We start from the raw sequence: 97,874 nt of genomic DNA on the forward strand, positions 1-97,874 counted from the left end.
AAAAATATACATTTGCAGTACACGCTACAAACGGCCAGACTGACGAGTGGATACTGTTCGACCGCGAGCAAGACCCGTACCAACTAAACAATATTGCATCCGATCAGCCGGAATTGATTAAACAGTTTGCCAGCCAGTTAAAAGACTGGTTGAAAAAGACAAACGATCCTTTTATAAACTGTCTGTAAATAATATACACATGAATACACGTTTTTATCTGGTAATCTTATTGATAGCAAGTTTTCTCCCGGCAATGGGACAACAAACGGAGATACCTCGCCCGGCACCTCACCAGTTGAAGTGGCACGAATCGGAAATGGGTGTCGTCTTCCATTATGACCTCCATGTCTTCGACGGCATTAAATACGGTCAAGGTAACAACCGCGTCCAGCCGATAGAGGATTATAATATCTTCAATCCGACTCAACTGAATACCGATCAATGGGTACAGGCTGCCAAAGCGGCGGGAGCCAAGTTCGCCGTACTGACGGCAACGCATGAGACAGGTTTCGCCATTTACCAGAGCGATGTCAATCCGTATTGTCTGAAAGCGTTGAAATGGCGCGACGGCAAAGGGGATATCATCCGCGACTTCGTCAATTCATGTAGAAAATACGATATAATGCCCGGCATCTATGTCGGCATCCGATGGAATTCACTTTTTGGCGTTCATAATTTCAAGGTACAGGGGGAAGGAGAGTTTGCCGCCAACCGTCAACAATGGTATAAACATTTCTGCGAGCGCATGGTGGAAGAACTGTGCAGCCGCTACGGTGATTTGTTTATGATCTGGTTTGACGGTGGCGCAGACGATCCGAAAGGCGACGGGCCGGATGTATTGCCCATCGTCACCAAGTACCAGCCTGAATGCCTTTTCTATCATAATGTAGACCGGGCGGACTTCCGTTGGGGCGGTTCCGAGTCGGGTACGGTCGGTTATCCCTGCTGGTCCTCTTTCCCCTACCCTTACTCACACAGTAACAACACGGAAGGAAGCCGCAACCACAACGATCTATTGAAACATGGTGACCAGGACGGTGCATACTGGGTTCCGGCTATGGCAGACACCCCGCTGCGTGGCATGAACGGGCGGCATGAATGGTTCTGGGAGCCGGACGACGAGAATACCGTCTATCCGGTAGACAGCCTGATGAACATGTATTACAAGTCGGTCGGAAGGAATGCCACATTGATCGTCGGCTTGACTCCCGATACGACCGGACTGATCCCTGCCGGCGATGTGCAACGGTTGAAAGAATGGGGCGACGAGATCAACCGCCGTTTCTCCTCTCCTATAACCTCTGCATCGGGACAAAAGAAAAGCCTGACACTGAAACTGGGCAAACCGCAGGTTGTCAACCATTGCATCATCCAGGAGAATATCGCTAATGGCGAACGTATCCGCCGGTATAAAGTAGAAGCCAAAGTAAACGGTAAATGGCAAACCGTCTGCGAGGGCGAGTCGGTCGGACATAAACGTATCGAGCAATTCCCGGCAGTCGAAGCATCAGCTCTACGCCTGACGGTCTCTCAATCGGTGGCACAACCGGATATACGCAACTTCAGTGTCTATAACGTTAAATAGAAATCTATGAAAAACAACAAAGCATATCTACTTTCCATATTACTTGGAAGTGCAATCATCAGTACCAGTATGAAAGGACAAACTTCTTTTACTTACGAAAAAGGAAAGATGTTCAACGATATAACTGCCGTACAGATGGATAAAGCAGTAAATATAGAAGAACTGCAATCCCCCGTATTCTACGAAAAGAACATACCGGCAAAACAACAAACCATTGCCTACCGAGTAACGATCCCGGCATATAAACAAGGTATCTTCTTCAGCCGTGACTCCCGTCCGGGCGATTATCAATGGCCAAATAACACCAACCGGTTGTTACCGTGGGTGTTCAACCGATTGGAAGACCTGACAAAAGATGATTATCCTGGTATTCCTTCCAACGGGGCACCTTCCGTATCAGGCGATGCATTACTACTGAAATTATCCGACGGACAATTCCTGCATGCCAAAGCGGTAGCCGCCGAAAACAGTATCAGCTGGTTTCAGGTAAATAAAGACGGTTCACTCACCGTCTATCTTTCTACTTTGGGAACAGACTGTCTACCATCAAAAGCACCTGTTTTACTGGTCGAAAAAGGTCCGACGACTTATGAAGCCATCCGGAAAGCTTACGCCGCATTAATAGATAATAAAAAGGTATCTGCACTCCGGAAAAGAACAGACAAAGACTATTTCGAGGCCTTTAAATATCTGGGATGGTGCTCATGGGAACACTACCATTATGATATAGACGAAACCAAAATGCTGAATGACCTCGATGGCATCGAAGCGTCCGGTCTTCCCATCCGTTACGTATTGATAGATGACGGTCATTTGGCTAATAAAGATCGTCAACTTACCAGTTTTATTCCGGATAAGGAGAGATTTCCTAACGGATGGAAGAATATCATGGCACGGAAAAAAGACAACAAGGTCAAATGGATAGGACTATGGTATAATTTCTGCGGTTATTGGTTAGGCATATCTCCGGAAAATAACTTTTCGGAAAAGGTAAAACAATCACTCTATCTTTACAACGGCAGTATGCTTCCGGGGACAAGTAAAAAGAATATAGATACATTCTACCAATATTATGTCGGAACATTGAAAGACTATGGCTTCGACTTCCTTAAAATAGATAACCAGTCGTTCCTGTTGCCCCTTTACATGGGAAATACGGAAGTTATACGACAGGCCAAAGCATGTAACCTGGCATTGGAAGAGCAAACGCACAATCAACAAGTCGGCCTGATGAACTGTATGGCACAGAATATCCTGAACATCGACCATACATTATATAGTAGTGTAACCCGTGTCAGCATCGATTACAAGAAATATGACGAGAACATGGCGAAATCGCATCTGTTCCAGTCTTATACCAATACGTTATTGCAAGGGCAGACCGTATGGCCCGACCATGATATGTTCCATTCCTGCGATACCATCTGCGGAAGTCTGATGGCCCGGTCGAAAGCCCTGTCCGGCGGTCCGGTTTATCTGTCGGACTCTCCCGCTGATTTTATCAAAGAAAACATATTGCCACTAATCGATGAGGAAGGAAAGCTTTTCCGTCCCGAGGCTCCTGCCATACCGACACCCGAATCGGTTATCACGAACCCGCTGCAGGACGGCAAAGCTTACCGGGTATTTGCCCCTACCGGTGATGAAGCCGTATCGCTGATATGCTATAACCTGAACACCTCTCCCCGGTATCATAACGTGCAAGCGATGATCAGTAAAGCCGATTATCTGCTACGTGAGACGATGACGGAGAAAGCAAGCCCCAATGATCAACAGATCATCCTTTATGACTGGGCTAAACAGGCTGCCACCGAACTGACTACGGATAAACAAATCACATTGGAAGGTTTCACCGACCAACTGTACCATCTCTGCCCTGTTGCCAACGGTTGGGCGGTCATCGGTGTACAGGAAAAATTCCTTTCGCCGTCGACAGTCCGCATCCTTACCCGTAATGACAAACAACTCACGCTGGATGTCCTCTGTCCGGGTATCGTCAAAGTATGGGTAGAATCAGGAAATAAACAGGAACTGCGGAGCATCCCGGTATCTGCTCCGGGAAAAATAACAATCGATAAATAACATTCAAAAGATACGAATATGAACAAGAGACTATTCTTTTCCCTGGCTGCAATTCCCTTACTGGGAACAACAGGACAAGCCGAAGCGGCAAAACCGCAGGACCGGCCGAATATTATTCTCTTTTTAGTAGATGATATGGGCTGGCAGGATACTTCCCTCCCCTTCTGGAAGGAAAAGACACATTACAACGAAATATATGAAACGCCCAATATGGAACGTCTCGCCCGCCAGGGAATGATGTTCACCCAGGCGTATGCTTCCAGTATCAGTTCGCCGAGCCGTTGCAGCCTCTACACCGGTATGAATGCCGGCCGTCACCGGGTAACGAACTGGACCTATCCGAAGAATGCCTCCACCGACCGTAAAAGCGATGTACTGGAATTACCGGACTGGAATGTGAACGGTATCTGCGAAGTTCCCGGCATCGAACATACCTACCAGGTCACTTCTATGGCCCAAATACTGAAAGATAACGGTTATCATACTATCCACTGCGGGAAGGCACATTGGGGAGCTCTCGATACACCGGGAGAGAACCCGTATCATTTTGGCTTTGAAGTGAATATTGCAGGACATGCCGGTGGCGGACTGGCAAGCTATCTGGGAGAAGCCAATTTCGGTAACCGGACAGACGGCAAACCGAGTCCCTGGTTCGCTGTTCCCGGACTGGATGAGTATTGGGGAAAAGATATCTTCATCACGGAAGCCTTAACCCAGAAAGCCATGAAAGCATTGGATAAGGCACAACAATACGACCAGCCGTTCTTCCTGTATATGTCACATTACGCCATCCACGTCCCGATCGACAAGGACATGCGTTTCTACCAGAAGTATGTTGATAAAGGGCTAGGAGAGAAAGAGGCTGCTTATGCCGCCCTGATCGAAGGAATGGATAAGAGCCTGGGAGATATCATGGATTACCTGGAGAAGAATAACCTGGCAGATAATACCATCATCCTTTTCATGTCGGATAACGGCGGACTTGCTGCCGAACCGGAATGGCGTGACGGTGTCCCCCATACCCAGAACTCTCCGCTGAACAGCGGTAAAGGTTCTGCCTATGAAGGCGGTGTCCGCGAACCGATGATCGTCAGCTGGCCGGGAAAAGTACAGCCGCAAACCAAGACTGACAAATATCTCATCATCGAAGACTTCTTCCCTACCATCCTTGAAATGGCAGGCATAAAGAAATACAAAACGATCCAGCCTGTCGACGGTGTCAGCTTCATGCCGTTACTGACCAACACCGGCGATCCTTCGAAAGGCCGCAGCCTCTACTGGAACTTCCCGAACCTTTGGGGAAACACCGGTCCGGGTATCGGAGCGACCTGCACGATCCGCCAAGGGGACTGGAAACTGATCTATTATTATGAGACCGGAAAGAAAGAATTGTTCAACATCCCCGACGATATAGGAGAAAAGAACGACCTGTCCGCCACTCATCCCAAACTGGTAAAGAAGCTATCCAAAGACCTGGGCAAGCAATTACGTAAAATGGATGCCCAACGTCCTTCATTCAAAGCAACAGGTAAACCCTGCCCCTGGCCGGACGAGATATAAATAATAAAGTTTAAGCCATGAAAAGACGTACCTTTTTAGCATCAATAGGTTTTGGCTGTGCCGTCCCTTCTTCCTTTCTGAATGCAGAGGTTTTGAATAATGCTATTTCCAACAGGGATCTGCATTATATCGATCCTCGTCTCGAAAAGATTTATGAAAAAGAGTTCGGAGGAAAAACGGTACTGGAAAAGAACTGCCTGACCGATCGTAATATTCTATTGATTACGAGTGATCAGCATCACTATATGTGTATGGGATATAATAACCCTCAGATAAAGACACCCAATCTGGACAGGTTAGCTAAAATGGGTATCATCTTCGACAGGGCTTATTGTAACAACCCGACCAGTACACCGACCCGTGCCAGTATTATTACAGGTAAATATGCCAGTCAGCACGGTGCCTGGTCACTGGGAACCAAGCTTCCTGAAAATGAGCTTACCGTCGGCGATTGTTTCCAAAAGGCCGGATACCGTACAGCCCTGATCGGCAAAGCCCATTTCCAACCGTTGAAAGGAAGTGAAGAATATCCTTCCTGCGAAGCATACCCAATATTACAGGAATTTGACTTCTGGCGTAAGTTCAACGGTCCTTTCTATGGATTCGAGCACGTAGAACTTACCCGTAATCATACCGACGAACCGCATGTAGGACAACATTACGGTATCTGGCTGGAAGACAACGGCTGTACGAACTGGCGTGACTGGTTCCGTAAACCGACAGGGATCAGCGACCCTCAATACCATGTCTGGAACATTCCCGAAAAGTACCATTACGATACCTGGATCGCAGAACGTACCAATAAGATGCTGGAAGGGTATAAAGAAAAAAATGCAAAGTTCTTCCTCTGGGCGAGCTTCTTCGACCCACATCCCAGCTATCTGGTACCTGAGCCATGGGCTTCCATGTACAAACCGGAAGATATGGATGTGCCAGAATTTACACCCGGAGAATTCGATGATAAACCGGTTCATTTTAAATTGACGCAAACACGCAATCCTGATTTCTCTTATCTGAAAGAAGAGGGCGAAGACAGACCGTCATGGGTTCACGGAGCTCATTCGCAGCTCTCTACAAAAGAGTCGAGAGCCCGGAATATGGCCACTTATTATGGTATGATCTCCATGATGGACCATTACATAGGCAAGATACTGGATAAACTGGATGAATTGGATTTGACAAAGAATACAGTTATCGTTTTCACCTCCGACCATGGTCATTTCTACGGTCAGCACGGACTGATAGCGAAAGCGATCCATCATTATGAAGACCTGCTCCGTGTCCCCTGTATCGTAGCCGTCCCGGGAGGGGAAAAGGCAGGCGGGCGTTCATCGGCGATGTTATCGACAGTCGATCTGGCACAGACATTCCTAAGTCTCGCGGGTATCACTCAACCGCTAACGATGACAGGTATAGATCAGAGTGAAGTATGGTGCGGTAAAAAAGAAAAGGCCAGGACACACGTTCTTGTTGAAAACCATTTCCAACCGACCAAATTTTATGCTAAAAGCTATATAGATGAGCAATATAAGCTCACAATTTATATGAATCAAACGTATGGCGAGTTGTTCGATCTGATTAACGACCCTAAAGAGTTGAAAAACCTGTGGGATGTCCCGGAAGCAAAAGAACTGAAATCAAATCTGTTATTAAAAATGCTCCATGCCGAACTGGAAAAGGAGCCTTTGTTCATGCCTCGTATCGCTCCGGCATAATGCTTGCTGCCGCAAGCTCTACACAAAGTTTTTAGAAAAGTATCTGTCATCTGTCATTTGCTGATGTAACACGTAGTCATTCAGTGGATAAGGGCATGGCAGATACTTTTTTTATTTGCAATGGAGTTTGTCATCTGTCATCAGTGCTGCTAAAAGACTATCTGTTAAAAGTCTGACAACTACGTGTTAAGTCCTGATAAACTAAGAGTTAAGTCTTTATTTATTAAAACCAGCCTGTACAGGGTAGCCGAATAGGGTGTACAGGCTGCCCGCGCAGGGTGTACAGGATAATTTGCCAGGGTGTACAGGGTAGTAACAAAATGTAAGGACTTAACACATAATATCTCCTTTCTTAACAGGTAGTATCTCCCTTATTAACGATTAAAAGGAGCAGGAAGGGCTTAGAAAAAGGCGAACAAGCAGTCAGTATTAAATCTCCAGCAGGAAAACGTTGGTTAGATAAATACAGTGAATAAACAGTTAGGTACAGGTCGCATGAATACTACTGCAATCTGTGCCTATTTCTTTATATAAACTTTTCCCTCTTCTGCAAATTCAGTAGCCCTATCATCATCCAGACGATCCCTCCTATCAAAAGGAAAATACGATTCTTTACAATAAGTCCTTCCCAAATCACCGGCAGGAAGTTTTCCGGGACTTTGAATGGGTTCAATAGGATATTCCAAAAGGAGCGTTCTATTATATCCATTTCACTGGTTATCAACAGAAGGATTGCCAGGATTATCGTGAGCACCGCCGTCCCATTACCACTACGGGTAATGGTAGATAGCATAAAGGCCAGATTTCCGAAAAAGACTAATGGGAACATTAACTGAATGGACATTTCAAACGGGTTGACCGGATAAAGCAATAATGTCGCCACATAGGAAAAAGCGACAAGGATAAAGAATATAGCCACATAGATCATCAGTAGACGTACTCCCCAAACCTTGTACTTATAATCAGGGATACCGAACAATATCTCCAATATACGGTTGTCCTCATCGTTTTGGATACCGAAAACGGCCGGATAGAAAACAAGTAACACACAGGGGAACATCAACAGATTATAAATAAGGCCCTCGTTGATCTCCGCCCGATTCCAGGCAGACTGGAACATGAAGTAAGCAAAAAAGACAAAGGCTGCCAACAAGAACCAGATGAACTTCCCTGCAAAAATGATCTTCAGGTTGTATTTAACTACTTTAGGTAGCAGTTGTATGAGTTGTTTCGTTGTCATATATTTATATTTACACACCCCCTACCCCCTCTCGAGAGGGGAAAGGTTACTAATTGTTCATATTCTTTAATAGACAGAGATAAGCATCTTCCAGGTTTGGCTCCACCTGTACGGCACCTTCATAAGGCGATACGGTGGAGAGATAGCGTACCTGGATCGTATCACCATCCTGGATATGATGTATCACCATTGTCTTATCCAGTACTTTCTCGAATTCATCACGCCCGATATGGAACTGCCATACCTTACCGGCAGCCATATCCACCATATTTATCGGGTCACCGAAATACTTCAGATCACCCTTATTGATCACCACCACCTGGCTGCAGGAACTGGATATATCTTCAATGATATGGGTGGAGAAGATAACGATACGGTCGCGGCTCAGTTCGACCAGCAGATTACGGAAACGGATACGTTCGCGCGGATCGAGCCCGGCCGTAGGTTCGTCTACCACAAGGATACGCGGCAAATGAAGCAGGATAAGGGCAATACCGATACGCTGTTTCATACCACCCGAGAAAGATCCGATCTTGTCGTCCTTCCGTTCATACATATGGACAGCTTTCAAGACGTATTCCAGGCGTTCATTCTTCACCTTGGTATCTGTAATACCTTTTAAGATTGCCTGATAATCGAGAAATTCCCAGGAAGACATATTCTCGTAGGTACCGAACTCTTGTGGAAGGAATCCGATAAGGCTTTGCAATTCCTCGCGGTAGATACGGGTATCCAGGCCATTGATCCAGATACTTCCGTAGCTCTGCTCCAGAATACCACAGATCACACGCATCAAGGTGGATTTACCAGCCCCGTTGGGCCCCAGCAAACCGAACATTCCTGTACGGATCTCGAAAGAGACTCCACGCAAAGCCTTGAACGGCTTCCGCTGTTTCCCGATCAGCGGGATACTTTTCACCATGCGGAACCACGAACGGCGCAGGCCGGCCAGACGTCCTTTGATACGCTCTATATTGACCTCTTTCTCATACAGATATTGGGAAGAGATATAAACAGCTATACAGAACGCCCATAAGAACCCGACTACTCCCACCAGGTTGGGGTTATCCATCTTCCGGAATAAAACGAACAGGATTACCGGAGGGATACTCCAAAAGATGATACGGTTTATATACTTCACAGCTTTACTCTCCGCAAAACGGAAGTAGAGATATTCCCGGACTTTCCGCCACAGGTAAAGGATCGTTGCATAAATGGCAAACGACAACAGGAATATCCAAAGCTTGTTGCTGATAAAGAACCAAGTGAAATAGAGACCGAAAAGCAACATGCCGAACTGCCAGATCACATTCACAAAATCCTTCAGGGAATGGTATTCATTACTCAATCCCAAATGCCTACGGATATGCAGACCGCTATTCCACTGGCGACTGATACGCCCCGGCCAATCGTATATCTTCACCAGATTACGAACAGAGATATGTATCTCCTCCCCGGGATCGATCACTTTCGAGCGGGCCCGCCGTAAACTGGCCTGTGCAAAATAAGTCACTCCGGGAATGCCGAAAACAAGGATTACCAGATAAATAGCCTGCCACAACATGCCATCGGCATACAGCCAGATACAGGCTAGTCCCAGAAGAAACAATACAAAATGGAGTATCCATATCTTAGGGGATAAACTACGATACCATTGCAACGTATTCTCCAACCCCATACAAACGGTCGGAATCAGGATCAATGTAAGTAAGGCAGAGAAAGCCAAACCTCCTATCACCGTAATGGCAAACGGCGCACCGATCGCTCCGGCATATTCCGAATCACCCATCGCCAGCGGGAACATGGCAACGATCGTAGTGATCGAAGTAATCAGGATCGGGCGGATACGTGACAGACCGGCTGTCATCAAAGCCCGGTTCCGGCGATACCCTTGCTTGCGGAGGATATTGGAGTAGTCGATCAGGATAATACCGTTGTTTACCACGACTCCCAGCAAGATCAGGAATCCAGTCAGGGTATTGGCATTCAATAGGCTGTTATTTGTCAATAATAAGGCCAATAAGGAACCGATAGCTGCCAGCGGAATAGAGAAGAGCAGGACAAAAGGTGTCACCAACGATTCGAACACAGAGGCCAGGATCATAAAGATCAATACAAAGGCTGCCAGGATAAGGAACTTAAAATCAGCAAACTCATCTTCTTCATGAAAGACCTCTACGGCTACTCCGGCAGGAAGGTTATAACCTGCCACCAACCGGTCGATATCCGAGCGATAACCTTCCAGCAAGTCTTTGGACGACTCCACATCTTTAGAGAAGTTATAGAACACCTCGATCTGCTTATCCTGGTTGACACGCATAATACGTGATCGTCCCCGCCCATAATTGATAGAAGCCAGATCCTGGAGGTTATGTAGGCCACCGGCGGCATTTTCTATCTGCACGACACGCAGGTCGTCGACTGTCTTTTCTTTCTTTTTTGATTCCTCACCATCCGTTTCCTCTTCGGGGAGATCGTTGCGAATGATAATATCATACGTATCTTCCCCGATCTTGAATGAGGAGCCGGAAGAAAACTCTGAATTGAGTGCCGTGAGTCCGGCGGAGATATTGGCACGGGATATATCATACGAGGTCAACAAGATAGGATCGAAATCGAGTCGTATCTCCGGCTGACGGCGGTTGTAGGAAACATTGGAATTGCGGATAAACTCCTGTTCATCGAGATAATAACGGAAGTCTTCAGCTACCAGTTGCATAACGTCGAAGTCGGAACCTTTTATCACAATGCGTTCACGGTTGTCGCCGATACCCAACAGGCGCATAAAGCTACCCAGGCCACTCATTGCGGAGCTACCGCCTCCTCCACCACCGCCCATCGCTTCGCCCACGGATATTTCGGCACCTTGTATATTGGCCAGTTTCGATTGCACATCGGCTTTGATATCGGCTATCTGACGTTTTCCGATCTTCTTATAATCCTCTTTCAATACCAAAGTAAGGACGGCGTCCGTTTCACGGATACGGCAGATCAGGTCTTGTTTCTCCGGGAAGTCTGCCAGCCGTTCTTCCATTACCTTTACCACCTTGTCGGTGTTGTCGAGCGTGCTACCCGTTTGCATGGTAGCATAGATGTTGAAACGGTCGGAATCGACATCTTTCATCTGCTGGACATTCAGAGTAATGGAGAGGATGAGGGTGACGAACAAAAGGATGATCGCCCCGAATATCACCACACCGGGGTTACGCATGCAGGTTTTCAGGAAGACCAGGTAGATCTGGACGGGACGTTGTACGATCGATACTTTCTCGTAGAATACACTTTGTCCGTTTTTCTTCCGCAGCAAGGTGTAAGTCGCCATCGGGATAAACAATAGGGCAACGAACAGCGAGATAGTAAGCGTGGAGATGATCGAAACACCGATATGATGTCCGATCAACTTGATCATAAAGCTATCGGAAAAGACAAAGGGCAGAAAGACTGTTACCGTCGTCAGCGTTGCCGCCACAATAGAGCGCCAAACTTCCCGCGTCCCCTGCGTTACGGAACGTTCGGGCGTGACACCGATTGCGGAGAGTCGGTAGATGTTCTCGAGCACCACCACGCTGTTATCGAGCAGCATTCCGATGGCCAACGCCATACCGACCAATGTCAGGCTGTTTATCGTTATCCCGAAAGCATAGAAGAAGTTGAATGCCGTATAGACGGAGATCGGGATCGAAAGGGCGATAAAAAACACCAGCCGCAGGTTCTTCAGGAAAAGCCAGAGGATCAATACGGCCAATAGGCCTCCTACGAGCGCCAGGTTGATAATTTGGTTGATATTATTCTCCATCGTCTCGGCCGTATTCTCCTGTACCACCACTTCCACGTCGAGATATTCCAACTTCCGGTTCAGTTTCTCGATGGCTTCGGTAGCCCGGCGCGACAGGTCGATCAGGTTGGCCTGCGAGTCGTTCATCAGGGCAACCGAGACAGCATCTTTCCCATTCACACGGCTGAAAGAGGTTTCTTCTTTCAGGTCGAAGAAAACGGTTCCGACATCTTTCAACAGGACGGGGCCGGGAGCCACAACAATATTCTCGAGATCACCCACCTGGGTATAAAGCGAATTGACATGGATAAAATACTTGCTGTCGGGCTCATCGACAAACCCTACGAAAGCCTTATCCTGCGTATTCTGTGTCAATAACGAGCTGATTTTCGAAGGAGTAAGATCGAGCGCTTTACATGCCTCCGGGTTGAGGCGTATCTCGATGGCTTTCTCTCTCCCACCGTAGATATTGACGGAGGCAACCCCGTCGATATTCTCCAGGTCGGAGCGGATCTCCTTATCCACGATATTACGTACACGGTCGATACCACCCGAGCCGCGCACCTGGAGCACCATAAAGTTATTGGCCATCTGCGAAACATCCACCTTCTGCAATTGCACCGTGAAGCCCTCGGGGAAGGTGGCCGCCACCTCATTGATCTTCTCCTGCAGGCGCAGGGAGGTGATCTTGAAGTTGACCGTGTTCTTAAAGTCCACCTGTATGCTGGACTGCCGGCTGTCGATATTCGATTGTATCTTATCCACCCCGCCGATCGAACTGATGGCGCCTTCCAACGGGATAATCACCTCCGATTCCACATACGAAGGATCCATATCCTGGCCGGAAGAGACCTGGACAAAAAGCATCGGCAATTCGGCATTAGGCAATAACTCCACCGGAAGCTGTCGGTACGACACATAACCCAATAGAGTCAGTGCTATAAACAGCATCGAGATCGTTATTCTTCTATGTAGTAAAAAATTCATGCTTCTCTCATTTTTTCGATGTCCGGAGACTTTCAGAAGGTTCTGAAATCCTCTTTTCTTCGTTTTTATATTTTCAGACAGTTCTGATTTTGTTTTTTCATCGAAAAAGTCTTTTCAGAACCTTCTGATTTTGTTTTTTCACCGGAAAAATCTTTTCAGAGCCTTCTGATCCTGTTTTTTCATTCATTTGGAGTTTTCAGAAGGTTCTGACCTCTTTTCATCTTCTCCAAAATATAATAAACGCACGGAATGACCATCAAACTCATCAAAGTGGACGTCAGCAACCCTCCGATCACGGCAATGGCCATCGGTGAACGTAGCGAAGCACCTTCCCCGAAGCTGAACGTCATCGGGAGCAGCGCCAGGATAGTTGTCAACGTCGTCATGATGATCGGGCGGATACGTTGCTGCCCGGCCTGTACGATAGCATCGGTCAGCGGGGCACCGTCGGCTTTCAACTGATTGATACGGTCTACCAGAATGATCGAATTGTTTACAGCGATACCCACCAGCATCACGATACCGATCACACCCATCATATTAATGGTTGTTCCGGTGATGAAGAAAAGCAGGATGGCTCCTACCACTGCCAACGGAATGGTCAACAGGATCGTGAAGGGATGCAACAACGATTCGAACTGGGAAGCCAACACCATATAAACCAGAATAACGGACAAGGCAAGGGCAAACAACAGGCTGTTCATCGATTCCTGCCGTTTTTCCTCCTCTCCCGTCACGGTGATGGAATAATTGGCAGGAAGTTCAATGCTTTTTACCGTCTGGCGGATGTCTTCCGCTACTTTGTCCAGCGATTTACCGGCATCCATGTTCGCCATCACCCGGCTGATGCGGTTCTGGTTACGGCGGTATATTTCTTTCGGGGCCTGCGACTCGTCGAAGGTAGCGATCTCCCGCAGGCGGAATTCCTGTTCCCCGTTCTTTATCACCAGGTCGCCCAACGCACCGAGAGGAATATCGGGCGTCTTAATGACGATATCACGCATCTCGCCACGGTATTCCATCTTCCCCGCATCCTTACCGCCCAGCTGTTGCTTGAGTTGTTCGATAACGGTCTGTACACTCAGGTTGTTAATACCCGCCATCGTACGGTTAATGGAAATAGTTATTTCCGGGGCACCGTCTTCGATGGAAGAAACGATATTGTATAATCCGCTTACGCCCTGCATACGGGCCTTTACCTCTTCGGTAATATCGGCTATTTCATCCAGTTCCTCTCCTTTTACTTCTACTACGATAGGAGCGCCTTCGCTACCCAATAGGGAGCTCAGGGAGTTTTCTTCCTGCTTGATAGTCAGTTCAAGGCCATCGGGATTTTCTGCCGTACGGACGAACTGTTCGATAACGGCTTCTGGTGATACATTGCATTCCGGTGAAAGAATAACCTTCATCATAGCCGTATTCTCCCCTTCGAAGATAGCGTTCTCGGAACCACTGCCTTCGCCTATATGGCTGTAGACCGTCAATAATGAATCACCCGAGATAGTATAAAGCATCTCCTCCAGGTTTCCTACAGCCGACGATGTCCGTTCCAGACGGGTTCCTTCCGGCATCTTCACCACAACGGTAAACGCTTTACTTTCCATACGCGGCATAAACTCTGTCCCGATAAACGGGATCAGAAGAACCGTCACCACCATTAACAAAACAGCTGTGGAAATAACGATCCAGCGATGACCGATCAAACTACGTAACAGACGGCTGTATCCCGCCATCTGAAGCCCCGTCCCTCCCAACGTCTCCTTAGCGTCCGATGGTATCTCTTTCCCCTCTCGAGAGGGGGCAGGGGGTGTGTTACGTTTGCGATTCATCAACCGGTCATACAACATCGGTATCACCAATATCGCCACGAACAAAGAAGATACCAACGAGAACGTCACCGTCCAGGCCTGATCCTTAAACAACTCGCCCGAAGCCCCGTGCAGATAAACGATCGGGAGAAAAACCACCACCGTAGTCAACGTGGAAGCAATCACCGCTCCCGCCACCTCCGACGTCCCTTTGATAGCAGCTTCGCGTACAGACAAGCCTTTCTCCTGGTTCCGGAAGATACTTTCGATCACTACAATCGCATTATCCACCAGCATTCCCGCTCCAAGCGCCAGTCCCCCCAACGTCATTATATTTAGTGTAAGTCCATTAAAGAACATCAGATTGAATGTCGCCACAATCGAAATAGGAATAGCCATACTGACAATCAATGTCGTCCCGAAACGACGCAAGAAGACGAACAGGATAACCACCGCCAGAATGATCCCCAATACGGCACTGTCCTTTACTTCACCTATCGCGTTCTTGATAAACGTCCCCTGATTACTTATCACCTTAAAATGATAACCGGGCAATGCCTGCTCGATAACGGCCAACTGGCGGGCGACACCGTCCACCACCTTCACCGTATTATAACGCATCTCTTTATAAACAGACAAGCCGATACTCCGTTCCCCGTTGATACGGACAATATTATCCGGACGGGCATTTTCAAACTTCACTGTAGCCACTTCACGGAGGAAAAGAGGGGCTTTATCCCCTGTCGTTTCCGCAGAAGCCGTAGAAGACGTGTTTGCATTCGTCCCCGCTTCCTGCTTATTGATCGGTTTATAACTGACAATCAGGTTTTCAAAATCTTCCTCCGAAGCGAACAGGCTCGAACTCTTTACCAGATACTGCAAACCCAATTCACTGACACGTCCTCCGGATATACTTTGGTTATTCGCTTCGATACGGGAAGCAATATCTTCTATCTTCAATCCGAAAGCATCCAGTTTATAGGGATCGGTCTGGATGGTCAATGTACTTTCCTCCTGCCCCGACAGGGTTACTTCGGCCACACCTTCCAGCCGGATCAGCTCGTTGCGGATATAGCTTTCGGCCACCTTCCTGAGTTCCGCCATATCCGTAATATTCTGATGCGACATACCGATCAGGATGACAGGCGACTGGTTGGGATCATGCTGTGTGATCTTCAATTCGGTGATATCCTTATTCTGCGAAAACGGGTTCATGGCTTTCTGCAGGTCGAGGAAAGCCTCATCCATATCTTTCGTCCAGGTATATTCTACCGTGATACGGGCCGAACCGGCCTTCACCACCGACGAGACCTGTGTAACGTCACTTTGGCGGATCGCCATCGACTCCATATTCTTTACAAACTGTTTCTCGATCTCTTCCGGTGGGCGTTCGCCTGCCTTCAGTTCGATAAACAGCCGGGGGTTATTCAGGTCGGGTAGCAAGTCGACACTCAGCTGATCGTACGAAATCTTTCCCAATAACAGGATAGCCAGTACAACCATACAGATAGTAACCGGATTACTTACCGCAAATTTGACGATATTCTTCATAATATAATGTATCGGTCACTATTTTTGTACTTTCACTTTGCTATTCTCCTTCAGCGTCTCGAAGCCTTTGACAACGAGGTTATCATTCTCCCGAAGCCCTTCCAGAACTTCGATATTGTTTTCATCTTCCAACCCTGTACGGATATTCCGCAGAATAGCCGTATTCTTATCCACAATAAATACATATTTGCGGCGACGGTTGGACTGTACCACATCTTTCGGAATGATAATAGCACTGTCGGCACGATCTACCACGATATCTGCCTTGACAAACATTCCGGGACGCAGTTTCAAATCGTTATTCTGGATCAGTACCTTACCTTTAAAAGTACGTGTCTCTGTACTGATAGCCGGAGACAGTTCACTGATCACCGCTTTCAGCGTATCTTCCGGCAATGTGTAATGAGTGATATATACCGGCTGATCCGCCTTCACATAGCTGATAGCACTTTCCGGCAGGTTGACGTCCATATACATCCGGGCATAGTCCATTATTCCGACCATCGGCTTGCCCTGTTCCACCCGCACATCCGCCGTATAATGAGGAAGGTTGACGATCACACCGTCGAAAGGAGCCTTTACGTTCATCTTTTCCAGATTGAGTTTTGCATTCTCCAGATCGTAACGGGCATTCGTCACCTTTACTTCGGTGTTACGCATTTCGCTGAGTGTTACTCCGCCTTTTTCATACAGTGCTTTTTGTTTGTTTTGTTCCTGCTCGGCTATTTCCAGACTAAGTTCTTTGGCATCGATGGCAATGCCGTTCTCATATTCTTTATCCTCCAGGCGGATAATCAGCTGCCCTTTGGAAACAAGATCGCCCAGTTTGAAAAGCTTACCTGTCTTCGGGTTGGTCTGAAGTTTGTAAAGACCGCTCATTTCAGAGTTGAGGTCTACGCCATAGGTTGGTTGTGCCGTGCCGGTCGTATTGATCAGCTTGCTGATAGAGCCTTTTTTCAGTTCTGTTACAGAAACCGGTGTGGCAATATCACTGGGAGCATTCTGCGGCTGATTGTTACAACCGGTAGTTATTACAGCTACAAATAAAAGAGTAGCAAGGGTATGACTATATTGTTTCATGACTGATTATTTTTCTGATATTAGGTCTTTCATAGGAACGATAGGCGTATTCTGCTCGAAGTCGTACAACGAGAGTATCTTAAGATTCAACAACTCAATCTTGTAGTTGATAAGGGCTTGTGTATAAGAGATCTTCTTATTAGAGAGCTGTGTCTGGAACTGGCTCATTTCCATACCAGTCAGATCCCCTTCCCGGTAGCGGGTCAGGTTCAGATCATAAGTCAGCTGGGCATTCGTTACGTTTTGTTCGGCAATCTTTATCTGTGTACGCAGGTTCTCCAAACTACGCCATACCTGACGGATATTCAATTCGATGTCTACCTTGTCTTCATGAAAATCGAGTTCATTGATCTTCTGTGCTACTTTCTGTGCACGAACGCGGGCTTTCTTTTCTCCCCAGTCGAAGATGGGAACAGAGAAGCTGATCGCAACACGTGGGTTCTGTGTCGGATTATCATAGATATTCTTCAGGTTACGGTTATCACCGATCAGACCGAAAGAAACGGCAATATCACCTTTGAACTCGTTCAGCGCCTTCGTTTTAATCATTTCAAACCCCAGTTCATCACTCTCTATCTCACGCTGGCGAAGTTCCAGGCGCGATTCCAGCCCGTGTGAAATAGCTTGTTGCAGATTTACATCGATCGGTTTGATGTCTATTTCGGCAAATACCATCAGGTCTTCATTCAGGTTCATACCCAGGGTTTGCTTCAATTTATCTTTTGCGTTTTCAAGCGACACCTGTTGTTCCTCCACCGAAGAACGGGCTGTAGCCAGGTTGAGTTCCGCTTGAAAGAGTTCGTCCTTTGCCGCCAGGTCGGCTTCCACTTTATTTCGGATGATGTCATAACTTTGCTGGGCATTCACCAGTTCCTCACGGGTGATGGCTAACTGACTTTGTGCCATGTAAACATTATAAAACTGGTTCGTTATATCCTTCTCGGTATTCAAGCGTTGCAAGGCATAACTGATATTGGCATTCTCATAGTCGTATTCGATCTGCTTCAACTCCATCTTCCGTTTGTTATAAGTGAAGATGGGTTGGGAAAGTTGCAGGTACAGGTTATTGTTAAATGCCTTATTGCTGTTCTTCGATCCCTCCACATCCGAGTTATTATCCTGCCAGCCAAACGTATTTATCAAAGAGATTTCACCATCTGTCCACAAAATAGGCTGGTCTACCCGGAATGTACCGCTCGAACTGAATGTCTCGTTGGTGTACCACTGCGACAGACGGTTATCGAACCGGCGATTTTTGTTGTAATCCACCGGATTCAGGTTCAGTGAGAACTTCGATTTAAGGGAAGCCCGCTGTGCTACCAATGTTTCCTGATACCGTTCCAGATTCATGTGCGAACGACGCAGAGTCGGACTATTCTCTTCCGCTATATCCAACGCTTTCTCTATGGTCAGAGACAGTTGCCCGCGAGCTGCCAACGGCACTCCCAACAGGACTACAATAGCCAGGATCATCTTTTTCATCAATAGTAACTCTCTTTGCATATTAAGATTATATTAATTATTATCGTTTGACCAGTTTAACGGCATCCGCCGCTACACTTTTTAGTTTACACTCGTTTGTCAGGGTGATATAAGCCGTATCGGCCGTGAAATAATAAACACCCAGCTGCTCCCAGCCTTCATTGGATCTCCTCAGATTGATATAGGCATCTTCCGGTTCCTCTCCCTGTCTTACCTTGAAATGATATTCACCTTCTACCCGGTCATTATATCGCAATTCATTGCTTTTGCTCACATAATAATAGAGATCATATTGTCCTTCAGCAGGTATAGGGACTTTCCAGGTAGCTGTCTGACTTCCATTACCGCTTTTTATCACATAAGCAGAGCGGATGTATTTACCGTAATAGTTGTTATTGGTTGTAGCCGTCCATTGCAACGGCGGACGCCAGTCGGAAACACCGGAATATTTAAAGGAGGTATCTTCCACTTTATCCAACCATTTAGGAAGTAATCCCACTACATCCGGTTCAGATAGGACGAATAGAGAATCATCCTCGTTATCGACAATGATTTCATCTGTATTTTCACGTGAAGAACCGGAAATGATAAAATCACCTTCGATATCCACATCGCGTCTTCTTTCTTCTTTTATATTTCCTATCTGCTGACTGATCACACTCGGCAAGTTCCCGGAGATCATAGTGTTGACCGTTACATACCGCGGAGCATTCTCCCATACGGATACCAGCAATTTCGTCTGATGCGGTTCCAATACGATTTTACGGTTAGCACGCGGATCCGGATTCTGACCGCCTCGTTGTACCCCCTGTATTTCCAGATGTACGATACCTTCATAATCCGAATTATTACTTATCTGTACTTTCAACACAAAATTCTCCTCCCCTCTATTTACTACTTTAGTTACCTCAAACCGTTCAGCACTATAATAAGGAAGAGGCGTAGGACGTTCCCACTCGGAAAATCCTGAGCGAATATCTGCATGGCTCACCTGCCCCAGCGTATCCAATAAGTTTTCGAACTGGATATTCCGGAAAGTATTCCGTTCCAGTAATGTATAAAGAGAATCCCTAAAAGCATCCACCCCGATATTGATTTCGGGCACGGCAAACAATCGGTATGTCTTCAGACCAATGATATTATTCAATAGGTCACGATATTCCACATCCGTAAGAAGTTCTTTAAAAGTCTGTTTCTCCATCAGCAGGCTTGCCTTCTCATTATTACTGATGCCATTGATATCGCGTTCCCAACCCGAGTTATCCGACTTCTTTTGCAAGTACAGTTCAATAGCCGTATTCGCTATCGGCCATTCAGGAGAAAATATATTATACCGGAAATTATATAACTGTGGAAACAGGAAATAGGGGTTTGCTTGTGACGAGATATTATAATTTCCACGACCACTGGATGAGAAGTTATAATTCCCTTCCATCCGGGTAAATATCCAAAGAAAATTATTCAATGCCCGTATCTTTGCTTCTTCTTCGGTAATTTCACGACCTCCCCTTTTTGACCATTTAAGCTGGTTCCTCCAGGCCCTATCGACATCCAACTGCCCGAATACACAACCTTTTTCCGGAAAAAGAACCATTTCCGGCTGTACAGCCTCCTGGGCCTGCGACCAAGCACGGGGATAGGTAGAAAACTGCACGGGAACCTCTACAACAGAAAAACGTTTGAACGGATAAGAGAGTTTGTAAGTACGCTCCAGATTCTCCCTGATATTATGAATAAAAGAAGGGATCGTATCGCGAATCGAATCAAAAGTAGCCGTATAATAATCATTCCCTTCAATATGCCAGATACTATATAAGGTACTGTCAGACTCCAGGGTTTGTTGTTTATATTTACCGATAATCAACGAAACCGTCTGTGCCGGATATTCCGCGGCAAAAGAATAGTTACCGTCTTCCGCTTTCACACTTTCTCCCTGCGATAAAGGAACCAAGCCGGGAAGCGGTTTTATCTGCAATCCGAACTTACTGAAATAAGTCTGTTGCCAATCAGAACTAAGATCACTGTAAGCCGTACCGGGACGAGGATACCAATATGTTTCGGGAGTAAACAATACATAATCCGGTGTCTGGAACACATACTGTTTATCTATATTGAACAGGAAATTCTTATATTCCTGTTGTAATACCTCGGCCGGAATATCCAGATAGCAAAACCGGCTGTTTATTCTTCCACCATATTTTACAGAGAAAGTAACCGTATCGGAAGGAACGATCTTTTCTCCGAAATCGACTAACAGGATCTGGTTATCCCGCTCAAAATCCAGTTTCTTTCCTTCCCGTGTTATTTCCTGCACTTGCAAACCCGGATTCAGACAAAAAGTAAAGACAGAAGCAGGTTCCAATACCGTTCCTTTCATCGTCACTTCCGAAAAGAATGTTTCGGGTAGTTGCTCAAATGAAATATCATACCGGTCTATAATCATTTTAGGGGTATGCACATATTTATTATTGATAGCGGTATACAATGCACGCATATCGCTCTCCACCAATATGGAATGTACATGTTTATAGCCGGCAGCTCCACTGATCGACAGCATACAAAAAGAAAGAAACAACCACGGATAATTGCTGCGTGAAGAATTAGGCAGACGTCTGAACAAAAAGATTGTAAAGAAGATAAAGGCCAGGCCGGCAAAAAAATAGATCGCCCGATGGTTCAATACTGTCTCCCAATTGGTGAAACCGACGATCGTCGATTTTACTAACGGCAGGCTGTAAGCCATATAATCGAATAAGTAATAGAATTTATCACTAATATAAAAGATTGTCAGGCCGATATATCCCAACAGGATAATAAAGGTAAGTGCCTGATTCTTCAATACCAGCATCAGGAAAATGGATAGCCCTATGATAAAGACCAACGTCGGAATACTTATCAACAAGAAATAAAGAATATACGCCATCCAGTCTACCGCCATTCCTGAAGTCATAAAGTTAAACAGCAAAGCTATTCCCATGATGATCAGGTTAAGAATCAGAAAAACACGCAGGTTTCCCCATATCTTACCGATCACGTATTCGGCATTGCTTAACGGACGGACATAGAACACCTCCGAAGTATCGAGTTTCTTATCCCTCTTCAGGAATTCCGAAGAAAGAAATATACAGATCACCGCTTGGCCGGTATTTAATAAGAGCAGGTTCAGGTAAGGGAGATTGGCCGGTATTGCCTTCACCAGCCAAAAACCACCGGAGTCTTCCATGATCAGCATGGCAAAATCAAAAAATCCGAGTATCAGAATGGCCAGTATGGTAAACACTTTAAAGAACCAGCTCCGGATCAGAATTTTACTTTCGTATTTTGCTACCGATTGTATATTGTTGATAAACGACATAGAGGGTCAATTAAAAGGTTATTAATCGTTAGTCCAGAGGTTCAATTTATTCTCCATATAATACACATAAGCATGTTCCAGATTGGGAGGATACGATTCAGCTTCATATCCTATGATCTCATCAGCCACAACCTGCACTTCCCAACCGGAGCCGGAAGGAATAGTCGAAATTACGGGGTATTTCTTATCTACCTCGTGCAGTCGGTCGCTCGTTACTTTTATACGCCAGACTTTTCCTTCTGCCTGTTTCAGCATATCCTGCGGCGAACCGTAAAAAGAAACCTGTCCTTTGTTCATTAGCGCCATACAATTACAAGTACTGGATATGTCTCCCACGATATGGGTAGAAAGGATGATCGTTACGTCATTCTCACTTACTTCCGATAGCAGGTTACGGAAACGGATACGTTCCTCTGGATCGAGTCCGGTGGTCGGCTCATCCACAATGATCACTTTCGGATGATGGATCAATGCCTGGGCAATCCCCAAACGCCGCTTCATACCACCCGATAGTTTATTTGCATATCGTTCGCGTACATCGAACAAACCTACATTTTCGAGCATAGCATCTACAGCCTGCTTTCTTTGTTTACTGTTAGTCATACCCGACAGACGGGCGGCATAATCCAGAAACTCATGTGTTTTGTACTTTGCGAAGAAACGGAAGTCCTGTGGAAGATAACCTAATATGCCTCTGATCTCTTTGCGCTGCCTGAGCAGATCATAGCCACAGATATCCACTTGACCGGAAGTCGGCTCCATCAAAGCAACCAGGATACGCATCAATGTAGACTTTCCGGCACCATTCGGCCCCAACAGTCCGAACATTCCTGTCGGTATCTCCAGATTCACATCTTTCAATGCATGGTTTCCGTTCGGATATACCTTATTAAGGTTCTTTATCGATATACTCATTCAGTCCAAGGTTCACGAAAAGTTAGAATTAAGTCGTAATACGTTGGTAAAGATATATTTTATTCACATCACTACAAATAAAAAACGTTCCCAACCAAAATATATTAGTTGGGAACGTCCTAAATTAAATCCTGATAAGGAAATTTTTTAATAATTTTGCTTCATCGGCTCGAAGAATGCCTGCGGGTGTTCGCATGCCGGACACTTCATCGGAGCTTTCTTTGCTTCGATCACGAAACCACAGTTGCGACACTGCCAGAAGATAGCTTCGTCTTTTTCAAATACTTTACCTTCAGTCAGGTTTGCCAACAACTTACGATAACGTCTTTCGTGTTCAGCTTCAACCTTTGCAATCATTCTGAAAGCAACAGCGATTTGTTTGAAACCTTCTTCTTCTGCGATATCGGCAAATGCAGGATATAGTTCAGCCCACTCTTCGTTTTCGCCGGCAGCAGCTTCTGCCAGGTTTTCCATTGTTGTGCCGATTACACCGGCAGGATAAGAAGCTGTGATCTCAACCATGCCACCTTCCAGGAATTTAAAGAAACGCTTTGCATGTTCTTTTTCCTGTTCAGCTGTTTCCATGAATACACCTGCAATCTGTTCGTAGCCTTCTTTTTTAGCTACGCTTGCAAAAAATGTGTAACGACTTCTTGCCTGAGATTCTCCGGCAAATGATTTCAACAGATTCTGTTCTGTACGTGTACCTTTAATACTTTTTTCCATAATGCTAATATGTAATATAAAATGAGTTTGTCTAATCGCCCTATTCAAATAACTCTCAAAGTTATGAAATTGTTTAATAATTTAATTCATTCATTTACTTAAAATATATCTATCGGATTATAAACTATATCTATCATCCGATAGTATTTACCGATAGCTTTTAGAATAATGTAACCGATTTTGCATAAAACCCAACTCAAATTTAGCTTTTTTGAAATGTCGACATTGCAAAATACCCTATTATATACACTTTCGATAAATATTATTGTATCTTTGCATCAAAATTTAACATAGTAGGCAGAAAGATGAAAAGCAAAATTGATTTTCAGCCCAAACTTATATCGGCGCTGAAAAATTACTCCAAAGAAAAATTCATGAGCGATCTGATGGCAGGGATCATTGTGGGTATTGTTGCCCTTCCACTGGCCATTGCTTTCGGTATTGCTTCAGGGGTTAGTCCGGAAAAAGGATTGATCACAGCTATTATCGGTGGATTTATCGTATCTTTTCTGGGAGGAAGTTCCGTACAGATCGGTGGTCCAACCGGAGCTTTCATCGTTATCGTATACGGAATTATACAAAATTTCGGTATCGAAGGATTGGCTATAGCTACGGTGATTGCCGGAATTATATTGGTAATAATGGGAGCTTTAAAACTGGGGACAGTTATCAAATTTATACCTTATCCGATTGTTGTCGGCTTTACCAGCGGTATTGCGTTGACCATTTTCACAACACAGATGAAGGATCTGTTCGGGCTGACAATGGAAAAGGTTCCGGCCGATTTCATATCGAAATGGATTGCTTACTTCGAACATTTCCATACGATCAATCCCTGGTCGTTCGTGATTGGAATTATCAGCATTGTTATAATTGCCGTCTCACCCAGGTTTTCCAAGAAAATCCCGGGTTCATTGATTGCCATTATTGTGATGACAGTCATTGTCTATATCATGAGAAATCAGCTAGGTATAACAGGCATAGAAACGATCGGCGACCGTTTTACCATTAATGCTTCCCTCCCGCAACCGGAAGCCATTTCTTTCAATATGGAAACAATCAACCTATTGCTTCCCTCAGCATTTACCATTGCCATGCTGGGTGCGATAGAGTCGCTTCTTTCTGCCACAGTGGCCGATGGTGTGACCGGGGATAAACATAATTCAAATACTGAACTAATTGCACAAGGAGCTGCCAATATTATCGTTCCTATTTTCGGAGGTATCCCAGTAACCGGAGCTATCGCCCGTACAATGACCAATATCAATAACGGTGGTCGTACGCCGGTAGCCGGTATAATCCATGCTATTGTACTGTTGTTGATCTTACTGTTTCTGGGACCATTGACCAAACATATCCCAATGGCTTGCCTGGCAGGTGTATTGATTATCGTATCTTATAACATGAGCGAATGGCGCACGTTCCGTTCATTGATGAAGAACCCGAAAAGCGATGTTTCCGTACTACTGGTTACTTTTTTCCTAACCGTTATCTTCGACTTGACCATTGCCATCGAGATCGGTTTATTGATCGCCATGTTCCTGTTTATGCATCGTGTAGCAGAAACAACTCGCGTTTCAGTAACCAAAGACGAAATCAACCTGTCCGATGACGGGGAGATACGCCATGATGAAGAAGTATTGTTTTTGCCGAAGGGAGTTGAAGTTTATGAAATCGACGGTCCGTTCTTCTTCGGTATAGCGAACAAATTTGATGATGTGATGAAAATCATCGGCGATAAACCTAAAGTACGTATCATTCGTATGCGTAAAGTCCCGTTCATGGATTCGACTGGTCTGCATAACCTGGAAAGTTTGTTCCGTTTATCGAAAGCCGAAAATATACACATGATCCTTTCAGGAGTAAACGATGATGTACGTCGCGTATTGATCAAATCCGGCTTCGATCAAAAGATCGGTGCATATAATATATGTTCAAACATAAACGAGGCGGTGAAGAAGGCAGAAGAGGTTGTGGCATCAAAACCTGCTGAAGAGAAAGAATAAACACTATCTTTACCCCCCATAACATAAATCATAATACAATGGGCTATACGATTAAATCAAGAGAAGAACTTATAAATGAAATAGCAGAATCCCTGGAAGGCTATTCAGAAGGTATGAAATGGAGCATCGATCTGACCGCACAGGAGGTGGTCCCCATCTGTGACCGCAGTGTAGTAGGTGAAGATTGTATGCCTAAAGACGGACATCTGATGATGGACATTGACCAGATTTCTTCGCGGGAAAGTTTTCAGATCATGGAAGACTTCATCACAGAATGTACCAGTACCGAAGAAGCACGTTTCCTTCATTTTGCCCTGAAACAACGACATCCGTTTTCTACCTTTAAAAATGCACTCTACGAACTGAATATTGAGGGCAATTGGTTCGGATATAGTATGAAGGCACTTAAAGAAAAAGCAAGAAAATGGATGATAGATAACCACGTCGACTTCAAAGACGGAAAGATCATATATAAAAGCGACAAGGTTTATACCTACCGGAAAGAAGGCAAAGAATAAATCTTCTTAATCTTCAATCGAGGAAGACTTATGAAAACTAAACAATAAATTCAAATCGATTGCTAATAAAAAAGGCTGTGCCTGATTCCCCCATGAAAGGGATAGCACAGCCTTATTTATGCCATGACAGCTGTTTATTCGCTTATCAGAACTTTATAGCTCTGGTCATTCAAACGGACAATGTAAAGACCTTGCGGCAGTTGTATTTGGGCTTCGCTGGAAACCAGGGTTGATTTCACCAGCTGGCCTTGCATATTAAATACGTTCACCTGGGCAGTTGCTTCCGGCTGAATATACAGAATACCGTCTGCTACATATACTTTCTGAACAGAAGCGTTGATCTCTTCATTGGCTGTTTCCGTATTCTTGACAATGCCATCGATTTTAACAACCATATCAGCTGTTACCGGTTCTGTCACATAATTCATGTTGGCATCCGGTTCCAGTGTTTTATCACCAACAGTTACAACCGGTTTGGATTGATTATATTCTTCTTCCAATACCAAAGAGAAACGGAAACGTTCGCCTTCTTCAATCTGGGCAACACCTTCGCCCGGAGTGGTTGTTGCACCTGTCAAAGTAGGTAAGGTTACAGTATGCAAAAGTAAGAGAGATGGATAATCGTTTTCTCTAAATAACCAAGGTTTAGCACTTGCAGGGAATTCACCATTAATTTCGTCAAAGAACTTCTCATCCTTTATTACTTCAGCACTCTCTGCATAGAAACTATTCTCATCTTTAGAGTCTCCAAATAAGAAAGCCGTATAAGCACATTCGATAGGTTTTGTAGCATTTTCACTCTTCAGTGTAGTTACAGCACTCCAAGAGTTTGACAGCACGCTTTCATAATTCGCAACGGCTACAAGACCTGCTGTATATATAGTTGTTTTACCCCCTTCCTGCTTATTGTCTGCGATAGATGTGAAAGATTCTCCTACGCTTGCTACATGCTCAATCTGACAAGATTGAGCAAAAGCAGCCATTCCTGCTGTACGAAGTATCAATTCAGCTACATTCCCGGTAGCTTTATCCTCCATGGTACCACCGGTAAAACAATCAATAATATTTGAATTATACATCTCAGCTGCAATACCTCCGATCTGAACGAAACATTTTTCTCCGCCTTTTACTGCGACTTCATTCAGATACGTTCCATACGTGCGGCAATTCTCAACCGTACTATTAGTTAAACTAACAGCTAACCCACCAATGGCAGAACTACTTACTTCCCCTTTAGCACGCACCGTATAGGTACCTTCTGTCGTACAATTGATCATTTTTCCTTCTTCAACCTGAAAAGCTAGCCCACCTATCAGTACACTATAATCGGCACCTTCCAAATCATACTCAACTTTAGTGCCGACCATATGTATATTTTTGAGAGTTGCACCTTTGCAATATATAAAAAGAGCTCGAACTTGACTTTTAGAATCTTGTTTTTTTCCTGTCATTGTAAAGTTCTTGATCATATATCCGTCGCCATCATATGTCCCGCAAAAATAGGCTCCAGCTCCAATTACAGGCATTTTATCACCTTCTTCAAATACAATATCAGCCGTCTGCTTAAAGAATACCCCTTTCAAGTTTTCTAAAGACTCATTCTCTGCATTTGAAGTCAACTCAGCTAATTTCTGCAAATCTTCCTTTGTCGCAATCTGATATGGATCAGCTTCTGTACCCGTACCAGCGACAAACGTGGCAGCATCCGCTTTGGTTTGAATCGGTGCGACATAATCGAACGACTCGATCGGTTTATCAATCTTGATCGATGCTGATACACTCGCATCCACTTGTGCTTGCACACCACACGCAACAGCCATAAAGGCTACTGCCAAAGTAAAAATTTTCTTCATACTCATTTCAATTTAAGTTAGACTAATTATTTAAGTTAGATATATTTTCAGCGTTAACATTTTTTAGGCGCACCGTCTAACCAACGTTGGTTAGTCCGAATAAGAGCCATTGGTCAGCTTGCTTAACCAACGTTAGTTTGATGGTGTAACCAACGGCTCTCAGCTTCATTAACCAACAGTTGGTCAGAGAGGCTAACCAGGGAGGGGTTATTCGATTACCGGACGATCATCCTCATCGTCTCCACCTGGTTTTTCACCTACATACAGTAAAACAGGGAATGTATAAGTTCGCGGATCTTTGACCAGTTTATTACCTGCACCGGACTGGGTGGTAATACTTAATGTATACTCTCCGTCGGTCAATGTCGGAAGCATAACGGTCAGTTGCGAAGGATTGTTATGAATAAGCAACGGGCATTTCAGCGGATCGCCGCCGGTCGGAACCAGGAATACGCCTACATTTTCAGCATCTCCTGCTACCTTGATATTCGAGCCATTAATCACAGCAGCGCTGCCTGAAGTCAATAGTCCGTTTAATTCGCCGGTCGTAGAATCCGTAATCGAATTGATAACCGGACCGGTGATAGCCGGTCGTGTCTGTACCTGTACGTCAGACAATCTGTCACGCAGTTTTTTACTGGGGATGAAAGTGGCTGAAAGTTTATGTTTTGCGGGATCGAACGGAGCCTTTTCTCCGTCGAAAGCTCCCAGGATGTTCAACAAATACTGTCCTACGCCATCGATAACGCTTTTGTTTTCGGCGATAGCTTCTACCTTTTCCTGATCGGCCAGGTCAAGGATGTTAACGATGGTTTCCTTGCGATACTCGGTTCGTTTGGCCACGATGCGGTCAGCGATTTGTTCATTACGTAAAGTCCCTGTAATGGCGGCTTTTGCAGTGTAGTCTCCTTTTTTCTCTGTGACGGCGTTGTCGTAGAGGTCGGCGGTTAGAATGATCTTTTCAGCCATAATAATAAATGTTTATTGCCTGCGGTTAACCAGGCGTTTCCTTGTTTTGACCTTATTTGTGAAATAAGGGTAGTTCTTTGTATTGGATTTTTTGCGGCTGAGAGTAGCCTTTTCTCTTTTTGAGAAGGATAGTATGTATGTTAAAGCAAGTCAAACAGGCGGCTAATGATACACCTCCTACCCCCTCTCAAGAAGGAAAAGATTACCCTTAGTCTCTCTATGCCCATACACAACCCTAAACTCCCTAAATTTTTTGTAAAAATACAAATCGTCCCCTACCCACTTAATTATAAGCAGATAAGTTTGCTCTTGTTTAAATAAAATATATATCTTTGCCCCGTTCCCACACTAGTACAGACCCTTTTTATCATGGTCTGCATCAAATAGGGCAAACACCCTTATTTCACAAATAAGGTCTCTTACGCCCTCACCCCTACCAGGCTATCCAATCCTTTTATAATAATTTCGTTGGCAGCATTGAGCCTCGACTGGTCGAGTGCTTTCAGATAGAGGCGTGTTGTCCTTTCCGACGTATGACCGAGGGCCTGGCTGATAACAGCTATCGGAATGTCGTTACGCAATGCCTCTGTCGCCCAGGTGTGACGGAAAACATACGAAGTTAGATGGATAGGGATGACCAGACGTTGACCGATTTCTTTCAAACAACAGTTGTAATGATGAAGGGCTTTCTTATAGGCTTCATATTGTTGTTCCCCGTTACTATCTTCGGACAGAACGGGGAAGAGATAACGGCTATCGGGTTGCATGTATTTATCGAGCAGTCGTTGCATGCCGGGGGTGATGCAGACACGTACCAGGGTACCGGTCTTACAGCGGTTATAGACTAATTCACCGGCGATAATATTGTCGGCTGTCAAATGCGCCAGGTCGACAAAAGGCAATCCGCAAGCTAGAAAGGAGAAAAGGGCAAAGTCTTTTGCCTCCTCCAGCTCATGGTTATCCGACAAATCCATCTGCACAATCTCTTCGATTGTTTCCCTACGAAGGGCACGTTTGGCCGTTTCTCCTTGCCGGAGGTTGAGGTGTGCAAAAGGCGAAAGGCAGTTCGACGGTGCCAACCCTTCGCGCACAGCCCTATGAAAGATGGCACGAAAGCTACTCAGATAGCTGTTTATCGAATTTGTTTTCAGATGTCCCAATGACTGAAGCCAGTCACGGAAGCGATCGATCAAGCCGGGAGTGATATCGTCAAACGACAGGCGATCGTCACCCCAGAACTGCCGGAGCCAGTTGGAGGAAGCGCGGTAGAGGTCGGCAGTCGAAAAATGCTCCGCCTTACGTTTACGCTTCACCAAAGTGTCGGCATAAGTGAAGAAAAAGGTTGTCATACTATATATAATTTAGAAATAAACAAAACAAGCCTCCCGTCCTCTGAACGAGGAACAAAGAGGCTTGCCAATTAAAAGAATAAACTGTTCTATTCAGTAATTGTTACCCGGTCGCCATTAAAAATGGACAGACCCAGTTTATTCATTATATATTTGATCGCCAACTGAGCTTTCACAGAGTTTCCTGCGCTGTCAATTGGTGGAGCGAAAGCAGCAATACCGAACAGGCCGGGCATTACACCCATTACACCACCACCTACACCCGTTTTTGCAGGGATACCGGAGGTATATAACCAGTCACCGGTATGTTCGTAGAAACCTACGGTTGCGATCAGGGATGTGATCTTCGGTGACAATGAACTGTCGAATATTTGCTTTTTAGATACCGGGTTCAGACCGTCATTGGCAATAGTAGCTCCGCAGACAGATAATTGAGCTGCTGTGATTCCCAATGAACACTGACGGGTATAGAGGTCGAGCGACATATCCGGATCGTCGTAGATACGGTTGTAGTTCTTCAATAACCAGGCAATAGAGCGGTTGTTGAAGTTGGTGGCCGATTCCGACTTATACAGTTCGTCGATCAACTGGGGAGCGCTACCGCAAAGATCGGTAATATTAGAAACAATGGCATCCCATTTTTTAGCAGAATCACCTATCGGCTGTACCATACTACAAGCTGTGATCGCACCGGCATTGACCAGCGGAGTAGAAGGATGATCCTTCTCCAGCAAGATAGCCATGATAGAGTTGAAAGGCAGTCCGGTTGCATCGGCACCGATCATTTCAAGCAATTTCTGTGCTCCGTACTGACGCAGAGTCAACACGGCTGTGTGTACTTTCGATACGGATTCTATACCGAAGCGGTATTCGGAATCGCCTAGTTGGATGATCGTCCCGTCCATCAGACAGACACTTATACCGAACAGGTTCTTATCGATATTGGCCAGATAAGGTATGTAATCGGCATTTTTTCCGTCTGTGTTGTTCTTAAACATCTGGTAGGCTTCCTGAGCCGCTTCCTTTATTTGTGAAACGGAAATCTTTTTATCCATGCTCAAATAGTTTACTTTGTTGATTTGGGAATACCTGTGTGAGTGAATACAGAACCTTTTACTTTCTGGTTTCTGTCCTGTGCAATACGGGTTGGAGTAGGATATTCCAGTTTTTCCAGGTCGGCAATAGCATTGCTGATGTCGCCCAGTAATTGATCTGCCATATCGCGGCTGAATCCCTGACGGACAACGATACGCATAACGACCCAGTTTTCAAGGTTTTCGGGTAATGTATATGCCGGAACCATCCAACCGCTCTGTTTCAGTTTATCCTGCAAATCGTATAATGTCCATTTGGCTGATTTAGCATATTCCGGTTTCAGATACCAGATAAACAATGGGTTCACCACTTCTTTACTGTAATTCTGGAACGGAGCCATCTTGCCGATTTCAGCATGCAGGTAATCGGCTACAGCCATACTGTTCTGCTGTACTTCCTTGTAACCCTGGAATCCTAAACGGATGAACTGATAGTATTGTCCCAGGATCTGAGCTGCAGGACGAGAGAAGTTCAAACCGACCTGAGTGATGTTTGCACCTAAATAATTTACACTGAAAGACATGGAACCCGGCAGGTATTTCTTGTCTTTCCATACTACCCAGCCTAAACCCGGATATACCAATCCGAATTTATGTCCGGAAGTACTGATGGAAAGTACCCATTTCAGGCGGAAGTCCCATTTAACCTCCGGTTTCAGGAACGGCAGGATGAAACCACCGGAAGCGGCATCCACATGGATAGGAATATCGTAGCCTGTCTTTGCATTGTATGCATCGAGAGCGGTATCCAACGCTTCCACATCGTCGTTCAGACCTGTCCATGTAACACCCTGGATAGGAACGATACAGATGGTATTTTCATCACACATATTCAGGGCTTCCTGCGGGTCGAGTGTGATATGTTCCTGCGTCAACGGCACCTGACGCATTTCGATCTGCCACAACTGAGCGAACTTTTCCCATACAACCTGGAAACCGGCAGAGATGACGAAGTTAGGTTTGTCGACCGGTTTACCCTGAGCCAATCTTCTTTCACGCCAACGTAACCAGGCAGCAACACCACCCAACATACATGCTTCGGAAGAACCGATCGCCAATGCACCGGATTTCCACTGTGCCTGTTCGGGGCTGTTCCACAGGTTAGCCATGATATTGATACATTTTGCATTCATCACAGCGATACGCGGATACTCAGTTTCGTCGATATAGTTGATGTTGATTGCTTCGTTCATCAACTTCGTTGCATAATCATCCATCCAGGTGGTAACGAATGTAGCCAGGTTCAAACGGGGTTGTGTCTGGGCGAAAGTTTCGTCTTTTACCATCTGATACGCAATCTCCGGAGTGGTAGGACCATCAGGAATTACGTCTACTGGAGCGGGATGCAACATCGCATTCGAGCCAAAAATCGCAGTTTTGGCATCACCTTCTCTAAAACTTGAATCTTTCATGTCTTTTTGTTTTTAATTATTTAAGAATTGGCGCAACCGACATTCGTGCGTCGATTTGTAGTGCAAAAACAGCCTCCATCGGCAATTGTTCTTCGATTTTGGTTAATCCTGCAATATTTAATTACTTTTGGCTTGATCTCGCTACTCCGCATCCTACGTTCGCTGTCGTCTGCGAAACTCGCTTCGCTCAAACAACGCAGCCTCCGGGCGCTCACTCCGGCTGCTGCGCTTAACGCTCGCCCGCTGAGGCCTTTCCAAGGAAGCTTTGCTTCCTCTAAGGATTGCCGATACCGATAGTTTTTTTAGTAGCGGAAATAACCTTTCAAATGAACATTCAGTCATAAGATTTGTTTTCTGTCTTATAAAACAGCTATTTAAGTATGAGAATACAGACAGGACAGGGGACGATTCCCCTCATCACATTAATAGGTATATGGTCGATCTCGGCACTGAACGCGCTGCCGGGACTGGCTGTTTCTCCTATCCTGGGGAAGCTTTCGGCGATATTTCCGCATTCGACGGAACTGGATATACAGATGTTATCGTCGCTGCCTTCCCTGTTGATCATACCGTTTATTATCCTGTCCGGAAAACTGACTGAGAAGATCAATAATATCTGGTTATTACAGATCGGGTTAAGCATCTTTGCCGTAAGCGGTATCCTGTATCTGCTCTCGACCAAGATGTGGCAACTGATCGCTGTCAGCGCCTTGCTGGGAATCGGTTCAGGACTGATCGTTCCTCTTTCTACCGGACTTATTTCACGATTCTTCATCGGCACCTACCGGACAAAGCAATTCGGTCTGAGTTCGGCCATTACCAATGTGACACTGGTGCTGGCAACCATGCTGACAGGATACCTGGCGGAGATCAACTGGCATCTGCCGTTCCTGGTCTATCTCTTCCCGCTTATTTCGATCGTCTTGTCGTTCTACCTGAAAAAGAATATCAGTCCCCTACCCGCTTCCGCTACCGTTTCAATCCAAGAGAAAGGGAAAGAAAGCGACCCGGCATTCGATAAGTTCGGCATACAGGTCAGACACCTCGTACAGATCATGGGGTTTTACGGGCTGGCGACTTATCTCGTTATCATTGTCAGTTTCAACCTGCCTTTCCTGATGAAAGAATATCATTTCACCAGCGGCAATTCGGGTATCATGATCTCCCTGTTTTTCCTGGCTATCATGGCTCCGGGATTCGTACTGAACCAGATTGTAGACTTCCTGGGTAAGAAAACGAAATTCTATTGCCTGCTCTCGATCGCACTGGGGATGCTGCTGATCCTGGTTTCAAGAACGGAATGGCTGATCGGACTGGGCTGTATCTTCACCGGGCTAGCCTATGGCGTTATCCAGCCGATCGCTTACGACAAGACCACCCGCACGGCTATCCCGTCGAAAGTGACGCTGGCACTGGCTTTCGTCATGGCTATGAATTATCTGGCAATCCTGCTATGCCCGTTCATTATAAATGTATTCAAAGATATGCTCCATATAGAGACACAACAGTTTGCTTTCCTGTTCAACATGATTATTGCCCTGGCTGCTGCCGTCTGGGCTTATATCAAACAGGATTCGTTCCTGTTCAACGACAGTTTCAAAAGTAATTAAAGGTGCATATAAACGCTAAGCTTATGAAGAATAAAAAGACAGAAGCCAACCTGAGTATGATCGTATCGAAAACCTTCAGCGGTTTGAATGCGAATGCACTCCGGTATTTACTCCCTTTATGGATCGCACCGCTGACGGGTGTCATGTTCCGATGTGTTTTCGGAGCCCTTATGTTTTGGATCATCAGCCTGTTTTGGAAACAGGACAAGACAACCTTGAGGGAAAAAGTCACCCTGTTTCTTTTGGGGGCGATCGGGCTGTTCGGCTTCATGTTCTTTTATCTGATAGGTGTCAGCAAAACAACCCCGGTTTCCAGTTCGCTGTTCAGCAGCCTCCAACCGATCTGGGTATTCATCCTGTCCGTTCTCTTCCTGAAAGAACGGATCACGGCGATGAAGATCATCGGTATTGCCATCGGATTGGGGGGTGCGCTGCTCTGTATCCTGACACAAAAAAGCGATGACCTGGCATCGGATGCTTTTACCGGAAATATGCTTTGTATGCTCAGTTCAATTGCTTATGCTGCTTACCTGATCATAAGCAATGTCGTACTGGGCAGGGTCAGTTCGCTCAATATGTTGCGTTACAGTTTCCTCGGAGCCGCTTTTTCTTCACTGGTCGTCATGGCATTCACCGGCTTCGATGCACATCTTTTCAGCCATTTCGAATGGACTCCTTTCCTTGTCCTAATGTTCGTCCTCATCTTCCCCACAACGATCAGTTACCTGCTGATCCCTATCGGACTGAAATACCTGAGCACGACACTGGTCGCCCTCTACGGCTACCTGATACTGATCGTTGCCACCATCGTCTCCCTTTCCATCGGTCAGGATCGTTTCAGCTGGTACCAGATGATCGCCATTGCACTGATCTGCTCAAGTGTCTATTTTGTTGAAATAGCGGAAAGTAAAGATAAAGCCACTGCTTCAAAATAATTGGCATATTGGCACATTACCCATTGGCATATTATTTTTTTCTCTTTCTTTGTAACAACTTATCCGTTGATCCCGTCTCTCTTATGAAGCTCTTCCAAAGCGCGCAAAAGGGAGGCGGAAACAAACCGGATTAATAATCATTTAATACAACAGAAAGATGAAACGATACTTTGTTATCCTGGCACTGATTTTGATCTGCCAGGCAGGAAATAGCCAGACAATGAACGACCTGTTCAAAGAATTTTCTAAAATAGAACAGATCAACCATGTCAAGATAGGCAATATCACCATGAAGCTTGCCAGCATGTTTACAGAAACCATGGGAGTGAACGGTATAGAAGTAATTGAATTCAGCAGCTGCAAGAATGAGATAAAAGAACGCTTTACCAAAGCGATCAAGGAACTGAAAGACCCTGATTTCGAAACAATGGTCACCTCCAATGATAAAGGCAGCCGCACAAAAGTAATGGTACGCATTGAAAAAGATATGATCCGCGAACTGGTAGTTCTCACGACCGGCAACAGCAACGCGCTGATCCGCATCAAGGGTAAGATCAAACCGTCCGACATAGATAAAGTAGTGAAAGATCATGGGAATGGATGCTGAGAACTTTAAACGAAAGTTCCTCCCCTTCCACCCCAAGCTCTTCCGGATCGCATATGCCCTTGTTGAAAACAAAGCAGACGCAGAAGATATCCTCCAGGATGCTTACTTCAAACTATGGAATAAACGGGATGATCTGCCCGACATCGACAATCCTGAAGCATTCTGCGTCACGCTGGTCAAAAACCTCTGTCTCGACTTCCTCCGTTCCCCCCGTGCCAATCGCCGGGAAGAAAAGATAGAAGAAGTTTTCACGCTGGCGACCGACTCTTCTCCGGAAAAAGAGCTGGAAACGAAGGATAAGGAACGGCAAATCCGGCAACTGATCAGCCGTCTGCCCGAAAACCAGCGGCAAGTCATCCGGTTACGGGGAATAGACGATTGCTCGATGGACGAGATAGAACAGATCACCGGCCTCAATGCCGTAAACATACGCGTGTTACTCTCCCGGGCACGCAAAGTAATCCGGGAACAATTTGATAAAATATACGAATATGAACGATAAACAGATAGATGAATTAATCAATAAAGTCCTCCGGGAGGATCAGACGTTGCCGGAAGGGCTTTCCGAACGGCTGGAGCAACAGATAGACACCTGGGCTGCCGCTGAAAAGAAAGAGACGCTCCGTTCATCTTTCCGCCGCCGTTCACTCTACTGGATTAGCGGAACTGCCGCAGCAATCTTACTGCTTTGTGTCGGTATTGCCGGACTGAAAGACCTGGAGACAGGTAAACAGCAGTTGGCAGATACTTACACCAATCCGCAGGAAGCCGCCATAGCCGCTGGAAAAGCACTGGCTTTCATGTCTTCTAACCTCAACAAGGGAATCGATCAGATGAACGATGCCCAACAGGAAATAAATAATGTAAACCGTATTTTGAATAAACATTTAAATGACTGACAAGATGAAAACTAAAAATATACTACTCATCCTCTTCCTGTGCTGCACGAGCATTTGCTTTGCACAGAGCAAACTGTTCGACAAATATTCCGAAATGGACAACGTCACTTCCGTATATATTTCGAAAGCCATGTTCCAGATGATACCCGACATGAAGACAAACGGTCTCAACCTGACGAATCTAAAAGGGAAGATAGAAGGCCTGCAGATTCTTACCACCCAAAACAATAGTATAAAAGAAACTATGCGTAACGATTTCGAAAGTCTGATCGGTAAGAATCACGAAGAACTGATGAGGGTGAAGGACGGCAAGACGCGTGCCACTTTCTACGTAAAGCAGAAAGGAGACCTGATCAGCGAACTGATTATGCTCGCCGATGCCGACAATAGTTTCAATGTGATCCAGCTATTAGGTAGCTTCACCTTGCAGGACATCCAGGAGATTACAAAAGAAATGAATAAATAAAGCAGAAAGTATCCCGGTTTTCAACAATCTTTGATATCGGGAATACTGCTTTACATCCCGACAAACGAACGAATCAGAAATAGAAATAAGATCAGAAATCTATAACTTTAGGGTACAAGAGTAAAAATGAAATCATTATAAGCTATAGTAAACGCTCTAAAATGTTATATTTGCGAAACATTAGGTATTTGACCCTGATTATCTATCAAATAACAAACGAGTAGAGCAACGTATGAAAAGTGGAACAGAGAGGTTGAATGTCCTGATTATCCTGATTGCAATGTGCTTTTTATCCGACATTGCTTTTGCTGATGATGGGACATATAAAAACGTACCGGGGGATATGACAGATTCCATATCCTACTCACGTCGTTTGATCCATAGGTTAGGTGTAGACGGACGGCCTACTTATATTTTCCCAACCAACTCTTTCCTGCGAGGAGACAATATGGATATGAAACCTATCCGTAAATCCATCTCTGCCCATTTGAAATATTCCTTTCAATATTATCCGAACAGTTACACGGACCGAATTTACAGAGGCTCCTACCAAGGACTTGGACTGGCAATGTATTCATTTGATAATAAAGAAGAAATAGGAACTCCCTTTGCCCTTTACCTCTTTCAGGGTGCACGTATTGCCCAGCTCAATCCCCGCCTGTCGTTCAACTATGAATGGAACTTCGGAGCTTCTTTCGGCTGGAAGCCTTATGAAGAATATGATAATCCGTACAATAAAGTGATCGGTTCGAAAATCAACGCTTATATCAATGCTAATTTCTACCTGAACTATATTCTTTCAAAAGAACTGGATCTGACAGCCGGAGTGGATTTAACGCATTTCTCGAATGGGAATACCCGGTTTCCGAATGCGGGACTGAATACAGTCGGACTGAAAGTGGGACTGGTATATAACTTTAACAGGAACGGCGATTTATTTTCCAAACCGTTCTTCCAGCCTCCTGTACCCCGTTTCCCCCGCCATATCAGCTATGATGTCGTCCTGTTCGGTTCATGGCGCCGGAAAGGTGTTTATGTGGGAGAAGGACAGGTTGCTGCACCGGGAGCATTTGCGGTAGCAGGATTCAACATTAACCCGATGTATAACTTCGGATATAATTTCCGGGCAGGTGTATCGGTGGATGGAGTTTATGACGAGAGTGCCAATATCTATGCCGATCCCTACTCCTCTTCTTCTACCGAACAGTTTTACCGTCCGCCGCTCAGCTACCAGCTGGCACTGGGACTTTCTGCCCGTGCCGAATATGTGATGCCTTACTTTACAGTCGGAATAGGTTTGGGAGGAAATGTGATACACCGCGGAGGGGATCTGAAAGGTTTATATCAGGTTTTGGCACTTAAAATCGAAGTTACCCGCAGTTCATTTATACATATCGGATACAACCTGCAAAACTTCCATACTCCCAATTACTTAATGCTAGGTATCGGATACCGGTTCCATAACAAGTATCCGACATTCCACCGATAAAAATAATTTGTCATATCCCTGAAAGTAAATTTAAATTGCCTTTTCTCCACCGAAGGAGACAGAAACTTTTGTTTTCTCAGCATGAAACTGTCTTACTTCCCTGTTATAATCTTCCTTATCTCGCTTAGTTTGTTGAGAGCTTCTATCGGAGTAAGATTGTTGACATCGAGATTCTTGATTTCGTCGCGTACCTGGCTTAACACAGGATCATCCAGTTGGAAGAAGCTGAGTTGATAACCTTCGGCAGCAGAGGCGATTTCCCGGACGGGCTTTGCTTTAACCTTTCCCTTGCCTTTTGCTTTCTCTTTACAGTCGATACTTTCCTGTCGATTATCCGTTTCCAGTTGTTTCAATATCTCGTTGGAACGTTTCACGATACTTTTCGGCATACCCGCCATCTTCGCCACATGGATACCGAAACTATGTTCACTACCGCCAGGAACCAGTTTACGCAGGAATATCACCTTATTGGAAACCTCTTTTACCGATACATTATAATTCTTGATTCGTTTGAAAGAACGTTCCATCTCGTTCAGTTCATGATAATGGGTAGCGAAAAGTGTCTTGGCACGAGCATTCGGATGCTCATGGATATATTCGACAATCGCCCAGGCAATCGAAATACCGTCGTAGGTACTTGTTCCCCGCCCCAGTTCATCGAAAAGAACCAAACTGCGTGAAGACATATTATTCAAGATGTTCGAAGCTTCATTCATCTCCACCATAAAAGTAGATTCACCGACGGATATATTATCGGAAGCCCCGACACGGGTAAATATCTTATCCACCATACCGATACGGGCAGACTCGGCAGGAACGAAACAACCGATCTGTGCCATCAGCGTGATCAATGCCGTCTGACGCAGCAATGCTGATTTACCTGCCATATTCGGACCTGTGATAATAATGATCTGCTGCTGCTCGCTATCCAGATACACGTCGTTGGCAATATAGGCCTCACCCAACGGCAACTGCTTCTCGATTACCGGATGACGGCCCGACTTTATATCGATCACATCCGAATCATCTACATTCGGACGGATATAACGGTTAGCCTCCGCTACCTTAGCAAACGATAACAAGCAGTCCAGGCGACCGATCAGGTTAGCATCCACTTGGATAGGAGGTATAAATTCGGCAAGACAGGTTACCAGCTCGGTAAACAGGCGGCCTTCAAGGGAAAGTATCTTTTCCTCCGCTCCCAATATCTTTTCTTCGTACTCTTTCAGCTCCTCCGTAATATAACGTTCGGCATTCACCAGTGTCTGCTTACGTATCCATTCAGCCGGAACCTTGTCCTTATGTGCGTTGCGCACTTCTATATAATAACCGAACACATTATTAAAGGCAATCTTCAAGCTCGGGATCCCGGTCTTCTCACTTTCCCGTTGTTGTACCTGTATCAGGTAATCCTTACCGGAATAAGCAATAGCACGCAATTCATCCAATTCCGCATTGACTCCTTTGGCTATGACACCGCCCTTATTCAGTAAAGCGGGCGGATCGTTATTGATCTCTTTCTCGATCCGGTCGCGTATCTCCGTACAGGCATTCAGCTGTTCACCGATGCGGGAAAGGCTCGGCTCGTCACTTGCCATACAAGCCTCTTTAATAGGCTCGATCGCCCGGAGAGCGACTTTCAACTGTACCACCTCACGAGGGGAAACACGTCCCACAGCCACTTTGGAAATAATACGTTCCAGGTCACCGATCTGTTCAATCTGTTCGTCCAGTATCTCTTTTACTTCCGGATGGCGGAAGAAATAATCCACCACATTCTGGCGTTCCTGAATCGGTTTGACATCTTTCAGGGGGAACAGAACCCAGCGGCGCAACATACGCGATCCCATAGGAGAAACAGTTTTGTCGATTACGTCCAGCAAACTGGTGCCCTCATCGTTCATCGTACCGACCAGCTCCAGGCTACGTACTGTAAATTTATCGAGTCGTACATAACGGTCTTCCTCGATACGTGACAATGCCGTGATATGTGAAATATGTGTATGTTGTGTCTGATCCAAATAATACAGGATAGCACCCGAAGCAACCACTCCCAGCTTCAGATGTTCCACGCCGAAACCTTTCAGGTTCTTTGTCTCAAAATGTTTCAGCAAACGGTCGTTGGCGGCATCAGCCGAAAAAACCCAGTCTTCCATCTCGAAAGTAAAGAAACGGGGACCGAACACTTCCTCAAACTTCTTGCGGTTATTACGTTCGATAAGTACCTCTTTCGGAGAGAAATTATTGAGCAGCTTGTCGATATAGTCGATCGTTCCCTCAGCAGTCAGAAACTCACCGGTCGAAATATCCAGGAAAGCGACACCGCAAACCTCCTTCCCGAAATGAACGGCAGCGAGGAAGTTATTTTCCTTATGATTCAGAATATTGTCATTGATGGAAACTCCCGGTGTGACCAACTCCGTAACCCCACGCTTCACCAGTTTCTTGGTCATTTTCGGATCTTCCAGCTGATCACAGATGGCAACACGCTTACCGGCACGGACCAGTTTTGGCAAGTAAGTATCGAGTGCATGATGCGGAAAACCTGCCATTTCGATAAACTGTCCCGGTCCGTTGGCTTTCTTAGTCTGTACGATCCCCAGTATTTCGGCACCTACTACGGCATCTTCGCCATACATTTCGTAAAAGTCTCCTACACGGAACAGAAGAACAGCATCCGGATGTTTCGCTTTAATATCGAAATACTGCTTCATCAATGGGGTTTCAACTATTTTTGCCACGGGATATATGCTTTTGTCATTAAATTTAAACCGTACAAAGGTACAATTTTTTACGAAAGTATGAAGGTAGGAAAAATAACATAGTCCAGTAAGAACTTTGTTAATACTGGATGCAAATATAGTAAATATTACTTTCCACACCTTATATCTAAGTTTAATAATCAATGCTTCTCCTAAATACAACTGTATTTGATATTATTTATGCCAATAAAAAAATACTGATTAAGTACCAATACGGGAATTAACCGTCATGATATCATCCCCTCAAAAAAATGATTTATCCTAATTAATAAAAGCATTCGCAAAAGAGAGTAGCTATAAATCAGCATATCAGACAAAGTTCTTACTGGACTAAATTAAAATCTACTCACTATGGCCTCAAATGAACCCAAAAAGCGCAGTATTACCGGCAATCTTGTTGCTAACATGCTGACAGAGCGTGAAGACGACTTCACTTTTAATGTAACTTACGTAGCAAACCGATCGATTGAAGACCTGTGTAAAATCGCAGCAAATGGAAAAAGTAAATTCTCGGCATCCGAATTATTGAGTGCTTATACCGATTTAAAGGAGGTAGCCAAGGAAGAATTATACTCAGTTTCTACCGTAGATCGCCCAGTAATCGAATAACCTTATCATCGACGATCATCGTCGAAATACTTAAAAATTACATTAATGAACATGGAAATAAATAATTCACTACATCTATCAATTAAGAGACTGCCTATATTCGTGTTTTTCTGTCTTATTTGTGGGCTGATTCACGCAGAAAATACTCCCTGGAATGGAGGAATAACCACAACTATCATCAATGAAGGAGGAAACAATGGACAGGATGTCAATCAACCTATCCTGATTGCTACGGCTGGAGAACTGGCTTATCTGGCGCAACAAACGAATGCCGGCGGAGAGGAACTAACATTGGATAATGGGGGATCGATAAGTGGTAAAACAAACTTTAATGGAGTTTATTTCAAACTGACGGAGGATATAGATTTAGGGGAACAAGCTTGGACACCTATCGGCAAAGACAATAATAATTCTTTTCAGGGGACACTGGATGGAAATGGCAAAACAATTTGTAACCTAACCAGCATAAACGAATCTGATGATATTAATTATGCAGGTTTATTCGGATACATAAAGAACGGTTCCATACAGAATTTGCATATTGAAATCGCAGAAGCAGGGCTGCATACAACTAGTGCAATATATGTTGGAGCACTAGCTGGTTATGTTAAGGATAGCCCAATAACAAATTGCAGTATAAAAGGAGGAGATATAACAAGCGAAGTAAAATATTCTAGCCAACTAACCGTAGGTGGCTTGATCGGACAAATAATAACTAGCGATATAACTGATTGCAGTAGTTCCGTAGATGTGAAAGCTACTCTTACAGATGCATCAGGCCTTATGGCTGGAGGTATTACCGGAGCCAATATGCATACATCTTTCACAAACTGTCATTATTCGGGTTCCGTTATGGCAGTCGATGAACGAAAAGATGATACTCCTAACAGTTATGCTGGAGGAATTACCGGTGCAAGCGATTTATCATCTGTTGGCGGTGGTTATTCCCGAACCAGTACAATATCCGAATGTACCGCCGATGTAAATATCTCTGCAGGTGCTTATGCCGGAGGAATTGTAGGATATTTTTACGCAGGAACTGTAGAAAAGTGTAAAGTCGAAGGTGTTATCTCCATAAAAGAGACTAAAGGTATGGCTGGTGGCATCGTAGGTAACTATATGCATAAAGGAATAGTTGCAGATTGCTATAATTGGGCTTCTGTTGCTGCTTTAGAGGCTGCCGGAGGAATTGTAGGATATAAACTTAGCACTTCTAATTCAACCATATCGAAATGCTGGAATTCTGGTGATATCACAGCCTCCTTCGCAGGTGGTATTGCCGGAAGGACAACTTACAGTACCATTGAAGAATGCTATACTTCGGGAAATATAACAGGAAAAGGCCCGAAAGATATTTATGCCGGAGGTATTGCCGCACATGCCGCAGAAGAAACTATTAAAAACTGTTCTTCGACGGCAAATGTAGTAGCTGAAAAAGAAGATAATGCACAATCTTTTGCCGGAGGGATTGTCGGGGTGGGTCTTAAAGGTAATAGTAATGAAACATCCATCCAAAACTGTTATGCCACAGGCAAAATAAGTTCAAACTTCGCAGCCGGAGGAATCGCCGGTCTAAATCAAGGTGATAATGGAAGTATAACTCATTGCGTTGCACTAAACATAGAGGGAATAGGCGAAATTACTAAAGACAAGCTTTCCCTGAAAGCCTCTCCCGAAGTGTACTTGGGTCGCATAACAGCAGAAAAGCAAGGTACGCTCACCTCGAATTTTGCCAGTCCTCTTATCCCCGGAGATTGGACGGATGAAGCCTCCGGCAAAGACGGTGACGACCTTACTTCCACTAATTTCACACAAGGTAACGGAAACGCCTTTGACGGATGGGACGACACGGATGTCTGGTCGTTCGACCCTGACGGTATAAATCTGCCAATATTAAAAGTATTTGGTGAAAATTCTGCAGGTAAACCAGTACAACCGAACATTCCGAAGTCCGACTTCCTTACTTTTACCGTCAAGTATGACACACCACAGAACGGTACGATAACTGTATCCTCTTCTACCGAAAATTCCATACAATCCGGTGCACCTGTTGCCGGAGGAACCGAATTAATCATTTCCGCAACACCTAACGATGGGTATGAACTGACCAGTCTCAATATAAACGATAACCCTTTTAAATCCGGCGATACTTATATTGTAACTGGTGATGTTAAAATCAGTGCCTCTTTCGATGTCAAACCGACTCCACCCGATCCTGACCCTGTAATACCTGATCCAGATCCTACGCCCACGGTTTTCCATTCGGTTACACTACCACAAGTGGAAGGTGCAACAACCGATCCGATAGCCGGTATTTATGAAGTGGAGGCATGGAGTAGTTTCCGTTTCTATCTTACGCTTGATAAAGAATATGATCTGTCCGAACCTGTTGTAACCACCGATCGCGGTGAAACCATCACTCCCCGAAATAGCGACGGAGCATATATAATAAAATACATTCGCCAGCCGGTTGAAATCTATATAGATAATATCGTTAAGAACCCCGACCCGGTAGCTAATGAAATGATTAAAACCGACCAATCGAAAGTATGGACGGAGGGAGGATGTCTGCATATTATATCTGCAACCACCGGACAGCTGTATATCTATACGGTTGAGGGCAAACTGCAAAAGAAGCAACCTGTTATAACAGGCGAAACAGTAACCATCCCACTACCGGAAGGATTCTACATAATTCGTATTAATAATGAACAGTTTAAAGTAATTATTTAGTAAATAATGCTTCCTTAGTCAAAGGAACAAAAAAATAGCCAAAACCGATAGAGTTTACTAGTCAGAGGGGATACGTCAAAGTAATATTTGAAACGTGTCCCCTTCTCTATTTATTTCAGAAAAAAAATATAACTTTGCCAGCATGTCTGACAAGAAACATCTTAGATTCATGAAAAAAACTATTTTACTCGCTTCCGGCCTGATTGCGGCCATCCCTTTTGTGCATGCACAGAAAAACAAAGACAAAAAACCGAATGTTGTATTCATCCTGGCAGATGACCTGGGATACGGCGATTTGAGTTGTTACGGACAGGAAAAGTTCAGCACTCCCAACATCGACCAACTGGCACAAAACGGTATGCGTTTCACCCAGTGTTACTCAGGAACAACTGTCAGTGCCCCTTCCCGCTCCTGCCTGTTGACAGGTACGCACAGCGGACATACTCCTATCCGTGGAAACAAGGAATTAGACCCGGAAGGACAATTCCCATTGCCTGCCGATGCACGTACTATCTTCCATGTCATGCAGGATGCAGGATACAAGACTTCTGCCTTCGGTAAATGGGGATTAGGTTACATTGGCACTACCGGTGATCCTAAAAACCAGGGTTGCGAAACATTCTTCGGATATAACTGCCAGCTATTGGCTCACAGCTATTATCCTGACCATCTGTGGGATAACGACCAACGTGTCGAGCTAAAAGACAACGTCCTGGAAGTGGAATACGGAAAAGGAACCTATTCGCAAGACCTGATCCACTCCAAAGCACTCGATTACCTGGATAATCTAAAAGAAGACGAACCGTTCTTCATGTGGTATCCGACTATTTTACCGCATGCCGAACTGATCGTGCCGGAAGACAGCATCATCAAAAAGTTCCGTGGTATGTATCCGGAAAAAGCTTATAAAGGAACAGAACCGGGCAATCCGGGATTCCGTAAAGGGGGTTACTGCACACAGCTTTATCCGCATGCTACATTCGCAGCGATGATCTATCGCCTGGATGTATATGTGGGACAGATCGTACAGAAACTGAAAGACAAAGGATTATACGATAACACGATCATTATATTCGCCAGCGATAACGGCCCTCACATGGAAGGTGGCGCCGATCCTGATTTCTTCAACAGCAATGGCATCTACCGTGGTTACAAACGTGACCTGTATGAAGGTGGTATCCGTGTGCCGATGATCATCTCCTGGCCGGGACATATACAACCGGGAACAGAAACAAATTTCATGTGTTCTTTTTGGGATGTATTGCCTACTTTCGAAGAGATCATCCATCCGAAAGCAAAACAGAAAGAAATGGACGGCGTAAGCATGCTGCCGCTGTTGCAAAACCGCAAAGGACAGAAGGAACATGAATTTCTGTACTTCGAATTTCAGGAAATGAATGGCCGTCAGGCTGTACGCCAAGGTTCATGGAAACTGGTACACATGAATATCCGTGGAGATAAACCGTATTATGAACTTTATAACTTAGCAGCTGATCCTTCGGAAAAATACAACCTGTTGGATAAATATCCGGAAAAGGTGGCCGAGCTGAAAGAGATCATGGTTCGTGAACATATTGAAGATCCGAACTGGCCATTGCTGAAGAAGTAAAAAACCATTTCGTGGACTTCCACGAGATGGTCGAAGATAAATGTAAAAGCAGGCTGGATTAATTAATAAAATAATTCAGCCTGCTTTTATTTTATATATCCCTTATTTATTCTACCTTTGGAAATATTATAAACAATCTTAAACTATAAAAACATGGAAACAAACCGTAACATGAAAAAAGTAGACAACAGTATCTTTGAACAAATCAAAAGAATAGATGAAAATGGGGCTGAATACTGGTCAGCTCGAGAACTAGCCAAAGTCTTGGAATACTCCGAATACAGAAACTTCTTACCTGTGATAGAAAAAGCTAAAGAAGCTTGCATTAATAGTGGTCAAACACCGTCATATCATTTCGTGGACTTCCACGAGATGATCGAGATAGGAAAAGGAGCTTTAAGAGAATTTGAATCAATCAAACTTTCCCGTTACGCTTGCTATCTCATCGTCCAGAATGCAGATCCTAGCAAAGAAGTTGTTGCTAATGGACAGACTTATTTTGCAGTTCAGACCCGTATTGCAGAAATCAAACAGATGGACGAATATAACCGTCTGAATACTGAAGATTCAAAACGATTATTTCTTAGAGAGGAATTAAGTCGGCATAATATTCAGCTTGCTGATGCTGCTAAATGTGCCGGAGTTATTGAACCTAAAGACTATGCCATCTTCCAAAACCATGGATATATGGGGTGGTATGGTGGTATGAGTGCAAAAGATATTCATGCACATAAAGGATTAAAGAAAAGTCAGAAGATACTTGACCATATGGGTAGTACAGAATTAGCTGCAAATCTGTTCCGTGCCACGCAAACAGAAGATAAACTACGTAGAGAAAATATTAAAGGTAAGACAAAAGCCAACCAAACACACTACAATGTCGGAGCCAAAGTTCGTAAAACAATTGAAGAATTAGGTGGTACAATGCCTGAAGATCTTCCTGTTGCAGAGAGTATTAAAAAGATAGAAGCAAAAGATACGAAGAAATTGTCTTAACCTGTTAATCAACTGAAAAAGTAATGATCATCTCGTGGAAGTCCACGAGATGATTATCTTCAAATAAAACCTAATTATTTCTTTACCAGTTTATGACTACTTCGTCCTTCCACAGTCATAACTTCCAATACATAAACTCCGGCCGGATAGCTATCATAAGAAAGTGATAATTGAGTATTATTACCTGCTGATTGTTTTTTCATCAATCGTCCGTTCATATCATACAAAACCACTTCTTTAATTGCAATAGGGGCAGTTATCTGAACCGTTCCGGCTACGTCATAAGAAACGAAAACACCTGTTTCGGCTGTTATATTTTCCGTTGAGGTAGAAGGATCGGCGGCCACCACGATTTCACCGGTTGTATTATTATTGCCTCTCACCCATTTCCATTCACTCCCGTCACTACTTTTATATAACAAACGGATACGGTCACCGGGAGCGATCGTTTTAGTGATCGTACAAGGTACTTCCTGTCCTACTCCACGTTCGATCTGGATAGTAACAGGTTCTTCGCTGGAGATAAATTCTTTTGTATTCCCGTTTTTGTCTACAAGAGCGACAACCAGGTTACCTGAAAAATCACGGATACTCATGTTGCCTACATAACCATACTGAACACCGAAAAGCTGATTTTCTTCAAAATCTTCTGTGGTGGCTTCAAGGCCGGCAAAGACAGTACCCTCATTTTCCCCATAGAAGAAAGCCAATACATCCTGATAGGTAGAACCTTCCACCGGCTTTTTCATACTGATAATGGCATCCTGACCAAGCGAGAAACCACCTCCGCTATTACCACCGGTTCCCTGCACTTCAGGTTCGAGGACAGATAACAGGTAATACCCATTAGCCAGTCCGCTCCATCCCCAGTTCACATGATAATAATCGGCATCGTTGTAACCGTCGATGATAAATTGATGACCTTCTTTCTGATCATTCTCACCACCATAGACAACAGGGCGATTATCATCCAGTTCACTTTTGATAATCGCTTCCCATTCGTCTTTCTGATAATTATTGCGTTGCAGGACATGGAGAGATTTATCGTATTTCATATAATTGACAAGCCCCTGGGCTGCCGTTAATGTCAAGGCACCGCTGTTACCAGGAGCATAATTCATTTCTGAGAAAACACCGCAATCGTACATCAGGGTGGCTACGTTTTGGGCCTGCTCAGTAGTATATTGCCCTGCCGTGTAGGTAGAAGGCATGTTATCCCACTGGTATGGAGTGTCGAAAGTAGCGGAAAGAGACAGATTATAAGTCTGCGAAGTATAAGAATGACTCCCCTGCCCTACGTCCGGCCATTTATGATATTGCATGGCGATAGCCGTCGAGGTGGCAACACATCCGGTGGGTGTACGCTGGCTGTTTACCACCGGGCATAAGTTATTATAAGGTGTCATCTGATCCCAAAGGACAGTTGTTAATAACGTTCCGGTCGATTTCAACTGCATCTTACCCTGACGAACTTCGTTCCAGGCGGCTGTGACGTCCTTTGAAACCTCCGGTTTGTTTTCACGTATCCAGTTGATCTGACGCTGGTAACTTTCAAACCATCCACGCAGGTTGGACGGCATGGAGTTTTTTTCAAACAGTTGCTGCATGCCATAACCTAGAATAGGATATACAGCATCATCACCGGCTACAACGACAAAACCGTCGGCATCTTCGCGGTTAAATACGTAAAAGGTAGCATCCTGTACGGAACCGGCTGATTTGGTAGCCGCTCCGGCATCCGACCAGACCAATTTCACCTCCGATTCCGAAGCTTTTGTCTGCGGAGAATTACTTTTCAGGAAACTGAGGGCTACGCTCTTCGCCTGTTTTACATCAATAGGTGCAGCACTTATCGACATTGTTAACAAGGCGGTAAAGAAAATAAAAGTACATCTTCTCATTACTTGTCATTTTTTAGTTTAAACTTAGTTTGCGCTTATCAGAGGTTTGGTTGAAGGGTATTAATGGCGTTTTACTTAATTCCTTAATAAAGGTGTTCCTATAACAAAGAAAAGAGAAAAATAGTTTCCCTTTCCACTTTAATGAAGAAGCATTTTCTTTGATATCACAATATGTGATACCAAAAAAGCCAGGTAACCCCCGACCGAAAATAAGTTATGTGAAGTAAAACAAAATAAATTGACTAACTTTGTGGCTTTAAACTGAAAACGATATAAAACGATTAAATATTATGGAGTACAATTTCAAAGAAATTGAGAAAAAATGGCACGAATACTGGATTGCCAATGGGGTTTATAAAGTGAAGGAAAATAAAGATAAACCCAAATACTACGTGTTGGATATGTTCCCTTACCCATCAGGAGCTGGACTACATGTTGGTCATCCGCTCGGTTACATTGCTTCTGATATTTATTCCCGCTTCAAACGTCTGCAGGGTTTCAACGTTTTACACCCGATGGGATACGATGCTTACGGTCTGCCGGCAGAACAATATGCCATCCAAACCGGACAACATCCCGAAGTAACAACCAAACAAAACATCACCCGTTACCGCGAGCAGATGGACAAAATAGGTTTCAGCTATGACTGGAGCCGCGAAATCCGTACTTGTGATCCGGAATATTATCACTGGACTCAATGGGCATTCATTAAAATGTTCAACAGCTATTATTGCAATGACGCAAAGAAAGCATTACCTATCGAAAACCTGGTCAAAGCTTTCGAAACAAGTGGTACTGAAGGTCTGAATGTTGCCTGTGGTGAAGAACTACAATTTACTGCCGAAGAATGGAAAGCCAAAAGCGATAAAGAAAAACAGGCCATATTATTGAATTACCGCATTGCTTACCGCGGCGAAACAATGGTGAACTGGTGCTCTGAACTGGGTACCGTGCTGGCAAACGACGAGGTAGTGAACGGCGTTTCCGAACGTGGTGGTTTTCCGGTAGAACAAAAATTGATGCGCCAGTGGTGTTTACGTGTATCAGCCTATTCACAGCGCCTGCTGGACGGACTGGATACAATCGACTGGACAGATTCCTTGAAAGATACACAACGTAACTGGATCGGTCGTAGTGAAGGAGCCGAGATCCAGTTCAAAGTAAAAGATAGTGATATGGAATTTACCATCTTTACAACCCGTGCAGATACCATGTTCGGTGTAACTTTTATGGTATTGGCTCCTGAAAGCGAACTGGTTGCCCAGTTGACGACACCCGAACAAAAACAGGAAGTAGATGCTTATCTGGATCGTACTAAAAAACGTACGGAACGTGAACGTATTGCCGACCGTTCTGTAACCGGTGTATTCAGTGGCTCGTATGCTATCAATCCGTTTACGGGAGATGCAGTACCCGTTTGGATCAGCGACTATGTATTGGCTGGTTATGGAACAGGTGCTATCATGGCGGTTCCGGCACACGATAGCCGTGACTATGCGTTTGCCCGTCATTTCAATCTGCCTATCATTCCATTGATCGAAGGTTGTGATGTGAGTGAAGAGAGCTTCGATGCCAAAGAAGGTATTGTCTGCAATTCCCCGAGACCGGATGTAGCTCCCTATTGCGACCTGTCATTAAATGGTCTGACTGTAAAAGAAGCAATCGCCGCTACTAAAAAATATGTATCCGAACATCAACTGGGACGTGTAAAGATAAACTATCGTCTGCGCGATGCTATCTTCAGCCGCCAGCGTTATTGGGGCGAACCGTTCCCTGTATATTATGATGCTGACGGAATGCCTCAGATGCTGCCTTTCGAAGCATTGCCGTTACAGTTGCCCGAAGTGGATAAATTCCTGCCGACAGCTACAGGTGAACCTCCATTGGGACATGCAACCAAATGGGCATGGGATTCCGTAAATAAAGAAATTACAGAAACATCTAAAATAGATAACAAGACCATTTTCCCGCTGGAACTTTGTACTATGCCGGGGTTTGCCGGTTCTTCAGCTTATTATCTGCGTTACATGGATCCGCATAATGACAAAGGATTGGTGGATAAACAGGTAAACGAATACTGGCGTAATGTGGACCTGTACATCGGTGGTACCGAACATGCTACCGGTCACCTGATTTATAGCCGTTTCTGGAATAAATTCCTGTATGATATGGGAGTTATCAGCGAAGAGGAACCGTTCCAGAAACTGATCAACCAAGGTATGATCCAGGGACGTTCCAACTTTGTATATCGTATAAAGGATACCAATACATTCGTTTCACTGAACCTGAAAGATCAGTACGAAGTGACTCCTATCCATGTGGATGTAAACATCGTATACAACGATATCCTTGATGTTGAAGCTTTCAAGAACTGGCGTCCGGAATACAACAATGCGGAATTTATACTGGAAGACGGCAAATACGTCTGCGGATGGGCTGTTGAAAAGATGTCAAAATCCATGTTCAATGTTGTCAATCCGGATATGATTGTTGAAAAATATGGTGCCGATACATTGCGTCTGTATGAAATGTTCTTAGGCCCGTTGGAACAATCCAAACCCTGGGATACAAACGGTATCGACGGTGTACACCGTTTCCTGAAAAAGCTGTGGGCTCTGTTCTACGGAAACACCGACAGCCTGCAGATAACAGATGCCGAACCGACAGCCGAAGAATTGAAATCATTACATAAACTGATCAAGAAAGTAACATTCGATATCGAGCATTTCTCTTATAATACTTCTATCAGTGCTTTCATGATCTGTATTAACGAATTAAGCAGCCTGAAATGCAATAAGCGTGCTATCCTGGAGCAACTCATCATCTTACTTGCTCCGTTTGCACCTCACACAGCAGAAGAGTTATGGCATGTATGTGGTCACGACACAACTATATGCGATGCTCCATGGCCACAGCACAACGAAGAGTATCTGAAAGAAAATTCAGTTACTTACGCCATCTCATTCAACGGAAAAGCCCGCTTCAATCTGGAACTCCCGGCTGATATGCCCCGTGAAGAGGTAGAAAAGGTTGCTCTCAGCCACGAAAGTTCCGCTAAATGGATGGAAGGCAAGACTCCTAAAAAGGTGATTGTCGTTCCAGGTAAGATCGTTAATATCGTTATCTAAATGAGAACAGCTCAGTTTTATAAAGTATTTTTTTCTATACAGGATTATCTGATGATTCTATTCGGAACCATTTTATATGGTTTCGGATTCAACGCATTCATCCTGTCTAATGAAATTGTTACCGGTGGTGTCAGTGGTATCTGTGCATTGATATTCTTTGCCACCGGCGGCGCCATACCGGTATCGGTTTCATACTTTGTTATCAATGTTGTCTTACTATTAGCCGCTCTAAAGATATTAGGATTCAAATTCCTGATAAAGACAATCTTTGGAGTATTCTCGCTTTCAGCTTCCCTGTCATTTTTTGAATGGTTGCTGAAAGGAAATCCGATCTTACATGATCAGCCATTTATGGCCATTATGATTGGTGCCCTCCTCTGTGGTGCCGGATTGGGATTGGTATTTTCTGCCAACGGAAGTACCGGAGGAACGGATATTATCGGAGCTATTGTAAACAAATACAAGAACATATCCATCGGACGTGCCTTGTTGTTTTGTGATTTCTTCATTATCAGCTCTTCTTTCTTCCTATTCCATAATGTGGATAAGATCGTGTTCGGTTTTGTTGAAATGATTATTAGCAACTATGTCCTCGACATGGTGTTAAACGGTAACCGCCAATCCGTACAATTCCTCATATTCTCACAAAAATATGATGAGATAGCCGATCGGATCATCCATGATCTGGATCGTGGATGTACCATCCTTGATGGCGTAGGAGGTTATTCCAAAAAGCCGGTCAAGGTTGTCGTATTGCTGGCTAAGAAATCAGAATCCGTATCTATCTTCCGCCTGGTAAAACAAATAGACCACCAGGCATTTATTTCGCAGAGCATTGTCCGCGGAGTATATGGAGAAGGGTTTGATCAGATAAAAACCTAGCGGAATATACTTAACGAGTAATCAATATATTCAGAACCGATCCCTCCGGCATCCAGTATACTGTGATAAAGGTAATCGGTTCTGAATCGTTTTAAAGAGTTTTCTTTTGCTTTTTCATAATGATCCGGATGTTCCTTTTTATACTCCGGCGACATCCAAACCATACAAGCCGCTTGATGTGTATAAGGATTTTCTGCAGCATGTAACCAAGCGCCATCTTCTCCTAGTGCTTCCCCATGATCAGACTGATATATAAGAATGGCCTTTTTATCTTTTAAACGATCTATCAGATTAGATAAAAAATAATCTGTGTACAGAATTGTATTGTCATATGAATTTATCATTTCTTCCTGTGTACAAGAGGAGATAATTTTACTTTTTACTATCGGCTGGAAATGAGTAAACTCATCTATAAAATGCGAATTATACCACCAGTGAGAACCTATTGTATGTAATATAATCAGTTTCTTATTATTTTCCATCTGTAAAGCATTATCAAAAAGCGGTAATAAATCCCCATCCAACCATTGATCGAATACCACATAAGAAGACTTATTTATATTGACATGAATCAGTGAGTCACATTCATTCATAAAATAAACATAAGTATCAGCAGCCTCCTGATTAGCTAACCAAACCGTATAAAAATCACAGGCATTAAAAAAACTTATAAAAGACTTTTCTGAATAAGCTCTCGAATAATCAGTACTATCAGCACGAGTCAATATATGTGGAACACTCCGATTCGTATATGTCTGTTCTGCATATACAAAAGGGTAAGATATAATATCTTCTTTTGACAATAATGGAGTCGTATTTCGTTCATATCCATTCAATCCCAAATGATCAGGACGAAGCGATTCACCCAGTACAAAAACAACTGTCAAATCCTCATCACTACATTGTATCCCGCCTGTTAAGTCTGTTCTGTTCTCACTGATAATCTGTTTTTCTTCCCAATATTTCATAAAAGTATAATAAACATTGAAGGGAATACGTTCTGTTATAGGATATTTTATAGTGTTTATACGTGTTACTGTAAATAACAGTAAACCACCTATAAGAGTAGGATAAAGAGAAGGACGAACTACAACCCGTTTAATCCGGTAAACTGCAAATATTATAGATATCCCGAATGTTATAAGCACAAATACTAATAAGCCCGGTGAGTATAAATCCCCGGATGTACGCATGTCGTTCTCCAGGGCTGCATCCAATACCATAGGAGTCAAAGTTGCATTCATGGTAAAACGAAACCAGGCCAATAGCGAGCTTATCAACGTTAGTAATGGAAATGTTATAGCAAATACATATTTATTAGCAGCTAATAAAATGGTGATAAAATAAAGTACCATTGTTACTACCGACCATTGAAAAGCTATAATAAATAAGTCTTTAACCGTTCCTATAGGTATAGTAAGAAAATCAGCAGAGGTAAAACAAATACCTAAAAATAAAGTAGCAACTAAAGAAAAAATATAAAAATGAACAGGCACATTCTTCATATTGATAATGAATTGATATGTATTTTTGTGCAAAAATAGAAACAATACATTGATAAGCAGTATGAAAACATTAGTATTTGCAACTAATAACAAACATAAACTGGATGAAGTACAAAAAATAACATCCGGCCTGGTAAATATAGTAAGCCTGGAAGATATCGGTTGTCATGATGATATACCGGAAACAAGTGATACCCTGGAAGGAAATGCTCTTCAGAAAGCCCGATACATAAAAGAGCATTATGGATTCGATTGTTTTGCCGACGATACAGGCCTGGAGGTGGAAGCATTAAATAATGCACCAGGGGTTTATTCTGCACGTTATGCAGGTCCCGGACATGACTCGGAAGCAAATATGAATAAACTTTTACAGGAAATGAATAATATAAAAAACCGAAAAGCTTGTTTCCGTACAGTTATTGCTCTCTTATTAAATGGCCAGGAGTATTTATTTGAAGGAATTGTAAATGGTCAAATAACGAAAGATAAACGAGGTGCAAGTGGATTCGGATATGATCCGATCTTTGTACCGGATAATTACACACAAACTTTTGCCGAGATGGGAAATGATATTAAAAATACGATCAGCCACCGGGCTGAAGCTGTAAAGAAATTAAGTGCTTTTCTATCTACATTATCAGAATAAATTATGAGAAGAATTATATACACTTTTATATTTATATACGTTACCGCTTCTACCATCATTGCCCAAAAAAGTGTTGGAGAATGGAATACTTACCTGGCATATAATATTGCAATGAAAGTCGCAGAAGGTAATAATCATGTATTCACTGTAGCGGACGGTTCTCTATACAGTTATAGTAAAGAAGATAATAGTGTTAAGCATTATACCAAACAAACAGGGCTTAGCGACAGTGGGATAGATCATATTATCTTCAATCCTGAAGTAAATACATTATTGATTACTTACAGCAATGGAAATATAGACCTGTTGGGAGATTATGGCATTTATAATCTTTCTTATTTACTTGATAATTCGAATGTAACGAATAAAACCATTAACAGCATATACTTATATAAAGAATATGCTTATCTGGCAACAGATTTCGGGATTATTGTCCTTAATATGGATCCGAATAAGAAAGAAATCAAAGATACTTACAAATTGAACAAGAAAGTCAATTCCGTAACTATCAACGACAATTACATATATGCAGCTACTTCGAATGGCATATTGAAAGCATCGTTGGATGCTAATTTACTAGATTATAATGAATGGGACTCTTATCAGTTGGCTCCATCTGAATTCGAATTCGACCAGGACAGTATCAGTCAGATATGTTTCTTTCAGAATACCTTATGTTTTTTTGCTAATCAAAAATACAAGAAAGGTATTTATTATGAACAAGCAGATAAAACAGTCAAAAGTCTGTTGATAAATAATAGTTTGACTAATATGGTTTTTCAAAATAATAAATTGATGCCATATACCAACACTCAATTATACATCTATTCTTCATTGACGGAAAGAGACGTCATCAATGCAGGAATTGTATATGGTGTTTCATCTCTCAAAGATCCCAACACATTTTGGATAGCTTCAGGAGTCAATGGCTTAAAAGGTATTCAGAAAAAAAATAATCAATATGAAGTAGTTGTAGAAGGATTGAACGATCAAACGATATATCCTAAACGTAATTATAATTATTATATGACTACATACGAAAATCAATTATATATTGTTGGAGGAGATCGTTGGACCGATAGAAAATTTAGACAAGGAACACTAATGATATATGATAATGAAAAATGGTTCAACTTAGATGAAACTACTATCAAAATAATTATTTCTGATGAAAAAAATAAAATTGAATATCCTAGTGACTATACAGGAATAGCCATTGATCCCAAAGATCCCTCACATTATTATGTATCTTCTTACGGAGAAGGTATTATTGAATTCAAAGACAATCAATATGTTCAATTATTTAATCACAAAAATAGTACACTATCTACAATCTATCCAACTGGTGGAGACAGAGCACAACAGAGATATATACGTATTGGAAGTGTAACTTTCGATAAAAATGGCAATCTATGGGCTACTAATTGCGGAGTACAGGATGTACTCAAAGTATTAAAAGCCGATGGAACCTGGACAAGTTTCAATTTTTCTAATACAGATAATTTTACAAATGTTCCTCTGGCAGATAAAATAACAATCACTTCCGATAATCGTAAATGGATAAATGTTCCCTACGGATATAAATCTGGTATCCTTATCTTTGATGATGGCGGAACAATAGATGATACAAGCGACGACCAAGCTCGTTTTATATCAACATTCAGCGATATCAACGGTACGATTGATGCCAGCGGTTATTTCTGCATTACTGAAGATAAAAACGGACAGGTCTGGATTGGAACTAACAGAGGTCCGATTTACTGTGCCAATCCCAAAGCTAAACTGGAAGATATAAGATGTAGCCGGGTTATCCGTCCTGCAGATGAAATCAATGATGTTCCTTATAATTTTCTTGATGGAGAACAAATAAATGCTATCGCTGTAGACGGAGGAAACCGTAAATGGATAGCTACACAAAGTTCCGGTGTATTTCTGGTAAGCGAAGATGGTATGGAAACAATCGAAAATTTTACTACAACCAACTCTCCTCTCCCATCCAATCAGATAAACTCATTAGCCATTAATCAACTGACCGGAGAAGTTTTTATAGGTACTGAAAAAGGATTGGTATCTTATATGGGCGACGCAACAGAAGGAAAAGAAGATTATTCGGATGTATATGCTTATCCGAATCCTGTTCGTCCGGAACATAACGACCATGTAACAATCGTCGGATTAATGAATGATTCGAATGTAAAAATTACGGATCTGAAAGGTAATATCATTTACCAGGGAAAATCTGCCGGAGGTACCTTTACCTGGGATTGCCGGAGTAGAAAAGGTGGCCGGGTTGCAACCGGAGTTTATCTTGTATTCTCAGCAACACCCGAAGCCAAAGAAAGCGTGGTGACTAAAATTATGGTAGTGAAATAAGTATTTGATTGGTTATCTTTTTGGCACCTTTGTCATTCGGATGGATTGCATCGTAAAAATCGGATGCTTCCAACAAATCAAAACAATCGATATAAGGGATATACCCCAATTCTTTTATATAAGACTGAAGAGCTTCCTGCTTTTCAGTCTTTTTTGCTGATATAATATCAGGATTATACGGCATCAACACCAGATAATATTGAATATTCTTTGCTTTGAAAAAAGAATAAGACTCCTCTATCAATCGTTTCCATTCAGGAGTTATCCTATACGCTTCAAACTTATTTTGTTTGTTTTGTTCGTCCAGGCCACGCTGATAAACAGCTTCATTTCTGTAAGAGGCCTGAGCAGCAGGATAACGTAATTCATTGTCGATAGAACTTTCCGGTGCATCATCGTCCAATAGATTACGAAGTACGAATGAGAATCCCGAAAACAAACAATTCCTGGCTTTATAATTATAATACCAATCCGATTTACTCAATTCATCATATAAACCAGGTACTAACAATTTCGTCCGGTCATCCATCTTATAGCCATACATATGCAAAGCCACCTGATTAGGTATATCCATATCGACCGGCTTGGACAGAACATCTATATCGAGACACTGAATAACCGTTCTGACAGAAGGCGGCAATGAAGAATAATATAAAGCACTCTCACTCAGCATCTGTCCGGTCGAAGTAAAACTATATACGACAGGATGATCGCTCAACTCTTTTTCCAACATATAGCCATCTACTCCACTCATCCCCCTGCTATTACCGAAAATAACAATCTCCGGAGCCTGTTCCGGATCTTTTATTGTATTCAGTATAAGTTTGGTACGGGCATAATCATTAGGAAGCATCCTGAAGAAGTAAGGAGTTACCCCATTCAAACCAACCATCAAAACGACTATAAATAATAGAAAAAAGAATATCCTCTTTATCTGTTTCCCTGTCAGTTCCATAATTTCTTAGAATTGAAAATAAATAAAATTAGAAGAATCAGCACCGAAGAAATAAATCGAAAAGAGTATGCCGGCATAAATTGAGTACCGGACAAATGAACTTTTTATGTTCTGTATATCCAATCCGAAAGGCTTATTCCTGTTCACCCATTCCACGACTAACAGAATACCTATAAATACCAACGATAACATGGCCGTCACATTATTAGCTCCGCTAACCTTGGGAACCCTCAACAAAGAAGGTGAAAATATATCACCGATATAATTAAACGCAATAGAGAGCGTTTCTGCCCTGAACACAATCCACCCCAGGGTAACGAACCCGAAAGTGATCAACATTGAAATAACAGAAGGAAATATAGGCGAATCACCCTGTTTCTTCTTACTCAATAATAACAAAGGTACAAATAATAGTCCATGATAGATTCCCCAGGTAATGAATGTCCAGTTTGCTCCATGCCACAATCCGCTCAGGAAAAATATAACCAGAATATTACGTATATGTTTATATTGTCCTTCCCTGCTACCGCCCAAAGGAATATATACATAATCCACAAACCAGGTATTCAACGATATATGCCACCTGCGCCAGAATTCGATAATATTTCTTGAAAAATAAGGATAATGGAAGTTTTGCTTCAATGTTATACCAAATAATTTAGCTGTCCCGATGGCAATATCCGAATACCCCGAAAAATCACCATATATCTGGAAAGCAAATAAAAAAGCACCCAGAACCAATGTACTGGCAGAATAATTCGAATAATTACCGAATACATCGTTCACAACCAATGCACAGTTATCGGCAATCACCATCTTTTTAAAAAAACCCCATAAGATCTGACGCATACCATCTACGGCATAGTCATAAGTAAACTTACGCGGCTTATAAAACTGAACCAGTAAATTGGTAGCTCTTTCGATAGGCCCGGCAACCAACTGTGGAAAAAAACTGACGAAAGCAAAGAAAGCCACTATATCTTTTGTCGGTTCCAACCTTCTCCTGTACACATCTATTGTGTAACTCAAAGCCTGGAACGTATAAAAACTGATACCTACCGGAAGAATGATCTGCAAAGTCGATTTGTGTAAGGTGATTCCCAATAGGGAAAAAGCTTCCACAAAGTTATCAACAAAGAAATTAAAGTATTTGAAAAATCCAAGAATAACCAAATTCAGGAAAATATTAATCCCGGTTATCCATCTGCATTTCTTTTGTACAGATAAGGTATCTTCAGATAATGAATCGTTGCCTTCCCGTACTTTTGCAATAGCAACACCACTCAACCAGCTGCAAAAAGATGTAAAGGCAATAAGTATAAGAAAACGCCAGTCCCACCATCCATAAAACAGATAGCTTACAATGACGATAAATAAGTTTTGTAATTTTATCTTCCTGTTGAAAACAAACCAATATAGTAAGAATACTACCGGAAGATAAATCAAAAACTCTATTGAATTAAATAACATCTTGTTCTGTTCTATGAATGATGGGACAGCCTATATGTTACAAACCTAATTTTTCAGAAATCTCCAACATCTTACGAATCGGTTTAATAGCCTTCTTCTGTACTTCCTCGTCGACAAATATCTCCGGCATTTCAAATTTCAAACAGTTATACAACTTTTCCATCGTATTCAGCCGCATGAAATTACATTCGTTGCAAGCACATGTACTGTCGTTGGGAGGAGCCGGAATAAACTCTTTCTCCGGGCTCTTTTTACGCATTTCGTGAATAACGCCGCTTTCCGTCGCTACAATGAACTGTTTCTTGTCTGACTTGATAGTGTGCTTCAAAAGAGCGGCAGTCGAACCTACGAAGTCTGACACCTGTATAACGGGTTGTTTACACTCCGGGTGAGTGATCACTTCCGCATCCGGATACTGTTCCTTCAATTCCAGTATCTTTTCCAGTGAAAATTGTTCATGCACATGACAGGCACCATTCCAGAGTAACATATTACGTCCGGTAATACTATTTATGTAATTACCCAGGTTCCGGTCCGGACCGAAGATCATTTTTGTTCCTTCCGGAAAACTTTCAACGATCTGACGGGCATTGGTGGAAGTTACCACCACATCTGTTACCGCTTTTACCGCAGCTGTTGTATTGACATATGAAATAACCACATGATCCGGATGTTGTTTTACAAATTCAGCAAACTCAGGAGCCGGGCAACTATCGGCCAGTGAACAACCGGCATTCAGATCAGGAACCAATACTTTCTTGTCCGGACATAGGATCTTAGCCGTTTCACCCATAAAATGAACACCACAGAGAACAATAATATCCGCTGTTGTTTTAGCAGCCCATTGAGCCAACGCCAGACTGTCTCCCACGAAATCTGCTATATCCTGTATATCGCCGGTCTGATAATAATGCGCAAGGATAACGGCATTCTTTTCCTTACGGAGTTTATCAATGGCTTCCTTCAGATCTATGTCTTTAGGTACCGGTGCATCCATATATCCGATCGATTGATTTGTCAACATAGTTTATCTATTATATTATTCTTAATTTAATTCTAAAGATAAATAGGATGTATATAATATCCTGTTAAAATGGTTCATATTTTAATCGCCCTTTCCTCCTTATGAGGATATAAATAGTATATCAACAAAGTTATCATCTACTTTTATAGCTGATAATCTTTATTTTACTATACTTATCAACTCTATGTTGATAATGTGCAAAGGTAAAAACTTTATTTATTTCAGCCATCTAAAGCAGTGCAAAACAATCTTTAAAAGAAAGGGGAAAGAAGCTTCCCTATTTATTGGCCGTCATAATAAATCTCTTATCCGATATCTCAATCGAGAAAAGCAAGAGTTTTTTATCAGCACTTACCAACCACCTGTTCACAGGATATCCACACGAGATTCACACACATACGTTTCACCTGTCACAAGCAATGCAGCACATTGGCATATAGACAGTTGCTGTGACGGCAGACGTTTCACATTTAAAAGACAGGTCTTTTAAAATGTTAAGACAGGACTTTTGTCTTTAAAAGACGGGACATTTAAAAACAAAAGACCTGTCTTTTTCAGCCGGTGCTTACCGAACCTAAAAGCAGTGCCTGTCGGTTTACCGCCCGGTGCTTATGGAACCTTTGTAAAGACATGTCACCATAAAAGAATTATATTCAAGTAGGTGGAAGCCGTGACAGGTGAAACGTTATTGCAAAGATAATCCTTTGTAACTGTATCCTTCCGTAATCCCCTTTCTTACGTTATCCACAATTATATATTATATTAATATTAATCTTTAATTTAAAAATAAAATATGATGTATATGATATCCTGTTGAAACAGTTAATACATTTTCGTTACAATATTTGTTTGAGGAGTTATTAAAGTATATGAACCGCTTATCAAGACGATACTAACAGCATAAAATATAGCTTTACTTCTGTTTTCCTTTTGTTTATAGACTTTATTAGTTTTATGTTGATAACTGGTTGTGTGAAAAAGTTTGTTCCTGTTGATGGGTGTTGATACGTGTATAACTGCTGTTAATAGCTCGTAATAAATAATGGGTTATAAATGTTGCGTGTTTGAAATGAGGAGGAGTATAAGTAAGTATTTGAATAAAGCAAGAACTTTTTTTCATTTTGTGTTCACTACTTATCAATACCTTTTCAACGGCATATCCACATTAATTAGCTACTTTTGCAGGCAAAGAAAAGAGCTATGCGTAAACTGAAAATAACAGAAATGAACCGCCTCACCCCGGAGGCTTTTAAAGAGAGTAAGAAGATACCTTTAATTGTTGTGCTTGACCATGTTAGGAGTCTGAATAACGTCGGATCCGTTTTCCGTACGTCGGATGCTTTCAAGGTAGAGGCTATTTACTTGTGCGGTATCACGGCTTGTCCGCCTCATGCGGAGATCCATAAGACTGCTTTGGGAGCTGAAGATACGGTGGAATGGAAATATTTTGAAGATACACACGACGCTGTTGATAACCTGAAGCAACAAGGGTATACTGTTTGTGCAGTAGAACAGGCAGAAGGTAGTGTTATGCTGGATAAACTACTGTTAGACAAGGATAAAAAATATGCAGTTATCATGGGAAACGAAGTAAAAGGTGTTCAACAATCTGTTGTTGATAACTGTGATATGTGTATTGAAATACCCCAATACGGAACTAAACATTCATTAAATGTATCGGTAACGACAGGGATCGTTATCTGGGATTTCTTTAAACAGTTATCAGATTAATCCTCTTTCAACCATAATAACGACCCGTTCGGTCATGGCATCTTTTCCTTTCGGGTCGTATTCCGATTTCAGGCTGGCTCCGAACATACCGGCAAACAAATTCCAGAAGCCTGCTCTGAAACCTCCCAGGTAAGCTTTCAACAGGTTATAACTTGATTGGTTACATTCCCTGTCGATCAGTTTGATAAGTAGTTTACCTTGTGAGAATGTCAGCTTTTTAAGTTCCGGTTTATATTCTTTGAACAAATCCTTTTCCATACGTTTCAGATGTTCCTGACGAGCCTTATCATTAGGAAGTGTTTCCATATATTCATAGGTTTCGATCAGGGTTTCATATACCATTTTAGCATAAGGTAATGTGCGTTTTACGTCTCGAACCAGTTTATTATACTTTTGTTGTTCCCGGTTGTTCTTGAAACGCATCTGAGGAAAAATAAATACTTCCTGGAGATTGACAACAGCAATGGTATCCTTCCCATCCAGATAAGCTCTTTGTACTCCTTCGGGAAGTGTGTTTATTTTCAGTTTCTGTGCCTGACCGGCTGTGACACAGAGTAAAAACAAAACAACAATCTTATACCATCTTACTTTCATCATAAGCTACAAAAGTAGGTGATTTACCGATAGTCTGTACCGGTTTTACAGAATTTGACTAATTATATGGAAATGATGATTTACTTGTTAATAAGTTGCCGGATTAATAAGAATCGTTATATTTGCAGGAATTCTTATTAATAACAAAACGAATTAGCTATGGACATTGAATATTATTAGTAGCATTCTATATGTGCTTATAAATTAACAACCAAAAATATCTTATCTATGAAACTATTGATTCTATCCCTGTTATCGGGAGTTTTCCCCTGTTTATATGCTGTTAATAACTTACGTTTGCCCGATATGCGTAGCATGGGAATGGGAGAATGTGGCATTACCCAATCTTTTCTTTTTAATCCGGCACTGATCGGTCGGAAAAGTTCTAAAAGTTTAGATATCAGCTATTTTAATCGCTACGGACTAAAAGAACTGGGAGTTATTAACCTTTCATTTTCTTATCCTGTCACCTTTCTTCCAATCGGTGTTAATATCTCTTCTTTCGGTTATGATCGATACAGGGAAAGTATGTTCCGGCTTTTCCTTGGAAAGTCTTTGAATGAAAAATGGAATATCGGTATAAGTATCCAGTATTCAATAATACAGACAGAGTTGACAGAGAAACATCCACAGTACTTATCGACCGACATCGGTATTATTTATTCTCCGGTTGAAAAGCTGTTGATCGGTATGTTGATAATGGATTTACCGTCTGTCGCTATAAAAAAGGAAGATATTGATACTAACTATTTTATGAGTTATTCTATACAGATAGGTTTTCAATGGGAAGTAATTAACAGCCTGTTGATAGTAGGGAATCTGGAGACGAATAAACAGGCTACTTTAACAGGTTGTGCCGGTTTGGAATATCAATTATATAAACAGTTTTATGTACGGGCAGGAATCAAAGCAACTCCCCTCCTGCCCACTCTTGGTGTAGGATATCGCTTTTCCTGTTTCACTGTAGATGTGGCAACTGTGTATCATCCGGTGTTGGGTATTAGTACAGGGATAGGTTTGAAGTATTCTTTTTAAATTATATAACTATGAAAAAGTCGTTTATAACTCTGTTGGTATATATGTTGATAAACAGTTATAATATTAATAGTCAGAACATTTATTCTGTTGATAAGTGGATGGAATACATAGAAGAAATGGCTTCCGAAACAGATGATGATGGCCGGATTGAAAATCTTTATTCCGATCTTTCATATCTGGCTGAACATCCTTTTGAACTAAACAGTGTTACTAGGGAAGAATTAACCCGCTTGCCTTTTTTATCCGATCAGCAGATTGAACGGATTATCTCTTACCGCAAAAAATATGGTAAACTGGTTACGCTTTATGAACTGAAGAATATTGAAGAGTTGGATTTTCAGACAATATCTTTGTTACTTCCTTTTGTTTATATCGGAGAGATTTCTGTTGATAAACGTCCTTTTACTGTTAAAAACATGTTGAAGTATAGTTCTAATGAATTGCAAATCAAATATGATCAATGTTTTCAACAGAAAAAAGGATATTGTTCATATCCGGATAGTATTTTACAGCAATATCCGAACCGGAAATATCTGGGTGAACCTTTCTATCACTCCCTTCGTTATTCTTATGCATTCGATGAAAGGCTCCAGTTTGGAATTGTAGCGGAGAAAGATGCCGGTGAACCTTTTTGGAATGAATATCATAAAGGGTATGATTATTATTCGGCACATCTATTTTTGAAAGATATAAACAAATGGTTGAAAAGCTTTGCAGTCGGTGATTACAAAGTTTCTTTCGGACAAGGTTTGGTTATCAATAGTGATTTTTCTCCGGGTCGGAGTTCTATTGTGACTCAGGCGGAAAGACGTACGAATGGATTTCGCCGGCATTTTTCAACGAATGAGAATGATTACTTTCGTGGAGTAGCTTCTACCGTTTCGATTAAAGATTTGGATATCAGTTTCTTTTATTCTTTCAGAAAGCTGGATGCGGGTGTTGATAACTACGAAGTAAGTTCGTTTAAAACCGATGGTTTGCACCGGTTAGAACGTGATTGGAATAAAAAACATACTGTTCCTATGCAGACATACGGTGGGAATGTACGCTATGCAACTTCTAATCTTGCCATCGGTATAACAGCCCTCTCCTATTCTTTTGGAAAATACGATATACAACCTGATCCGAAACCTTATAACCTTTTCTATTTCCGTGGAAACAGTAATATGAACATCAGTGTGGATTATATGTTGAAAACGAATAAACTTAAATTTTATGGTGAAACAGCCTTATCTTCAAATAAAGCTGTAGCTACATTAAATGCGTTTCAACTGACACCTGTTTCTTATTTATCGTTATTGCTGCTTCATCGTTATTACGATAGGCGTTATCAGGCTTTTTTCGGAAGTGCTTTCAGTCAGAATTCTACTGTGCAGAATGAGCAAGGTGTTTATACAGGGATGCAATGGACACCGTTCGCCCATTTTAAATTATCGTTGTATGCCGACTTGTTTCGTTTCCCCTGGTTGAAATATGGAATAGATTCACCTTCTTCCGGACAGGAATATATGGCTCAGTTGGATTATAATTCAGGAAAGAATTTTAGTACCTACTTTCGTTATAAGTATAGGAAGAAAGAAAAGAACCAGACTGTAGAAAATGAATCGACACGAAGTGTACTACCTTATTCCCAACAACGTTTCCGTCTTCAATTGTTATATGGTTTACAACCTGCATGGGTGTTGAAAACATCTGCAGATGCTGTTTATTACGATGAACAACAGGGCAAACAAAGTCTTGGGTGGATGATTTCACAAAGTATAGGTTGGAAATCTTCTTCATTTCCTCTTCAGTCTGATTTTTATATTGGTTATTTTCATACGGATGATTATTATAGCCGTATCAATTCGTATGAAAAGAATATTCTTTATGCTTTCAATATGCCTTCTTTTTACGGAAAAGGAATCAGGTTATCTTTCTCTTTCCGATGGAACATACTGGATAAGCTATCTCTTTCTGCAAAGCTGGCCCATACTTATTATGCCGATCGGGATTTGATAGGTACGGATCAGGAAGAAATAGAAGGGCATAACAAAACAGATGTATATGTGCTTCTCAGGTATAAGTTTTAAATCTGTTTTTATAATTCTGTTTTTAGGATATGGTCGATGGAGTCTTTTAATATGTTGGTAAACTTTTCAGCCCCTTGCTCTGATAAATGGTCACCGTCGTTGAAATCATTATCACCGAATCTGTCGTCTTTCAGGTAATTGAGGTAGAGAACATTTTCGTGGTTGTTTACTATCTCTTTTGCTGTAGAGAACAGTAAATAGAGTTGGTCTTCATTTAAATAGTTGTAATAACTGGGATAGGTTGGTGTGGTAACTAGAATTAGTTTTATCTGCTTATTTTCACAAAACCGGATTATTTTATCCAGAAATCGAAGGTTATCAGCTAAGCCTTCCTGGTTGTTCATAGTATGTCGTTTGGCTGCTTTTATGCCGCTTATATCCAAATTGTCTTTAAAAGCTTTGTTGACTCTGAATCCCAGTGGAGAACATTGTGAGGTGTTTCCCTTTAAATATTCTTTTATTTTTTCATAAGTAATGCTGCTGGTGATTTCTACGCTGTATTTATATTTATCATATCCCATATAAATACCATAATATTTTAAACGGGACTTATCAACATATTCCATCTTGTCCTGAAGCGTACAATACGAAAAAGACAGGATTACATATTTTAATCCGGTATATAGATTATCATATTTAGTCAATATGAAATAGTCGCGTTCCAGATCCTGTGATGAGTTTGCAAAGTTAAAAGCATTAGTAAAGAAGAAAGGGTTAACTCCTGACATACAATGTGAATTACCTAATATAAGTGTATTTAAGCTGTTTGCATGTTGCAGCATCCATTCATTTTTGTATTTGTAGGTATTGGGAATTTGCCTGATGGCATATTCCAGTAGGGTGAATATTATCAGTAGAGGAATAAGGAAGACGATCAATTGTTTTATAAACTTCTTCATAACGGTTAGAATTGAAAGTAAATAAAATTAGCCGGAGTGCCTTGCAGAAGGATAATTATAAAGATCAGGATATAATAAATACTCCACCGGATCACGGGTGATTTTACATTCCTGTTTATTTGCAGACCATGATCTTTCTCCCGTTGAAACCATTCTACAATAAAAAGTAATAAACAATATATCAGAGCCTTTTTACCATATAGAAAAGATATTTCAAATAAGGAAGGCGAAAAAAGATGTGACAAATAATCGAATGCTTCGCTGATATCATTTGCTCTGAAAATGATCCATCCGATGAGAACCAATAAGAATGTACCTAGTATTTGTGCAACTTCTTTTAGAGAAGGTAAATATTTACCCTCAGCAGCAATGTTCCCGGTATATGTCCTGTTTTTATTGAGTAATAAAAGGGGAATGAAAAGTAAAGCATGATAGATTCCCCATGCAACGAATGTCCAGTTGGCTCCATGCCAAAGACCGCTGATAATGAATATAATAAAAGTATTTCGAATCGCTTTAGTCTTTTTACACCGGCTTCCTCCTAACGGAATATAGATATAATCGCGAAACCAGGTACTTAACGATATATGCCAGCGTCTCCAGAATTCAGAAATGTCTCTTGAAAAATAGGGATAGTTGAAGTTCTTCATCAAATTGATCCCGAATAACCGGGAGCAACCGATAGCAATGTCTGAATAACCGGAAAAATCCCCATATATCTGGAAAGTGAATAAAAAAGCTCCCAGTAAAAGTGTAAAACCACTCTGATATTGATAAGTGCTCCATATCTCATTAACAGCTATCGCGCAATTGTCTGCTATTATCATCTTCTTGAAAAATCCCCACAACATTTGTTGGCAGCCGTCTATTGCTTTATGATAATCGAATCTACGCCGTTTATAAAACTGAGGTAACAAGCTGGTAGCTCTTTCTATCGGACCTGCTACCAACTGTGGGAAGAAACTGACAAAAGCAAAAAATGCCACCGGATCATGGCAGGCTGATATTTTCTTTTGATATACGTCGATGCTGTAACTAAGTGCCTGTAATGTATAAAAACTTATACCGACAGGTAAAAGTATGTCTAATGTGATCCAGTCGGGTTCGAAGCCTAATGTATGTAATGCTGTTTTCAGATTGGCACTAAAGAAATTAAAATATTTAAAAGTACCCAGGATACCCAGGTTGAGTAAAATATTGATCGTATTGATCACTTTTTGTTTTTTACGGTTACCTTCAGTCCGTTCAATAAGAATTCCGCTGATAAAACAGAAAGAGCTGGTCAGTATGATAAGAAAAAGAAAACGGATATCCCACCAGCCGTAAAAAACGTAGCTGGCTATCACAACAAGAAGGTTCTGCCATTTTAAATTCTTATTTGCCGACCAATACAGTATAAATACGATTGGTAGGAAAACGATGAATTCGATAGAATTAAACAGCACAATATAATATATTGCTGCCACTGATTCCCTGAAGTGGCAATTATTATAAGAGAAAACGCAGGAATTGACCGAACCTATCGTTATTCCAATAACCTATTATCACAATTTACTGCATACAATCAGACACGCTAATATATACACGACTTGCCTATGAATAGACAAATGTGAAATAATAGCGAGTTAATTAATACTGTAAATTATGAAATATAAATTGAAAAGAATAAAGCCGGACGCTTTCTGTAATAAATATCGCTGATGTACGATTGTACTGGTCGCAAAAGTAGTGAAACATAGTTTATTGACTGTTTAATTAATAATAAATTATATTTTATTAAAGGATAAGTGATTGTCTGATTTTTATGTATTTCTTCATTGGTTATTATAAGCTCTTTTGTAGCTTTGTGTCCGTAAAACTGGTAATATTGCGATGTTCTTTGTTATATAAAGAACTTAATGGATAAATTATATAGTTATGTCAACGATTCTTTTTGATAAAATAGTGTTCGGTCCGATACACAGTCGGCGTCTGGGTGTTTCTTTGGGTATGAACCTGCTTCCTGTCGACGGTAAACTTTGTTCTTTCGATTGCATTTATTGCGAGTGTGGTTTGAATGGTGAGCGTCGTACACACACCAAACTACCGGTTCGTGAAGAAGTAAAAATCGCTCTGGAAGAAAAGTTATTGGCTATGCAAAAAGAAGGGATAGCTCCTGATGTGATCACCTTTGCAGGCAATGGTGAACCGACGATGCATCCGGAATTCGAAGGTATCATAGAAGATACGATCGCTACCCGTAACCGTTACTTTCCAAATGCCAAAATCGCTGTACTGTCAAATTCGACTATGCTTCATAAAGAAGGTGTATTCCGGGCATTGAATAAGATCGAGGATAATATACTTAAGCTCGATTCCGTACTCGATAGCCGGATACAACAGCTGAATGTTCCGAATTCCCCGGCTTTTACGTTCGAGAGATTGTTGGAGCAATTATGCCGTTTCAACGGAAACCTGATTATCCAGACCATGTTCCTGCAAGGTGAAATAGATGGTAAGTCGGTTGATAATACTACTGAAGAGGAGATAAAAGGTTGGATCGATGCATTGAAGAAAATAAAACCGAAACAAGTTATGATCTATACTATCGATCGTGAAACACCTTTGAAAGGACTTAGAAAGGTATCCAAGGAGGCTTTGGATGCAATAGCAGACCGGGTTCGGGAAGAAGGATTTGATGTAACAGTTTCCTATTGATTGTACTTACTTTTGGCTTGATCCAAAAGTAATCAAAAAATCAAGGCTGCATCTGCCTCGCTACTCCGCATCCTGCGTTCGCTGTCGCCTCCGAACTCGCTTCGCTCAAACAGCGGATGCTCCGGCCGCTCACTCCGGCTGCTGCGCTTTACGCTCGCCAGCTGAGGCCTTGAACTTTTGGTTACTTTTCTTTCAAGAGAAAAGTAATATTAATCTATTTTAATAGTGCGGATCGTTTTAACCGCCTTATCCGTAACCAGCTTAAAGAAATAAACACCCGAGGGTATATTTCCCGCATCTATCCATTCTGTCGGATTATTTATTTTCCGGATCATTTTTCCGTCGGCGGAATAAATATCTATGTATTTGATCTGCTGATAATTTATTATATGTATCCGGTCTCTGAATATGGCAGGGCTGATATTTATCTCTTCCTTAGCCGATATGCTTTCAGAACTTACTTTTACTTCTGCCACAGCCGGGGTTGCTTTACTTTCTTTTGAATCATAAAGAGCTGAAACACTGTAATTATGGATACCTGAAATCACATTTTTGTCTGTAAATTGTAATGTTGAAGCCGGAACTGTTGCCTGTTTTATCTGATTTTTATAGATGTTATATCCCGTGACAACGGGGAATGCCGTAATAGGTTGTGTTGTCGTAGACCGGAGTTCCGTTAATTTACCTTCTTCGGAAGTGATAGTTGCGGAGATGATAAAATTATTATCATTTTCTTCATTTAGTAAATATTCCCATTTGTTTCCGTCGAACGATACTAAATTACCTTTTCCATTAATAGCCGGTCCTTTATCTATAAAAGCGGGATAAGCCGATCGGTTATATTTTCTGGCATATATGGAAATGATCAGTTCCTGGCCGGCATCGATAGTATATGGTGTTTTTAACTCTACCGTATTCGATCTGTTAGCTGTCGTATTGCCTACTTCCTGTTGATATGTACGTTCTCCCTGCTTGATATAAATAGCATAGTTGACATTGTAAGCAGGGATGAATTTAACATTCGTCAGTGTCTTTTTATGCATATTTCCCAGGTCTTCAGGCTCCCAACGTTGACCGAAATAAAAAGGAGAACCTTGGTATCCGAGCTGTTTGTATGAGCTTTGTGTTCCCCACCCAATTGTTTGGCTATATATGGGAGCACTCCACTGTATAAGGACATCTTTGGAAGAAACAACCCCGGCTGTTACATCTGTCGGCGATTTGTAATTGATCAGGTTTCCTTCTTCTCCTGTTTGCGATAAACCCGGAAGCACTGTGGTGCCCGTGTTCAGGGGATCCAGCCATATATCCATCCGTCCGGTGTCAGCTTGGCTGTATTTATCCCAGTGATAAGATAATTTGCCATATAGATTATTACCGGTTGTCTGGCGACAGGTGGAATTTCCGCCGCTTAATGTTCCGACTATCTGTTTATTCTCGTTGAAAAGCGGTGAACCGGAAGAGCCGCCTTCCGTTATGGAATGTCCATTGAGGGTCTTATCGAAAATAATATTCCAGTGGGCATCAGGAGCGCCGGTAGTATTCCAGGTCATTGTTTCTACCGGGCGATTGCCAAATGTGGATATTTTCATATAATCACCTGAAGGATGATGAATGTTTACTCCTGATGAAGCAGGTAGATCACTTCGGTCCCATCCGTTGAAATAAACATTATAATCCTGAGGGATCTTCCCGTTCAGCAATAATAATAGGCCGTCGGAACCTCCATCTATCGGAATACTCACGATGCGGCTGCATCCGACCATTGTTTTATGATCGGCAACCGGTGAAGTGCTTTCACATCCAGTCTGTTCGAAATGAAAATAGAATACCCATTGGTTCAGATCCTCTGCTGAAGCTATTTGCCCGTTATCCTGATGTTCCGTACAATGGAAAGCAGATAAGATATAAGGTTTCATATCTTTAGCCGTATTATTTATCAGGGAACCGGAACAAAGATATCCTGCTTTTCCTATTTTTTCTACCATCTGGCAAACCCCGTTCTTTTCAGTTTGCCACTCCTCTCCTTCTTCACAATTTATATTAACCATACAGGAACCGGAAGTTCCCGGACCAGTATTTCGTAAACTGCCGGATACGGTTAAATGATTGTATCCATAGCCTACCTGGCTAATGGCTATTCCGGCTTTATCACCGGATGCAGCTGGTTCATATTCAAGCGTAAGATCATCACCAGCTACAAATTCTGTGGCAAATATTTTTCCTCCCGGATTGCTTTGTGATGTATAGGCTCCTAACAGATGAGTTTTATCAGCATTATAAATAAATAGTTTTCCGCCTTCCGGAATGTAGAATTCGTCGTAATATAACATTAAGGCAATTGCTCCTTTTGCTTGCAGATGGAGCTGCCATACCTTTTCCCCTCCGGGCAGTGTGATCCACTTTCCGGAATTATTGATATTCAGATCCGTATCTATTAAAGTAGAAACAGTTAAAGGTGCCCCCTGGCTCACCCGCCATTCGTCGACTGCAATCAGGTCTTCCACACTGAAATTTACAGGAATCTGAACAGCCGGCTGTTCACTTTTCAACATATTTCGATAATTGAAACTGGACGGCTTCCCTCCTTCGCTTATCTGCGATTTCATTTCACCTGCATGAAACAGGAAAAAACTGATAATACTTATATAAATGCTATGACGGAATAACTTGTTACAATTCATTATAATTTGATATAGATATGTTTCTTATATAACCAATATCCCGGAATCCAGTTCAATATGACAAAAAGAATGGCCCATACCAGCGAACCTCCGAAATTACCGAACAGAGGCACCAGTATATCGGTATAAATATAGGATGTTATTCCGCATTTATCGAATATGGTAGCCAAAATAGCGGCTTGTACATAAAGATATAACGGATTGATCCCGAACGACTCGAAGAATAGTGACCATTTCTTTTTACCGTTGATATCGATGATCCAGATCAGTAAGGCAAGGAACAATGATCCGAATCCACAGGTGGTTAGTACGAATGTGCTGCTCCATAATTTTTTATTGATCGGACAACCGTAACTTAACAAAAATCCCAGGAACAGGATGATCGCTCCGAATATAAACAGGTTCCGGATGATCTGTTCATTATTCTTTTTACTGTCCAGAATTATTTTACCGGCATAAAACCCTAACAGGACATGTCCGATGCTCCCCACACAACTTAACAGTCCTTCCGGATCGAAAGCTATACGTGTCCCGTCTGCCAGGTAATCATGGTACATATGTGTATTGCCAAACAAGAGACGGTCTACAACCGCAATAATATTGTCTTCCGATAGTGTCGTACTTCCGGTGAAAGTAAGAAGCATCCAATAAACGATCAGGATACCGGCTGCCGTTTGCCAGATGTATTTGTGATTAATGGCCAGTCCGATCAGTGAACCTGCACCATAAGCCAGTGCCAAGCGCTGCATTACTCCGAGGATACGAAGATTCTCAAAATGAGTGAATCCGTTGTAACATATATGTGAGAATAAATTCAATCCGAATCCGACCAGGAAGATCAACACAGTGCGCTTCAATATTTTCGTAACGCTTTCTTTGGATAATTTGAAATTGTATTTCCGTAATGAAAAGAACATGGAAACTCCCATGATGAACATAAAGAACGGAAATACCAGGTCGGTCGGTGTCAAGCCGTTCCATGATGCGTGGCGGAGTGGTGCATATACATAATCCCATGTTCCGGGGTTGTTTACCATGATCATTCCTGCAATAGTAATACCTCTCATTACATCCAGTGAGAGTAGCCTTCCTGATTGTGCCATAACTTAGATTTTTGGGTTGTAGATGCAAATGTAATTAAAAAACAACAGGGTTATGTTATTTGTAAAATAAAACACTAATGTTCAGTAGAATGTATCCTTTGTTTTAGTATATTTATACGGCACTTTTTAATGGCTGATAATTGTCAGCCGCTTGGCTCATATTTATCAACCATACGGTTGACAATTGTCGGCCATTCGGTTGATAAATATCAACCACTGATTTCCTCGGCATGTAATTGGATTTAGTATGTAGGGTAATTGAAATCCCTTCGGCTATATTGTAAATTTTTGTTATATATTCTTTGTCGTTCTTTTTTTATTGACTAATATTGCGATGTTATAATGTGGCATCCTATGAAAAATATATTCTACCTGTTATTTCTTTTGATTACGTTTTTTACAAGTTGTCGAAATGAATCGACTGAACGCCAATTGATAAATGACGCTGAAGCTTTGTTAGAAATAAAACCGGATAGCGCTTATCTGTTGTTGGATAGCATAACTATGGCTGATAACTTGAGTGATAAGTTATTAGCCCGCTGGTGTATGTTGTATGGAAAAGCAGCCGATAAAGTGCATGAAGACATGCCGTATGTATCTCAATTATTACGTGCACGAACCTGGTACGAAAAACATGGAACACCTTATGAACAGGCACAGATCGGTTTATTCTTAGGACGATCATACGTAGAAGATAGTGAATATATGAAAGCGATGGATGCTTATGCACAGGCGCTGGATATAGCTGAAAGGGCAAAGGAGTATAATGTGGCTGGGTATATTTGTTCTTATATGGGGGATTTATATGAATTGAAAGGATTCTTTCAGGAAACTCTTGATAAGTATAACCAATCTGCTGATTATTTTTTGAAAGCCGATAATAAGAGAAGTTATGCGTTGGCATTGAAGTTTATGGCACAAACATTGGCGTTTGAGGACTCTTGTTCATTGGCATTGGAATATTTATTGAAAGCTGATTCCATTGTTGTTTGTTTACAAGATTCGGGTGCTATTTCTGCTATTTCGAATGGACTTGGAAATATATATGGAATATTAGGTGATACGCTTAAGGCAGAAACTTATCTTTTAAAGGCGTTGGATACAGATTCTTTAGATAGTGCACCAAATTTTTTAGCATTAAGTAGCTTATATATGGATATGGGTAATCTTGATAAAGCTCGTTGGTATTTGAATAAATCAAGAACAATACCTATAATAAATCAATATACTCCAATTTCATCTTTATATCTTGAACATGAATTAGAGAAAAGATCTAATAATTCGGAACTAGCTTTATCTATTTTGGAACAGTATGTAGAAAAAGTTGATTCTATTTATAATTCAACTATTCATTTGGATATATTAGATGCAGAAAAAAGATATAACCATGTAATGTTATTAAACGAGAATAATCAATTGCGCATAACAAATTTAGTTGACATTATTATTTTGATACTGATTGTTATTATTTGTTTGATTCTATTCATAGTTTATCAGTATAGAAGTAAATTGAGGAATGATAAACTATATGAGCAGGAAATCAAATTGAAGCAGAATGATATGAAGATATATGAATTATCTTCAGAACTGAACAGAATGAAAGGTGAATTATCTTTACAAGGCTCGTTGGAACACAATGAGCAGATACTGGATAAATTGAAGAGTAATATTACGGAAATTCAAAATGAATTGATTCTCTTACGAAGAGAAAAATTACTATCGTCGCCGATTGTAAATAAAATAACGAAACTATCATTGAAAGTAATTCCAGGAAAAGGATCTCCATTGAGTGATAAAGATTGGGTTAGTTTGAAAAATGTAATAAATCAAATATATACTTCATTTAGTAATTTCATAATTAATAATGATTATGGACTGAGTCCGGCAGAATTGCAATATTGTTATTTATCTTTTTTGGAATTAGACATAAGAGCAGAATCTATATTGCTAAATATAAATCCGGAATCTGTAAGTAAACGTAGGTTCCGTGTACGCCAAAAGTTAGGAAATATAGAAAAAGAATTATCATTATATGAATATTTTGTAAATATTTGATATTTAGCAAATTAGGTTGTTGGTTGTCTATATATGTGTTTTTAAGTGTTTGATAATCAATAATAGGTAGACTATTGAAGATTGGGGGTTTTTACTGTTTTTTTAATGATTAGCACATACATTTGTTTCAAATACCTATGTAAGTATGAGAATACATATCTTCTAGTACTTGATGGTGAGAATCAACTTTGTAACTAATTATTTATTTGTTAATCATATAAAAGAGTCAGTATGAATATTAAATTCTGTATTTTGAGTATGCTCGTTTGCATGAGCGTGGTGAAGATGAGTGCCCAGGTTCGTTTAGGAGCAGAAATTGGTATGAATGTTTCTTCTTTGGCTATTATAGCTAATGGTCATAATGTGGATGTTGCGGGAGGATTATCTGCCGATTATTTGTTTAATAATGGAATCACGTTACAATCGGGTTTGTATTATTCGAGTAAGGGTGCTTCCGGGTTGTGGGATGGGTATAATTATTCCTGCGAATTGAGACAGGCCGATATTCATTTGGGCTATATTGAGATTCCTTTAATGGTCGGTTATCGTATTCCGGTAATGAGTAATGTTTATCTGGTTCCTTCTGTGGGGGCTTATTTTGCTTGTGGAGTAACCGGTTATGGTGAAATTGATATTATTGTTTCTAATGAACACGGACATGGTCGTATCTCCGACCAATGGAATAACCCATATAAAGATTTTAAAAAGGATTGGCTTGCAGATACAGAGGTAAAAGCTTTTGATCGGTTTGATTCCGGACTTCGTTTCGGATTGTCGGGAGAAATTTCCCGTTTCGTTATTTCTTTTGCGTATGATCTGGGATTGAAAAAAGTTTGGTCTGGCTTTGATACACCCAGTTATAAGACTTCAACGCATAAGATGAAAAATAGAACTGCATGCATTTCAGTTGGTTATAAGTTCAATTTATAAGAATAGATGGTGAGGCTACTGCGGTAACTTCAACCATTCGTCTATATTCCGACATCTTTGGTAACTTTTTAACATGAGGGAATCAGAACTATTTATTCCATTATCTTTGGATTATGAAAAAGTTTGTGATAGGTTTTCTTTTGTGCTTATTATCAGTAAGTTCTGTTCATTCCCAACTCGCTATCAGGCGCCGGTTGGCTGTGCCTAAAGCGCCTGATTCCCATGATCTTTCTTACTATTCAAAAAATAAAGGATTTCAGGCGGGAGCCACTGTTTTCGGTATTAATATGGGAGTGTGGATTTTTGACCGGTATATCCAGAAAGGGGATTTTGCTTATATCAATGGTCATACGATCAAAGAAAACTTTAAACATGGTTTTATCTGGGATAATGACCAGATGGGGACGAATATGTTCCTGCATCCTTATCATGGTAGTTTATATTATAATGCCGGCCGGTCGAATGGATACAATTACTGGCAGTCGGGATTATATGCTTTTGCCGGTAGTTTTATGTGGGAAATGTTTATGGAGTGTGAGTATCCGTCTACCAATGATATCATCGCAACACCGATAGGAGGTATGGCATTAGGAGAGGTCTTTTACAGGGCTTCTGACCTGATATTAGATGACCGGAAGACGGGAACGAATCGTTTTGGTCTTGAATTTGCATCCTTCCTTGTTTCACCGGTACGTGGGTTGACCCGTATAATAAACGGGGATGCCTGGCGTAAGAGAACGACTTCAGGAAAACAGTTTGGAGTACCTGAAATAAGCGTAGAGGTGTCTATGGGAATACGGGCCCTTGAACTGGAAGATGAGATATTCGATAAAGGTGTCGGATTTGCTTCGGAAATCAATATAGAATATGGTGACCGTTTCGATGCGGAAAAAAGAAAACCTTATGATTACTTCTCTGTAAAAGCAAATCTGAATATACAAGCGTCACAACCGGTATTGGGACAATTGAATATTATCGGCCGTCTGGCTGGTAAAGAATTGATAGATAATAAAAAGCATTATCTGAGCCTGGGGCTTTATCAACATTTCGATTATTATGATTCGGATACTATTTCGGATATATCGGCTAAAACGCCTTATAAATTTTGTACACCGGCATCGTTCGGTGGTGGCTTGATTTATAAAAATAAAAGGTTCAAACGATGGGATATCGATATCTATGGTCATCTGAATGCCATTCTTTTGGGAGGGGCACTCAGTGATTATTATCGGGTGGATGAACGCAATTATAATCTGGCCAGCGGATACAGTACGAAAGTAGGTTTTAATTTCATTTTCAAGAAAGATAAATTTTCAGCATCAACTACTTACGAAGTTTATCATATGTTTACCTGGAAAGGGTATCCGGAAGACATCGACTGGAATGATTTTAATTCGAAAACTCTGGATGCACAAGGCGACCGTTCGAAAGCGATATTGCATGCAATCGGTTTGCGTATGGATGTAAAACTGAAAAAGAGGTTGTATTTGACCGGTTCTTTTATGAATTATACAAGGGATACGAATTATAAACATTTTGATGATGTCTTCTCCAGTACTTTGGAAGGCAGGCTCATGCTGACATATAAATTATAAGTATTGGAACGTTATGTCTGTTTGGGAGATGAAATATCTTTATTTGTTGTTTCGGACGAAGCGGCAATCTTATCCTGGGCGACTTGTTCCTTATTATAATATTCTTCTCTTTTTTTATTGGCGTTCTGCACCAGACTGGTCACGTAGACGGTAAAGATCGGGAACATCATCATCCCCAGTGCAGCTAGCAGTACCGATAATATCCGTCCCGTAGGCGTAACGGCATAAATATTCGAACCTACCGTCGTTACATCCATGAAAGCCCACCAGAGTGCATCATCATAACCGGTTACCTGTGGATTTACCTTATGTTCGATGACAAAGAATATCAGACTGGAAAAATAAACCGTAGCCAGCAACATTGTCAGATAAGATACGAACAATCCTGAAGCCTTGTTGGAAGATAACCATCCTACCACTATTGCCAGGGCGTAACCACTACGTGCCAATGGGATAAAACGTAGGAAATAGGTGATCTCCGGTGAAAATTCAATCCCATAATAATTGATAATATTTAGATAAGGAATGGATACGATCAGGAAAATCAGGTGGGTTTGCAGATAATATAATTTACGTTTTGATAAGAAAAACTCCAAAACAAAGTCGGCAATGAAGAACATGCAGATCCAGAACTGTATCTTCAAATACGATCCCTGTGTCATGAAAGGGATATTCTTGAATGTATCGATTGAAATTACAACAATAAGGAACAGCGAAAGTAGCAAAATGATAACGTGCAATACTCCGTATATTCCTCTTTTCTCATAAATAATATCATTAAAAGCTGACTTCATTACGTTTAATCTTTAGGCGTTTAAATAGAAATATTTTAGGGTATCTAACATTGAAAACCCTGATTTTGTTTTTAACACTATTCTGTTAATTAACCTAGTTTGACACCTTGTTGACAAACTAACACAATACCGATTTGTTTTACTGTCATATTTAAAGCGAAACTAAACAATACAAAATTCACATTTAAACAGTAAAATTCATGGCAAATGTAGGAAAAGCAGTAAAACTTGGAGTTTTTACTCTTGCGATTATGAATGTTACGGCGGTAGTATCTCTCCGCGGACTACCAGCCGAGGCTGTATACGGATTAAGTTCAGCCTTTTATTATCTATTTGCGGCAATTGTCTTTTTGATCCCGACGTCGCTGGTGGCAGCTGAGTTAGCAGCCATGTTCCAGGATAAGCAGGGTGGAGTTTTCAGATGGGTAGGAGAGGCCTACGGTAAGAAATGGGGATTCCTCGCCATCTGGGTACAATGGATTGAAAGTACGATCTGGTATCCCACTGTGTTAACCTTCGGTGCAGTATCCATTGCTTTTATAGGAATGAATGATGCGCATGACATGACACTGGCTTCAAATAAAATGTACACATTAGCTGTTGTATTGATCATTTACTGGCTGGCTACCTTTATTTCATTGAAAGGGTTGAGCTGGGTAGGTAAAGTTGCTAAAGTAGGCGGTATTGTCGGTACGATCCTTCCGGCTGCTCTGTTGATCATTCTCGGAATCGTTTACCTGTCGATGGGTGGTCATTCGAATATGGACTTCCATGGTAATTTCTTCCCTGACTTTTCTAAGTTCGATAACCTGGTTCTTGCATCCAGTATCTTCCTGTTTTATGCAGGTATGGAAATGGGTGGTATCCACGTAAAAGATGTTGAAAATCCTTCTAAGAACTATCCGAAAGCTGTGTTTATCGGTGCGTTGATCACAGTTCTTATTTTCGTGTTGGGAACTTTCTCACTGGGCGTTATCATTCCTCAGAAAGATATTAACCTGACACAAAGTCTATTGGTTGGTTTTGATAACTATTTCAAATTCATCCATGCTTCCTGGTTGTCTCCTATTATTGCTATTGCCCTGGCATTCGGTGTACTGGCAGGTGTATTAACATGGGTTGCCGGTCCGTCAAAAGGTATCTTTACAGTTGGTAAGGCTGGTTATCTGCCTCCTTTCTTCCAGAAAACAAATAAGATCGGTGTTCAGAAAAATATTCTGTTGGTACAGGGATGTGCTGTTACTTTATTGAGCTTACTGTTCGTTGTAATGCCTTCAGTACAAAGTTTTTATCAGATCTTATCACAGTTAACAGTGATCCTTTATCTGGTTATGTACCTATTGATGTTCTCCGGTGCAATCGCATTACGTTACCGGATGAAAAAAGCCAATCGTCCGTTCCGTATCGGTAAACATGGTAACGGTCTGATGTGGTTTATCGGTGGCCTTGGTTTCTGTGGTTCATTACTGGCCTTTATATTAAGCTTTATTCCGCCGAGTCAGATTTCTGTCGGTAGTAATACTGTTTGGTTTGCCGTATTGATTATCGGTGCTATTGTTGTAGTGGCCGCCCCGTTTATTATCTATGCTTCCAAAAAAGCATCGTGGGTCGATCCGAATGCGCAGTTCGAACCCTTCCATTGGGAAGAAGCAAAAGTACAGGCTCCTGTTGCCGGTGTTACAACTCAGACTGCCAATACAAATAATACAACTAATACAACAACAACGACAAATACACAAGCTTAGCCAATACCTCTGTAATTTCTATTTTACATACAAAAACAAGGGACGGAATCTTTATGATTTCTGTCCCTTGTTCGTGTTTATCTGTTTTCTGTAATCTCTATCGATACGGTTCCTAAGAGTCCGGCAGTCGTTTTTCCCCGGTATTGTGTCGGAACGGAGAGATAGTAGTTGGCAGCCGTGTTATGTATCAATACTTCAATCTTATTATTACCGGCTTTAACATGATCAGTAATGTCAAATAGCCAGGGTGCAGTCAGTTTCAGGCCTGCTTTTTTGCCGTTTATCCATACTTCTGCAGTAGAAATGACTTTGCCGAGGTTCAGATGAACTCTCTGGTTATTTGCTATATCTTGCAGTTGGATATTCTTACGATACCAGGCACCTCCTGAATAGGTCGAGATTCCTTCTATCTGTGACCAGTCGCCGGCTGCAATCAAGCCTTCCCCACATATCTGTCTGATCGGACCATCAATAGCCGCTCCACCGGTATTACCCCATTCTTCTTCTATACGGATGGCTACTGTGGATACCCGTTTGTTCGGGTTAGGGATCGTGGCCTCATAGGTTATGCAACCGTCCGCGCGTTTTCCTTTAATATCCAGCAGACAGGCTTTTCCGTCTACCCATACTTCTGGTTTTCCGAAAGCGGAAAATACGAATTTCTCGAGTCCCGGAGCCGATTTGAAACGGTATTGCCCGTAGGTTGTTTCCTGTGTCTGTCTGATATCGAACGGGAGTATCGAACGATCTCCTCTGAAATTGGTAGCCAATGGTTTTTCGGCTGTTGCTTCTTTGAGTATACGCGGGGTGTCGCCTTGTTTTCGGATGACGCACCAGGTTACACCGAAAGTATCGTAATGCAGTACGATTTCGTTGAGACCTTCTTTCAATAAGATACTTCCCGATAAGTCCTCGGTCTGCTTTCCATTGATATAAACGGCTGCCGGCTTCAGTTCTCCGAGTGAGAGTTGGTAGGTTCCTGCTTCCGGAGCCAGTACATTCGAATAGAGATAATAGTTTTTATTACCGCTTGGGTCTTCTACTCGTAGTGTTTCTCTGAATTCCTGTTTGAATTCGCCTAACCTGATGAATTCATCGTGTACGGTTGCTTTCAGTCCGTGCCATCCTTGATGGCCGTAATCGTTTTCTACTCCCCAGCGCCAGGAGAATTCGTACGGCTTCCAGCGGTATTCTTTATTACTGTCTATGATACCTTCGGATTTTCCTGGGAGATTGCTGAAAATCAGTTCTTCTGTCAATTCTGGAGTGGCTTCCAGCAGCATAAAGCGGGGAGCGAATGTGAAAGTCTTGGATGTCCAGTCATCATCGTTGAAGGAAGGAGATTGCCACCCGTCTGTAGCATTGGAGCTTTGGTTGTAGCGCGCTTTGTAAATATAAGCTCCCAGTATTTCTTTGGTAGCAGGCCAGTGGAAATCACCGAATTGGTTATCCAGGCTCGGTTTGAGTTCGAATTCCCATTCACCATCTAGTACGATTGTCTCTGTTATTTTGTGTTCCACAGGGATTGAGATCGTGGCTTTCCGGGCTGGATCGAATACGAAGATATGCATATCCTGCTTATCGAGTGGCATACGGATACAGGTTCCTTCGTTGGTAACGGATGATGCGGATATTTCCCGGGAAGTTCCGGTCCATGGATCCCATAGTTCTATCCCGCCTGTTGCGCGGAAGAAGCATTCTGTATCTTTAGGTACATTATATACGGCGTAGAGATCTTTACCTGCTATTTTCCGGTGCATGATATAAGTTTCATCCTGTTTATCCTGCCCGGAAGTGATGCGGAAGTCGCGGGTAAGATGTGAGTCAAGAATATGGAGGATCTCTTTGTTGCTTGTGGCGATAAATGCGTTATTGCCGGATGTTTTGAATAGTTTGTCGAGTAATGTGTTTACACGGGTATCATTTAATCCTTTCTTCTCTGTTGCTTCGGGTAAATCGCCGAGGTTGATGACAATGCCTCCGCTTTGTTTGAATTTCAGTGCTTTTTCCAGGGAAGAGTGACGAATGGCTTTCATGGAAGGGATAATGAGTACTTTGAATTCTTCTCCTGAAATATGAAGTTTACCGTTTTTTACGGTTGCCTTATCCAACGATTGGTAATCCATGAAGTCGAAATCGATACCTTTCTTATAAAGAAAATCTCCCAGGCTGAAAGCTTTTTCCACAGCATCGTTACCGTATCCGGCTACTACCGGTTCTACGGGATAGAGAATTGCTATATCGGCCCGGTGATATCCTTGTGAGAGAACATAACTCAGACGTTCGGAACATTCGAGTAGGGGCCCCATTTGTTCCCAATAAGGCATGTGGGTATGATTACACGGAGGTGCCCATTCCCACCAGCCTCCTACCGTACTGTAAAAGAAACCATGCAGGCTGAGCAGGTTCTGACCCATGGCAAAATTAGCAAAGATCGCGTCGGTAACATGAGCTGTGTTGCTATCCCATTTACTACTGTGAAAACCTTCCAGCCATACTCTCGGACGTTCGTAAAGATGTGCGATGGAAGAGGCTACTTTATTTTTTATAATGTCTTTCGAGAAATTGGGCTGATCGCAACCCGGTGCCTGGTTCCATCGCTGGGTACGGAAGTAATCGCCGAATTCACTGACATCTCTTCCGCGTCCGCCATGGTCGCAGCCGTAAATGAGGTTACGATCTTCGTGCCATTGGTATACGGGGATGAAGAAGTTCTCTTCGCTGAGCGATACCATGACGTCATTATAATCCAGACGGATTTTAGGAGTGATTGAACCTATATGGGTGAACAGGGCGGCGAGGTAGGGGACGATATCGTATCCTTTCCGTTTCTTGAATTCATCTCTGAAGATTGAATTCCAGATGCAGCCGTGCAGGTTGAAGTTTAGCTCATCAGAAAAAAAGAAGTTGAGTCCTCCTTTGGATTGTTCCGGGAAACGGTCTTCGAACCGTTGGAAGAAATGTTTGACATAACTTTTGCCCGAAAGGGGATGCATCGGGTCGAGTGACGGTTTCTTTGCGGCACTGTATACCTGCGTTACGATCCATTTACCTTCCGGTGATTGCCATTGTATTTTGTTGTCAGTAAGGTTTTTGGTCAGGTCGATGCCGGAGTTCTCTATGATTATACTGTCTGTTCCCAACTGGTAAGCATATAAGGAAAGCAGATTTTCATGGCATGTTTTCTCATAGCTGCCTTGAATGGTATCGCTCTCGAATTTCAGTTCGGCTCCCGTCAATCCGGGGTTTTCTTTTAGGGCATCATCAACGTAAGAACCTTGTCCGACTCCCAGTGTGTAATCGCTGAGACTGACGGTCATATTTCGTTTTTTCGCTTCTCCCATGAACCAACCGAACAGATCCCACCATTCTTCAGTAAAGAGGGCCGGGCGGGAAGGGAAAGTCAAGCCATAACTGACTCCGCCTTTGTCCGAGTGGGCATAATTAACCTGTAAGCTGGTCACTTTTTTTGCAGCCATCTGATCCAGGTGGTAGGTGAGGTGTTCACGGGTTAAAGTATCGCCCATCCACCAGTAGAAAGGTACTTCACCATATCCTTTGGGAGGCGTTGCAAAACCTTTTTTTAAATCCATAGTGACGGAACGATCCGGATGTCCGGGAGGCAATTGTTTTACCTGGGAAGAAAGAAACTGGGAAAAAATACACAAGGTTAAAATAAAGAGTTTTTTCATGGTTGATTAGTTTATATCTGTAATAAAACAAAAGTAGTTACTAATCAGGATAATAATGTTTCAAATATGATATTATTATTATGTATTTTGGCTTTATGACGAGATAGTTAAACCACCTTCAAGTGTATGTTATCTTCTTGAAGGTGGCTTGGAATAGATATTATCTTACCGGGAATTCGGTAATGCGGAGTGTTGTACACCCATAAGGTATCAGTTCGATCGTTTCTTCTTCTCCGACATCGTTACCTTGTTGCGTGAAGAAAGGAACCGGCCCGGCGGAACCTCTGACGAGTGTCCAGTTGTTTACCCGTTTTGCTTTTGTTTTGATGCGTATAGGTGCATTTTCTACATTCCACGGATAAATAGGAACGGTAGACGATTTCTCTACGGTAAAAGATGTCTTGATCTGTTCAGGCGAGAAGCTACGGTGTAATAAAGCGTAGTTCCAGGGAGAATCGGAAGTTACCTCATAATACCATTTGCCGTATTCTCCGGCTTTCTCGTTTTCGAATGTTTTCTTTTCCCATTTTTCATTCATTTTCAAAGCATATACCAGCGGACCACGTTCAACTACGGCACTGTTGTCGTACCAGCGGCTTACAGCTACTTCCATCGGTAATTCGACGCTCAGTACATCGCCGTTCTTCCATTCGCGGTTCACACGTGCTACAGTTCCCGGATAGGCGTCGATAGTGACCGGTTCGCCGTTCAGTTTAACCACCGGATTCTTACACCAGGCCGGTATACGGATGTGGAAGGGGAAGAATGCCTGTTTCACCTTTTTATCGGCGAAGGAAATGTTGAAACGGATGGCCTCTTCGAAAGGATAAGCTGTTTCTTCTTTGATATTTACAGTAATGCCGTTGGCTACTTTTGCCGATACCTGTGACGGGGCATATACTAAAGCAGCAATACCGTTGTCGGCAGTAGCATACCATAAGTTCTGTACAAACTTGGGCCAGCCTTGATGAAGGTTGGAGGTACAGCAAGGATAGCCAGTCAGTTCGCCGAACAGGATGTCGGTATCTTCATGGGGAGTGGAAAATTCTCTCCAGTCGCGTGTGACGGCTACCTGGTTCGTTTGTTGGTAGTACTGGCGGCCGGAATAATCGTCGGTTACCTGTGTTGGCAGTGCGTTATAGGTTACCCGTTCCAGATAATCGGCCCATTGGATATCGCCGGTTATTTCCAGCATTTCTTCCAGCGAATACATCATTTCTACAGCCGTACATAGTTCGGAACCTGCTGTCGGTTTTCCGAAACGCAGCAATTCGTCACCACCCCATAAGCCGGTAGGCAGACCTATTGTGTTATGAATATCATGAACAGCCTTCTTTGTTGCTTGTATCTGTTTCGGATCTTTGTTTTGCTGGTAATAAACGATCGGCTCCTTGAATCCTTGTGCCAGGTTTACGCAATGCAGGCTGTGCTGGCGTGACAAATGATCCTGGTTCAGGAAGATATCCGTCCAGTTGAATGTCTGTTTATGGATAAGTTCGCCCAGATCGAGCAGGAATTTATCTCCGGTAATGTTATACAGCCAGTAGACGATCATCAGGTTATCGCCGCCACGTTGTTCACCCCAGAATGTCCATTTGCCAAGCGGGTTCTTTGGTAATTCGGCTAACTGGTATTTGAAATAATTGGTCAGGAAACCGATTACGCGGGTATCGTTGGTTGCCGTATAGTACTGCTGCATGATTTTCAGCATGACCATCTTGGGCCACCAGTCCTGGGCATTGTCACGTTGTAATCCCGGTTCGTAGCTGCGGTCGGTGTCGGGCCCGAAATAGCCGTTCGGTTTCTGAGAGGCCAGCGTCCATTCGATCCAGGGTTTTACTTTCTCTATAAGAGCCTGGTCATTCAGAATGTAAGCCAGTGGGAGCAGGCCGTCTATCCAGTACGGGCCTCGTTCCCATACATCGCCGTCTCCGCCGAGCCAGCCGTTGCGCGGTCCCATCACTTTTTCGTAGACCTCATCCAGATGTCCGGTCATTCCGTTTTTCATCCGGACGAGTTGTTCCTGCATCCAGCCTTCGGCTTTGATAGAACCTAGAGGAAGTTCTATGTATGTTTTTTGTAATAGTGGCTGGCGGTTATTCAAATAATTACCAGACACGGATTCTCCTCCGGCAGGTGCAGCCGAAGCAATCGCAAGGGTCGCAAATGATGCGAAAAAGATTTTTATTAATTTGTTCATGGTCATGTAGAATATATGAATTACTCTTTATAATCGATCCAAACTTTCATTTTTCCGGCTTCCCGGTTATCCCAGGTGTAGTAGGGGATGAAAGACAACTTTTGATTGCCGGATACGGCTTCAATCTCTTTGATGCCTCCCAGTTTACCGGGTTCGTCTTTTACTTCGAAAGAAGTACCGGCTGCCAGATTGAGATTGGCAAAGTCTTTGGAATTATCAATCTCTTCCAGGCAATAAACCAGTGGACCGCGCTGTACAGCCCGTTTGCCTACGTCTTGTTTTACACGTGGATCAGCAGAAACCATTTCGACCGGCATATCCATGTTTAGTGCGATCTGATCTCCTGATTTCCAGTCTTTGACAATAGCATATCCTTTATCTGTCGATGCATTAACGGGATTGCCATTAACAGACAATGTATATTTTTTACACCATCCCGGAATACGGATGCGTAGTTCTTTATTCAAAGGCTGTGCGGAGGTAACTGTCAGTTTAACCAGTCCGTCCCATGGATAATCTGTCTCCTGTTTCAAGGTGACTTTTTTGTTATCCACGGTAATTTGTGTCGTATTTCCCATATAAAGGTTTACCCACAAGGCTTTATCTGATGTGCCATAGATATAATTACCGATAGAGGGCAGGAAGCGTGAAATCTGGCTTGGGCAGCAGGCGCAACCGTACCATGCCTGGCGGTGGTGATCTCCTTTTGATTCCAGGGGATTGACATAGAAGAAACGGTCTCCTGCCAGGGAAACACCTGCCAGAGCTCCGTTATACATAGAGCGTTCCAGTACATCCACATATTTGGAGTCGCCGGTAAACTGGTTCATACGTTGGTTCCAGTAAACCATACCGACAGAGGCACAGGTCTCACAATAGGCATCCATATTAGGCAGGTCATAATCTTCTGTAAATCCTTCATTGTGTCTGGAAGAACCGATACCACCGGTAACATACATATTGCGCAGAACAACATCATCCCACAGACGATCCAACGCTTCCACGTAACCGGTATCTTTCTTCAGGGCAGCAACATCGGCCATACCACAATACAGATACATACAACGAACAGCGTGGCCGGAAATATCTGTCAGCTCGCGAACCGGAACGATGTCCTGGTAGTAAGCCGGATCCCACTTGCCGTCGTCTCCTTTACTTCCATGGCCGTGGCCTCTTTCTTCCAATAGCCAGTTGGCAAAGTCCAGGTATTTTTGCTCTTTGGTAGTCTGATAGAGTTTTACCAGGGCCAGTTCTATTTCTTCATGTCCCGGTACCCAATGGCGCTTATCAGGGCCGAAGAGGCTCATCATATGGTCTGCCATACGCATACTTACGTCGAGCAGTTTGCGCTTTCCGGTAGCCTGGTAATAAGCAACGGCAGCTTCCATCATATGACCCGCGCAATACATTTCGTGCTTGTCCATATTTTTCCACCGTTTGTCCAATCCGGTCAGGGTATAGAATGTATTGATATATCCGTCCGGTTGTTGTGCGGCGGCTATCTTATCGATCCATTCGTCGGCTTTCTTTTCCAGTTCGGGATTCGGATTGTTGATGAGGCTATAAGCAATACCTTCGAGTGCTTTATATACATCCGAATCATCGAAGAAAATACCGGAATGTTCACCTTCTCCTTTGGCCGCATTGACAAAGTTTTGCATGCGACCTGTCTGGTTCTCTATCTGATCTATACAAACAGGTAATGTTGCCGAGATATGTTTACTCAGGCGTGGCGACCAAAAATGGTCTTGTATATGAACGTGGGAGAAGTCTACCTGGTCGATCATTTTGAGGGGAGTGTCTGCTACCTGTTTTTGTTCGCTACATCCCCATAACGCCAAACAAGCCAGAGATAATACTAGATACTGTTTCATGGTCTTAATTTTTAATGTTATAATTCACAACTAATTCTTTTTAAAGTAGGAGAGGAGGCTACTTTCTGACCATCGATGAAGATGGATAATCCGGCTCCTTTGTTATATTTCTCTCCCGTTTTATCATAAAGAACACAGATGGTTCTTCCATGATAGGACACATTATCCAGACAAAAATAATCCCAGTGCCCTTCCGGAACTAATGGATTAATATCCAATCTATTTCCTTCCTGTGGACGGATACCTACTAATCCATTTATAATCAGATCACAAAAAGAAGAATGATTGTAATCTCTTCCGCGTTCTTCCGGTAAACGATTCCGATGCTTCAGTATAGTTCGTGATATCCAATCCCCTGTGAAAGGATTTAGATTTTCATCAATCCATGGTATCTGTGTGCCGTTATCTTTCCTCCTATACTGGCTTCGTGCGTAAATCGTGAGTAAAGTTACGTAATCACTTGAAAATATAAAGGGTTGGACCTGATTATTTAATAAATTGGATAGTCCGGTTAACGTCATAGAGGTAGAATAAGGCCAGGAAGGGCCATTCCACTGGCATTCATGGCCTTCGTAGACCACCTTGAATTCCGGATGACATTGTTCTGCGGTTGTAGGTCCGTAAGGGGCTAAGAAATAGCGTGTATCCATCAGGTATTTCCATGCTACCGCGTATTCCGGATCAGCCAGATCGAAAGCCCATGGTGTATATCCGTGAAGTTCGCGGACATTCTGTAATCGGGCATTTGTTTCCTGTGGCAATACTTTTAAAAATTCGGCATCCTGGTCCCATAGCTTTTTGAACAGGTTGTTTTTTAGTTTCTCAGCTTCTTCTTTGAGTGTTTTTGCCTGGGGATCATTTTTCCATTCGGCAATTCTGGATAAGATTGCAGCTTCCGCAGCCATATAAGAATTAATAGTTGCCCGGAACCCGTTTCCTCCTATGGATATTTCCATTCCGTCTCTGTTATCTGTCTGCCAGAACAACCCCGTTTCCGGTATAAACTTTTCCTTTTTCCATTCAATGTAATTTTCCTTTAACTCAGAATAGAGGTCTTTGAGTATTTGGTTGTCACCCGTTACCAGAGAGTATTGATATATAGCATCTGTAACAGGAAAACTGTAGGAACGGAGGGCACCGCCTCCTTTTATCCAATAATAGGCATAATCTTTCAGGAATTTATTGTTTTTCAGCCATCTGCCTTCTCTGAAATGGAACCAGGCCGGACAACATATGCCATTGTATTTTCCCGCCCAGGATACATCCGGAAGAAATTCGGTAACAATAAATCCATCCGGTGTCTTTTTCAGATGTTTTCTGAATGTCCACCAGCGAAAATAGTAGATCTCTTCTATGTTTTTATCCGGACATTCAAACAAGGGTATATTTTCGGATAAGAATTTTTTTGCCTGGTTATTGGGGATATATTGTACATATAGTTCCTCATCTTGCTGATTGAAGCGGTCTACATACGAATCTAATGTTTTATGGTCAAGTATCTGGCCTATAACCTTGAATGAAAGTCCTGAACTGCAGAAGAGCAATAAAAAAGTAATAATATACTTATTCATGAGGACAAAGATTTTTTAATCTCCCCATCCGATAAGGACGGGGAGACAAGATTAAATAATGATTTACAGCTGTTTATTTATAGCTGGGATTTTGTTCCAGATTCGGATTGGAAGTCAAAACTTTTTCCGGTATCGGGAATACAGTCCGGTAATCTCCTTGTGGCTTATGTGATAGCCAACTTTTCTTTGTGTAAACACCGAAGCGGATGGCATCTCTTCTGCGATGCATTTCCCAAGCGAATTCCCAGCCTAATTCATCGTACATTCTACCGAATGCTACAGGATCTGTATTTCCTTTGTCTGTGATCTTATAGTTTTCAACAGAACCATATTGATATGATGTGTTTTCCTGTAATTGAGCATCTGTTACCGTTGCCAGTTCGGGGTTATCTTTAAATGCCCGTTTACGGACTTCGGTTACTAAAGCACCTGCACCCGATTTTCCTGAACGTAATAAACATTCTGCTTTCATCATCAGAATTTCTGCATATCGGAACAAAGGAACGTCTGTTCCAGATGAACTTTGTGAACCTTTTGCCACTTCAAATTTGTTCATACGATAACCTTCCATTTCGCTGGTATAATTGCCGTCAGGGAGGTCTTTTGTGTAAATGATAGGTTCTCCCATCTTATCGTATGTTCCATATAATGTGCTACCGTCGGCTGCTAATTGTGCTCCCATCAGCCAGCTGTCAGCCAGACGAGTATCTTTCACATTATAAGTATCGATAAATTGAGATACTCCCATTGCGGAACCACAACCCCATGGAGTTGCTTCTGTTTCATATTTTTTCTTTAACTCTCCATGCCAGGAGAACATAAATATACTGTTTCCTCCGGCTAGATTTTCGTCAAAGGGAATGGTAAAAATGACCTCTTTGGAACTTTCTACACCTGTTGTCCGGAATGGATCTTTATAGTTATCCGACAAGGCAAATTTATTACTGTTAATGATATCGTCGCATTGTTGAATACAATCATTCCAATGTTCTTCGTTGATATAAACATTTGCATTCAGATATACATTTGCAAGTAATGCTTTTGCTGCCCATTTCGTCATACGTCCGTAATTACCTCCTCCTTGTTCTTCGCTTAACGAAGGAATTGATTCCTGCAATTCTTTTACAACAAAGTCATAGATTTCTTTACGGGTATTTTTAGCCGGTAAATCCATTGATGTCGTTGTAACCAACGGGGCTTCACCGAAGTTGTCGCAGATTTGCCAGTAGTAATATGCACGCATTGCTCTCAGTTCGGCCAGACCAGTTGTTTTTTCTGCATCTGATGGAGCGGGGAGAATGCCTGTTTCTATTTGATCAATAATTTTATTACATAACAAAGCTCCTTGGTAAAACACCGACCATATATTTTTTACATGGTCTTGCTCTGAATTCCATGTCTGATAGTGCATACGTCGGTAAACACCACCGTCATCCCAGCCTGAGGCATTAGGAGGCATTACAATGGCATCTGCAGTTACTTCCTGAGCAGAAAAGTATCCCCAATGGTCTGTAAAGCTTCGTAAATAGCTATAAACGCTGCCCACAGATGGTGAAAAATCACTGGTTGTATAATTGTATGTTTGTTCAGTTATCTTAGAATAAACTTTTTCATCCATATCATTGCTGCAGGAAATGATGGTTCCTGAGCAACACAATGCTAAAAATAATTTTATATAGCTCTTCATAATATATTACATATTAAAATTTAACAGAAACTCCTAATGTATAAGTTCTCGTAGACGGATAACGGTTCTTATTATCAACACCCGGATCCAGACCGCTGATGCTAACTTCCGGATCGATACCGGAATAACCGGTAATTGTAGCCAGGTTAGATACCGTACCATAGATTCTCAAACGTTTGATCCAGGTATTGAAGTTAAATGTATATCCTAGAGTTACATTGTCGATTTTCCAATAGCTACCGTTTTCTATATAATAGCTAACGTATTGTAATTCCTGATCGGCAGCCAGAGGTACTTTACCGTATTTTGTTTCAAAAGCGGCACTTAATACATTACCTCTTGATAACATAACCGGTGCTTCATATTGCAAACGAGGCATATTCAATATATCAAAACCAAAAGCTCCACGCATAGTAATATTAAAATCGAAGTTTTTATAACTTAAGGAGTTGTTCCAGTTCAGATAATGTTTAGGAAGACCGTTACCGATGATCTGTTTATCGGTTGGCTGCTGTTGCGAAATCGGCTTCGGATTACCGTCGGCTCCTTCTATGATCCAATGACCGTTCTCATCGATATCAACACTCTTATATCCCCAGAAATTGCCGATAGGTTGTCCTTCCTGAATACGGTGGGTTGTCGTTTGCAGAGGTTCTCCGGTAGATCCCTGATCGGAATAGCCGCTTGATATGAACTGATCATTAGAAAGTGATAACAATTCATTTTTATTGCTGGAATAGTTCATAGAGGTGGTCCATTGGAAATCTTTCGTTTGTACCGGAATAGCCGTAACTCCCACTTCTATACCTTGATTTCGCATAGAACCAGCATTTGCAACCATATTGGAGAACAAATAAGGAGGAGAAGGCACATCGTAATCCCAAAGCAAATCTTCTGTTTTACGATTGTAATAGTCGATGTTACCTGTAATACGATCATCCAGGAAACCAAAATCAAAGCCAACGTTAATCTCTTTTTTCTTTTCCCATCTTAAATCCGGATTTGCATTCGAGTCAGGTCGAATAGTTTTGATCCATTCATTATTGTAATAGACATAAGTTCCAAAATTCAGGGTGTTTAATGACATATACGGATCAGTAGGAACAGTTCCTGTAACACCGTATCCGGCGCGTAGTTTCAATATAGACAGCGCTTCCACATCATCCAGAAAACTTTCACCTTTGATATTCCATGCTGCTGAAACAGAGGGGAAGTTACCCCATTTATGATCGGCTCCGAATTTGGTTGAACCTTCATGACGTATACTTGCAGCAAACATGTATTTACCTTTATAGCTATAATTCAAACGGCCGAAATAACCGATCAGTCTACTTTCATTTGCTTCCGAGAATTCGGTTCCTCGTCCATCTTTTAAAGCTTGTCCTGCTCCCATATTATTGTAGGTATAGTCGTCAGACGGGAAGTTGAAGTTCTGCATATAGAAGTTCTGATAATTCGTTTTTTGCCAGCTATATCCTCCCAGAAGTGTAAATGAATGATCTTCAAATAATGTTTTTCTCCATTGAACGGTTAATTCGGAAAGATCCTCATTCTTACGCGTGGAACCACGTGAAGCATATCCGTTTTTACCGTCTCTCCAGGATGATTTATGCTCTTGTGATTCGTAATATCCTCTGACCTGATTGTAGGTATTGGAAGAGAACAGATATTTAATATCCAGTCCTTCGATAGGAGTATAAGTCACATTGGCGAACATACGTAAATTCGTCGCCTGGTTTTCTCCTTCTACTTCATTCAGTAATGATACTGGGTTATAATATTCATTTTTCGAACTTTCAGAATAATTTCCATCTTTATCATATACCGGCGTTGTCGGATTATAAATTAACGCATTTCTATATACTTCACTATTGTAACCGCCTCCGTCTGATCCGGAGAAATAAGTTTGTTTATAGCCACTTAAGCTGGCATTCAATTTCAATTTATTATTGAACATACGGTGTGTGATCTCGATACGCGGGTAGAACATTTCATTATTAGTTCGTTTGATTAGTCCGTTCAAACCTCTGTATTCAAAACTTGCAACATAATTGGTTGTTCGACTTCCACCACGCATGCTGATATTATAAATTTGTGTGAACGGAGTACGAGTGACTTCATCCAGCCAATCGGTAGATGAGCCGTCATCCTGACCTCCCGGCCATCCTTCCTGAACGCGTTGACGATATTCGTCTGCTTTCATAAACGGTAGGGTTTTAGTGATCTGCTGGGTAGAAACATAGGCATTGACATCTACTTCCGTAGGCATTTCCCCGTTAGCGTTTTTGGTTGTTATCAGGATAACACCGTTAGTACCACGGGTACCATAAATTGCAGCGGCAGAACCATCCTTCAATACGTCTATCTGTTCAATATCATCAGGTGAAACTGAGTTTAGATCACCAGGGATTCCGTCGATAAGAACTAGCGGACTGGTACTGGCTTTCAATGTGGTGATACCACGTAATGAGATCTGTGCGGTAGAAGTAGGGTTTGCATCCGGAGTAATAATACTCAGACCCGGAACCTGTCCTTTAATCAACTGGGCAGCATCTGTTGTTGGGGATTTAACGAAGTTTTCAGACTTGATCGTAGAAATAGAACTGGCTACTTCGCCTTTTTTCTGTGTGCCGTATCCTACAACAACTACTTCTTCGATACTTTGCGTATCTTCCAGTAATTTCACATCTGCCGTTTTATTACTATTGACAGCTAATTCTTTCGTTAAATAACCGATGTATGAAATTTGGAGGACTGCTCCATGGGGAACTTCCAATGTATATTGGCCATTGAAATCCGTTACAGTTCCGTTGGTAGTACCTTTTACGACTACATTGGCACCGATGATCGGCTCTCCGTTATTATCTGTAACCGTACCGGTTATTTTTCTGGTTTGTTGATTGATAAGAGCGGATTTGTCTGTACTGTTTGTTTTCAATAATAAGATATACTTGTTATCGAATTCGTAAGTGATATCCGTATTCTTAAAAGCATCATCCAGATAAGAGATTATTTTACCGGATTTTTTATGTACGGTAATAGCACGTTCGGTATCAACTTCCCGGTTTCTGAATACAACCAGGTAATCTGTTTGTTTTTCTATCTGATTGATAAGTTGACCGACAGATAAGACCTCGGTTTCCAATTTAATAATGGTATTTTGCGCTTCCGAATTAACTGCTACCATTTGGAAAACACAGGCGAATAGTATAAACAGTGATATTTTCATGATTCTGAAATATTCCTTAATGTGTTCGTCTTCTACAAAAAAGAGTGGTAACAAAGTTTTTATTTTCATATCTTTGCTGAATATTAGGTGAATACTAAAAATTAACTTGATAGTGTTTGCTTATTTTTTAACGGCGGATGGTTCCAGCATCTGCCGTTATTTTTTACTAGTGTGTTATCATAGGCTTTCTTATTTTGAGGTTATACATTTTATTTACTTAATGTGATAATATTATTATCTTCATCTTTTTCAATTTTGAATTTATGTATTCTTTGTATCATACGTAGAATTTCGTCAATGCCGTCACGTTGCCGGAATTTTCCGGTATATTCCCATTTGAATATGGAAGGATCTTTTATCTCTATTTTTACGTCATAATAGAGTTGTAATTTCTTTAGAATGTCGATAAGTAATTCATTTTCGAAACTATAAATACCGTCTCTCCATGAAAAATATTCATGGTGAGGGATCGCTCCAATTCTCATTGTTCCATCCTTTATTGTTACCTGTTCGTTCGGTTTTAGGATGACTCCTCTCTTGTCAGGTCTGGAAAAATAAACATGAAGTGATCCTTCTATCAAACTGGTTTGTATATCTTTTTCCCCAGGATAACTATGAACATTAAACTTTGTGCCTAAAACCTTCATTTCTATTCCTTGTGATGAAACGATAAAAGGCTTTTCCGGATTTTTGGCTACATCAAAATAAGCTTCTCCTTCGACTGATATTCGCCTTTCTTTTCCTGAAAAGACAGCCGGATAAACTAATGTTGTTTGCGAATTTAGCCATACATCTGTTCCATCTTGTAGTGTCAGTTTGACTCGCTGACCGGCCGGTACATAAAGTCTGTTGTCTGCTATTGTTGAAAATGGCTTTGTATAATAGTTTGCGGTAATCCAGTAGGTTGATACGATCAATAAAGTGATGATAGCAGCATAGCTAGTTATGCGAAGTAATACCTGTCTGAATCTTTTTGTTTTGATTTTGTTATTAAATCGAAGATAGCCTTCCTGGTTTGCTTTCTTATCATTTACCTGATCGGAGAGCGACAGCAAAGCATATGTGTTTTTACATTCGATAAATTCACTTTTCAATTTATCGTTTGCTTCGACTTGCCTTAACAGCTTTAATCTATCTGTTGTATCAAGTTCCCCCTGGAAATATTTTTTAATTTGTTCGTCCATACATCGGCTTGTTATTATATAAACACTTGTCCTGAAAAAATCCGCCAAGTGTGGAACAAAAAAATTTTTGTTTTTTTATAAATAGAGAAAAAACAGAAGGAGAGGAAGGTGTCTCTTTAGTTCTGTCCTTAGTTTTTTGTAAGCTATACCGATCTGAGTTTCAATTGTATTGATAGAAATATTAAGCTCTGTAGCGATTTGTCTCTGTTTTTTTCCCTCGATTTTACTCATAACGAATATTTCTCTGCATTTAGGAGATAAGGTATTTAATGCTCTGGTTATTATTTTTTCAATATCCTCATCGGAAAACAGGTTTTGATCAAATGCTTCCAATGAGTTCAAATTCATTCGGAGATTAATAAGATATTCCTCTTGGATGAGATTTGCTGTTTCCTGTACGATTGTTATATGTCGTAAGTGATTCAGACACTTGTTTTTAACTGTGGTAAACAAGTATGCGATCAGATTTATCTGCATGGAAAGTATTTCTCTTTTTTCCCAGAGCTCTGTGAATACGTCTTGAACAATGTTTTCCGCATCCTCTTCTCGTATAACATATTCCAAAGCAAAGTACTTCATTTTAGAGAAGTAAGAAAGATAAATATCTTCAAACTTGATATCTTCTCTTTGATCGGTTAATGTTGTTGTTTTCATGGAGTAAAACTTTGTTCTAGAAGAACTATTGTACTTATTTAATGCAAATATAATCTATTTATAATATAACTTATTAATATTGTGTATCAAATCCAATAATGAAAAATGATGTGGATAAAGTAAGCAAAGCCCATCAAAATTATCACTTCTCTGATAATTAACCGATTACGTCATAGGTGTAGATC

63 protein-coding genes (1 of these 63 running past the window's edge) are annotated in these 97,874 nt (G+C 42.0%); 30 read left to right on the forward strand and 33 right to left on the reverse strand.

What is annotated here, in order from left to right; translation table 11 throughout:
- The 5 genes from BQ7394_RS23520 to BQ7394_RS23540 form a co-directional block, all read left to right on the forward strand.
- Nucleotides 1-188, forward strand: partial view of a sulfatase family protein gene (locus tag BQ7394_RS23520; protein WP_075559616.1) — the end only. Its footprint begins 1,267 nt before the window's first position; only the last 188 of its 1,455 coding nucleotides appear in the window; its start codon lies off the left edge, out of view; it ends in the stop codon at nt 186-188.
- 65 nt (nt 189-253) lie between these two features.
- Nucleotides 254-1,585 carry an alpha-L-fucosidase gene (locus tag BQ7394_RS23525; protein WP_394333718.1) on the forward strand — a complete coding sequence of 444 codons (1,332 nt, stop codon included), beginning with the start codon at nt 254-256 and terminating at the stop codon, nt 1,583-1,585.
- A 6-nt stretch (nt 1,586-1,591) separates the two neighbouring features.
- Complete coding sequence (locus BQ7394_RS23530) at nt 1,592-3,667, forward strand: Sip1-related alpha-galactosidase (RefSeq protein WP_075559618.1); 2,076 nt, start codon at nt 1,592-1,594, stop codon at nt 3,665-3,667.
- 18 nt (nt 3,668-3,685) lie between these two features.
- The gene (locus tag BQ7394_RS23535) at nt 3,686-5,227 is read left to right on the forward strand and encodes a sulfatase (RefSeq protein WP_075559619.1); all 1,542 of its coding nucleotides are present in this window, start codon (nt 3,686-3,688) and stop codon (nt 5,225-5,227) included.
- A 17-nt stretch (nt 5,228-5,244) separates the two neighbouring features.
- Entirely contained in the window at nt 5,245-6,942 is a 1,698-nt protein-coding gene (locus tag BQ7394_RS23540; protein ID WP_082212150.1) for a sulfatase family protein, read from the forward strand.
- Nucleotides 6,943-7,468: 526 nt separating this feature from the next.
- On the opposite strand, the gene BQ7394_RS23545 is transcribed toward BQ7394_RS23540, so the two are convergent.
- The 8 genes from BQ7394_RS23545 to rbr all read right to left on the reverse strand — a co-directional run bounded on the left by BQ7394_RS23545 (nt 7,469) and on the right by rbr (nt 23,861).
- Complete coding sequence (locus BQ7394_RS23545; RefSeq protein WP_075559620.1) at nt 7,469-8,182, reverse strand: hypothetical protein; 714 nt, start codon at nt 8,180-8,182, stop codon at nt 7,469-7,471.
- Between the two features lie 49 nt (nt 8,183-8,231).
- Nucleotides 8,232-12,944: an efflux RND transporter permease subunit gene (locus BQ7394_RS23550; RefSeq protein WP_075559621.1), complete on the reverse strand. Its 4,713-nt coding sequence runs from the start codon at nt 12,942-12,944 to the stop codon at nt 8,232-8,234.
- Nucleotides 12,945-13,123: 179 nt separating this feature from the next.
- Entirely contained in the window at nt 13,124-16,303 is a 3,180-nt protein-coding gene (locus BQ7394_RS23555) for an efflux RND transporter permease subunit (RefSeq protein WP_075559622.1), read from the reverse strand.
- Nucleotides 16,304-16,321: 18 nt separating this feature from the next.
- The gene (locus BQ7394_RS23560; protein WP_075559623.1) at nt 16,322-17,383 is read right to left on the reverse strand and encodes an efflux RND transporter periplasmic adaptor subunit; all 1,062 of its coding nucleotides are present in this window, start codon (nt 17,381-17,383) and stop codon (nt 16,322-16,324) included.
- A gap of 6 nt (nt 17,384-17,389) precedes the next feature.
- The gene (locus BQ7394_RS23565) at nt 17,390-18,886 is read right to left on the reverse strand and encodes a TolC family protein (protein ID WP_075559624.1); all 1,497 of its coding nucleotides are present in this window, start codon (nt 18,884-18,886) and stop codon (nt 17,390-17,392) included.
- A 19-nt stretch (nt 18,887-18,905) separates the two neighbouring features.
- Nucleotides 18,906-22,220, reverse strand: coding sequence for a golvesin C-terminal-like domain-containing protein (locus BQ7394_RS23570; protein WP_075559625.1), 3,315 nt, complete (start codon nt 22,218-22,220; stop codon nt 18,906-18,908).
- 21 nt (nt 22,221-22,241) lie between these two features.
- Nucleotides 22,242-23,135 carry an ABC transporter ATP-binding protein gene (locus tag BQ7394_RS23575; protein ID WP_075559626.1) on the reverse strand — a complete coding sequence of 298 codons (894 nt, stop codon included), beginning with the start codon at nt 23,133-23,135 and terminating at the stop codon, nt 22,242-22,244.
- 147 nt (nt 23,136-23,282) lie between these two features.
- A complete protein-coding gene (rbr, locus tag BQ7394_RS23580; protein ID WP_075559627.1) occupies nt 23,283-23,861 on the reverse strand; it encodes a rubrerythrin in 579 nt (192 codons plus the stop codon).
- Nucleotides 23,862-24,166: 305 nt separating this feature from the next.
- On the opposite strand from rbr, the gene BQ7394_RS23585 reads away from it, so the two are divergent.
- Entirely contained in the window at nt 24,167-25,867 is a 1,701-nt protein-coding gene (locus BQ7394_RS23585) for a SulP family inorganic anion transporter (RefSeq protein WP_075559628.1), read from the forward strand.
- 38 nt (nt 25,868-25,905) lie between these two features.
- Nucleotides 25,906-26,385 carry a UPF0158 family protein gene (locus tag BQ7394_RS23590; RefSeq protein WP_075559629.1) on the forward strand — a complete coding sequence of 160 codons (480 nt, stop codon included), beginning with the start codon at nt 25,906-25,908 and terminating at the stop codon, nt 26,383-26,385.
- 134 nt (nt 26,386-26,519) lie between these two features.
- On the opposite strand, the gene BQ7394_RS23595 is transcribed toward BQ7394_RS23590, so the two are convergent.
- The 5 genes from BQ7394_RS23595 to BQ7394_RS23615 form a co-directional block, all read right to left on the reverse strand.
- A complete protein-coding gene (locus tag BQ7394_RS23595; protein ID WP_161951811.1) occupies nt 26,520-28,238 on the reverse strand; it encodes a T9SS type A sorting domain-containing protein in 1,719 nt (572 codons plus the stop codon).
- A 207-nt stretch (nt 28,239-28,445) separates the two neighbouring features.
- Nucleotides 28,446-29,207, reverse strand: a complete 762-nt coding sequence (locus BQ7394_RS23600; RefSeq protein WP_075559631.1) for a DNA-binding domain-containing protein — start codon at nt 29,205-29,207, stop codon at nt 28,446-28,448.
- Nucleotides 29,208-29,626: 419 nt separating this feature from the next.
- Nucleotides 29,627-30,556 carry a tyrosine-type recombinase/integrase gene (locus BQ7394_RS23605; RefSeq protein WP_075559632.1) on the reverse strand — a complete coding sequence of 310 codons (930 nt, stop codon included), beginning with the start codon at nt 30,554-30,556 and terminating at the stop codon, nt 29,627-29,629.
- Nucleotides 30,557-30,645: 89 nt separating this feature from the next.
- Nucleotides 30,646-31,611 (reverse strand): glutaminase A, encoded by a 966-nt coding sequence (gene glsA, locus BQ7394_RS23610; RefSeq protein ID WP_075559633.1) that lies wholly within the window; start codon nt 31,609-31,611, stop codon nt 30,646-30,648.
- A gap of 11 nt (nt 31,612-31,622) precedes the next feature.
- Entirely contained in the window at nt 31,623-33,062 is a 1,440-nt protein-coding gene (locus tag BQ7394_RS23615) for a glutamate decarboxylase (RefSeq protein ID WP_075559634.1), read from the reverse strand.
- A 380-nt stretch (nt 33,063-33,442) separates the two neighbouring features.
- Here BQ7394_RS23615 and BQ7394_RS23620 point away from each other — a divergent pair, with 380 nt between their 5' ends.
- The 7 genes from BQ7394_RS23620 to BQ7394_RS23650 all read left to right on the forward strand — a co-directional run bounded on the left by BQ7394_RS23620 (nt 33,443) and on the right by BQ7394_RS23650 (nt 39,068).
- Nucleotides 33,443-34,672, forward strand: a complete 1,230-nt coding sequence (locus BQ7394_RS23620; RefSeq protein WP_075559635.1) for an MFS transporter — start codon at nt 33,443-33,445, stop codon at nt 34,670-34,672.
- A 23-nt stretch (nt 34,673-34,695) separates the two neighbouring features.
- On the forward strand, nt 34,696-35,607 hold the full coding sequence (locus tag BQ7394_RS23625) for a DMT family transporter (protein ID WP_075559636.1): 912 nt from the start codon (nt 34,696-34,698) through the stop codon (nt 35,605-35,607).
- A gap of 157 nt (nt 35,608-35,764) precedes the next feature.
- Nucleotides 35,765-36,214 carry a DUF4252 domain-containing protein gene (locus BQ7394_RS23630; protein ID WP_075559637.1) on the forward strand — a complete coding sequence of 150 codons (450 nt, stop codon included), beginning with the start codon at nt 35,765-35,767 and terminating at the stop codon, nt 36,212-36,214.
- Nucleotides 36,204-36,716 (forward strand): RNA polymerase sigma factor, encoded by a 513-nt coding sequence (locus BQ7394_RS23635; RefSeq protein ID WP_075560212.1) that lies wholly within the window; start codon nt 36,204-36,206, stop codon nt 36,714-36,716. Before BQ7394_RS23630 ends, BQ7394_RS23635 begins: the two co-directional genes overlap by 11 nt.
- Nucleotides 36,706-37,113 (forward strand): hypothetical protein, encoded by a 408-nt coding sequence (locus tag BQ7394_RS23640; RefSeq protein WP_075559638.1) that lies wholly within the window; start codon nt 36,706-36,708, stop codon nt 37,111-37,113. Before BQ7394_RS23635 ends, BQ7394_RS23640 begins: the two co-directional genes overlap by 11 nt.
- Before the next feature lie 4 nt (nt 37,114-37,117).
- Nucleotides 37,118-37,579 carry a DUF4252 domain-containing protein gene (locus BQ7394_RS23645; protein WP_075560213.1) on the forward strand — a complete coding sequence of 154 codons (462 nt, stop codon included), beginning with the start codon at nt 37,118-37,120 and terminating at the stop codon, nt 37,577-37,579.
- Between the two features lie 232 nt (nt 37,580-37,811).
- The gene (locus tag BQ7394_RS23650) at nt 37,812-39,068 is read left to right on the forward strand and encodes an acyloxyacyl hydrolase (RefSeq protein ID WP_075559639.1); all 1,257 of its coding nucleotides are present in this window, start codon (nt 37,812-37,814) and stop codon (nt 39,066-39,068) included.
- A 92-nt stretch (nt 39,069-39,160) separates the two neighbouring features.
- Here the strand turns inward: BQ7394_RS23650 and mutS are convergent, their stop codons facing one another.
- Nucleotides 39,161-41,782, reverse strand: coding sequence for a DNA mismatch repair protein MutS (gene mutS, locus BQ7394_RS23655; protein WP_394333719.1), 2,622 nt, complete (start codon nt 41,780-41,782; stop codon nt 39,161-39,163).
- A 399-nt stretch (nt 41,783-42,181) separates the two neighbouring features.
- Here mutS and BQ7394_RS23660 point away from each other — a divergent pair, with 399 nt between their 5' ends.
- The 4 genes from BQ7394_RS23660 (at nt 42,182) to dinD (ending at nt 47,777) form a co-directional block, all read left to right on the forward strand.
- On the forward strand, nt 42,182-42,439 hold the full coding sequence (locus tag BQ7394_RS23660; protein ID WP_233577141.1) for a hypothetical protein: 258 nt from the start codon (nt 42,182-42,184) through the stop codon (nt 42,437-42,439).
- A 45-nt stretch (nt 42,440-42,484) separates the two neighbouring features.
- Complete coding sequence (locus BQ7394_RS23665) at nt 42,485-45,172, forward strand: T9SS type A sorting domain-containing protein (protein WP_075559640.1); 2,688 nt, start codon at nt 42,485-42,487, stop codon at nt 45,170-45,172.
- A gap of 169 nt (nt 45,173-45,341) precedes the next feature.
- Entirely contained in the window at nt 45,342-46,781 is a 1,440-nt protein-coding gene (locus BQ7394_RS23670; protein WP_075560215.1) for an arylsulfatase, read from the forward strand.
- Between the two features lie 153 nt (nt 46,782-46,934).
- The gene (gene dinD, locus BQ7394_RS23675; RefSeq protein WP_235848810.1) at nt 46,935-47,777 is read left to right on the forward strand and encodes a DNA damage-inducible protein D; all 843 of its coding nucleotides are present in this window, start codon (nt 46,935-46,937) and stop codon (nt 47,775-47,777) included.
- Nucleotides 47,778-47,851: 74 nt separating this feature from the next.
- On the opposite strand, the gene BQ7394_RS23680 is transcribed toward dinD, so the two are convergent.
- Nucleotides 47,852-49,678, reverse strand: coding sequence for a thiol protease/hemagglutinin PrtT (locus BQ7394_RS23680; RefSeq protein ID WP_075559641.1), 1,827 nt, complete (start codon nt 49,676-49,678; stop codon nt 47,852-47,854).
- A 290-nt stretch (nt 49,679-49,968) separates the two neighbouring features.
- Between BQ7394_RS23680 and leuS the strand changes: the two genes are divergently transcribed.
- Nucleotides 49,969-52,806: a leucine--tRNA ligase gene (gene leuS, locus BQ7394_RS23685; RefSeq protein ID WP_075559642.1), complete on the forward strand. Its 2,838-nt coding sequence runs from the start codon at nt 49,969-49,971 to the stop codon at nt 52,804-52,806.
- Nucleotides 52,807-53,688 (forward strand): YitT family protein, encoded by an 882-nt coding sequence (locus tag BQ7394_RS23690; RefSeq protein WP_075559643.1) that lies wholly within the window; start codon nt 52,807-52,809, stop codon nt 53,686-53,688.
- Here the strand turns inward: BQ7394_RS23690 and BQ7394_RS23695 are convergent.
- Nucleotides 53,685-55,193, reverse strand: a complete 1,509-nt coding sequence (locus BQ7394_RS23695; protein ID WP_075559644.1) for a phosphoethanolamine transferase — start codon at nt 55,191-55,193, stop codon at nt 53,685-53,687. The two genes, BQ7394_RS23690 and BQ7394_RS23695, sit on opposite strands and share 4 nt — an antisense overlap.
- A gap of 61 nt (nt 55,194-55,254) precedes the next feature.
- Here BQ7394_RS23695 and BQ7394_RS23700 point away from each other — a divergent pair, with 61 nt between their 5' ends.
- Both BQ7394_RS23700 and porZ read left to right on the forward strand, forming a co-directional pair.
- Nucleotides 55,255-55,839: a non-canonical purine NTP diphosphatase gene (locus tag BQ7394_RS23700; protein WP_075559645.1), complete on the forward strand. Its 585-nt coding sequence runs from the start codon at nt 55,255-55,257 to the stop codon at nt 55,837-55,839.
- Between the two features lie 3 nt (nt 55,840-55,842).
- Nucleotides 55,843-58,212 (forward strand): type IX secretion system anionic LPS delivery protein PorZ, encoded by a 2,370-nt coding sequence (gene porZ / locus BQ7394_RS23705; protein WP_075559646.1) that lies wholly within the window; start codon nt 55,843-55,845, stop codon nt 58,210-58,212.
- Here porZ and BQ7394_RS23710 read toward each other — a convergent pair.
- From BQ7394_RS23710 to nadA, 3 genes are read right to left on the reverse strand one after another with little or no spacing between them, the layout of a single operon-like run.
- Nucleotides 58,196-59,167, reverse strand: coding sequence for an SGNH/GDSL hydrolase family protein (locus BQ7394_RS23710; RefSeq protein ID WP_075559647.1), 972 nt, complete (start codon nt 59,165-59,167; stop codon nt 58,196-58,198). The two genes, porZ and BQ7394_RS23710, sit on opposite strands and share 17 nt — an antisense overlap.
- A 6-nt stretch (nt 59,168-59,173) precedes the next feature.
- On the reverse strand, nt 59,174-60,637 hold the full coding sequence (locus BQ7394_RS23715; protein WP_075559648.1) for an MBOAT family O-acyltransferase: 1,464 nt from the start codon (nt 60,635-60,637) through the stop codon (nt 59,174-59,176).
- A gap of 37 nt (nt 60,638-60,674) precedes the next feature.
- Nucleotides 60,675-61,661 (reverse strand): quinolinate synthase NadA, encoded by a 987-nt coding sequence (gene nadA, locus BQ7394_RS23720; RefSeq protein WP_075559649.1) that lies wholly within the window; start codon nt 61,659-61,661, stop codon nt 60,675-60,677.
- A 1,200-nt stretch (nt 61,662-62,861) separates the two neighbouring features.
- On the opposite strand from nadA, the gene BQ7394_RS23725 reads away from it, so the two are divergent.
- Complete coding sequence (locus BQ7394_RS23725; RefSeq protein ID WP_075559650.1) at nt 62,862-63,392, forward strand: RNA methyltransferase; 531 nt, start codon at nt 62,862-62,864, stop codon at nt 63,390-63,392.
- Here the strand turns inward: BQ7394_RS23725 and BQ7394_RS23730 are convergent.
- Nucleotides 63,384-63,989 (reverse strand): DUF4294 domain-containing protein, encoded by a 606-nt coding sequence (locus tag BQ7394_RS23730; RefSeq protein ID WP_075559651.1) that lies wholly within the window; start codon nt 63,987-63,989, stop codon nt 63,384-63,386. The two genes, BQ7394_RS23725 and BQ7394_RS23730, sit on opposite strands and share 9 nt — an antisense overlap.
- 225 nt (nt 63,990-64,214) lie before the next feature.
- Here BQ7394_RS23730 and BQ7394_RS23735 point away from each other — a divergent pair, with 225 nt between their 5' ends.
- Both BQ7394_RS23735 and BQ7394_RS23740 read left to right on the forward strand, forming a co-directional pair.
- Complete coding sequence (locus BQ7394_RS23735) at nt 64,215-65,021, forward strand: hypothetical protein (protein ID WP_075559652.1); 807 nt, start codon at nt 64,215-64,217, stop codon at nt 65,019-65,021.
- A gap of 11 nt (nt 65,022-65,032) precedes the next feature.
- Complete coding sequence (locus tag BQ7394_RS23740; protein ID WP_075559653.1) at nt 65,033-67,096, forward strand: helix-hairpin-helix domain-containing protein; 2,064 nt, start codon at nt 65,033-65,035, stop codon at nt 67,094-67,096.
- 8 nt (nt 67,097-67,104) lie between these two features.
- Here BQ7394_RS23740 and BQ7394_RS23745 read toward each other — a convergent pair whose 3' ends face one another.
- Both BQ7394_RS23745 and BQ7394_RS23750 read right to left on the reverse strand, forming a co-directional pair.
- The gene (locus BQ7394_RS23745; protein WP_075559654.1) at nt 67,105-67,995 is read right to left on the reverse strand and encodes a DUF1574 family protein; all 891 of its coding nucleotides are present in this window, start codon (nt 67,993-67,995) and stop codon (nt 67,105-67,107) included.
- Between the two features lie 5 nt (nt 67,996-68,000).
- Complete coding sequence (locus BQ7394_RS23750) at nt 68,001-69,440, reverse strand: MBOAT family O-acyltransferase (RefSeq protein WP_075560217.1); 1,440 nt, start codon at nt 69,438-69,440, stop codon at nt 68,001-68,003.
- A gap of 472 nt (nt 69,441-69,912) precedes the next feature.
- On the opposite strand from BQ7394_RS23750, the gene BQ7394_RS23755 reads away from it, so the two are divergent.
- On the forward strand, nt 69,913-70,692 hold the full coding sequence (locus tag BQ7394_RS23755) for a radical SAM protein (protein WP_075559655.1): 780 nt from the start codon (nt 69,913-69,915) through the stop codon (nt 70,690-70,692).
- A gap of 209 nt (nt 70,693-70,901) precedes the next feature.
- Here BQ7394_RS23755 and BQ7394_RS23760 read toward each other — a convergent pair whose 3' ends face one another.
- Entirely contained in the window at nt 70,902-73,301 is a 2,400-nt protein-coding gene (locus BQ7394_RS23760; protein ID WP_235848811.1) for a T9SS type A sorting domain-containing protein, read from the reverse strand.
- A gap of 74 nt (nt 73,302-73,375) precedes the next feature.
- A complete protein-coding gene (locus tag BQ7394_RS23765; protein ID WP_075559657.1) occupies nt 73,376-74,479 on the reverse strand; it encodes an acyltransferase family protein in 1,104 nt (367 codons plus the stop codon).
- Nucleotides 74,480-74,833: 354 nt separating this feature from the next.
- Between BQ7394_RS23765 and BQ7394_RS23770 the strand changes: the two genes are divergently transcribed.
- The 3 genes from BQ7394_RS23770 (at nt 74,834) to BQ7394_RS23780 (ending at nt 79,059) form a co-directional block, all read left to right on the forward strand.
- Entirely contained in the window at nt 74,834-76,534 is a 1,701-nt protein-coding gene (locus BQ7394_RS23770; RefSeq protein WP_075559658.1) for a tetratricopeptide repeat protein, read from the forward strand.
- Between the two features lie 231 nt (nt 76,535-76,765).
- Nucleotides 76,766-77,464 carry a porin family protein gene (locus BQ7394_RS23775; RefSeq protein WP_075559659.1) on the forward strand — a complete coding sequence of 233 codons (699 nt, stop codon included), beginning with the start codon at nt 76,766-76,768 and terminating at the stop codon, nt 77,462-77,464.
- 113 nt (nt 77,465-77,577) lie between these two features.
- Complete coding sequence (locus BQ7394_RS23780) at nt 77,578-79,059, forward strand: DUF3943 domain-containing protein (RefSeq protein ID WP_075559660.1); 1,482 nt, start codon at nt 77,578-77,580, stop codon at nt 79,057-79,059.
- A gap of 11 nt (nt 79,060-79,070) precedes the next feature.
- On the opposite strand, the gene BQ7394_RS23785 is transcribed toward BQ7394_RS23780, so the two are convergent.
- Complete coding sequence (locus BQ7394_RS23785; RefSeq protein WP_075559661.1) at nt 79,071-79,853, reverse strand: potassium channel family protein; 783 nt, start codon at nt 79,851-79,853, stop codon at nt 79,071-79,073.
- Nucleotides 79,854-80,053: 200 nt separating this feature from the next.
- On the opposite strand from BQ7394_RS23785, the gene gadC reads away from it, so the two are divergent.
- Nucleotides 80,054-81,598 (forward strand): glutamine/gamma-aminobutyrate antiporter GadC, encoded by a 1,545-nt coding sequence (gene gadC / locus BQ7394_RS23790; RefSeq protein WP_075559662.1) that lies wholly within the window; start codon nt 80,054-80,056, stop codon nt 81,596-81,598.
- 77 nt (nt 81,599-81,675) lie between these two features.
- Here the strand turns inward: gadC and BQ7394_RS23795 are convergent, their stop codons facing one another.
- The 8 genes from BQ7394_RS23795 to BQ7394_RS23830 form a co-directional block, all read right to left on the reverse strand.
- On the reverse strand, nt 81,676-85,290 hold the full coding sequence (locus BQ7394_RS23795) for a glycosyl hydrolase (RefSeq protein WP_075559663.1): 3,615 nt from the start codon (nt 85,288-85,290) through the stop codon (nt 81,676-81,678).
- Nucleotides 85,291-85,450: 160 nt separating this feature from the next.
- Nucleotides 85,451-87,490 carry a beta-L-arabinofuranosidase domain-containing protein gene (locus BQ7394_RS23800; protein WP_075560218.1) on the reverse strand — a complete coding sequence of 680 codons (2,040 nt, stop codon included), beginning with the start codon at nt 87,488-87,490 and terminating at the stop codon, nt 85,451-85,453.
- A 20-nt stretch (nt 87,491-87,510) separates the two neighbouring features.
- Nucleotides 87,511-89,364: a glycoside hydrolase family 127 protein gene (locus tag BQ7394_RS23805; RefSeq protein WP_075559664.1), complete on the reverse strand. Its 1,854-nt coding sequence runs from the start codon at nt 89,362-89,364 to the stop codon at nt 87,511-87,513.
- A 17-nt stretch (nt 89,365-89,381) separates the two neighbouring features.
- Nucleotides 89,382-90,935: an MGH1-like glycoside hydrolase domain-containing protein gene (locus tag BQ7394_RS23810; RefSeq protein ID WP_075559665.1), complete on the reverse strand. Its 1,554-nt coding sequence runs from the start codon at nt 90,933-90,935 to the stop codon at nt 89,382-89,384.
- A 73-nt stretch (nt 90,936-91,008) separates the two neighbouring features.
- Nucleotides 91,009-92,622, reverse strand: a complete 1,614-nt coding sequence (locus BQ7394_RS23815; RefSeq protein ID WP_075559666.1) for a RagB/SusD family nutrient uptake outer membrane protein — start codon at nt 92,620-92,622, stop codon at nt 91,009-91,011.
- 13 nt (nt 92,623-92,635) lie between these two features.
- Nucleotides 92,636-95,851, reverse strand: a complete 3,216-nt coding sequence (locus BQ7394_RS23820; protein WP_075560219.1) for a SusC/RagA family TonB-linked outer membrane protein — start codon at nt 95,849-95,851, stop codon at nt 92,636-92,638.
- Nucleotides 95,852-96,060: 209 nt separating this feature from the next.
- Nucleotides 96,061-97,035 (reverse strand): FecR family protein, encoded by a 975-nt coding sequence (locus tag BQ7394_RS23825; protein WP_075559667.1) that lies wholly within the window; start codon nt 97,033-97,035, stop codon nt 96,061-96,063.
- Between the two features lie 75 nt (nt 97,036-97,110).
- A complete protein-coding gene (locus tag BQ7394_RS23830; protein ID WP_075559668.1) occupies nt 97,111-97,689 on the reverse strand; it encodes an RNA polymerase sigma-70 factor in 579 nt (192 codons plus the stop codon).
- Between the last annotated feature and the right edge of the window lie 185 nt (nt 97,690-97,874).

Origin of the sequence: Parabacteroides timonensis (assembly GCF_900128505.1) — a bacterium.
GTDB lineage: Bacteria > Bacteroidota > Bacteroidia > Bacteroidales > Tannerellaceae > Parabacteroides > Parabacteroides timonensis.

What these genes read in the sequence shown, in the direction of transcription:
- BQ7394_RS23525 (WP_394333718.1), top strand. Translation starts at nt 254, where the DNA reads ATGGGACAACAAACGGAGATACCTCGCCCGGCACCTCACCAGTTGAAG.
- BQ7394_RS23530 (WP_075559618.1), top strand. Translation starts at nt 1,592, where the DNA reads ATGAAAAACAACAAAGCATATCTACTTTCCATATTACTTGGAAGTGCA.
- BQ7394_RS23535 (WP_075559619.1), top strand. Translation starts at nt 3,686, where the DNA reads ATGAACAAGAGACTATTCTTTTCCCTGGCTGCAATTCCCTTACTGGGA.
- BQ7394_RS23540 (WP_082212150.1), top strand. Translation starts at nt 5,245, where the DNA reads ATGAAAAGACGTACCTTTTTAGCATCAATAGGTTTTGGCTGTGCCGTC.
- BQ7394_RS23545 (WP_075559620.1), bottom strand. Translation starts at nt 8,182, where the DNA reads ATGACAACGAAACAACTCATACAACTGCTACCTAAAGTAGTTAAATAC.
- BQ7394_RS23550 (WP_075559621.1), bottom strand. Translation starts at nt 12,944, where the DNA reads ATGAATTTTTTACTACATAGAAGAATAACGATCTCGATGCTGTTTATA.
- BQ7394_RS23555 (WP_075559622.1), bottom strand. Translation starts at nt 16,303, where the DNA reads ATGAAGAATATCGTCAAATTTGCGGTAAGTAATCCGGTTACTATCTGT.
- BQ7394_RS23560 (WP_075559623.1), bottom strand. Translation starts at nt 17,383, where the DNA reads ATGAAACAATATAGTCATACCCTTGCTACTCTTTTATTTGTAGCTGTA.
- BQ7394_RS23565 (WP_075559624.1), bottom strand. Translation starts at nt 18,886, where the DNA reads ATGCAAAGAGAGTTACTATTGATGAAAAAGATGATCCTGGCTATTGTA.
- BQ7394_RS23570 (WP_075559625.1), bottom strand. Translation starts at nt 22,220, where the DNA reads ATGTCGTTTATCAACAATATACAATCGGTAGCAAAATACGAAAGTAAA.
- BQ7394_RS23575 (WP_075559626.1), bottom strand. Translation starts at nt 23,135, where the DNA reads ATGAGTATATCGATAAAGAACCTTAATAAGGTATATCCGAACGGAAAC.
- rbr (WP_075559627.1), bottom strand. Translation starts at nt 23,861, where the DNA reads ATGGAAAAAAGTATTAAAGGTACACGTACAGAACAGAATCTGTTGAAA.
- BQ7394_RS23585 (WP_075559628.1), top strand. Translation starts at nt 24,167, where the DNA reads ATGAAAAGCAAAATTGATTTTCAGCCCAAACTTATATCGGCGCTGAAA.
- BQ7394_RS23590 (WP_075559629.1), top strand. Translation starts at nt 25,906, where the DNA reads ATGGGCTATACGATTAAATCAAGAGAAGAACTTATAAATGAAATAGCA.
- BQ7394_RS23595 (WP_161951811.1), bottom strand. Translation starts at nt 28,238, where the DNA reads ATGAAGAAAATTTTTACTTTGGCAGTAGCCTTTATGGCTGTTGCGTGT.
- BQ7394_RS23600 (WP_075559631.1), bottom strand. Translation starts at nt 29,207, where the DNA reads ATGGCTGAAAAGATCATTCTAACCGCCGACCTCTACGACAACGCCGTC.
- BQ7394_RS23605 (WP_075559632.1), bottom strand. Translation starts at nt 30,556, where the DNA reads ATGACAACCTTTTTCTTCACTTATGCCGACACTTTGGTGAAGCGTAAA.
- glsA (WP_075559633.1), bottom strand. Translation starts at nt 31,611, where the DNA reads ATGGATAAAAAGATTTCCGTTTCACAAATAAAGGAAGCGGCTCAGGAA.
- BQ7394_RS23615 (WP_075559634.1), bottom strand. Translation starts at nt 33,062, where the DNA reads ATGAAAGATTCAAGTTTTAGAGAAGGTGATGCCAAAACTGCGATTTTT.
- BQ7394_RS23620 (WP_075559635.1), top strand. Translation starts at nt 33,443, where the DNA reads ATGAGAATACAGACAGGACAGGGGACGATTCCCCTCATCACATTAATA.
- BQ7394_RS23625 (WP_075559636.1), top strand. Translation starts at nt 34,696, where the DNA reads ATGAAGAATAAAAAGACAGAAGCCAACCTGAGTATGATCGTATCGAAA.
- BQ7394_RS23630 (WP_075559637.1), top strand. Translation starts at nt 35,765, where the DNA reads ATGAAACGATACTTTGTTATCCTGGCACTGATTTTGATCTGCCAGGCA.
- BQ7394_RS23635 (WP_075560212.1), top strand. Translation starts at nt 36,204, where the DNA reads ATGGATGCTGAGAACTTTAAACGAAAGTTCCTCCCCTTCCACCCCAAG.
- BQ7394_RS23640 (WP_075559638.1), top strand. Translation starts at nt 36,706, where the DNA reads ATGAACGATAAACAGATAGATGAATTAATCAATAAAGTCCTCCGGGAG.
- BQ7394_RS23645 (WP_075560213.1), top strand. Translation starts at nt 37,118, where the DNA reads ATGAAAACTAAAAATATACTACTCATCCTCTTCCTGTGCTGCACGAGC.
- BQ7394_RS23650 (WP_075559639.1), top strand. Translation starts at nt 37,812, where the DNA reads ATGAAAAGTGGAACAGAGAGGTTGAATGTCCTGATTATCCTGATTGCA.
- mutS (WP_394333719.1), bottom strand. Translation starts at nt 41,782, where the DNA reads ATGAAGCAGTATTTCGATATTAAAGCGAAACATCCGGATGCTGTTCTT.
- BQ7394_RS23660 (WP_233577141.1), top strand. Translation starts at nt 42,182, where the DNA reads ATGGCCTCAAATGAACCCAAAAAGCGCAGTATTACCGGCAATCTTGTT.
- BQ7394_RS23665 (WP_075559640.1), top strand. Translation starts at nt 42,485, where the DNA reads ATGAACATGGAAATAAATAATTCACTACATCTATCAATTAAGAGACTG.
- BQ7394_RS23670 (WP_075560215.1), top strand. Translation starts at nt 45,342, where the DNA reads ATGAAAAAAACTATTTTACTCGCTTCCGGCCTGATTGCGGCCATCCCT.
- dinD (WP_235848810.1), top strand. Translation starts at nt 46,935, where the DNA reads ATGGAAACAAACCGTAACATGAAAAAAGTAGACAACAGTATCTTTGAA.
- BQ7394_RS23680 (WP_075559641.1), bottom strand. Translation starts at nt 49,678, where the DNA reads ATGAGAAGATGTACTTTTATTTTCTTTACCGCCTTGTTAACAATGTCG.
- leuS (WP_075559642.1), top strand. Translation starts at nt 49,969, where the DNA reads ATGGAGTACAATTTCAAAGAAATTGAGAAAAAATGGCACGAATACTGG.
- BQ7394_RS23690 (WP_075559643.1), top strand. Translation starts at nt 52,807, where the DNA reads ATGAGAACAGCTCAGTTTTATAAAGTATTTTTTTCTATACAGGATTAT.
- BQ7394_RS23695 (WP_075559644.1), bottom strand. Translation starts at nt 55,193, where the DNA reads ATGAAGAATGTGCCTGTTCATTTTTATATTTTTTCTTTAGTTGCTACT.
- BQ7394_RS23700 (WP_075559645.1), top strand. Translation starts at nt 55,255, where the DNA reads ATGAAAACATTAGTATTTGCAACTAATAACAAACATAAACTGGATGAA.
- porZ (WP_075559646.1), top strand. Translation starts at nt 55,843, where the DNA reads ATGAGAAGAATTATATACACTTTTATATTTATATACGTTACCGCTTCT.
- BQ7394_RS23710 (WP_075559647.1), bottom strand. Translation starts at nt 59,167, where the DNA reads ATGGAACTGACAGGGAAACAGATAAAGAGGATATTCTTTTTTCTATTA.
- BQ7394_RS23715 (WP_075559648.1), bottom strand. Translation starts at nt 60,637, where the DNA reads ATGTTATTTAATTCAATAGAGTTTTTGATTTATCTTCCGGTAGTATTC.
- nadA (WP_075559649.1), bottom strand. Translation starts at nt 61,661, where the DNA reads ATGTTGACAAATCAATCGATCGGATATATGGATGCACCGGTACCTAAA.
- BQ7394_RS23725 (WP_075559650.1), top strand. Translation starts at nt 62,862, where the DNA reads ATGCGTAAACTGAAAATAACAGAAATGAACCGCCTCACCCCGGAGGCT.
- BQ7394_RS23730 (WP_075559651.1), bottom strand. Translation starts at nt 63,989, where the DNA reads ATGATGAAAGTAAGATGGTATAAGATTGTTGTTTTGTTTTTACTCTGT.
- BQ7394_RS23735 (WP_075559652.1), top strand. Translation starts at nt 64,215, where the DNA reads ATGAAACTATTGATTCTATCCCTGTTATCGGGAGTTTTCCCCTGTTTA.
- BQ7394_RS23740 (WP_075559653.1), top strand. Translation starts at nt 65,033, where the DNA reads ATGAAAAAGTCGTTTATAACTCTGTTGGTATATATGTTGATAAACAGT.
- BQ7394_RS23745 (WP_075559654.1), bottom strand. Translation starts at nt 67,995, where the DNA reads ATGAAGAAGTTTATAAAACAATTGATCGTCTTCCTTATTCCTCTACTG.
- BQ7394_RS23755 (WP_075559655.1), top strand. Translation starts at nt 69,913, where the DNA reads ATGTCAACGATTCTTTTTGATAAAATAGTGTTCGGTCCGATACACAGT.
- BQ7394_RS23760 (WP_235848811.1), bottom strand. Translation starts at nt 73,301, where the DNA reads ATGAAATCGCAGATAAGCGAAGGAGGGAAGCCGTCCAGTTTCAATTAT.
- BQ7394_RS23765 (WP_075559657.1), bottom strand. Translation starts at nt 74,479, where the DNA reads ATGGCACAATCAGGAAGGCTACTCTCACTGGATGTAATGAGAGGTATT.
- BQ7394_RS23770 (WP_075559658.1), top strand. Translation starts at nt 74,834, where the DNA reads ATGAAAAATATATTCTACCTGTTATTTCTTTTGATTACGTTTTTTACA.
- BQ7394_RS23775 (WP_075559659.1), top strand. Translation starts at nt 76,766, where the DNA reads ATGAATATTAAATTCTGTATTTTGAGTATGCTCGTTTGCATGAGCGTG.
- BQ7394_RS23780 (WP_075559660.1), top strand. Translation starts at nt 77,578, where the DNA reads ATGAAAAAGTTTGTGATAGGTTTTCTTTTGTGCTTATTATCAGTAAGT.
- BQ7394_RS23785 (WP_075559661.1), bottom strand. Translation starts at nt 79,853, where the DNA reads ATGAAGTCAGCTTTTAATGATATTATTTATGAGAAAAGAGGAATATAC.
- gadC (WP_075559662.1), top strand. Translation starts at nt 80,054, where the DNA reads ATGGCAAATGTAGGAAAAGCAGTAAAACTTGGAGTTTTTACTCTTGCG.
- BQ7394_RS23795 (WP_075559663.1), bottom strand. Translation starts at nt 85,290, where the DNA reads ATGAAAAAACTCTTTATTTTAACCTTGTGTATTTTTTCCCAGTTTCTT.
- BQ7394_RS23800 (WP_075560218.1), bottom strand. Translation starts at nt 87,490, where the DNA reads ATGAACAAATTAATAAAAATCTTTTTCGCATCATTTGCGACCCTTGCG.
- BQ7394_RS23805 (WP_075559664.1), bottom strand. Translation starts at nt 89,364, where the DNA reads ATGAAACAGTATCTAGTATTATCTCTGGCTTGTTTGGCGTTATGGGGA.
- BQ7394_RS23810 (WP_075559665.1), bottom strand. Translation starts at nt 90,935, where the DNA reads ATGAATAAGTATATTATTACTTTTTTATTGCTCTTCTGCAGTTCAGGA.
- BQ7394_RS23815 (WP_075559666.1), bottom strand. Translation starts at nt 92,622, where the DNA reads ATGAAGAGCTATATAAAATTATTTTTAGCATTGTGTTGCTCAGGAACC.
- BQ7394_RS23820 (WP_075560219.1), bottom strand. Translation starts at nt 95,851, where the DNA reads ATGAAAATATCACTGTTTATACTATTCGCCTGTGTTTTCCAAATGGTA.
- BQ7394_RS23825 (WP_075559667.1), bottom strand. Translation starts at nt 97,035, where the DNA reads ATGGACGAACAAATTAAAAAATATTTCCAGGGGGAACTTGATACAACA.
- BQ7394_RS23830 (WP_075559668.1), bottom strand. Translation starts at nt 97,689, where the DNA reads ATGAAAACAACAACATTAACCGATCAAAGAGAAGATATCAAGTTTGAA.